Here is a 115343-nt window from a genome sequence, read left to right on the forward strand (position 1 = left end):
GCCAAGAGGGGTTGGCTGGAACTGAGCCATGTCAGTTCCGATCCGGCTTGGCAGCAACAACAGGTTGTATTCCAGCAAGATCCCCTTGAACGGGCTGATGCGCTCAGGATGGGCTGGTGCCTGCTGCTGCGCCTGCAAAGGCGATGGGGCACCAGTCTTGGCAACATCCGTTCACGGTTGGGCCACATTATCGGCTGGCAAGCGGCCCTGCCGGAACTGCCCCCCCTGACTGGCAAACCGACCTCAGCGGGTCAATCATCCTGCAACGCCAACAGATAAATAAAGTGCGCCACGCAGCAACCACCCCCTGCACTGGTTGTCCCACTTTGCCCACTTCATTACACTGCCAAAGTGGGATACCCGCTGGCTGCCATGCCACCTGACTGGCGTGGCAGGTTCTCCCCTCCGGCTACCCGACAGAGCCAAGGCAGTGTGATTTTTCCACGAACATGTAACGAGGCCTCTCTTGTTAGACATCAGAAGTACCGAGCTGAACCTGATCCCGATCTTTGTCGCCATCTATGAAGAGCGCAGCCTCTCCCGGGCTGCGACACGCATGGAAATCAGCCAACCCGCCGTCAGCAAGGCCCTCAAGCGACTGCGGGAGATCTACGGTGATCCTCTGTTTAATCGCAAGGTCGTGGGGATGGAGCCCACCTCGTTTGCCATCGACATCTATCCGGCGATGGCGGCCGCGCTGAAAAACTTCAGCTCGACCCTCTCGACCTCGCGCACCTTCAATCCACGCACTTCCCAGCGAGTCTTCTCCATCGCCTGTGTCAGACTGGTCAGCGCCCAACTGGTCCCGGCGCTGCTGTGCAAGATCCGGGCACACGCCCCGGGTATTTCGCTCGAGGTGCATCCCCTGTTTACCGAGGATATGGAGAGTGACCTGCGGATGCAGCGTTATGATCTCATCATCGACATGACCCAGAGCGGGCGCAGCATGCTCAAGAGCGAGGTGCTCTACGGCGAGCAAGTGAAGGTGGTGTGTGCCAGCAACCACCCGCGACTGGGCAGCAACTTGACGGTAGAGGCCTATTTTACCGAGGAGCATGTGGCGTTGGCCCAGTGGCAGGTCAGAGGCAGCATGATCACCGCCGAGCACCTGCCGCAAATGGCCAACCGCAATATCGTGGTACGGGTGCCGACCGCCATGGAGATGCTGCCCATCATTGCATGCAGCGAGATCATCGGGGTTTTGCCTACCTCTATCATAAATACCTTTGCCGGCATGTATGATGTGCGGGTACTCCCCTTCCCCTTCGAGGAATCAGTATTCAGCCTGTCGGCCATCTGGCACCCCAGCCGGACCACCGAGGCTGGCCACCGCTGGCTGCGCCAGCAGTTGTTCGAAGTGGTCAGCGAGCTGGGGCTGACCACCTCCATCGTTCAGTCCTAACGGGCATCTCGCACCAGTCGCAATCCCATGTCAGCCATCATCACCGACTGGCTGGCAAAATCACGCCGGAAATTTTCAGACAATTCAGCCTCATAGGCGTAGCTGCCGCCTCGCACCGACTTATGGGCAAGGTGGCTCTTGCTCTCCTGGGCATTGTTCGGGTTCTCTTGAGGAGTGTGGCGATAGAAGGTCTCTTCATAGGCATCAGCCACAAACTCCCCCACATTGCCGGTCATGTCGTATAGCCCCAGCTCGTTGGGCTTTTTCAGCCCCACCGGATAGGCGCTATTCTTGGCGTTGCCGCTGTACCAGGCCACTTCGTCAATCTGATCGGAGCCGCTGTAACGATAGCCTTTACTCAGCTTGCCCCCCTTGGCTGCATACTCCCACTCAGCTTCGGTGGGCAGGCGGTAGTGAGCGCCGGTCAACTCATTGAGCCTTGTCACAAACAGATTGGCCTGTTGCCAGCTGAGGTTGTTGACCGGTACATCCGGCGCCTGGAAATAGCTGATGGAGGGGCCCATCACCGCCTCGAACAGAGCCTGGGTCACCTCGAATTTTGCCATGTAGAAGCTGTTGAGCGAGACCGCATGCTGCGGCCCTTCGCTCGCTTTGGCGGCAGGGTCGTTGGAGCCCATCTCAAAACGGCCCCCTTCCACCAGCACCATGTCCGCTTCAATCTTCTGTCGCAGCGGATGGAGCGGCTGGTTGCCCTGTTTGACCGAGAGGGTGCAGCCGGCCACCAGCAGGGTGGTCGCCAGCAACGGAATTGCGCATTTGAACGGTATGATCGTCATAGCCTGACCTGTGCAGTAAGAGAAGTGGCAGCCATTACTGGCCAGCGGAAACCGGCGGCGCGATCGTCTTGCTCGCGCGCTTGCTATTGAGCTCGGCCAGCACCTCGGGGGGCGCTATCTTGCCAAGTTCACTCATGCAGGCGTCGCTCTTTGGGTGATCGTGGCGAAGGTAGATATCGCACACCGCATAGAGCTGTTCCGGCGCGCCGGAGATCCGGTAGGCAAGCTCGAACGAGCCGATGGCTTTCTCGAGATCCAGCGGCTCTTGCAGCACCCCGTTGAGATACCAGAAGTAGCTGTTATTGCCAGCGAGCTCCGCCGCCTGTGCCATGGTGACTGCCGCCTCGTTCTTCTGATCGAGGCGCACCTGGGTCAGCGCCTTGGCGTAATGGAGGTTGGCATTCTGCGGCAGCGCAAGAATCCCCTTGTTGAGCAAGGCCAGCGCCTCGCCATCCCGTTGCCGGGCCCGCAAGTTGTCAGAAAGGCCAAGCCAGAGCTGGGGATTGTCAGGCTGATTGGCAAGCAGTTGTTCGTAGCTTGCCTGCGCCTTGTCCCACTGCCGGGTCCAGCGATAGAGATCTGCCTGCAACAGCTGCTGCGCAGGGTCCTGCTGCCTGGCGAGATACTCGCTCACCTCCGCCAGCGGCTGGCCAATGGCGCTCAGTTGCCCCTCATTCATGGCGCCATAATCGCGAGCCAGATTGAGGGTAGCGGCGCGGCGCACCTCGGCACTGCTGTCAGCCAGCAGCGGCGAGAGCAGTCGCCAGCGGTGCGCAAACTGATAGGGATCGGCGGCAATCACCGCCGCTTCGCGCACCAATGCGTGCTCATCACGCAGGCTTCTGGCCACCGCCACCAGACTGTTCTGGTTCGGATAGGCGGCCAGCTGGCGCAGGGCGTCGGCCCGCTCCACCGCTGGCAGGGAGATATTCTGCGCACTGTAGGCCCACTGCTGGATCTGGGCGGCTGAGGGGGCACTGGCCGCCACGGATGCAGTGGGTGCCCCATTCGCTGATGTGGTGACCGGCGGCCCAGGGCTGGCTACCGCCAGCGCTGGGCCAGACAGGGTCATGCCAAGGGCCAGCCACAAGGCGCCCATGGTGCCGGAGCGGGTGTGACGGAACTCGCAGCGACTCAACATGCTCTGCATCGCTTATTTCCTCTGACCATGTGTCAAGACGCCGTTACTCATCACCGCATCACGATACTTGCCATGAGCCACAGGGTAACCGGCACGGCGAAGGATATAGGCCATCGACTGATCGATATGGCTGAAAAACTTGTACCAACCGGCACAGAGGTAATTCAGACCTGCCTCCCCTTCGTGGGTGCGAATAAAGCGGTTCTTCGGGCACTCCCCATAGCAGGCAAACTGGTAGTCACACTGCTGGCATTGGCGGGTCAGGCTGCGCGATTTGGCAAAGCCGAACGCTTGCTGGGCGGGCGAATACGCCAGTTCACTGAGCGGCTGATGGTGGATATTGCCGATCTTGTACTTGGGATAGACATAGTGGTCACAGGCAAACACATCGCCGTTGGGCTCCATCGCCAGCCCCTTGCCGCAGATCTCCCCCAAGGTACAGAGGGGGTTCTTGCGTCCCATCCAGGTTTCAACGCTCGCCTCGAAATATTGCACGAAGACCCGTCCCAGATCCCGCTGCACCCACTCATCGAAAATGGTGATGAGAAAATCCCCCCACCCCTCGGCCGAAACGCACCAGGGCTCGACCACCGAATTTTTGTGCCAGGGATTGAGGCGCTTGTCCCCCTGCTTGAGTTGCTCCTGCGGCTGCCAGGTCTGGGGCGCGGTGGTGCGAAAACTCTTCTGCTCGACGATGGGGATAAACTGCATCTGGGGCGACTTCACCTCATCACGCAGGAAGCGATAAACCTCCAGCGCATTCTTGCTGGTGAGGTTGTTGACGCAAGTCAGGGTGGCAAACTTCACCTTGTATTTGTGCAACATCGCCACCGCCGTCATCACCTGATTGAAGGTACCGCGCCCGGCTCGGTTGACCCGATAGGCGTTGTGCAGCAGCTCGGGGCCATCGATGCTCAAACCGATGAGAAAGTTGTTGGCGGCCAGAAATTCACACCACTCATCGTTGAGCAGGATGCCGTTGGTCTGCAGGTCGTTGGCAATCACCACCCCTTGCGGCTGGTATTTGCGCTGCAACTCGACCACTTTGCGAAAATAGTCGAGCCCGAGCAACGTCGGCTCGCCCCCCTGCCAGGAGAAGATGATCTCGGGGGTATTCTGCCCCTCGATATATTGGCGGATATAGGTCTCAAGGGTCTGCTCGTCCATCTGGGGCGAACACCCCTTCTTGTATTCCAGCAGATCCTGCTTGCTGAGGTAGTAGCAGTAGGTACAGTCGATGTTGCACACGGCCCCGATAGGTTTGGCCATCACATGCATCCGCTTGGATGCCATGCCGTTGAACTGTGGACCCTGAGTAATCACCATAACTGCACCACCTGCAAAATTGCTGTTTTGAGGCCTGCAGTCTAAAGGCTCCCGCTGTCACACGCTGGTTATACCCCTTATAACCAGCGGATATGGGACCAGGCTAACATTCTGATGTCATAAAAAATCATCGCATCCTACGAGATCAATTGGTCGTATAGTCCCGCTGAGCCAGACAGAAGTGCACAAGATGTCGGGAGCTACCGCCCAATAAACCACCACCTGCACGGCTCGCCCTTCGTTCTGCCTGCGCTATGGTTTACCATGCACACAATTGTGGTGCCTGGCACCGCCCACCCTAGCGCCAGGCGCTACCGTCATCGGATACCTCATCTCGAGCAACATGAGCAAAACAGCACACGCGGGCAACGAGCCAACATTCTACTTCCACGACTACGAAACCTTCGGCATCAGCCCCGCCAAGGACAGGCCGTCGCAGTTTGCCGGTATTCGTACCGATGCGGATTTCAACATCATTGGCGAGCCGCTGGTCATCTACTGCAAGCCGCCGGCAGACTACCTGCCGGATCCGGAGGCGTGCCTGATTACCGGTATCACGCCGCAAAAGGCGATGAAGGATGGGCTGTGCGAGGCGGATTTCATTCGCCAGATCCACGAGCAGTTCGCCACGCCGAATACCTGTGTGCTTGGCTACAACAGCATCCGCTTCGATGATGAAGTGACCCGCTACACCCTCTATCGCAACTTCTATGACCCCTATGCCTACAGCTGGCAGAACGGCAACTCCCGATGGGATATTCTCGACATGCTGCGGGCCTGCTATGCCCTGCGCCCGGAGGGGATCGAGTGGGCGTTGGACGATGAGGGCAAGCCGAGTTTCCGGCTGGAGAAGCTGACGGTCGCCAACGGCGTCGCCCACGCCAATGCTCACGATGCACTCTCGGACGTGCTGGCCACCATCGAGATGGCCAAGCTGGTGAAAAAAGCCCAACCCAAGCTGTTTGGTTATCTCTTTGATCTGCGTAACAAAAACAAGGTGAAGGCGCTGATTGACGTGGTGACCATGAAGCCGCTGGTGCACGTCTCCGGCATGTTCTCCCCCTGGCAGGGTTGTGCAAGCTGGGTCTCGCCACTTGCCTGGCACCCCACCAACCAGAACGCGGTGATCATGGTGGATCTGACCCGTGACCCCACCCCGCTTATCGAGCTCACCAGCGAGGAGATCCGCGAGCGCCTCTATACCAAAAAAGAGGAGCTGGGGGATCTGGCGGGCATTCCGGTGAAACTGGTGCACATCAACAAGTGCCCGGTGCTGGCGCCGGCCGCCACCCTGACGGCGGAGCGCGCCGACGAGCTCGGCATCGATCGGGAGCAGTGCCGCAAGAGCCTGGATCTGCTGCGCGCCCACCCCGAGGTGCGGGAAAAACTGGTGGAAGTATTCAATCAGGAGTTCGCCGGCAGCAATGAGAGCGACCCCGATACCCAGCTCTACGCCGGATTCTTTGGCCATGGCGACAAGTCCACCATGGATCTGGTGCGTGCCACCCCCGCGGATCTGCTGGGTGAGAGGGAGTTCGCCTTTACCGACGCCCGGCTGCCGGAGATGCTGTTTCGCTACCGCGCCCGCAACTGGCCGCACACCTTGAGCGAAGCAGAGCAGAAACGCTGGCGCCTGCACTGCAGCGACTACTTCAGCCGTCGTCTGCCGGACTACGTGCCCCGACTCGAGGCACTGGCCGAGCAGAACCAGAGTAACGAACGGAACTTTGCGATTCTTAAGAGTCTCTACCACTATCTGGAAGATTTATGAGTTGTGAGTAGTTTCACAATAAATCCTTCCCGCCCGTCCCCTTCTTCAGGTCATAATGACGAAGGGGATTTCCCCAAAAACCAATATCTTGCAACATCCTGAGCGGATGTCTCCCAAGCAAGAGATCTCTTTGGCCGAACGGAAGCCATTTGCTGATGCCTCGTCACCACGCACTGCTCGGATTACTGGCACTGCTGCCGCTGGCAGCCAACGCCGCATACCGGTTCGATGTGCCGGACTATCTTGCTCGCCTGCCCGAGCAGACCTATCGCATCGTAGAACAGAACTTCAATTCCCTTTATCAGCAGACTGATTTCACTCCCCTGATCACCAACAGCTACTTCAACGGCTCCCATCTCTACAAGTTTGTCGGGGTACCGCTGGCCATTAGCGCCCAGTCAGGTTTCCAGCTGGAGGTGTTTGGTCAGGTCTATAACCGCGCTTCGCAAGCCTATATGCACCTGAGCGAGGATATGTCCCTCTATCGGGTGATGCGGGTCGATCTGATGGGGAACCCCAATGATCAACTGGCCATCGGTTTTGGTCTGGGGGTGCCCATCACCCCGTTGCTGACCCTCAAGGCGATCGCCTCCGGCAGTGATATCCCGGGCTATGGCTCCGCCAAATACGCCGTCGGTTTTGAGTGGCGTTACTAAAAAACGTGGCTGATAACCGCTGATTGAAACAATTCAGGCTCCGTGATGGAGCCTGAATTGTTTATGGTGACGCTGTGATCAGGTGTAGCGGATCACCCGCCCCTCACCCCCTTGCAGGGTGACAGCCGTGCCGACTGCCTGTCCCTGCCAAAAATCGGTTCCCCCTTCCGGCAGCAGAAACTCCTGTGGTTGCCCCTCCCAGTTGAACAAGCAGAGCAGAGTACCGCCCTCGGGCAGGCTTACTTCGCCGCAGGCAAAGTCCATCGACTCGAAACGGGCAGAAGGTGTCCGAGCCGCGCAGAGCGTCAACAACTTGCACAGTTGCACCGCCTGCTCCTCATCGAGATCTTGCAGTCGATCACCGGCCAGCATCATGCCGCCGCTCGCCACCAGCGCTGCCAGATGGAAGCCGTAATCCGCCTTGCTTGCCTGCTGGCTCGGCAGATCACGCAGACAGATGCAGTCGGGGTCAAGGGCCCAGAGCTTGTCATTCTGCCAGGCGCGGCAGAAGGCCTCGCGGGCGATCTGGCGATAGCGGTGGCCATTGCGCTCCACGTCATCGCTCACCCGCATGCCGTGCACCAGCCCAAGGCTGGGCCAGATGGGCGCGTTGCAACCGAGCAGGAAAGCGCCTTCACCAGCACCACGCAGAATGGCCACCATACCGCGTCGATAGGCTTCAACCCGGGTGGCGGCCGGATCGTGGAAACGACCACCGTGGATAGCGCCCCAGAAATTGGCATCCAGCTTGAAGTAGTGGATGCCCCACTGCTCACGCAAAGTGCGGAACACCTGCTCAAGGTGCGCCTGCACCTCGGGGTGGGTACCATCCAGCACATACCAGGGAGTGCAGCGCCAACCGCCATAGGTAACCCGTTCGGAAGGCAGCGGCAGACCGTCATCCCCCTTCACAAACCAATCGGGGTGCTCCTGAAACACTTGCGAAGTGGGCTCTGCAATAAAGGGAGCGACCCAGAGGGCGGGTTCGCAGCCAGCCTGTTTGATCTCCGCAGCCAGTGAGGCTACACCTTGCTCGAACTTGGCCGACGGAGTGAGCCAGTCGCCCATCTTGGCCTGATAGCCGTCGTCTATCTGCACATAGCGCAGGGCCGGGAAGCGCTCGGCACGCACCTGCAGGTTCTCGCGAATATCGGCAGCACTCACCTCGGCGTAGTAGTGATACCAGGAGCACCAGCCGCTCGGGCGCTCACTCACCTTGCCGATCAGCGAGCCATGTTCGACCTCGATCAGCCGTGCCAGTTCGGCCAGCAGATCTTCGCGCTCCGCCCCTTCGAGGCAGATCAGCGCCTCGCTCTGCCAATGCTCACCAGCCGCGAGTTTTCGCCCTTCGCAGTTCATCAGGATCTTCAAGCGACCATCGGGATAGAGGCGAAACTCCCCGCCAAAACGGTGGCAGCTGGCAAAGGCGAGCAGCAGCCACCCCTTGCCATGCTCCACCAGCAACAGGTTGTGAATGGTGTGATAGTCATTGTCATCAGTGATGCGATAGACGCTGGCATCGGGACAACGACCGACATGTTGCGGTGATTGCCAGCAACCCATGGTCTGGGCCAGCATCTGGAATCCTTCGCCATAGATGGCGCTCTCCACCGGCAGGCCAAGCTTGCCGTCAAACAGCACCCAGCGCTCAACCGGAGTGGCATCAGCGCCGGTGTTGTCGAGTCGCACCCGACACAGGGGCCCTTCCCACTGACGGGTTTGCAGCAGGTGGGGTGGCAACACATTATCGTTCGCCAGCTGGCGAACTCGGGACAAGAGGGATGTCATCACTACTCCTTGTAGTTCGAAAAAGGGTTCTATCAGACGATGTTCAACAGATAATCTGCATACAAATCAGCTTCAAACGAACTGATTTCAGTTGTTATTGTTTTAATGCCGCGACCCGGCCTCTCTGGTAAACTGCGATTTTTCTTCCCAGTCGATGAGGTTCACGTGATCGCGCAACGCGCCTTGCTGTACTTTCGTGACTTTATGGTCATCGTCGCCTGCCTGCTGGCAGGCAAATCCGTGGCAGCCATCCTGCCGTTCGCCTTTCCCGGCAGCATCATCGGTATGCTGCTGCTGTTTGTGCTGCTCTCCCTGCAACTGATCAAGCTGCACTGGGTCGAGCTGGGCGCTGGCTTGCTGCTGCGCCACATGGGCGTGCTGTTCGTGCCGGTCGCTGTCGGGCTGGTGGCCTGGCTTGAGCCCCTGCGCCAATCCTTCGGCGTCATCATGCTCTGCATCGTGCTCGGGATCGTGCTGATCCTCGCCACCGTCGGTCGGCTCTACCAGAGGATGAACAAATGATCTTCTGGCTCGCAATTCCCCTGACCCTGGCGCTCTATTTCGCCACTCGCGCCCTCTATCGCCGCCTGCCCTGGCCCATCATCAATCCGGTGCTGGTGCCGACCGCGGTGATCATCGGCCTGCTGCTCTGGCTCGATCTGCCCCTTGAGCAGTACGAGCGCGGCAGCAGCCCCATTACCATGCTGCTGGAACCCGCCGTAGTGGCGCTGGCACTGCCGCTCTATCAGCAGGCACGCCAGATCCAGGCCAAGCTCAAGCCCATCCTAATCTGTACCCTCGCCTCCGTCTTGATCTCGGTGTGCACAACCCTGCTGATCGGTCATTTTATGGGCACTGATCCGGCGCTGCTCGCCTCATTGGCCACCAAATCCATCACCACCCCGCTCGCCATGAGCGTCAGCCAGTCCATCGGCGGCATTCCCGCCATCGCGGCCGCCGTGGTGGTGGTGGTGGGGATTGTCGGTGCCCTGATCGGCTATCCACTGCTCAAACTGCTGAAAGTGACCGATCCGGAAGCCCAAGGGCTCGCCATGGGGGCCTGTGCCCACGCCATCGGCACGGCTACCTCCGCCGAGAAGGGGATCACCCAGGGGGCCTTTGCATCGCTCGCCATGGTGGTGTGCGGCATCCTCACCGCTGCCGTCGCCCCGCTGCTGTTTGCCATCTATCACTGGCTGATCTGATCACCCCATTGCCCACCTCTTGACCATTCCGAGGGGCCTGCTGGCCTCTCGGGGTGCGACCTGCCGCACAATTTGCACAAGACAAACGTTTCCATTACCATCCCCCTCCGTTTGCCCATCAGGGCGTGAGCCTGCTCACACATTTACCCGAGCTTGCTCCCTACAATGGCCGCCCAATTGGCCTTTGAGGACACACTATGCATCCCCGTTTTGCCAAGCCATTCGATACCCTCTCTGCCCCGCTCAAAGCAGCCGTGCAGCCCATGCTGGATAGTGCCGACTTCAACGCCCGCTTCACGCCGGAGCAAGTCGCCACCCTGAAAGCCGCCACAGGTCTCGATGATCGCGCCCTGCGCCTCGCCCTGTTGCCGCTGGCCGCCGCCTGCTCGGTAGCCCCCATCTCCAAGTTTTATGTCGGTGCCATCGCCTGCGGCCTGAGCGGCAGCTGGTACTTCGGTGCCAACATGGAGTTTGCGGGTCAGGGTCTGTTCCACTCGGTTCACGCCGAGCAGTCCGCCATCTCCAACGCCTGGCTGGGTGGCGAGACCGGGATCTCTGAAATCACCGTCAACTACACCCCCTGCGGCCACTGCCGTCAGTTCATGAACGAGCTGAGCACCGCCAAGATCCTGAAAGTCTCTCTGCCCGATGACCTGAGCGCCCTGCAATCCTTCCTGCCCCACTCGTTTGGCCCGGCAGATCTCGACATCACGGATGCGCTGATGAGCCCGCAGGATCATGCAGAGCTTGAACTTCAAAGCGAAGACCCGCTGTGGCAGGCCGCGCTGGCCGCCGCCCGTCAAAGCTACGCCCCCTACAGCCAGGGCTATGCCGCGGTAGCGCTGCAGTTTGCCGATGGCCGTATCTTCTCTGGCCGCTACGCCGAGAACGCCGCCTTCAACCCCAGCCTGCCGCCGATGCAGATGGCCTGCGCCCATGCGGTGCTTAACGGCGAAGATCTCGCCACCATCCGCCGCGCCGTGCTGCTGGAGAATAAAAATGGCCAGATCAGCCAGCGTGACTCCGCCCAGTCCACCCTCAAGGCGCTGGGCTCGGTCGAGCTGGAGTATCAGGCGGTCTGACCCGGTTTGCTTCGATAAACGAAAGCCCCCGCACCTTGGTGCGGGGGCTTTTTTACTTGGCCATTTAACCGGGAGTGGCCGGAGATCTTTACGGTTTGGCGCGGTTGATCACCCCGTCTAACCGGTTGCTGATCAGACCGGTTTTAGCCGCGCAGTGAAGTGGCGCAGCAGCGGCGGCTCGTAATCAAAGGTGAGCCCGCGAATGTCGCTGGCCCGCGCTTTCACCGCGATCAGGCAGTCGGCCACATAGTCCATGTGATCCCGGGTGTAGACCCGGCGCGGAATGGTAAGGCGCAACAGCTCAAAGTCCGCCGCCTCCTGCTTGCCGGTGACGGGATCGCGCCCGAGCAGCAGGGAGCCAATCTCCACCCCGCGCACGCCCCCTTCCAGATAGAGCTCGCAGGCGAGCGCATGGGCGGGGAACTGCTCGGCCGGAATATGGGGCAGCAGCTTTTTGGCATCCACAAACACCGCATGACCGCCGGTGGGGGTCTGGATGGGAATGCCCGCCTCGGCCAGCCGCTCGCCGAGATAAGCCACCTGACTGATGCGATAGGTGAGATACTCCTCATCCATCCCCTCGCGCAGGCCAATGGCGAGCGCAGCCATGTCCCGCCCGGCGAGACCGCCATAGGTGACGAATCCCTCCATCGCCACGCAGCGCACCTGCACCGCGCGAAACAGGTCGAGATCTTCTTTGAAGCAACAGAGCCCGCCGATATTGACCAGCCCGTCCTTCTTGGCCGACATGGTGAAGATGTCCCCCAGCGCAAACATCTGGCGCACTATCTCCTTGATGCTGCGCTTGGCATAGGCCGGGTCCCGCTCCTTGATAAACCAGGCGTTCTCGGCAAAGCGGGCGGCGTCGATCACCACCGGAATCTGGTGGCGACGGGCCAGCTCGGAGACCGCCTCCATATTGGCCATGGAGACCGGCTGGCCGCCGGCGCTGTTGCAGGTGACCGTGATGATGATGCCGGCCACGTTGGTGGCCCCCAGGGTCTCGATGGTGTCGGTCAGGCGGGGAAGATCAAAATCCCCCTTCCAGGCGTAGGGGGCCGTGGTGTCGAGGGCTTTCGGGGTGAGCAGATTGATGGCCCGCGCGCCAGCCAACTCCACATGGGCTTTGGTGGTGTCGAAATGGTAGTTGGAGATAAACACCGGCGCCTTGCCCCGGCAACGCTTGACCAGCTCGGGGAAGAGGATCTGCTCGGCCCCGCGCCCCTGGTGGGTGGGCATCACATGCTGGTAACCAAAAATGTCGCGCACCGTGCGCTCCAGCTCGACGAAGTTGCGGCTGCCCGCATAGGCCTCATCCCCCATCATGATACCGGCCCACTGGCGATCGGACATGGCACCTGTGCCGCTGTCGGTCAGCAGATCGATGTAGACATCCTCGGCCAGCAGCAGGAAGGGGTTCCAGCCCGCGGCCTCGAGGGCAGCGCGGCGCTCGGCGCCAGTGGTCTGTTTGATGGGCTCGACCATCTTGATACGAAACGGCTCGGGTATACGACGCATATAAGACTCCTCACCGGCGCAAGGCCAGTGTGTTTGAAATCGGGATAGGCAAAGAGGCCGGGGCGATCAGGGTCGTCCGGCTGACAAATTCAAACGGCGGGTGCCGCCAATCAGCGGTGAGGAAAGTCGAAGGTGAGAATGGGATCCCGGGTATACCAGTGGGCGAGCAGGCAGGCTGCCCGGGGCGTAGCTGTCATGATTGGCATCACTCCCCTCCATATCGGTTGTAGACAGTCGATGGCCAACAAGATCCGTTGATGGATGCTGCCAACGGGCAGCCTCGCCACGTTAACGGCTGGTTAATTTGCAAACAAGGGACGCACTGACGGGCTGTGCGCCCGCTCACAAAGTGCGCATCTGCGCGGCAAACTGGCAGTGAGGTTGATCCGTCCACGCCCCCGGTTCGTTATTCTCCCTACCCACACACCACATCCCCCATCAGCCAGGGCCGGAAGCCATCATGCATCGCAAACCCCATCTGCCCGAGAAGATCTGCCCCGTCTGCCAGCGCCCCTTCAGCTGGCGACGCAAGTGGGCGCGCAGTTGGGAGGAGGTTCGCTACTGCAGCGAGCGCTGTCGCCACGCTCGTCACAGCAGTCAGCAACCTGAGGGGGAGCGAGTCTGATGGAGCTGCGCCTTGTGCTCGGCGATCAGCTGAACGCCGGTCACAGCTGGTTTCGCACCCCGGATCCGGAGGTCTGCTATTTGATGGCGGAGCTGCGCCAAGAGACCGACTACTGCCGCCACCACCGTCAGAAGGTGCTGTCCTTCTTTGCCGCCATGCGCGCCTTCGCGGCGGCCCTTGGCAAGGCGGGCCACCGCGTCTGTTACCTGACCCTTGATGAGAGCACCCACTGGCCCGATTTGCCCGGCTTGCTGGAGGCTCAGCTCGAAGCACATCAGGCCGACAGCTTCGCCTGGCAGAGCCCGGATGAGTGGCGCCTCGCCAGCCAGTTGAAAAGCTGGGCGGCAGGCCTTGCCATCCCTGCTACCGAGGTGGATAGCGAACACTTTCTCACCCCCCGCGATGGTTGGCAGCGCTATCCCCACAGCCGGATGGAGTTCTTCTACCGCTCCTTGCGCAAGCAATACCGGGTGCTGCTCGATGAGCGCGGACAACCCCTTGGCGGGCGCTGGAATTTTGATGACGAGAACCGCGCCAAGCTGCCGGAGCGTCAGCCGATCCCGGAACCCCTCACCTTTGCCAATGAGGTGAGCGAGATTGACGCCATGCTGACCCTCCACGGGGTCAGTACCATCGGCGAGGCGGATGCCAGCAAGCTGCCGTGGCCCATCACAAGGCGCCAGAGTCGCGAGCTGCTGGCCCATTTTCTGGCCCACTGCCTGCCCCACTTTGGCCGCTATCAGGATGCCCTGAGCGAGCGGGGGTGGAGCCTGTTTCACAGCCGTCTGTCGTTTTCCCTCAACAGCAAGATGCTTAATCCGCTTGAGGTGATCCGCGCTGCCGAATCCCACTGGCAGGCCAATCAGGCAACCATCACTTTGGCGCAGGTCGAGGGTTTTATCCGCCAGATCCTCGGCTGGCGCGAGTTTGTCCGTGCCCTTTACTGGGAGAAGATGCCCGACTACCAGCAGACCAATTTTCTCGGGGCCAACCGGCCGCTGCCCGGTTTTTTCTGGAACGGCGAAACCAGGATGGCCTGCGTGCGCCACGCCATTGGCCAGTCCCTCGAGCACGGTTACGCCCACCATATCCAGCGGCTGATGGTGACCGGCAACTTTGCCCTGCTGGCGGGGATCGATCCTGACGAGGTGGATCAGTGGTATCTCGGCATCTATGTGGATGCCATCGAGTGGGTGGAGCTGCCCAACACCCGCGGCATGAGCCAGTTTGCCGATGGCGGCCTGATGGGCAGCAAGCCCTACGCCAGTAGCGGCGCCTATCTCGAGCGGATGGGCCACTACTGCAAGGGGTGCCACTATCAGGTCAAAGCCCGCCACGGTGATGGGAGCTGCCCCTTCAACAGCCTCTACTGGCACTTTCTCTGGCGCAATCGGGACAAGCTCGGCAACAACCCTCGCCTCGCCCTCCCCTATGCCAACTGGGATGGCCAAGCCGCCGGACAACAGCAGGCCATTCTGGCGACTGCGGAGCACTACCTGATCCACCTTGAGCAGTTGTAAGCGGGCCATACCCCCTGACACTGCCCTGAAAACAGCGCAGCGATTTACGCTGGCAATCAGGCGCGTCATCGCACCAAACACCAGTCTGTGACAGGCAAGCAGACGGAGATCCCAATCCTGCGCAGAGCGGTTGAATATCCTGTGGCGGCTGATTATGGTGGTGGCCACATCAGGAGATCAGTCAAGGAAAGACGATATGGAGATAGTGGTTCTCGGTGGCGGCGTGATCGGGGTAACCAGCGCCTGGTATCTGGCCAAAGCGGGTCACAAGGTGACCCTGCTGGAGCGACAAGGTGGCGTCGCCCTTGAAACCAGCCATGCCAACGCCGGGCAGATATCCCCCGGCTATGCGGCCCCCTGGGCAGCCCCCGGCATTCCCCTCAAGGCCGCCAAGTGGATGCTGCAAAAGCATGCCCCCTTCACCGTGCGCCCCACTGCCGATCCCTTCCAGCTACGCTGGATGCTCAGAATGCTCGCCAACTGCACCCCGACCGCCTATGCCACCAATAAGGGGCGCATGGTGCGTCTGGCCGAATACAGCCGCGACTGTATGAAGGCACTGCGCGACGAGCTCAACATCGATTACGAAGGGCGCCAACTCGGCACCCTGCAGCTGTTTCGCAGCCAATCCCAGCTCGATGCCAGTCAGCGCGATATTGAGGTGCTGGAGGAGTATGGCGTCCCCTACCAGTCGCTCGATGCCAGCGGCTGCGAGGCGGCAGAGCCTGCGCTGGCGCGGGTGCGCGGAAAAATCGTCGGCGGCCTGCGCCTGCCTGGCGACGAGACCGGCGACTGCTTCCGCTTCACCAAGGCCCTTGCCCTTGAAGCCGAGAAGCTCGGGGTCAAGTTCGTCTTCAACTGCGACATCGACGAGATTGAGCAAGCCCGCGGCCGCGCCGTGGCGGTGCGGGCGAGCGAGCAGCGCTATCGCGCCGATGCCATCGTCTGCGCGCTCGGCAGTTATGCCACCGGCTTTTTACGGCCGCTGCTGCGCCCGCTCGGGCTGGAGCTGCCGGTCTATCCGGTCAAGGGCTACTCCCTCACCCTGCCGATGATCAATGCCGAGGCCGCGCCGCGCAGTACCGTGCTCGACGAGACCTACAAGGTGGCCATCACCCGCTTTGACGAGCGGATCCGGGTCGGCGGCATGGCGGAGCTGTCGGGCTACAACCTCGCTCTCAACCCCAGACGTCACGACACCCTGGCGATGGTGGTGGGGGATCTCTTCCCCGAGGGGGGCGATATCAGCAAGGCCGAGTTCTGGACCGGCCTGCGTCCCATGACGCCGGACGGCACCCCGCTGGTGGGGCCGAGCCCCATTCCCGGTCTCTGGCTCAATACCGGCCACGGCACATTGGGCTGGACCATGGCGGCCGGCTCGGGTCAGCTGTTGTGCGATCTTATCAGCGGCAGCGAGCCCGCCATCAGCGATGAGGGGTTGACCCTGGCCCGTTACGGCTAAGCGCCTACGTTGTCGGGCTGTTTCACTCGCCAACTACGCCCCCAGACAACAGCAGAGGACGTCCTCAACCGCTTTATTGACAGGCCACCGCCATAAACGGTGGCCTTTTCGTCTGATGTTGACCTTCTCCCTCCCCGTCTGCCTGAGCGGTACTCTCCCTGCCGGTTAATGCAGCAAACGGCACAGAATATTGCGCAATTCGACTTGCGCAAGCCGTCACAATCCGTAATGTGGATAGACGCATTTTTCGCAGCGCATATTTTTTAAATGGCCTGTAAACCGCTTGTAAACAGGCGTCGCCAGACAAGAGGTTACGGGTGTCACCACGAGTTTCTTTAGCAGCAATCCAGGGTAGGACAATATGAAAAAAGTAGGTTTGGTCGGTTGGCGTGGCATGGTGGGATCGGTTCTGATGAGCCGGATGCAGGAAGAGCAGGATTTCGCCCATATTCAACCCACATTCTTCACCACCTCCCAGGCCGGTGAGGCCGCTCCCAACTTCGGCGTCGATGCCGGTACTCTGCAAGATGCCTTCGATATCGAGGCGCTGGCCAAGCAGGATATCATCATCACCGCCCAGGGCGGCGACTACACCAAGGATGTCTATCCGCGCCTGAAAGCCGCCGGCTGGCAGGGTTACTGGATTGACGCCGCCTCCTCCCTGCGGATGGAGAAAGACGCCGTCATCATTCTGGATCCGGTCAACGGCGATGTGATTGAACAGGCCCTGAACGATGGCATCAAGACCTTCGTTGGCGGCAACTGCACCGTCAGCCTGATGCTGCTGGCCCTAGGCGGCCTGTTCAAGGCCGATCTGGTGGAGTGGGTGAGCGTGGCCACCTATCAGGCTGCCTCCGGTGGCGGTGCCCGCCATATGCGTGAGCTGGTCACCCAGATGGGGATGCTGCGCGACGAAGTGGCGGTCGAGCTGGCGGATCCCGCCTCCGCCATTCTCGACATCGAGCGCAAGATCACCGAGAAGACCCGCTCCGGCACCCTGCCGGTAGACAACTTCGGCGTGCCGCTGGCCGGTGGCCTTATCCCCTGGATCGACACCAAGCTCGACAACGGCCAGAGCCGTGAAGAGTGGAAAGGTCAGGCCGAGACCAACAAGATTTTGGGTATCGAGAACGCCGTCATTCCGGTGGATGGTCTCTGTGTGCGGATCGGCGCCCTGCGCTGCCACAGCCAGGCCTTCACCATCAAGCTGAAAAAAGATGTGCCGCTGGCGGAGATCGAAGCCCTGCTGGCTGCCCACAACGACTGGGTAAAAGTGATCCCCAACGATCGCGACATCACCGCCCGCGAGCTGACTCCGGCGGCCGTCACCGGCACCCTCAGCATTCCGGTGGGCCGTCTGCGCAAACTCAATATGGGCCCTGAGTATCTGGCCGCCTTTACCGTGGGTGACCAGCTGCTGTGGGGCGCCGCCGAGCCGCTGCGCCGCATGCTGCGTATCCTGCTGGCGCGCTAATCCGCCACAGAAGCAGAGACAACAAGGGCGGGGAGTCACACTCCCCGCCCTTTATTATTGCCTGTTGTCATGACCCGTTTAGCGGGTTTGCGGCCTTGCCATTACTTGAGCAGAATGCGCTGACAGCCGCTGTAGATCTCGGCCCGCCCAGGGCGGCAAAAGCCCACCAGCGTCAGCCCGGTCTGCTCGGCCCGCTCGACCGCAAGCTCGGTGGCAGCCGAAATGGCGAGCAAAATTTCCACCCCGGCGCTGGCGCACTTTTGCACCATCTCGAAACTGGCGCGGCTGGTTACCAGAATGGCACCATCACGGCGGCCCGTGCGGCACAGATGGCCCACCAGCTTGTCCAGCGCAATATGGCGCCCCACATCCTCACGGATGGCGAGAATATTGCCCTCACCATCCAGATGCACAGCCGCATGGGTGGCGCCGGTGCGCTGACCCAGCAACTGGAGCGGGCGCAGCGCGCTCAATACCTTGTCGATATGGCCCACCGCCAGACGCTGACTGTCGGGCAAGCTTGGCTGGGTGCGGATCACCTGCTCCAGACTCTCGCTGCCGCAGATGCCGCAACCGGTACGGCCCGCCAGGGTGCGCCGCTTCTCTTTAAGACGATGGACGCAGCGGTTGGCCAAGGTGATATGCAGCTCAATCCCCTGACAGCCATCAATCTGCTCGATGTCGTGGATATCGAGCAGGCTGTCGATGATCCCCTCGGATAGCGAAAACCCGATGGCGAAATCCTCCAGATCGGAGGCCGAGCACATCATCACGCTGTGGGCGATGCCGTTGTAGACCAGCGCCACCGGCGTCTCGGAGGGCAACTCCATTTCGCTGTCGCAGGTCAAGGTATCAGCGCGGTAGTGCACCACCTCGCGATGGATGGCGCAGCGTGCCAACTCGCTCTGCTCTGGGCTTGGCTTTCGGCTGTGTTCTGGGCGCTGCTCGCCTGTCGCCTCTGGCAGGGGTGTCTCTGTTTCTCCCCTCATGGTGCGACCCCATCGATGATCTCGGGATCTCTGGCCGAGATGCCGAGCCGCTTCATTTTCGAAAGCAAGGTGGTGCGCTTCATCCCGAGGCGGTTGGCCGCCCCCCGCTCGCCAGCGACGATGCCGTTGCAGTCACGCAGGGCGGCGATGATCGCCTCGCGCTCATCGGTCGGCCCCTCCTCGGCAAAGAGCGGCGTGGCGGGCTCGTCATAGACCAGGGTCTCAATCTTGTGATAACCCTTGAGTGGCATCAGCTCATCGGGCGAGAGGTTGAGCACATGGCCGCGGGTCATCACCACGGCGCGCTCGATGACGTTCTCCAGCTCGCGGATATTGCCGTACCAGGGGAGTGACACCAGCATTTTCATGGCATCGGCGGGGATGGCGGTGATGGTGCGGCGCATCCGCTTGGCAATCTTCTTGATAAAGAAATTGACCAAGAGCGGAATATCCTCGCGGCGCTCGCGCAGCGGCGGCAGTTCGATGGGAAAGACATTGAGGCGGTAGTAGAGATCGCTTCGAAAGCGCTTGTTCTTGACCATGGAGAGCAGATCGCAGTTGGTGGCGGCCACCAGCCGCAGATCCACCGCGATGGGGTTGCTGTTGCCGACCCGCTCCAGTTCGTGCTCCTGCAATACCCGCAAGAGTTTGGGCTGCAAGTCCAGCGGCATATCCCCCACTTCGTCGAGGAACAGGGTGCCCTTGTGGGCCCGCTCGAAACGGCCGATCCGCTGGGTCAGGGCACCGGTAAAGGCCCCCTTCTCGTGGCCAAAGAGATCGCTCTCGATAAGGCCGGTGGGGATGGCGGCGCAGTTCACCTTTACCATCTCGTGGTCGTGGCGGGCACTCAGGGCATGAATGGCCTGGGCGATCAGCTCCTTGCCGGTACCGGTCTCACCGAGGATCAGCACGGTACTGTCGCTCTCGGCCACCAGCCGCACCTTCTCCAGCACGCTCTCCATCACCGCGCTCTGGTAGATGATGTGGGGAAACTCCCCCTGCATCTGCGGCTCGTTGATGCGAATGGTCTTCTCTTTGGCGCCGTTGGTGTTGGAGATCTCCTGCTGCGCCTGCACGTTGTTCATGGCAATGGCGGTGCGCGCCGCCACCTGCTCCAGCAATGAGATATCGATATCGGCAAAAAAGTCGGCGTTGGGGTGCGAGAGGATCAACACCCCCAGCAGGTTGCCCCGATAGCGCAGCGGCAAAATGCAGGAGCTGTCGGCCTCGGGGGGCAGGATCTGGGAGGTAAAGCGGCAGCGATTGCTGCAGCCGTGGCCGTGTTCGCGATAGACAAAAAACGGCTCGCTATGGCCAAGGGCCCCCTGCAGGCACTTCTTTTCAAAACAGGAGTGGTCGATGATGCCCGGCTGCTCGCTCTGGTGCTGATTGACCAGATAGCTCTTGAAGCTGTCGGAGGTGGCGTTGTATTCGGCCAGGCACAAGCTGCTGATGCCGAAGTGGTGGTGCAGGATGGCAAACAGGCTCTTGGGCAGCTCGGCGATGCGCACCAGTTTGATTACCGCGTTGGTCACATCCACCAGAATTTTGCAGCTGTCGCGCTCAAGGCGCAGGGAGTTGGCCTGCTCAAGGGTGCGCTCCTTGTCGAGCACGTTCTCCAGCGCAATGGCGATAATGGCCGCCAGCTGGGTCAGCTTGGCGAGGGTCTCCATGGTGAAGCTGTCGAGCTGGGTGTTGATAAACTCGACCCCGCCAAGGTGGCTGCGGGCGGTGGTGATGGGGAGCTGGCAGTAGGAGCGCAGCCCCCCGTAGACCCCTTCGCGATCCAGCGCCGGGCAGCGATTCTCAAAGCGGGCGGCAGCGAGAATGATGGCCTGTTCCGGTGTCTCTTTGGCAGGACGGGGGGAGAGGTGCAGCTCTGCCTTGGGGCAGACCAGATGCTTTGGGCCGGACTGTCCCATGAAATAGAAGATGGCCTCCTCGTCCGCACCCATGTTGAGGATCAGGTTGACCCGGGTCACGCCGCCGAAGCTGGCATCTATCTTGTTGAGTTTGTGGATAAAATCATCGAGCGTCACGGCCGACAGGAGGGATTTGGAGAGCAGGAGGAAACCGTCGTCCCAGATGGGAGAGATCTCGTCCAGGGGGATGGCACTCACATTTAGCATTGCGGCCTCACGTTATATCGATTTAGTCACCAGTCAGGCTGTCCATGCCATCGCATCACGACAAGCACCCGTCACCAAAATAAATAGCCGCAGCCCGTAAAAGCGGCTGCCAATAAGAAAAGCGGTGACGATAATTGTCGCATGTTGCAATTCCAGAGTTGTTATTAACGAACGACAACAAAAAGTAACATCGTTATCGGGGGATATATTGGAATGGCGACTCATCATAGATGAGCTCAAATTTCATTACAATCCGATTTAATATATCTGATGGCCATATTTAACCGGTTATTTCATCAGTTCTTGATCTCAATTAAGGCGCCTGAAAAGTGGGCCGCCGTCAACTGTCAGATCTGCCTCTCCTCTTCGCTGGCTGCTTCACTGGCTGCGGGTTTCGAGATGGCGTTTGCTGCCCATCCATCGGCAGTTTATGAGGTGATGATCCGGCTGTGGCAGCACTTCAGGCCACCGAAGATAAAGAGGGCCGACAGGCTCTGGAAGGCCATCAGCAGCCAGCTGGCGTTGTCGGCAAGCTCGGCGGTGACGCTCTGATGCGTGAGGTAGACCAACAGGGTGATCACCCCCAGCAGCAGGCCGTTGATCAAGGTGGTGGAGATAAACCCGATCAGCCAGGCACTGGAAATACTCAAGGCAGAAAATACGCTGCCCATGGCAAGCCGCGCCGCCATAAAGCAGCCGAAAAAACCGAAGCCGAGCAGAAATATCATCTCGTCGCGCCAAATATAGCAACCTATTCCCAGCAATATCGCCGCCAGATAGGTGCCAATATAGAAAAGTCCGAATAAGCGACCAATTTCATGTTGCATCATTTACTCCCCTTTCTTTGGGTAATAAAAGGGTGCCCGACTCGATAAATCCGAGTCGGGTTCCCTTATTTGTGCAGAACGTCCTTTTTTAGGGCGGGTCAGCCTTTGGCTGCGCTGCGCAATTTCGCCTTGAGCGCGCTGTATTCAGTCTGGACGTACACTTCCGCCTCAGGCTGATTGTCGATGCGCTCGATCTTAACCGCGCAGTACTTGTACTCCGGCGTGTGGGAGACGGGATCGACGTGCTCGATGGTGAGCTCGTTGCAGGCCCCGATCCACCACTGGTAGGTCATGTAGACCACCCCGGCGTTGACCCGGTCGTTGTAGTTGGCCCGGGTGATCACCTTGCCACGGCGCGACGAGATCCAGACCAGCGCCTGATCCTTCACCCCGAGCTTTTTGGCATCGCTCGGGTGGATCTGCACATAGCCGGGCTCATCGGCCAGAGTCTGCAGCGCCGAACAGTTGCCGGTCATGGAGCGGCAGGAGTAGTGACCCACCTCGCGCACGGTGGAGAGCACCAGCGGGTACTCGGCACAGGGCTGCTCCAGCGGCGGCCGCCACTCGGAGGCGATCAGCTGACCCTTGCCGCTCGGGGTGGTGAACACATTCCCCTCGAACAGGGTGCTGGTGCCCGGGTGATCCTCGGTCGGGCAAGGCCACTGCACGCTCTTGAGATCGGCCATCTTGTCGTAGCTGACCCCGGCATAGAGCGGGCAGAGCGCACGCATCTCGTCCCAGATCTCTTCGGTGTTGTGGTACTCCATGGGATACCCCATGGCGGTCGCCATCAACGAGAAGATGGCCCAGTCCGGCTTCACGTTCTCAGGGGGCGTCACCGCCTTGTAGAAGCGCTGGAAGCCGCGATCCGCCGAGCTGTAGACCCCTTCGTGCTCGCCCCAGCTGGTAGCGGGCAGAATGACATCCGCCATCTCGGCGGTCTGGGTCATGAAGATATCCTGCACGATCACCAGCTCCATCCCCGCCAGAGTGCGGCGGAACTGACCCAAGTCAGCTTCGGTCTGGGCCGGATCTTCACCGAAGATGTAGAAGGCCTTGCACTTGCCCTCCTCCACCTTGTGGCCAAGCTCGGTCAGGCGATAGCCGGGCTTTTGGGAGAGCGACTCCACGCCCCACGCCTTGGCGAACTTGGCGCTGATGGCAGGATCGGCCACCGACTGATAACCCGGGAACTGGTGCGGCAGCATCCCCATGTCACAGGTGCCCTGCACGTTGTTCTGACCGCGCACCGGCCCGCAACCGGTGCCGCGACGACCGAAGTTGCCGGTCAGCAACGCCAGACCCGCCAGCCCCTTGACCACATCCACCGCCTGACCGTACTGGGTCACCCCCATGCCCCACAGGATCATGGACGCAGGCGACTCGGCATAGGTGCGAATGGCGGCGCGGATATCGGCGGCTTTGAGGCCAGTGATCCCCTCCACATATTCCGGGGTGTACTTGGCCACCGTCGCCTTGAAGGTCTCGAACCCTTCGGTGTAGTTGGCGACAAAGGCTTTGTTATAGAGCCCTTCATTGATCAACACGTTGGCGAAGGCGTTAACCAGCGCCATATTGGAACCGTTTTTGAGCGGCAGCCACTGATCGGCGATGCGGGCGGTCTCCACCATACGGGGATCACACACAATCACCTTGGCCCCGTTTGCCTTCGCCTTGAGGATATGGCGGGCGACGATGGGGTGAGAGTCAGCAGCGTTGTAACCAAACACCAGCAGGCACTTGGTCTCTTGAATTTCGGGAATGGCGTTGCTCATGGCGCCGTTGCCTACAGTTGTCTCCAGACCGGAGACTGAGGGTGCGTGTCACACCCTCGCGCAGTGGTCGACGTTGTTCGTCCCAATCACCGCACGGGCAAATTTCTGCATCACATAGTTGGCTTCATTGCCGGGGCCACGGGCAGAGCCGGTGGTCATGATGGCGTCCGGGCCATATTTCGCCTTGATGGCGGAGAGACGGCTGCTGGCGAACTCGATCGCTTCATCCCAGGAGACCGCCTCGAACTTGCCACCGCGCTCGCGGCGGATCATCGGGCTCTTGAGACGGGGCGTCAGCAGGTTGGTGTCGTTCAAAAAATCCCAACCGTAATAGCCCTTGAGGCAGAGCTGCCCCTCGTTGGTCCGGCCGTTGGCGCCTTCGGCCCCCACCACCTTGTCGTTTTCAACCAGCAGGTTGATTTTGCAACCGGTGCCGCAATAGGGGCACACGGTAATGACTTTTTTCATGACTCACACTCTTGTTTGTTAACGAAAAACGGCTCGGCAAGCCCGCTCACACCCGCGCCGGCATCGCCAGCAGTGCCTCGGCACTGGCCAGCTGCTTCTGCCGGTTCAGGGTTTCAAGATGCTCCGGCGTGACCAGCAGCAGCGCCTGGGTCGGACACACCTCGACACAGGCCGGGCCCGCCTCGCGGTGATGGCAGAGATCGCACTTGAGCGCCTGCGCCTTGGTCTGCGGACGCTTGAAGAGCGAATCGGCAGCGGGTGCCACCTCTTTGAGCACCACCGCCATGGCGCCGTAAGGACAGGCCACCACGCAGGACTTGCAGCCGATGCAGCGCTCCTGCAACACCTTGACGCAACCATCCTCGCTGACGATGGCATTGTTCGGGCAGGCCATGGCGCACGGCTTGTCTTCACACTGGCGGCAGAGCACCGGCGTGGTCACCTTGCTGCCCACGATCACCTTCAGACGCGGCTGAAAGTAGCTGTCCTTGGAGACCAGATGTCCATCCTCGATGGCAAGATGCAGGCCGCCCTCCCGCTCAAGGGTCCCGCTGCAAGACCCTGACTGGTGTGAAACGGCGCAGGCCACCTCACAGGTACGACACCCAATACAGAGACTGGGATCTGCAATCACGAAGCTGTTCATAGAGAGGGATCCTAAATGGTTCGTTACACCGGGCCGCCCGCCGACAGGCAAAGAGGCGGCCAGCCCCCCACAAAGCATTTATCAGACCAAAATGGGCCAAGGGTGCGATAAAAATTCACAAGTAACTGAAAATAAAGGGTTAATTAGAAAGAGAAACGTGCTGCATGCCACAACTGACGAGGGTGACGACGGGGTGGGAAGTGTGATCGACACGACAAAAGTGACGAGCTCGACACCGGCTGACCAACCCCTGCCCCAGTCGTGTGACGGAACCATTCGAAGGAGTTTGCAACCAGGATCGGCCGCCCCAAACCGGACAAGTGGAGGAACGACATCCGGGGAGAAAAACCATACCAAGGATCCAAAATGGACTGTGCAGCACGCAAAAACGGCTTGGAGCGGCGGCCAAGTTGTTTGATTTTTCTATCTAGCTGGAAGGCAATCATCAAGTTAAACAGAACAGAAATGAGCCACTTATTGACTAATTTATTGAGCCAGAGCCGGTTTTAGGCCCCTGCCCCTTCTGTTTTCTATCCCTCCGGTTAATATGTGCCACTTGGCAACCAGCTCCGTTTATGCCACATGATTTTTGAAAAAATTTATATAGAACTGTAATTTTTCAGTAAGGAATCAATAATGAATGTCGTTGGCGCAAGATGGTGGAAATTTGATTTTCATACCCACTCACCGGCTTCTTGTGATTATGGGAAGGGGGATCACGACTTAAGATATAATAAAAATCCTAGAGAGTGGTTGCTCGACTTTATCTCAAACAATATAGAGTGTGTAGCAGTAACAGATCATAACACCGGTGAATGGGTTGATAAACTAAAAGATGCCGCAGAAACTTTAAGATCGGAAGGGCATTCAATATATATTTTCCCAGGGGTTGAAATTACCGCAAATTCAAATATTCATATTATTGGAATTTTTGATCCTACATTCACTAGCTCCGATATAAGTGCTATCGTAGGTGCGACAAAATTCAGAGGGACAAAAGGTGATAGTGATGCGGTTGCCGAAGAAAGTGCAGAGAATATAATACGAGAAATAGTACGTTCGGGTGGCGTTGCAATTCCTGCACACATTGATATGAAAGCAGGCCTTTGCCAGATTACATCCTCTAACACCATCAAACAAGCATGTGAATTATCTAATGCGGTTGAAATTATTTATCCAGATAAAGACACCGAGCCAAGTAGATTGTCACGGTTTAATAATCTCGACCTTGATTTACCTTCAATAATTGGCTCTGACTCTCATCACCCTAATGATATTAATCGTGCTTATACATGGGTAAAGATGTCTACCCCTTCTATTGATGGTTTAAAATTAGCTTTAGTTGATGGAGTATCGTCTTTAATTCGTTCTGATGCAGAATCAGGGAATCCCAATCAATACTCCAGCACCACTCTACACTCTATCACAATAAAAAATACAAAGTATGCTGGCAGAAAATCACCTTTAGAAATAACTTTCAATCCATGGTTGAATTCAATTATTGGTGGCAGAGGAAGTGGCAAATCCTCTGTTCTTGAATTTATCCGAATAGGAATGGATAGAAGCAAAGATCTTACTTTATTAAAACCTGATAATGAAATCAGACGTTCATTTGAAAGCTTTATTAAAACATCGGCATCTAGAGAATCAGAGGGGGTCCTACTTGATGACTCTGAAATAAGCTGCATTTATATTAGAGACAATATCCAATACAAGCTGAATTGGAATAAGTCGACCAACTCTGTATCAATTTCACGTAAGGATAATGATTCATGGATTTTAGAAAATGGTGAAGCACACTCTAGGTTCCCAATTAAAATATTCAGTCAGAAGCAAATTTTTGATTTAGCCAAAAACCCTAATGCACTTTTAAAACTAATGGATGAGTCATCTATTGTTAAAAGTCAGCAATGGAAAATGGATTGGGAGGATAAATGCTCACACTTTCTTACATTAAGCAGTCAAATTAGAGAGTTGAAATCTAGACTATCCAATAAAGATATTTTACTCGGTCAGCTATCTGATGTTGAACAGAAATTAAAAACTCTAGAGAACTCTGAAAATAAAGAGATTTTTAGTTTGTTTCAACAATTCAGCACAAAGAGGTCTATCGTAGCGAAATTAGAAAGTGATGTTGAGCTTTTAGCTAAGGATTTAAATGTCTATTTAACCTCAGCTAAAACTCCTGAAATTGATAGTGATGTGTTTGATGTTCATGCTGATTCAGAACTTCAAATCATAGAGGAAATGAATCAACTTTCAGATAAAGTTACATTATTTAAAACCGCAATTGAGTCGGCAGGCTCTGAACTTGAAAATGAGCTTGTAAAATTCAAGCTGTGGTATGCTGGCAGTAGTTTTAATCGAAAGCACATTGATGTTTACAATAAATACAATGAATTAATGACAACATTAAATACACAGGGAGTGAATAACCCTGCAGAATACTCTAAGTTAATAGATACGAAAAGCTCCTTAATTAAGTCAATTAATGAATTAACTGTTATTGAGTCAAAAATTGCTGACCTCAACCTTCAAATGAACTCTGCTTATGCCTCAATAGTAGAATTAAGAGGAAACCTTACTTATAACAGGTTACAATTTTTAAAAGAAAATATAAAAGAACAAAGTGGAATTAAAATTGAAATCACTCCTTTAGGTGATACTGAAAATATAGAGCATTCTTTTAGAGATGTGATTGGACGCTTAGATGGTGCATTCGCATCAGATATTTTTGACTCAGAGAAAAAGAGTGGATTTTTATACAAATTAAATCAATTGATGTTAAATCTTGAACCGAGAGATGATTTGTCTTTGAGGTTTTCAGCACTTCACGATTTCAAAGGAAAGCTATTTAATTTTAATTCCGGAGATATTCTTGGTGAGAAAGTTGGAAAGCGCTTTATTGACTTTATGGCTCAGCAGCAACCACAGAAATTTGATGAACTAAACTTGTGGTTCCCTGATGATAAGTTAACAATAAAGTTCTTCGATGGGAAAAGATATAAAGATGTATCTCAAGGATCCGCCGGTCAAAAAGCATCTGCTATTCTTTCATTTCTTCTTTCATATGGAACTGAGCCTCTCATTTTGGATCAACCTGAAGATGACTTAGATAATGGTTTAATTACAAATCTGATAGTGTCGAAGCTACATGAAAGCAAATCAAAACGTCAAATAATAGTTGTAACTCACAATCCAAACATTGTTGTGAATGGTGATTCAGAATATGTCATCGCTTTAGCGGATAAGGGCCAGATAATACAAACTGCATCTGGCGCGCTGCAAGAAATTAATGTTAGGAAAAATGTATGTGAAATTATGGAAGGTGGAGAGTTAGCACTTCAAAAAAGATATAAAAGAATGCTAACCATCTAAAAATATAATCGCAAGGTGCTATAGAAAATATTGCACCTTGCATTTCACATCGAGACACCCACATAAAGCATTGCACCTCTTGCCTCTTTTAATACTTGATGCAATTCACTTCGTTCATTGCATCATACCCTTTTCTCCTTTAGGAAATAAAGACTCCATTGATACCCAACCCTCTCCCCTTTGCCATCCTGCCAGCAATTAATTAGCGATTACTTTATCGTCTATTTATTATCCGTTTTGGAAAAAGATTTTAGCCAAACCACTTCGCTAGATAAAACAAACAGTTGCCTGCATTATCGCGTTATATTTCAATCGCCGGATAATTAATTCCCTTACTCAAATTGAACTTTTGATTATTTATAACTGAGCATAGTCCCGCAGAGTGTGTGTCATTATAAGCTTAATGACAGATGAACAGACTGTGTTCCATGACAAGCAGATCACTATTCCGTTAGCGCCCTTTCCCATCGCAATCCATTAATTCTCTCCCGATTAAATATCACGACTTTCCTGGTAGGTCGGGCAGCTGTGCGTTGGCAAACGTGTAAACATCAAACTGACAAGATGAACTCATGAACTGTGATAAACAACAAGCCACTCCCGGCATCATGCTGGCGGCGATTGGCGTAGTCTATGGCGATATCGGCACCAGCCCGCTCTATACCTTGCGCGAGTGCCTGTCAGGTCAATTCGGGTTCGGCGTCGAGCCGGCCTCCATTCTCGGCTTTCTCTCGCTGATCTTCTGGCTGCTGATCCTGGTGGTGTCGGTCAAGTATCTCTCCTTTGTGATGCGGGCCGACAACGCCGGCGAGGGTGGCATTCTCACCCTGATGTCGCTGGCGACCCGCAACGCCTCCACCCGCTGGACGCCGCTGCTGATCATCCTCGGCCTGATTGGCGGCAGCTTCTTCTATGGCGAGGTGGTGATCACCCCGGCGATGTCGGTGATGTCGGCCATCGAGGGTCTGAGCATTCTCACCCCCACCCTCGACCCCTATATCGTCACCCTCTCGGTGCTGGTGCTGACCCTGCTGTTCGCCATCCAGAAACATGGCACCGCCATGGTGGGCAAGCTGTTTGCCCCCATCATGCTGATCTGGTTTATGACGCTGGCGGTGCTGGGGCTGCGCGGCATCATCCATAACCCCGAGGTGCTGGGAGCGCTTAACCCCATCTGGGCGGTGCGCTTCTTTATCCAGTATCAGACTACCTCCTTCTTTGCCCTCGGCGCCGTGGTGCTGGCCATCACAGGGGTGGAGGCGCTCTACGCGGATATGGGCCACTTTGGCAAGAATCCAATTCGCCTCGCCTGGTTTATCGTGGTGTTGCCCTCTCTGGTGCTCAACTACTTCGGTCAGGGTGCGCTGCTGCTAAGCAATCCGGCAGCCATTGCCAACCCCTTCTTCCTGCTCGCCCCGAAATGGGCGCTGGTGCCGCTGCTGCTCTTGGCGACCATGGCGACGGTGATCGCCTCGCAGGCGGTGATCTCCGGGGTATTTTCGCTGACCCGGCAGGCGGTGCGCCTCGGTTATCTCTCCCCTATTCGCATCGTTCACACCTCCGAGCAGGAGTCCGGCCAGATCTATATTCCGGTCATCAACTGGATGCTCTATATCTCGGTGGTGATCGTCATCATGAGCTTCGAGCACTCCAGCAATCTGGCGGCGGCCTACGGCATCGCGGTGACCGGCACCATGGTGCTCACCTCCATCCTCTCCTGCTCGGTGGCCAAGAACAGCTGGCACTGGAACAAGTATCTGGTAGCCATCCTGTTTGCCGCGCTGCTCTGTATCGACGTGCCGCTCTTTGCCGCCAATCTTGCCAAGATCTTCTCCGGTGGCTGGCTGCCGCTCACCCTGGGCGCGGTGATGTTCACCGTGATGACCAGCTGGAAGAGCGAGCGTTTCCAGCTTATTCGTCGCCTGAACGAGCACGGCAACTCCCTTGAGCCGATGATCGCCTCGCTGGAGAAATCCCCGCCGACCCGGGTGGCCGGTACTGCTGTCTATATGTCGCGGGTGGTCAATGTGATCCCCCATGCGCTCTTGCATAACCTCAAGCACAACAAGGTGCTGCACGAGCGGATCATCCTGCTCACCCTGCGGGTGGAGGATGTGCCCTACGTCCACAATGTGCGCCGGGTCTGCATCGAGCAGCTCTCCCCCACCTTCTGGCGGGTGGTGGCAAGCTACGGCTGGCGCGAGACCCCGAACGTGGAGGAGATCTTCCACCGCTGCAACGCCGAGGGGCTCAGTTGCCGGATGATGGAGACCTCGTTCTTTATGGCCCACGAGTCGCTCATCATGAAAGACCGCCCCTGGTATCTCTATCTGCGCGGCAAGCTCTTTATGCTGCTGCAACGCAACGCCCTGCGTGCGCCGGATCAGTTCGAGATCCCGCCCAACCGGGTTATCGAACTTGGATCCCAGGTGGATATCTGATAGCGGGTTGATGGCCTCTTGATGGCATAGAAAGCCTCAGCAAATAGAGAGGGAGGCATTGGCCTCCCTCTTCTTTTCCGTTAACCCCGATTACCGCCCCCTCATCCCCCGCCCTTCTCCCGCAAGGGGAGAAGGGGGCAAACCACAGCGCCCCCACAGACATCCCACCGTAGGGTGCAACAAGCGCAGCGCCGTGCACCACGAACATATGGCTGACTTTCCCCCTCATCCCCAGCCCTTCTCCCGCGAGGGGAGAAGGGAGCAAACCACTGCGACCATATGCTGTAAACGGTGCAATTCACTTCGTTCTGTGCACCCTACTCATGCTGCGTTTTCCAAGGTGACGAACCCTCCCGATGGCTTCGTCACAAGTGACGAACGTCACAGTTCGACAGCCACATCAGCGCGTTCACTCAACTACGCGAGGATTTTTATTTATTTAAAAACAGCCACTTAAAACCAATTTCGCTGCAAAAACCATTCTGGCCCGTATCTTGCCAACCTGCCCCTACTTTCTCCGTTCGCGACACGACAAGGTAGGCTATGAACCGCTTCGTTATCGCTGACCCCAAGCTTTGTATCGGCTGTGGCACCTGTATGGCGGCCTGCAGCGAGGTACACAAGGCTCAAGGTTTGCAGCAAGCCCCCCGTTTAACCGTTATGCGACACGAGCAGGCGACCATGCCGGTTCAGTGCCGTCACTGTGACGATGCCCCCTGCATCAAGGTGTGCCCGGTCGAGGCAATTCGCCAGACCGGCGATTGTGTGCAACTAAACGAGTCGCTTTGCATCGGCTGCAATCTCTGCGCCGTGGCCTGCCCCTTTGGCGCTATCCAGAGCGGCGGCAGCCGTCCGGTGGCTGTGGCCACCAGTTACGACACCTATATCCCCTGCTCCATCCGCTCCAGCAACCCCTCCACCTCTGCCGGCCTGCGCTGCTTTGGCGAGGATCTGCTGAGCTGGGAGCCGGGGGTGCGCAGCATCGCGGTCAAGTGTGACCTGTGCGAGTTTCGCGCCGATGGCCCGGCTTGTGTCGGTGCCTGCCCCTCCCAGGCACTGAAGCTGGTCAATGACGGCGACACCGAACGCGCCGCGCGTATCCGTCGCCAGCAAGCTGCCGACACCAACCCGCAAGGGGCCTCCGCCTTCTCGGTGCCTGCCACGGCGATCCCTGCCTCCGATTTATCCACCACAGAGGGCGTCCGCTGATGTTGTCCCCCCTTGTTATGGCCACGCTCCTGCTCTTTTTGCTGGGCGCTGCCGCCGGTTTGCTGCTGCAAAAGCTGCCCGCACTGGCCAACCGTCTCAATAGCGGTTTTGCCCTGCTGGGGTCACTCGCGGGTCTGGTCGCCGCCATCCAGATCTTTGCCCAAGGCGCGCCCGTCGACGGCCAAATCTGGCTGCTGGGCTCGGTTCACCTCGATATGCTCTCCGCGCTGATGCTGCTGGTGATTAGCACCGTCGGCGTCGCCGTCGCCCTCTACTCCTTTGCCTATATCCGCGAATATCAGGGCAAGGGGGATGTGGCCATCGGCGCGCTGATGAACCTCTTCCTCTTTGCCATGGTGGGCATGGTACTGGCCGACAACGCGCTCGGTTTCTTGCTCTGCTACGAGCTGGTGACCCTCACCACCTACTGGCTGGTCAAGACCAACCCCGAGGCCGCCAAACAGAGCCGCCTCTATCTGGTGATGAACCATATCGGCATGGCGCTGGTGCTGATCGCCTTCTGGCTGCTCTGCCGCAAATCTGGCTCGCTGGAGTTCGCCGCGCTGCGTGAGCACCATCTGGCGGGCGCATTGGCCTCTCTGGTGTTCCTGCTCAGCTTCTGCGGCTTTGGCCTGCGCGCCGGTTTCGTGCCGCTACACGGCTGGCTGCCGGTGGCCGAGCCCGTTGCGCCGTCCCATATCTCGGCGCTGATGTCCGGCGTGATGGTGAAGCTGGGTCTCTTTGGCATCTTGCGGGTCAGCATCGATTTTCTCGGCGCCAGCCAGCTCTGGTGGGGCTATGTAGTGCTGATCTTCGGCGCCTGCTCGGCAGTACTCGGGGTGCTGTTTGCGCTGGCCGAGCACGATCTCAAGCGGCTGCTCGCCTACCACACGGTGGAGAACATCGGCATCATCCTGATGGGGATGGGCATCGGCATGATCGGCATCGCCAACCAGCAACCGGCACTGGTGGTGCTGGGGCTGCTCGGCGCCCTCTATCACCTGCTCAACCACGCCATCTTCAAGAGCCTGCTCTTTATGGGCACCGGTTCGGTGATGTTCCGCCTGCACACCCGGGATATGGACAAGATGGGTGGTCTTGCCAAGCTGATGCCCTGGACTGCGCTGGCGTTCCTCATCGGTGCCATGGCCATCTCGGCGCTGCCGCCGCTCAACGGCTTTGTCAGCGAGTGGTTTATCTACCAATCCCTGCTCTCCATGACCAAACTCGGCACCTCTGTCGTCGCACCGCTCGCGGTAGTGATGCTGGCGGTAACCGGCGCCATGGCGGTGATGTGTTTCGTCAAGGTGTATGGCATCTGCTTCTGCGGTGCCCCGCGCAGTGAACACGCGAGCCACGCCCGCGAAGTGCCGGGGGGCATGGTGGCAGGCACCCTGCTGCTGGCTGCGGTCTGTCTGGTGCTGGGTCTGGGCGCCCCCTGGATTGCCCCCCATATTGCCAGCTATGGCCAAGCCTTGGTAAGCGGCCAAATGAACGTGGCCACCGGCGCCACCCTGCTGCCACTCGATAGCAGCCAGGCGATCCTCTCCCCGCCCGTTATCGCCATCACCTTGCTGGGGCTGTTCCTCATTCCGCTGCTGGTACTGGCCATCTTCAAGGGGCCCAAGCTGGGTCGTCGTCACGCTGGTACGCCGTGGGCCTGTGGTTACGCCTATGAGGAGCGCATGAGCCTCACCTCCGGCGGTGTCACCCACACCTTGCGCCAACTCTGCGCGCCGCTCTATCGCAAGCAGCCGCAGCTCGATCTGGCCAGCGCCCTGCACGGGGTGAGCGATACCAGCGGAACGACCGGCTGGCTGCTGCACGGCCTTGTGCTGGCGCTCTTTATCCTGATGGCTGTAGGAGTCTGATATGCCTGTTCTTGAAATGCCGAGCTGGGGCATGGTTGCCCTCGCCCTGACCCAGGCCATCGCCATGCTGGCGCTGGCGCCGCTCGCCACCGGTTTCAACCGGGTGCTGCGGGCCAAGATGCACTCCCGTCAGGGGCCGGGCCTGCTGCAGGATTACCGGGATATCGCCAAGCTCCTGCGCCGTCAGGAGGTGACCCCGGAGCCTGCCGGCATCATCTTCAACCTGATGCCTGCGCTGCTCATTGCCGCCTTGCTGCTGGTGGGGATGGCGCTGCCGACCCTGACTCACGAGTCCCCCTTCCCCATCGCCGGGGATCTCATCACCGACATCTATCTGTTCGCCATCTTCCGCTTCTTCTTCTCCCTCTCGGGGCTCGACAGCGGCAGCATGTTTGCAGGGATCGGTGCCCGCCGCGAACTGACCCTCGGCATTCTGGTGGAGCCCATTCTGGTGCTCGCCTGCTTCATCATGGCGATGATGGTGGGCAGCTCTGATCTGGGCAATATCAGCAGCTATGTAGCGACCCAGCCACTGGCCGCACCAGTTGCCACCCTGCTGGCCGGCGCCGCCTGCGCCTTCGCGGTGTTTGTCGAGATGGGCAAGCTGCCCTTTGACTGCGCCGAAGCCGAGCAGGAGCTGCAAGAAGGGCCGCTCACCGAGTATTCCGGTGCGGGGCTGGCCCTGCTCAAGCTCTCCATCGGCCTCAAGCAGCTGGTAGTGGTGCAGCTCTTTCTGGTGATTTTCCTCCCCTTCGGCAAGGCGGCCAACTGGAGTCTGCCTGCGCTCATCGGCGCGGCGCTGATCCTCGCCTGCAAGCTGCTGGTGGCCTTTTTACTGGCTGGCATCATCGAAAACGCCATGGCCCGTACCCAGTTCGTGCGCACCCACAAACTCACCCGCTACGGGTTGGGGCTGGCCCTGCTGGCGCTGCTCGCCTATCTGGTCGGGGTCTGAGCCATGCCCGCCAGCACAGCAACTTTTTCCGATTTCATCATTTGTGAATGCTCATTCCCGAACATTAAAGTGAGAACTGCATGACCATCGCCATTTCGGATCGCATCGGCTGCGACTACATCCAGCAGGTGCGAGCACAACTGCCCCACGCCATCGTCGACGAGGAGTGGCAAACCGCCGATCAGGCCACCATTACCGTCAAGCCCACCAGTCTGGTCGAAACCGCCAGCCTGATCTTCCATCAGCTGGGGGGCTGGCTTCCCCTCTCCTTTGCCAATGACGAGCGCAGCCTCAACGGCCACTTCGCGGTCTACCACGTCTTCTCCATGGAGGGCGACACCAAATGCTGGATCACCGTCAAGGTGCTGGTGGATGCCGATACCCAGGAGTACCCCTCCATCACCCCGACCATTCCGGCGGCGGTATGGGGCGAGCGGGAGATCCGCGACATGTACGGCCTGCGCGCCATCGGCCTGCCGGACGAACGCCGTCTGGTACTGCCGGACGACTGGCCGGAGGATATCCACCCCCTGCGCAAGGACGCCATGGATTATCGCCAGCGCCCGATGCCCACCACCGACACCGAGACCTATCCCTTCGTCAACGAACTCGGCAGTGATGCCAACCGCATCGTGCCGGTCGGCCCGCTGCACATCACCTCCGATGAACCGGGCCACTTTCGTCTGTTCGTCGATGGGGAAGACATCATCGATGCCGACTACCGCCTCTTCTATGTCCATCGCGGCATGGAGAAGCTGGCGGAAACCCGCATGGGCTACAACGAAGTGGCGTTTCTGACCGACCGGGTCTGCGGTATCTGCGGTTTTACCCACAGCGTCGCCTACACCACCTCGGTAGAGAACGCCATGGGTATTCCGGTGCCGGAGCGGGCCAAGATGATCCGCGCCGTGCTGCTGGAGGTGGAGCGCCTGCACAGCCATATCCTCAACATCGGCCTGTCGAGCCACTTCACCGGTTTCGACACCGGCTTCATGCAGTTCTTCCGGGTGCGGGAGAAATCCATGACCCTGGCCGAGCTGCTGACCGGTGCCCGCAAGACCTACGGCCTCAACCTGATTGGGGGGGTACGCCGCGACATCTTCAAGGAAGATCGCATCAAGGGTGCCCAGCTGGTGCGCGAACTGCGTGATGAGCTCAAACCCCTGGTGGCCATGCTGCTGGATACCGCCAACATCTCCTCCCGCCTCATCGGTATCGGCAAGCTCGACCCGCAAATTGCCCGTGATTTCAGCTGCGTCGGCCCCATGGTGCGGGCGAGCGGCTTCAAGCGTGACGTGCGCCGGGTCCACGACTTTGCCGGTTACCGCGAGCTGCCGATGGAGATCCAGACCAAGGCGGGTTGCGATGTGCAATCCCGGGTGCTGGTGCGCATCCACGAGCTCTACGACTCCCTCGACATGATTGAGTTTGGTCTTGAGCACCTGCCGGAAGGGCCGCTTTTGACCGAAGGCTTCACCTACCAGCCGGGCAAGTTTGCGCTGGGCTTTACCGAAGCGCCCCGCGGCGAGAACGTCCACTGGAGCATGACCGGGGATAACCAGAAGCTGTTCCGCTGGCGCTGCCGCGCCGCCACCTACGCCAACTGGCCTGCTCTGCGCTACATGCTGCGCGGCAATACCGTGGCGGACGCGCCGCTCATCATCGGCAGTCTGGATCCCTGCTACTCCTGTACCGACCGGGTCACCCTGGTCGACCCCAAGAAGGGCAAATCCACCGTGGTCTCCTACAAGGAGATCGAGCGCTACGGCATCGATCGCAAAAACTCTCCGCTGAAATAAGGGGTCATCATGATCAAGCTGTTCAAGACCATCCTCAAGGCTGGCACCCCGACCGCCAAGTACCCCTTCGCCCCTTACGAGGTGAACCGGGATTTTCGCGGCAAACCCAAATATCAGGCGGATCAGTGCATCGCCTGCGCCGCCTGCACCAAGGCCTGCCCGGCCAACGCGCTGGTGATGGAAGTGGATATGGAGACCGGCGAACGGCGCTGGGAGATCTCCATGGCGCGCTGCATCTTCTGCGGCCGCTGCGAGGAGGTCTGCCCGACCCGCGCCATCGCCCTCTCCCCCGAGTTCGAGCTGGCGGTAACCAACAAGGCGGATCTCTATGAGGAGGCACGCTTCGCGCTGGCCCCCTGCACCCTGTGCGGCACCTACTTTGCCCCGAGCAAGCTGGTGGCGCTGGTGGAGGATACCCTCAAGCAGGCGGGCACGCCGCTGACCACCCCGGAGCGACTGCACCACTGCCCCGACTGCAAACGAAAACAGAGCATGCTGAGCCAGCCTGACTCGGCCCTGATCACACCGATAGCCACACCGATGGCCGCACAAAAGGAGTGGATGTGATGAGCAAGATCAAAGGCATAGAACCGGTTATCGGCCATGCCCATACCCGCGCCGTGCCGCTGGCACAGGATCCCGAGATCACCAAACTCAAGAAGACCCTGCTCAAGGACATTCGCCGCTCGGCCTATGTCTACCGGGTCGATTGCGGCGGCTGCAACGCCTGCGAGATCGAGATCTTCGCCACCATCACCCCGCTGTTCGATGCCGAGCGTTTCGGCATCAAGGTGGTCGCCTCCCCCCGCCACGCCGACATCCTGCTCTTTACCGGCGCTGTGACTCGGGCGATGCGGGTGCCGGCCCTGCGTGCCTACGAGGCGGCGCCCGATCCCAAGATCTGCATCGCCTACGGCGCCTGCGGCTGTGACGGTGGCATCTTCCACGACCTCTACTGCGTCTGGGGCGGCACCGACAAAATCGTGCCAGTGGATGTCTATATCCCGGGCTGCCCTCCGACACCGGCAGCCACCATCTACGGCTTTGCGGTGGCGCTCGGTCTGCTTGAGCAGAAACTCAAAGCCACCAGCCACGAGGTGCAACCGGGTGAACGGGTCGAGCTGCGCCACACCGGCATCCCCAATGAAATTCGGGTGATGATCGAGCGCGAAGCGCGCCGCATGGCCGGTTACCGGCAGGGGCGGATCATCGCCGACGAATTCATGGCCCTGCTCGAAGGTGCGACCCAGCAGGATGTGGATCTGCGCATCCAGAGCTACCTCGATCAGCACGACGATCCGCGCCTCTCGGAGATCGTCAACAACCTCGCAAACGCCTGCCTCAACCGGGCGGCCGGCAAGGGAGAGGCGGTGCATGGCTGACGAGGTTTTTTTCTACCGCCTCTCGCGCAAGTTCGTCGACGAGCAGTTCAACGTCCCCGAGGAAGCCAAAGAGGTGATGTACTACAGCCTCGCCATCGGCCATCACCTCGGCATCGTCGATTGCCTGCGAGCAGACCTGGTCTGCTCGCTGACCGGTTATCGCGACTGGGTGGCCAAGCTGCCAGAGGGAAGTGAAGCGCGCCGCAAGATGGAGGGATTTCTCACCTTTGGCGAGATCACCATCTATCGCGAGCACTGCCATATGCTGGCCTGCGCCTTCGACCGACTGCGCAAAGCCGACAATCTGCTCGATGAGCAGGAGCTGGGCTGGACCAATACCTTTATGGATCAGCTCACCGCCCTCTTTAACGACCCCCATATGTACCTGATGGTAAGGAGCCGCTGATGGGCTGCAATCTCGTGTTGACCGTGGGGAATGCCATGATGGGGGACGACGGTGCCGGCCCCTATCTTGCCGACAAACTGCAAGCCGCCCCCCTGTCCGGCTGGATCCATATTGACGGCGGCATCGCGCCGGAAAATGTGGTCTACAAGGTGCGGGAGCTGCAACCGGAGCGGGTGGTGCTGGTGGATGCCGCCGAGATCGGCGAGAAGGCGGGAACCCTGCAGGTGATCCCCCCCGAGACCATCGCCGAGATGTTTATCTTCTCGACCCACAATATGCCGCTCAATTTCCTGATCGACGAGCTCAAGACCTTTGTCCCCGAGGTGATCTTTGTCGGGGTACAACCGGCCATCGTGGCGTTCTCCTTCCCGATGACCGAGATGGTGAGCGAGGCGATGGATTATCTTTATCAGCATCTTGATGCCGCCAAAGATCCCAGTCTGTTAATAGATAAACTGGAACAGTGGAATATTGCCAACGCCAACCTGTGATTATTTAGCGAGTTGTTAACGACCGTTATTGACCGACGGTTCAGGCAATGTGATCGAGGCCCGATGTTAAATTAAAAACATCGGGCTAATTGTGCTGAACTTGATATAAAACAAGGTTCTTTGATTTTTTCAAAAAATCGCTAACTCTCGCATTTTTATGACAAAAAAAGCGTTGCCAGTCACAGAAATTTGCCACAAAATGGCGACCGTTACGGAAGTTGATGGGGTCTGGTGGCCTCCTCGGTCTTCAAAACCGATGTGAGCCGAGAAGGCTTTGGCAGGTTCGATTCCTGCCTCTTCCGCCAAATTCATCTATTGAACAAATACTCTCTCGCTGAATTTTTCGGCCTGGATGTTATTTCCAATGTTTGTTCAATATGTTTGAAGCAATACCTTAAAAAAGGTGCTTGCCGCTTGCCAATATAATCCGAACTCAGGTTATCTCGCTGGCCAAAAATTAATTTATCAGCATCGATGCAGCATTAATTTATACCCGCTCATTGATGCACCCAGTTTGCAGTCATCCGCAAATCGCCAGCAGTGCCATAACCCGTCAGCTCGGCCTCTCTATCGGCAAACCGGTGCGCATCCCGAACCCACGCACTGCACTGGTAATCCCATGCCGAACTCGTCTCACGCGTCAGCCATCCCCCACCGCCAGCCCACATCAGGTACGGCTGCCGACGATTCACTGCCAGATTCACAGCAACAGCCCAGCCAGCAACAAACGCGCCGTTTGCCGCAAGTGGAGCAGCTGCTGCAGCAACCCTTTCTCGCCGGTTTTATCGAGGCGCTGAGCCGCCCGCTGGTGACTCAGGCGGTGCGCGACACCCTCAGCGAACTGCGCCAGAGCGAATATTTTCGCCAGCATGGCGTCGCCCCCGAGCAGATCGAGGCGCTGATTGCCAAGCGCTGCCGGCAGCAGTTGCGCCAGCGCCAGGCCCGGGTGATCAACGCCACCGGCACCCTGGTGCACACCAATCTGGGGCGCTCGCCGTTAAGTGCCGATCTGTGGGACGAGGTGCGGGATCTCAACACCGGCTACAACAATCTGGAGCTGGATCTCGCCACCGGCAAGCGCGGCGGGCGCAAGGGGCTGATCGCCCCCCTGCTCCGTTGCCTCACCCAGGCCGAGGATTCGCTGGTGGTCAACAACAACGCCGCTTCGCTCTTTTTGCTGCTGCAGGAGGTAGCCAAGGGGCGCGAGGTGATCGTCTCCCGCGGCGAGCAGATCCAGATTGGCGGCGGCTTTCGCATCCCCGACATTCTGGCGCTCTCCGGCGCCAAACTGGTGGAGGTGGGCACCACCAATATCACTACCGCCAAAGATTACCTCGATGCCATCACCGATCAGACCGCGCTGGTACTGATGGTGCACAGATCCAATTTCGCCATTCGCGGCTTTACCGAATCCCCCGATATCGGCGAAGTGGCCCGCGCCCTGCCCGAGCACGTGGTGCTGGCGGTGGATCAGGGCTCGGGCTTGACCAGCGAAGAGTTTGCGCCGGATGAAACCTCGGTGCGCCAGTACATCAAGGCGGGGGCAGACCTGGTCTGCTACTCCGGTGACAAGCTCTTGGGGGGCCCGCAATCGGGCATCATCAGCGGCCGCGCCGATCTTATCAAGCGGCTGGAAAAACACCCCATGATGCGCACCTTCCGCCCGAGCCGCATCGTCTACTCCCTGCTCGAACGGCTGCTCATCCACAAGCTCAACAAATCTCCCGTCGGCGAGGGTATCGCCCAGCGCACCCTGAGCAATCCGGCCGCCATGGAGGCGAGAGCCGACCAGCTGATGGCCGCCCTGCCCGGCTGCTTTGTGCCGGTCCCCGCCCAGCTGGTGGTGGGCGGTGGCACCTTGCCGGACGAGTTCTATCCGGCCCCTGCGCTGGAGTGCACCGACCCGCGCCCGGCCCAACAGTTGCTCGATGATTTGCGCGAACTGCCGGTGCCGGTCATCGCCACCGTGCGCCAGCAGAAGGTGCTGCTCAATATGGCCACCCTGCTGCCGACCGAGATGGAACTGCTGATCGCCCAACTCAGGGAGTTGCTGCTGCCCGCCCCGTTCAATGCAACAAATGCGACCGAGGAGCCCTGATCCCATGACCCCCTATCGCGCCGTTATCGGCCTTGCAGGCCACGTGGATCACGGCAAGACCCTGCTGATCAAGGCCCTCACCGGCATCACCACCGCCCGTGCCCACGAGCAGGCCATTGGCATGACCCAGGATCTCGGCTTTGCCCACTTTGACGACGGTCAGGGCAACACCATAGGCGTCATCGACGTGCCCGGCCACGAGCGCTATATCCGCAACATGGTGGCGGGGCTCTGGAGTCTGGATCTGGTGCTGCTGGTCATCGCCGCCGACGAGGGGTGGATGCCGATGACCGGCGATCACCTGCGCCTGCTCAAGGCGATGGGGGTACCGCGCCTCTTGGTCTGCATCAACAAGTGCGATCTGGTCTCCCCCGACGAGCTTTTGCTGTTGGAAGAGAGCCTGCTGGAGCGGGTAATGGACGAAAGCGGCATGGTGCCCGATATCGTCAGCGTCAGCGCCAAAACCGGCGAGAATATGGCTGCCCTGCACGCCGCTATCGTACGTCAGCTGGCCGATCTGCCAGCCTCACAAGCTGCCCGCGAGCAGGGCGCACCGCGCCGCTCTCGTGAAGAGGCGCCGCCGCGCCTCTATGTAGACCGGGTCTTTACCGCCAATGGCACCGGCACAGTGCTGACCGGCACCTTGCAACAGGGCAGCCTCAAGGTGGGGGACAAGCTGCGCCTCTACCCCGCCGATCGGGAAGTGCAGGTGCGCTCCCTGCAGGCCTATCACCAGAGCGTCGACGAGATCGGCGCCGTCTGTAGGGTGGCGGTGGGCCTTAAAAAAGTGCCCCACAAGGAGGTGGCCCGCGGCCATTGCCTCACCAGCGCCGCCGGTCAGTGCGAGGCGGCCACCCACCTTATCGTGCGACTCAACGCCGAGAGCTTGAGAGACAAGGCGCTACGCCCCTCTCTGCACAACAAGGAGATCGAGGTGGCCCTCGGCAGCTGGCATGGGCGGGCCCGTTTTGTGCCGATCAAGGATACCCGGCTGGCGCGGCTGATCTTTACCAGCCCCATCCCCTGCTTCTTTGGCCAGCCGCTCGCCATCATTCGCCACGGCAGCAGCGAACTGCTGCACGGCGCCCGCATCGTCTGGTGCGGCGACATCCATCCCGCCAGACGCAAGGCGCTGCACGCCCTACTGGGTGAGCTGCCAGATGAGCTCGAGCACTACAACCCAGCCACCCTACAACTGGGGCTCAACGGCTATGTGCTGGCCAGCCGCTTTGACCAGCAGCCAGAGCAGGTCACCCCCCTCGGTGAGTGGCTGCTGGATAACTACTGGCTGGCCCAAAGCCGCGACCAGCTGCTCGCTACCTTGGCAAACGAACCGCTGAGCGCCGCCGAGCTGGCGACCCGCTTTGGCATCGCCCTGCCGGTCACTCAGGCCCTGCTCCAGCAGCTCAAGAGCGAGCAGCACATTCGCCTGCACCATGACAAGTGGCAGCCGGGCAGCGGCGAGTCGGAAGACGATCTGGGAGAAGAGGCGCAGCTGGTGCTCAAAGTGGTGCGAGATCAAGGCAAGGAGGGTTACGAGCCCGGTAAACTGGGCCCCGGCGGCGTTGAGCTGGATCCCTTTATCACCCGCCAGCTGCCCGCAGCCCTGCAGCAGGGCCTGCTACAAAAAGGCGCGTTGCAAAAGCAGCTGCGCAATCTGGCGCGACTCAAGTATCTGGTGCAGCTCGATGGCCCCATCTACTACGACGCCGAGCTTTACAACCAGATGGTCGCCGCCGTGCTGGCGGGCCAGCAGGTGGGAGATCTGATCGACATGGCATCCCTCAAGGAGATCACCGGTTTGTCGCGCAAATACGCCATTCCGTTCTGCCTGCGCATGGAGATGGATGGCTGGGTGCGGCGCGAGGAGAACGAACGCCGGGTGCTGCGTCTCCCAGCCAGTCAAGATGAGATGGAGCCGGCATGAGCACCACCATCGCCCAATCTGGCTCTGCCAATCCTGTGGCCAACCGGCTGCGCCGCGAGTTTCATATCGACGGCATAGTGCAGGGGGTCGGCTTTCGCCCCTTCGTCTATGGGCTGGCGCTGCGCCACGGCCTTGCCGGTTATGTGTTGAACGATGCCAACGGCGTTACCATAGGTGCCGAAGGATCGCCCGAGCAGCTAGCCGTCTTTGCCCGCGAACTGCGGGAACTGGCGCCGCCCTTAAGCCGCATCGATCACTTCAGCGAGCGGGAACTGCCCCTTGCTCATGATCCCGACTTCGATGGCCAATTTCATGGCCAGTTTCGAATTAAAGCGAGCCAACAGCAGAGCGCGGCCACGGTCGCCATCTCGCCGGATCAGGGAATGTGTGAGGCATGCGCCCGGGATGTGGCCAACCCCAACGATCGCCACCATCGCTACCCTTTTACCAACTGCACCCACTGCGGCCCGCGCTACACCATCATCCGCAGCCTCCCCTACGACAGACCCCATACCGCCATGGCAGGCTTTGCCATGTGCCGGCGCTGTGCGGCGGCCTATGAAAACCCGCTGGACAGACGCTACCACGCCCAGCCGGTGAGCTGCCCCGAGTGCGGGCCCCATCTCAGCTGGCGCAGCGGCCGCGGCGATGCGCTGGCCGAGCGCGAGGATGCCCTGCAAGCAGCTGCCCGCGCCCTGCAAGCGGGCAAGCTTATCGCAGTCAAGGGCATGGGGGGTTATCACCTGATATGTGATGCTCGCAATGAACAGAGTGTTGCCAGATTGCGAACGCTCAAGCGGCGCGCGCGCAAGCCGCTGGCGGTGATGATGGGCTCCCTTGCCGAGGCCAAACTGCATGTCACCGGCTGCGAAGACGAGTGGCAACTGCTCGCCTCTCAGGCCAGACCCATTACTCTGCTGCGCAAGCGCAAAAATGATGATCGGCACTCAGAATCTGGACCGTCAGCCGCGCCGCTGGCCGAGGGGATAGCCCCCGGCATCGCCTATCTCGGGGTCATGCTCCCCTACACCCCGCTGCACCAATTGCTGCTGGACGCCTGCGCCATGCCGCTGGTAGCCACCAGCGCCAATGGTCGCGGCAGCCCTATCCTTATCGAGTGTGAAGAGGTGGTCAGGGAACTCGGCAGCGAGATTGACGGCATCCTGGATCACAACCGCCCCATCCTGCACCCGTGCGACGACAGCCTGGTGCAGTGGACCGGTGGGCGACGCCAGACGTTGCGGCTGGCCCGGGGTTATGCCCCCTGCACTCCCAGCCTGAAAGAGGCGGTCAAGGCGCCGCTCTTGGCAGTCGGGGCGCAGCAGAAGAACCAGCTGGCGCTCGCCTTCGGCCGCCAGCGCATCTACAGCCCCTATATTGGCGATCTGCACAGCCTGCCGATGCAGGAGCACTTCGAGCAGACCCTGGCGACCTTTCGCGATCTCTACGATCTCAAACCCGAAGTTCTGGTCTCGGATCGCCACCCGGGCTACCTCAGCCACCAGTGGGCCAAAAGCTATTGCCAGGATCAGGGTGCCACCCATCTCGAGGTGCAGCACCATCACGCCCACCTGCTGGGGGTGATGGCCGAGCACGACATCACGGGCCCGGTGCTGGGTGTTGCCTTCGATGGCACCGGCCTTGGGGATGACGGCACCCTCTGGGGCGGCGAGCTGCTGCTGGCCGATGTTCAGGGATTTGAGCGGGTTGCCCACCTCAAACCCTTCAAGCTTGTCGGCGGCGAGGCGGCCATCCGCGAGCCGGTGCGCCAGTTGCTGGGGCTGCTGTTTGAATCGCACAGCCCTGAGCAGATCAGCGCCCTCGATATTCCGCTGATCAAGCAACTGCCCCTTGAGCGGATCAACAATCTGCACCAGCTCTGGCAGCTGGGTCGCAACGCCCCCCATACCAGCTCCATCGGTCGACTGTTCGATGCGGTGGCGGCGCTCTTGGGGGTGATCGACACCCCCGATTACGAGGGCGAAGCGGGGCTCTTGCTGGAGGCGGCTGCCTCGCGGCTAGCCCCCGATGAGCAGCCCTTCTACCTCGCCTTTGATCTCAGCCAATCAGCGGAGGGGCCGCTGCATATCGAGTGGGCCGAGCTCATCAATACACTTGTCAGCGAGCGGCGCCAAGGCACCGCCACTGCCAGCCTGGCCGCCGGTTTTATCCGCGCCATCAGCAATCTGGTTGTTGCCCTTGCCGAACGCTTCCCCGGCTATCCGGTGGTACTCGGGGGCGGCGTCTTTCAAAACCGGGTGCTGATGGACCAGCTGGTGCCCGCACTCGAAGCGGCCGGCCGGCAGGTATTGACCAGCGAAACCCTGCCGCTCAATGACGGTGGCATCGCCGCCGGTCAGCTCTGGTTTGCCATCCACCATCTTGCCACGCACCAGCCTGCCACAGCCGGTTGTGCCACCTTGTCGGAGTCCTGAAATTCATGTGTCTATCCATCCCCTCTCAGGTGGTGCAACTGCACCCCGAAGATAACTGCGTCACCGTCGACACCCTTGGGGTGCAGCGGCGCGTCAGCTGCATGCTGCTCGAAGAGCCTCTCCAGGTGGGCGACTATGTGCTGCTCCATATCGGCTTTGTGATGAGCAAGATTGACGAAGAGGAGGCGCAGGCTAGCCTCGAGAGCTTCCGCCAGATGGTGGCCCTGATGCCCAAACAGGATATCTTGCCATGCTGACCCTCAATGATCTCTTTCAGGGCTTTCGCCAGCCCGAGGTGATCCGTGCCCTCGCCGCCCAGATCACTGAACTCGCCAAAGATCTACCAGAGCCGCTGCGGGTGATGGAAGTGTGCGGCGGCCATACCCACACCATCATGAAGTACGGCCTGCACCAGCTGCTGCCGGCCAGCATCGAGTTTGTCCACGGCCCCGGCTGCCCGGTCTGCATCATGCCGAAAGAGCGCATCGATCAGGCCATCGAGCTGGCGAGCCAGCCCAGCGTTATTCTGGTCACCCTGGGGGATATGATCCGGGTGCCGGGCTCCAAAGGCACGCTGGCCCAGCAGCGCGCCAAGGGGAGCGATATCCGCCCGGTCTATGACCCCCTCGACGCCCTGCGTATCGCCAAAGAGAACCCGGAAAAAACCGTGGTCTTCTTCGCCATCGGTTTTGAGACCTCTACCCCGATGACCGCCGCCTTGCTAGCTGCGGCTGAAGCTGAGGGGATTGAAAACCTCCTGTTTCATATCAACCATGTGCTGGTGCCCCCCGCCATTCATGCGGTGATGGCCGACGGCGTTGCCAAGGTGAACGCTTTTATCGGCCCCTCCCACGTCAGCGTCATCACCGGCGCCGATATCTACCTGCCCATCGTCGATCGTTATCAGGTGCCGGTGGTGGTGAGCGGTTTCGAGCCGGTGGATGTGATGGAGGCGCTCTTGATGATGGTGCGCCAGAAGGTGGAGGGTCGCTACGCGCTGGAGGTGCAGTACAGCCGAGCCGTCACTGCCAGCGGCAATAAAGCCGCCCAGCGGCTGGTCGAGCGCTTTTTCGAGACCCGCGAGCACTTTCGCTGGCGAGGTCTGGGGGATATCAACGCCTCCGCCCTGCGCCTGCGCGATGCCTTTGCCAAACGCGATGCAGAGCGTCACTTTGCGCTCAATCAGACTCCCATCGATGACCACAAGGCGTGCCAGTGCGCCGATATCCTGCGCGGCCTCGCCAAACCGAACCAGTGCAAAGTCTTTGGCCGGGGCTGCACCCCGACCCAGCCCATGGGCAGCTGCATGGTCAGCTCCGAAGGGGCCTGCAATGCCTACTACCGATATATGGGGATCCAATGAGAGAAATTCAGTTAAGCCACGGCGGTCGGGTGATGAGTGGAGATGAATCTGTCTGCTTCGGCAACCTTGTGGAGATCCAATCACGATGAGAGAAATCCAACTTAGCCACGGCGGCGGCGGCGTGGAGATGAACCAGCTGATCAACCAGCTCTTCTTTCGCCACTTTGGTAACGAGATCCTGCTGCGCGGTGAAGATGCCGCCCTGTTGCCGGTAAGCGGGCCCGTCGCCTTCACCACCGACAGCTTTACCGTCTCGCCGCTCTTCTTCGAGGGGGGCGATATCGGCAAGCTGGCTATCGCCGGTACGGTCAACGATCTCGCCATGATGGGGGCCAAGCCCGAGTATCTGAGCTGCAGCTTTATCATCGAGGAGGGCTTCCCCTACGCCGATCTGGCCCGCATCGTCGAGTCGATGGCCGCAGAGCTTGCCAAGAGCGGCGCCCGCATCGTCTGTGGCGACACCAAGGTGGTGCCCAAGGGGGCGGCCGACAAGATCTTCATCAACACCAGCGGGGTCGGCACTTTCCCGCTGCCTGATCAAAGCCGGGGCATCTCGGTGCGCAACCTCAAGGCCGGTGACGCCATTCTGGTGTCGCGGGATATCGGCAGCCACGGCGCCTGCATCCTGGTGGCCCGCGACGCCCTGCAGCTGGGGTCGGATCTCAAGAGCGACTGCACCACCCTCTGGCCGCAGGTAGAAGCGCTGCTAAAAGCGGGGATTACCCCTCACGCCCTGCGCGACGCCACTCGCGGTGGCCTTGCCGCCGTGCTGAATGAATGGAGCACAGCCTCCCAGGTGGCCATCGAGCTGGAGGAGTCCACCATTCCGGTGTGCGATCCGGTACGCGGCCTGTGCGAGCTCTACGGCTTCGAGCCCCATGATCTCGCCAACGAGGGAACCATGGTGCTGGCCCTGCCTGCCGAACAGGCGCAGGACGCACTGGGCATCTTGCGACAATTCAACCCCGCTGCCAGCCAGATCGGCGTGGTGCAGGCGAGCGATCGCCACAAGGTGATCCTCAACAACCCCTGGGGCAGCCGCCGCTATCTGGAGCTGCCGCAAGGGGAGCTGCTGCCGCGGATCTGTTGAGCGGCCATGCCGTTCCGTCAATTACAGGGAGGAGTCACTGCTCCTCCCCATATGGGTTAAGGAGCCACCATGCACGAAATGTCTCTGGCCATGGCCGCCATCGATCTGGCAGCCGAACAGGCCACCCAGCGGGGCTTTACCAAGGTGACCGCCCTCTGGCTCGAGGTCGGCAGCTTCTCCTGCGTCGACCCGGACACCATTGCCTTCTGCTTCGAGGCGGCCGCCAAGGGCACTGCCGTCGAAGGGGCCCAGCTTCACTTTCAACACAAGGCGGCAGAAGCCTGGTGTTACGACTGCAACCAGACGGTCACCCTCACCGAGCGCGGGCAGGCCTGCCCCGGGTGTGGCGGATACAAATTACGAGTCGCGCAGGGTGATAACCTGCGCATCACCGACATCGAGGTAAGTTGATATGTGTAGCGTATGCGGATGCGGCAAGGCGCGGATTGCCGGCCATGAGCACGATCATGAGCATCATCACGAACATGAACATCACCATGAACATAGTCATGAGCCCCATCACCACCATGATCACGAGCAGAGCGCACCGCGCACCCTGATCATTCACCACCACTATCACCATCAGGGGGATGTCCATCACCACTACCACGGGGTGCGGGCTCCCATAAGCCATGAGGGGCATGATCAGCCCCATGAGCACCGTCATGATCACCCCCACAACCATCATCATGATCATGCCCACTCTCATGACCACGGCCATTCCCACGCGCATCCCCATGACCATGACCATGACCATGACCATGACCATGACCATCAGCAGGGTGATCTGCACTATGGCAAAGGGGAAGCGGGATTGTCGGTGCCCGGCATGGGGCAACGCCAGCTGATCGCCATCGAGATGGATGTGCTGGCCAAGAACAATGCCTTGGCGGCCCATAACCGCGAACACTTCGACGAGGCGGCCCAGCTAGTGCTCAACCTGGTCTCTAGCCCGGGTTCAGGCAAGACCACCCTGCTGTGCGAAACCCTGCGCCAGCTGGCCGACAAGCGCCCCTGCGCCGTGATCGAAGGGGATCAGCAGACCAGCGCCGATGCGGATCGCATTCGTGCTACTGGCGTCCCTGCCGTGCAGATCAACACCGGCAAGGGCTGCCATCTGGACGCCAAAATGGTTCACGATGCCTGCCACCAACTGCCCGCCAATGAAGGGGGCATCCTCTTTATCGAGAACGTCGGCAATCTGGTCTGCCCCGCCAGCTTCGATCTCGGCGAGAAGTACAAGGTAGCGATCCTCTCCGTCACCGAGGGGGAAGAGAAGCCGCTGAAATATCCGGATATGTTCGCCGCCGCCCAGCTGATGGTGATCAACAAGATCGATCTGCTGCCCTACGTCAGCTTTGACGTGGCCCGCTGCATCGAGAACGCCAAACGGGTCAACCCCTATATCCAGGTGATCCAGGTAAGCGCCACCACCGGTGAAGGGATGGATGCCTGGCTTAACTGGCTGGCCAGTGCTTGAAATCAACCAGTTAAACGCCGCTGATAGCAATAGGTAAAAAGAGAGGGAGGCTGATGCCTCCCTCTCTTTATCTGCGCGCTTTGCCAACGGTTCTCTCTGTACAGAATGGCCAGCGTTTCATACTCGCATCCCCTCACCCTGGCCCTCTCCCCAGGGAGAGGGAACTGGTTTAGCATGCTGCAACTATACGACGCCCTCAAACTCCTCAGGGGGCGCTTCGAGCATAACAACCAGCCATATTTTCAAACCCCGAGATTTTCCAAACCCTAAACCCCGAGCCTGGCGAAATGGCACCTTCTGCTCCCTTCTCCCCTTGCGGGAGAAGGGCTGGGGATGAGGGGGAAGCCAATCCTCAGGCCGCGCTTTCGGCCAATACACCCGCTGCAAGAGGCGCCTCACCAAAGCGCAGCACCCGATGGCAGATCTGGCGCAGCAGCGCCTGTTGGTGACTAAAAATCAGGATGCCAAGCCCGCGCTGCTCGCACTCCATCATCAACTCTCGCCAGAGATGACGCTGTATTTGCGGATCCAGCTGGGCAGTCACCTCATCGGCAATCAGCAGACGAGTGCGAGGATCGAGGGCGCGCAGCAGCGCGATGCGGGCCAGCTCGCCACCGGAGAGTTGACCGGGTTTACGACCGAGCCATTCAGGCTTGACCATAAAGCGGGCCAGCATGGCGTCATCGGGGCGCCACACATCCCACAGCGCCTGCCCGGTGGTGCGATAGGGATTGAAGGTCAGTTCCGGGTGCTGGGGCACCAGCTGGATGGGGTTATAACCTTTTGCCTGTTCAGGCACCGGCTGCCCATCCAGTCGTATTTCCCCGCTTCCCCGAACAGGCTGCCAACCCGCCAATACCCGCCCCAGCGTGGTCTTGCCATGGCCGCTCGGAGCAGAAATGCCGAGCCGCTCGCCCGCTTTCACCGTCAGCGATAACCCCTGCCAGAGGGGACGTTCCCCCTGGGCGATAGTGAGATTTCGTACTTCCAACATCAGGAAACCTCCGGCACAGAGAAGAGCGCGTTGAACTCGGGCAGCGCCTGCCAGTGGGCTCTGAGCATCTCGCTCCCCTGCCCTTGCCACAGATGGTGGCTGCTCAAGGTATCGCTCACTTGGCCCTTATGGAGCGCGACTATGCGATCGGCAAAGCGGGCCGCCAGCGCCAGATCGTGGGTCACCCAGAGGATGCCGCTGCCCTGATTGGCCAATTCACGCAACTGACCGAGCAGCAGACAGGCCAGCCCCTCGTCGAGCCAGGCGGTGATCTCGTCCGCCAGAATGTAGCGGGCACCACCAAGGGCCGCAGTGCAGGCCAGAATGCGCTTGGCCATGCCACCGGAGAGCTGGCGCGGGAATCTGTCCAAGGTGGTCGCGGGCAGCTGGTAGCGCAGCAGCTGCTCGCCGAGCCGCTCGCGAGAACCATTCTGGCCACACAGACGTGTCGCCCGCCCCAGCTGGCGCTCCACCGTCAGCAATGGATTGAGGGCGCTTACCCCCTGTGGCACATAGCAGAGGGTGTGGCCGCGCAGGCTGGCCCGGCTGGCGTCGCACAGTGGCGTGCCATCGAGGGAGATGCTGCCGCGCATTCGCAGATTGTCCGGCAGCAGGGTCAGGGCGCTTTGCAGCAGCAGGCTCTTGCCCTCGCCGCTCCCCCCCACCAGCGCCACTATCTCCCCAGTCGCCAGTTGCAGGCTGATATCGGTCAGCAAAGGCTGCCAACTGCGCCGCCCCAGCCAGGAGTAGTGGGCCGCCTCTATGGTCACATGGTCAAAACTCAGCATGGTTCACTCCTGTGCCACAGCAGCTGTTGCAAAGCGCGGGTAGCCTGATCAAACAGCAACACCAGCAGCAGCAACATCAGCCCCGGGAAGAGGGCCAGCCACCAACCGCCACCGGCCAGATAACGCAGGGCATCGGCCAGCAGCAGACCCAGCGAGGCCTCGTGGGCCGCCAGGCCAAAGCCGAGAAAGCTCAGCGCGGCGCTGTGCAACACCGCATGGGGAAACATCAGCAAAGTCCCGATAAACCATTGGGGCAACAGCCCCGGCAGCAGGTGGGTGCGCCAGCGACGCAGCGCCCCCATCCCCTGACAGCGGGCCAGCACCACATAGTCGCTGCAAGCTATCCGTCGCGCTTCTGCGCAGAGAATGAGCGCCAGCTTGGGCCAGTGGGTCAGCGCCACCGCCAGGATCACCCCGCGCATGCCGCCCCCCACGGTGAAGCAGATCAAAATCAGCAGCAGCATATGGGGCAGCGCCAGCATGGCGTCGATCACCATTCGCACCGCTGCATCGCATCTGGGATGGATGAGCGATACGCTTGCCGCCACCATGGCCAGCAGGCCACTGCAGAGAGCCGTGCTGATCCCCAGCTCCAGACTGGTGAGGGTGCCCTGAAAGGCGCGCAGCCAGAGATCCCGCCCCATCTGATCGGTGCCAAACCAGTGGGCCAGCGAGGGGGGCTGCTGGCGCGCCAGCAGATCCATCGGCACATCCTGATGAGAGAGGCTCCAGCCGTAAGTGGCCAGCAGCGCCAATCCGAGCAGGGCAAAAACCAGCCGCAGTATGGAGGGAAGCGGATTAAACAGCATGCTCGCCCTCCCAACCCCGATTGATGCGGGCCAACAGCAAACTGGCCACCGTATTGCCAATAAAGACCAGCAGAGTGCAAAAGAGCACGATCCCCATCAGCAGGGGGATATCGCCCCGCAGCCCCGCATCCACAGTGGCCTGGCCGAGCCCCGGATAGGAGAAGACCTTCTCGGCCAAGAGCGATCCGCCAATCAGTTCACCGAGCGAGGCAAACTGCAGGCAGAGCGCCGGGGTCAGGGCGTGGCGCAGCACGTGAAAACGCAGCATGGGCCAGCCGCCATCCCCCTGGGCGCGGGCGTAGCGGATAAAGTCACTCTCCAGCACCTCGGCCACCCGCGCCCGGGTATGCAGGGCAATATTGCCCAGCCCGAGCAGGGCAAGCGTGGTGACCGGCAGCAGCAGATGGCGCGCTCGCATAGCCCAATCTGCCTCATCGGCGGAGAGACCCGGCGTCCAGGCGCAGCAGACCGGCAGTAGTGGCCAATGCACCGCAAACAGGGCGAGCAGCAACAGGCCGACCCAGAAGGTGGGCAAGGAGGCGAGCAGGTAGGCAAAACGGCAAATAAGGCGATCGGGCCAGCGGTTGAGATAGCGACCGGCGCAGAGGCCCAGCAAAATCCCGAAAAAGCCGGAGAGCAGCCAGGCGCCCGCCAGCAGCAGGAAGGAGGCAGCAAAGCGCTGGCCTATGACCTCACCCACCGGTGCGTTATAAAGCATGGAGTAACCGAGATCCCCCCGCAGCACCTGGGTAAACCAGTGCCAGTAACGCAGCCAGAGCGGCTGATCCAGCCCCCAGCGAGCGGCGATGCGGGCGTACTGCTCCGGCGGCACATGGAGCAGATCGTTGCCGATATAGGCCTTGATGGGGTCGATGGGGGAGTAACTCAGCAGCACAAAGGTGGCGACCGAGACCAGACATAACAGCCCTGCCAGACGCAGCAGGGCTTTTAGCAACAGATAACCGGAGTGACTCAAGGGAGAACTTAACGGCACGTCCACCGCCAATCCTGCAGGTTGTTGAGCAGGGACCAGCTACCGTGGATTTCTGGCGCCCCCTTGCCAAGATCGATGCAACGGTTGGCGAGATAGGTGTGCTGCACATTGAGCAGCCAGGCCCAGGCGGCATCTCCCTGCACTCCGGCGCCCGTTTTGCCATCCCACTCCACCTGCTGCCAGAAGGGCACGGCCGCCTGCCAGTTCGGGGCATCCAGCGCCTGCTTGAGGTGGCTATCCACCACAGGGTTGCTGTAGTAGCCCGGGTTGTAGAACTCCACGCCACCGGAGCCGCTCTGGTAGTGGTGATAGAGCTCCATGGGATCCAGACTCCCCCACCCCATCAGCACCGGATTGGCGTGCATCTCCCGCTCCACCTGCTCCCAGCTGCCGGCCTTGAGGCTCACCTCAAGGCCGATGGGTTTGAGCATGGCGCGCACCGCTTCCGCCAAATCCCGGCGGGTGCTGTCGCCACTGGTGTACCAGAGGGTAAAGTCGGCTCTCAGGTCGCCCTTGTGGCGAATACCGTCACTGCCCATCTTCCAACCCGCCTCGTCGAGCAGTGCGTTGGCGTGGGCGGCATCGCCATCCTTGAAGGCGGTGGCTTTATTCAGCCATGGCAAGCCTTCTACCGCGCTGTAAGCGGGGATGGCGTGCCCTTCCAGCAGCTGATCGGCCAGCAGCTTGCGGTCGATGGCGTAGTTGATGGCACGGCGCACCGCTACATCCGAGGTCACGTCGTTGCCGATGGGATAACCCTTGGCATCCTTGCCACCCGCAGGCGGAATAGGGAAGACGATGCCACGGTTCTCCACGCTCGGTCGCACCCACAGCTTGGGGGAAGCTGGCACGGTGGGCGCCAGCGACGGGGCGATGCGCACCACATCGAGCTGGCTGCTCTGGGCGGCGGCATAGGCGCTCTCTTCATCGATAAAGACAAAGACCAGCCGTTTGAAATCGTTGTTGCCACCGGCGTAATAGGGGTTCGCCTCTACCACCAGTTGCTGACCGGGCAGGAAGCTCACCAACCGGTAAGGGCCGGCACCGACCGGTTTTTGGGCATACGCTTTTGCGTCGTAATCCCGCTTCGACACTATCCCCAAGGATCCCAGCACGTTGACGAAGGTGCTCTGGGGGGCACTCAGGGTAATGGCAACTTCGGTAGGCGAGAGCACCTTGGCCGAGACAAAGTTGCCCATGTCGATCTTGCCGCCACCCTTGGCTGCGCTGTTGTAGGTAAAGGCCACATCCTCGGCGGTGAGCGGTGCACCGTTGGAGAATTTCAGGTCAGGCTTGAGGGTAATGATCCATCCCTTGCCATCCGTGCTCGGGGTCACCGATTGGGTGAGCAAGTTTTGCCAGCTGAGATCGGCGTTCTGTTTGAGCAGCGGGCTGTGCAGCAGCAGGTAGCTGCCGTGGCTCCAGCCAAGCAGAGGGTCAAACCCTTCGGTGGGTTCGGCTCCGATGGCGAGCTTGAGCTCGGCAGGCACAGGTTGGGCAGCGGCCAGCGCCGCGTGAGAGGCAGTGCCCAGCAGCAGAGTCAACAGGGCGGCAGCACTGGTGCCACAGTAATGGCGAAGGGAATTGCGTGGAACAGTCATGGGGATCCTTCTTGTTTTGTACCACTCACGGATCATCACTCAAAAAAGAGGTGGAATGCGTGTCTTAACATGGGAGTGAGGGGCCAAAATGGCCCCCTATTCTAAACTTGATTTCGCGTGAAACCTAGCGACTATGCCGGTTGACCGCGCCGGGCACCAAATAGCCGTCTGCGACCCAGATCCACACCGCCAGCCCCTTGCTGCACAGGCAAGGAGAGCAGCATCTTGAGGGTACTGCTCACCAGCGCCCGTCCCTGCTCGGCACCGAGATGGGGATCGAGCGGCGACATCAGGGAGCAAGCCAGCAGCTGTCCCGTCTCGGGCAATTCACCCACCATGAAGGTCATGTTGCCGCAGGGGAGCTGCAGGGCGAGCCGATCGCTGCTGCTGCGCACCGGCCAAAGCTGATCCGGTCCCGGCAGCACCACCACGCTCAGCATCCAGGGGGTGAGCACACAGCCGAGCCACTGACCTTCAAACAACGTGCACTCCGCAACGATTGGCATGTCCGGGTGATAGAAGGGCAACGCCTGCATCTCTTCGCGAGCGATCCGCTCATACTGGGCTACCAGCAGAGGCGCGGGATCGCGGGCAAAACCGGCAAACTCCTGTGCCGTCTCCGGTACTCTCTCCAGCACTCTCTCCAGCACTCTCTCAACCTCGCTTAAATGGGACTGCGCCATAGGCCCTCCCGCGCTTGTTCAACTTTCTCCTGCTCAGAGAGCGGGATGGCGGGGGCACCGACACTGGCCAACAGGGTCAAAATCCGATCCTTCGCCTCCCCCATGGCGGCTGCCACCACAGGGGTGAGGCCGATGCGGGGCTCGAGGGATTCGGGCTCGACCCCGATCAAGGTGAGCCGCTTGGGCGACTCCCCCGTCATATGCAGCGCCGAGAGCACATCCGCCAGCCCCAGCTGGTGCGGGGAGATCTTGCGGCCAAACAGGGTCGGGATCTCCTCATCCTTCAGGGTCACCACTGTGCCCGGCGGATTACCGCTGCGCACCGCATCCACCAGAATGATGTGATCGCGACTGGCCATCGCTTCGAGCAACTCCATGCCGGCGGTGCCGCCATCGAGCAGCTCGATACCGGGGGAGAAACGGTATTCGCGCCCCAGCGCCTCGACGATGCGAACCCCCACCGCCTCATCGCTCAAGAGCAGGTTGCCGACGCCCAGGATCAGGATGTTCATCACAACACCTTCACCTGAGTTGTTTCGCCATTCTGGGTATCCACCACGTGCACCGCACAGGACATGCAGGGATCGAACGAGTGGATGGTGCGCACCACCTCCAGCGGTTTGGCGGGATCCGCCACCGGGGTGCCCACCAGAGATTGCTCGTAGGGGCCGGGTTCATCGTTGAAGTTGCGCGGGCCCGAGTTCCAGGTCGACGGCACCACCGCCTGATAGTTCTCGATCTTGCCGCCCTTGATGACGATCCAGTGGGAAAGCATGCCGCGCGGCGCCTCTTCAAAGCCCACCCCGCGAAACTCCTTGTCCGCCGGGATCTCCGCCTTGATATAGGCGGTGGTGTCCCCCTTGCCGATGTTGTCCACCAGCGCCTTCCACTGATGGGACAGGGTGTCTTTGAGCACGCAGCAGCGCACCGCACGGCCGATGATGCGGCCCATGGTGGAGTGCAGCTGTTCGGTCTTGATGGCAGAGCCGGTGAGCGCCTTGTAGATGCCGTTCAACTGCTCGAAATGTTCCACTGTCTCCGGGTGTTTGGCGGCAAGCTTCACCAGCAAGTCGGCAAGCGGCCCCACCTCCACCACCTTGCCATAGAAGGTGGGAGACTTGACCCAGGAGTACTTGCCGTCATCCTGCCAGCCGGTGTAGTTCGGCTCGGTCTTGCCCTCCCACGGCTTGAGGGGGGCGTCATCCTTGTACCAGGCGTGCTTGTTGCTCTCGGCGATGCCATCCATCAGCCAGCCATCCTGATGACTCTCGATGGGGCGATAACCCGCCAGATTGCCATTCTCGATATAGCCGCCCGGCATCAGGAAGCTGCCACCGTTGGCGTCGGTGGGCAGCTCCGGCACGCTCAGGTAGTGCTTGGCACCCTGCCCCAGATGCAACCACTCGGGGTAGTGCGCGGCGATGATGGCAGCATCTACCTTGTAGACCTGCTCGATAAACTCGCCAAGCCGGTCGATAAAGCTCTTCACATAGAGCAAGCGCTCCAGGTTGAGCACGCTCGGTGCATCCAGATTGATGGGGTTGGCCACGCCGCCCACCGCCAGATTCTGGATGTGCGGGCTCTTGCCACCGAGGATGGCGACAATGCGGTTGGCATCGCGCTGGCACTCCAGCGCCTGCAGGTAGTGGGCCACGGCGATGAGGTTTACCTCCGGGCTCAGCTTCATCTCCTTGTGACCCCAGTAACCGTTGGCAAAGATGCCGAGCTGGCCGCTCGCCACCAGCGCGCGGATCTTGTCCTGCACCTTGGTCAGTTCATCGGCACTGTTGAGGGACCAGGCTGATACCCCCTTGAGCATGTCCGCCGCTTTTTGCGGATTGGCCTCAAGGGCCGCGGTGATGTCCACCCAGTCCAGCGCGGAGAGCTGGTAGAAGTGGACGATGTGATCGTGGATGTTGTGGGCCGCGATGATGAGGTTGCGGATAAACTGGGCGTTGACCGGCACCTTGGCGCCGATGGCATTCTCCACGGCCCGCACCGAGGCGATGGCGTGAATGGAGGTACATACCCCGCAGATCCGCTGCACTATCATCCAGGCATCGCGCGGGTCGTTGCCCTTGACGATCTCCTCCATCCCGCGCCACATGGTGCCGGACGACCAAGCTTTGGTCACTTTGCCGCCTTCGATTTCGCAGTCGATACGCAGGTGCCCCTCAATGCGGGTGATGGGGTCTATGGTGATACGTTGGCTCATACGTTGGCTTTCCCTCGGGCCTGATAATCTTGGTGAACACGTTCAAGTGATGGCAGTACCGGCAGCAGCCGGATCAACAGCAAATAGGCACACACCTCGATGGCAACAAAGCCCAGGGAGATCAGCACCTCCTCCGCGGAGGGGAAGTAGTGGTAGCCATTGCCGGGGTTGAAGGCGAGCAGGGAGTAATCCAGCCGCCAGAGGGCGGCGCCCAGCAGCATGCTGAGGGCCCCCAGGAACAACATGCGCGAATCCCGGCGGCTCTTGTCCCAGTGGAACACCAGCAGCGGGAAGATCATCAGCGCAATCTCGCTCCAGAACATGATGGAGAAGCGATTGAACTCGGAGAGATACTCCGACTTGTCGTGGATGACGATCTCGGCAAAGCGCAGCGCCACAAACAGGATCAGGAAGATGTCGATCACCTGGGTCAGCTTGTAGAAGAGCGACTTCTCGTTGGGGCCCCGCCCCGCCAGTCCCGCCTGCACCAAGGAGCCCTCAAATACCACGATGGAGAAGCCCATGATAAATGCGGTCAGAAGCGAAAAGACCGGCAGCAGCTCGTAGCTTTGCCAGAGCGGATGGATCTTCTCCCCCGCCACTATCATCAAGGATCCCATGGAGGATTGGTGCATGGTGGGCAGCAGGGCCCCCAGCGCCAGCACGAAGAACATGATCTTGTTGAGGCGAATGAGTGACGCCTTCCAGCCGAACTTCTCCAGCAGCACGGGAGCAAACTCCAGCGCCATCACCCCGATATAGATGGTCATGCAGACCGCCGTCTCGAACAGCACCGAGGAGGTGTTGAAGTGACCGGGCAGGTAGAAGTACGGCAGGTTCCAGTAACGGCCCACGTCGATAGTGATGGAGAGGCCGCCCAGCGAGTAGCCAAACAGGCTCGCCAACAGGGCCGGTCGCACCAGCGGGTGATACTCGCCCCGGTTGAACACATAGACAGCCCAGGCCAGCGCCCAGCCGCCACAGGCGAAACCGGTGCCGATCAGCAGATCGAACGAGATCCAGAGCCCCCATGGGTAGCCGCCATTCAGATCGGTGACCGAACCCAGCCCGAAGACGAGGCGTTTTAAAATCAACATGCCGCACAGCACGGCAAAGGGGGCCAGCACCAGCACAGGCCAGCTGACCAGCTTGCCGCCGAGGGGATACGCCTTGTGGTTACTCATGATCCTTGCCTCCCTTTGTGGTGCCCTGATCCTTGATCTGCGCACCCCCCTGATCATGACCATCGTCATGATGATGATCGTGACCATTCTTGGTGTTGCGGCGAATGAGCACCGAAAGGCCGGTCAGCACCACCATGGGCAGCACCATCCCCTTGTAGAGGGTGTGCTGGATATGCTCGGAGCGGGCACCGGAGGAGAGCTCCGGCAGATCGGGCATGTCGAGCTTGGTATAGGGCACCCCGGCCAGCACCAGCACCTGGGTGCCGCCCCCCTCCTTCTCGCCATAGACGTAAGGCTGGTAGTTGGGCACCTCGTGCAGGTAAGGGTCGTTGGCAGAGAGGGTCTGGCGCGGATAGGCATATTCGCTGCCCGGAGTCGCCAGCAGACGACGCTTGGCTTCTGCCATCAGCTCCTCGCGGGTGCCGAAGATCACGGCGCCGGTGGGGCACACCTCGACACAGCCGGGCAACTTGCCCTGATCAATCCGCTCCAGCCCCTTCTGGTTGCAGAGCTCGCACTTGTGGATCGCCCCCAGCGGATTGTCGTAGTCATATTTGGGCACATCGAACGGGCAGCCCACCATGCAGTAGCGACAGCCAGTGCAGACGCTCGGGTCGTAGTGAACGATGCCGGTCTTGGGATCTTTTTTAAGAGCCTGCACCGGACAGACAGAGACGCAGTTGGGATCGACACAGTGCATGCACTGCTTCTTGATGTAGGCGTAGCCATCCACCAGCTGATCCTTGTGCTCGCCAGTGCCGCTCTTCCACACCTGAATGATGTTGTTGGTGTAGGGGGTCAGCTTGTCGTTGTTGGACCAGGTCTGCGCCCCGGCTGGATTGGCCGGGTTGCCGTTGAGGCGCTGACACTCCGCCACACAGGCCTGACAGCCGACGCAGAGGGTAGAGTCATACAACATACCGAGCGCGCCGGGAATGGGCGGCTTGTTCTTGGCCGCCGCCAGTGCGGTGCCGGGTACGGCTGTGCCCGCCGCCAGCGCACCGACGGAGGCGAATTTGAGGAAGTTTCGTCTGTTCACGGTTACTCCTCCCGTGATGGGTGCTGCCCGGCTTCGTGGCGCTTCTGCTGGCGACCGAGTTCACGCACCGTCATCAGACTCACCCCCACCAGCACCCCGAGGGCGCCACCGATCAGGCCAGTCGCGGTGGGCGAGGTATAGCCCCCCTCCTGAATTTTCACATCGGGTTTATCCACCCGCGGGGTCGGGTTCTCGACCTTGGCGAGCTGGAAGATCCCCTTGCTAAAACCGACCCCTTGCTCATTGCAGCCATAACAGGGGTGGCCGATGCCGACCGGCCAGATGCCGCCGCCCACATCGCAGAACTCCAGGGTCGAGCAGTTGCCGTAGGTCTCCGGCCCCTTGCAGCCAAGATGGTAGAGACACCAACCCTGACGGTGACCCTCATCACCAAACTCCTTGGCAAAACGCCCTGCGTCGAAGTGCGGACGACGCTCGCAGTTCTCGTGGATCAGACGCTCATAGGCAAACAGCGGACGCTTCTTGCTATCCAGCGCCGGCAGCTTGCCGTAGGTGATGTAGTAGGCAACCGTGGTGAGGAAGTTGTGGGGATTGGGCGGGCAGCCCGGGATATTGATGATCGGGGTGCCGATATTGCCGAGGGCCTCTTCCAGACTGACGGCACCGGTCGGATTGCCGCCGCTGGCAGGCACACCGCCCCAGGCAGCACAGGAGCCGATGGCGATGACCGCAGCCGCGTCAATGGCGGCACGGCGAATATGGTCGACGATGGGCTCACCGGCCACCATGCAGTAGACGCCACCATCTTTCAGCGGAATGGAGCCATCCACCACCAGCACATACTTGCCCTTGTAGCGGGTCATGGCGTTGTGCTTGTTCTCTTCAGCCTGATGACCAAAGGCCGCCGAGAGCACCTCGTGGTACTCCAGCGAAATGGTGTTGAGGATCAGGTTCTCGATGGTGGGGTGGGTGGCGCGCAGCAGCGATTCGGTACAACCGGTGCACTCCTGCGCCCCAATCCAGATCACCGGCGGCCGTTCGGGGCTGGTGAGCGCAGTGGCCATCTTGGCGACGGCATGCTGACTTAATCCCAGGGTTGCGGCCATCCCGGCACACAATTTCATAAAATCACGGCGATTAATCCCATGAGCCGATAAAAAATTATCCTCGACCATTCTTCTTATTCCCGTAGTGAGCACTTGTTTGATAAATGCTTAATAGCGGAAATGCTAAGGACTCACCCACCCTGCAGTATTGATCTCTATCAATTTCGACCGGCTTACCCCTATTTCCATAGCGAGCCACATCACAAATGAAATTAATTACCCCTAAAGGGATATTTAGCATCCCCGTAAATTTTATGAACTTAATTGGATATTAAATAATTAATCACCACATATCCTCTCGTTCACTGTGAGCCAAATTAACATGATTGAAATCTTGGCTATACCGCTCATTTCAAAATACTGATACCCACCAATAAATGATCCATTGAATATATCTTTACTCATCTCATTGCATATTCCATACAGTCATCCACGGGACAACCTCCTGACTTGCCTCCCCACACCAGACGACCTCATGGCTAGATGCCACCGGTAGCAAGCACGGCCTGCATGTCGCTTGATGTCTGCTTGCATCTTGCCTACGCTGCAGGGCGATGATTGCTCCTGCTAGCCCACACAGTACAACCCCGCTTGTCCTCCCTGACGTTTAACACCGCTTAATGAAAAGATGCCGCCGAGGTATGCATATCAGTATGACCTCCCCCACTCTTTATTGTCTTGGATGCTGGTGAGTAAAATATCGCGATCACGGATATGTTTACGCATCATCGTGAATCTGCATTCAAATTAATGGTGAGAGAAAAGGCAAGGTGGAAGGCTGCCTGCAACATAGTGATCATATTTAACTCGCGATGCATTCGCTCATCCGGTTACAGATGTTACCGCCCACCTTCACACTATTTACCTTCACGTCACCATGCGTAATTAACCAGAACGTAAATATCCATCCCCATCGATAAAGATGATAATTATTCTTGTTCAATGGCAACCCCAAAAAATGAGTTGGGATGACGATAAACATGACAAACGATAAGGGTGTTAATCATCAGCCGAGCAGTGGCTCCAGCAACTACCTTGCCTGATCGAACTCGAACTCGTTGACAGCCCAGCTCACCTCGTGAAATTCAGCCCGCAGCGGCCGCAGTTTCAGAGAGATGCCTACCCCTGACTGCCTCTGATAACCACGCCATGGAGCCTTGTTTCTGGCTGGCCCTACGGACACTTGCCAAGTGCGGGAATTGAACAAAAAAACGAGAAAAATCAAGATAGATAGCCAATTAAAATGACATAATTGACTATAGTTCAATCGAACGTTTGAAAAACGTGACCACTTCACATGGACCCAGCGCAATGACCACTGAACGGGAACAGTTGATCCGCTCACTGTTTGATGAGTACATCGAGCTATATTCATCACGGGATGATCGGCTCACCACGCGGTTTAGCGACAATTTCAGCGGCTTTGCCGGCAGCAGTGATGTTCTGGTTACCGATAAAGATGAGTGGATCCGGATAACCCGCCGCGATTTTGCCCAGATCCCGGGCAGGATCCGTCTGGAAATACTCGATGTAACCCTGCAAGATCTGGCCGCTGATGTGGTGGCGGTCACCGCCTTCTTCCATATCCATCTACCAAAATCAGAACCTATCCTCTCCCGCAGAACCGCCAGACTGGTGCTGATTTTTCGACACGAAGCCATGGCGTGGAAAATTGCTCACAGCAGTATCTCCATCCCTTACAGTGCGGCTCGGGAAAGCGAAATTTACCCGATGACCAGTCTGGAGGAGCGCCAACATGAGCTGGAACTCATTATCGAGCTCAGAACCAAGGAGCTGGCGGAAGCGAACCGGAAACTGGAAGCGCTCAGCAATACCGACGGGCTAACCAATATCGGCAACCGTCGTCTGTTCGACAACTCATTGAACCAGGCCTGGGAGCGCTGTATTCAGACAGAGATGCCGATTGCGCTCATCATGCTCGACATCGATCATTTCAAGCAGTTCAACGACCTCTATGGCCACGTTGCCGGTGACGAGTGCCTTCAATTGCTGGCCCATACCCTGGCGCAATCCGGGCGCCGCTCGGGGGAGTTGGTGGCTCGCTACGGCGGAGAGGAATTTGTCATCCTGCTGCCACATGTCGAGCGTCAATCCGCCTATGAAATTGCCCAACATATCCAGCGGCTGATTTTTGCACTCGCGCAGCCACACGCACAAAATGCCACCGGTCTGGTGACCGTTAGCATGGGTGTTGCCTGCCTCAGACCATCGAGTCACTGGCAGCCGTCTAAACTGGTAAAACTGGCTGATGCTGCGCTCTACACCGCCAAATCATCCGGCCGTAACTGCATCAGAGTGGCGGAGTCACCCAGCCTCCCGCAACCAGTCTGACCATAAGTCCCTCATACACCCCATCCTCCCCGTGGGGAACCACTGCGCGCTAACCATGCACGGCAAGGCTCAACGCATCCCATCGCAACATACCTTCCCACTGATCCAGTGTGCTTTGATAGGTATCTGCCGCGTTGTAATGGACCATGGCATGCAGACGGGCATGATGGCCAAGTCGCTTGACCACGTCGGGCATCGCATTGAGGCTGGCCAGCACCCGCGCCAGATCGCCGGGATCGTTTGGCTGATATTTGCGGCAATTCACATCATCGGTGAGGTGTCGGTCCCACCAGGCGCCATCGGCCGGGATCACTACACATAATCCTGCCGCCATAGCCTCCAGAATGGAGAGGCCAAACGGTTCCTGATGACTGGTGGAGACAAAAATACCGCATTGAGTTCGGATCTCGTCAAGATTGGCGGGGTTGGCATACCAGTGTGTATCTGGCAGCTGTGGCTGAGGCTGGCTGCAGGGTTGCAGCGTGCCCTTGGGCTGCAGATAGCACACCATCAGCTCGGGGCGAGCGTCAGGGATCAGTTGATGGGCGGCCAGCATGGTCTCCAGCCCCTTCCAGCGCAGCAACGAGGCCGCCCACAAAATACGAGGCCCCCCCAGAGTCGCTTTGGGCCAATCAATCTCGCTCAAACCATTGGTAAATGGCTGCCAGTGTGACGGGAACTCGGTCTCGCCAAGCCGGGCCAGCAATGCCGCCAGGGAGCTGCGGGTTGATTCGAGATAAAACACAAAACTCGCCCGTTGCAAAGCTCTGGCAGAGAGCCCCGAGCACCCCACAGGGCCATGGATCAGCTGAACCACCCGGCACCGCAACCAGCGGGCCGCCCAGTAACAGCAAAGATCCACTCCCGGCCCGGACGCAGCCACCAGGCACTTCACCTCCCCCAAGCGCAACACCAGCCAGAGGATCAGCAGGGTCTGCCACCCCTGTTTGAGCAGATAGCCGATGCCGGACTCACGCCCCTTCAATATGTGGGGCAGCCAAAGGGGATGATGCTGACAACGGGACCAGGAGTCGGGATCCTGGGTCAACACATGGCATGTGAGCCCGGGCATCCGTTTGGCCAACTCATCGAGCAGCACTTCGGTCGCAACCTTGGAGCCACCGCGAAACGGGATGGGATCCACGACGATGACCTTTCCAAACACCGGCTCAGTTTGCATGCTCATCTTGCTGCTCCCTTACTCTGGTACCTTGCGGCGGCCAAACCCCAACTGCACTTTTTGCGCCACTCTTGCCATCCCACTCGCCAGCATATTGCGCCCTCTGGCAAGGAGTCGTTGCCCCGCCCAGTGAATGAGTGGTCGGAAGGGTGTGGGGGCCGTTGCGTGCCAACGACCAGCCAGCGCGGCGTCCCACACCGCCGTGACCCCGTCAACGTAGCGCGCCACCGTGAACAACTGTGCGGCACGCAACTTAGCGGCCCGCCCCATTTCACATCGGCGCTGCGGATTGCTCAATTGCCGCCAGTGATCAGCCATCTCGGCCCAATCCCCCGGGATTGCCAGCAAACCGGTCACCCCCTCTTCCACCACTTCGGGGATGCCGCCCACTCGGTATGCACTGACCGGGAGCCCCAACATGCCCGCCTCCGCCAACGTCAGACCAAACACCTCCTCACGGGCTCCGGAGACCAGCAGATCCACCCCGCCTCGCAAGATAGCGGCACTGTCCGGCCGCTCGCCAAGAAAGTGGACACGCTCGGCCACCCCGAGCTCGACAGCCAACGCCATCAATGCTTCCCGCTCCGGACCGCTGCCAATAATCAGCAACTGAGCCTCCTCCCCCGATGCCATCAGGGCAGCCAGCGAGCGGATCAGCAGATCAATCCCCTTGCGTTTGATCAGGGAGCCAACGGTTGCGATGATCATATCCCCCGGTGGCAAGCCCAGCATGCCGACGACCGGCCAGTGAGCACCGCCATTCAGGCGAGCGGCATCCACCCCGTTGGGTATCCGGATCAACCGCTCGGCCGTGCAGCCATCCTGGCGCCAACCGGTCAACACCGGCTCGCTCACCCCGATCAGCACGCTTGCCTGATGAACCCGCAGGCTGAATCTGTCTCTTGGCTGGTAACGGGCATGGAGGTGGCACACCAGCGGTACCTGCAACACTCGACAGACCCCCGCCAGCCACTGACAAGGGGCCGCGCTGTTGGCATGCACCAGCCCAATCTGCCGCTCGGTGATGAGCTCTCTGGCTCGCCGGGAGAGGCGCCGATGGGCAGCAAGATCAAAGCGGGGCGCCTGCCATCCCAGCAGCAGGCTGAACGGCTCGACCATGGTTTCTACCCCGAGGGTGGCCGCCTCTGCCGCCAGCGTCGGGCTATTGCACCAGAGCAGGGGCGTAAACCGGCTGCGATCGAGGTGGGCCAGCAGATCCAGCAGGCAGCGTTCGCTGCCGCGGATCCAGTCCTCTCCGTAGTGAACCAGCAAAACAGGGGTTGCGTTCATCCTCTTGCTCCCTTTGGTGGCACTGCCGGCAACCGGGTTGCCTTCTGATGATCCTCAGCGGTGGCCTTCACCTCTGTGGCCGCATGCTGCACGTACTTGATGGCGGCGACGGCCAGCGCCAACTCCAGATAGATGGGCCAGGTAAACCCCTGGGTCAGGAAGGATCCCGAAATCACAAACCCCACCATGCTGGTCATCACCCCCTGCATCGCCGTGATCACTGCAGGAGGCATGCCAGCAAGCTGGCAACGCCAGCAACTGCGCAGGGTCACCGTCACCATGCCGATAAACAGCGCCAGCCCGACAAAGCCGGTTTCAGCCAGCACCCCGAACCAGGTGGAGTGCACCGCATGATTCAGTCCATCCCAATGGGGGCTGTAGAAGAAATAGTTGTAATAGAAATTGGACAAGCCCACCCCCACCAGCGGATGGCCCAGCGCCATGCCCCAGGCCGCTTGCCAGGCGTAGATCCGCCCCATGGCCGAGGCATCGACCCCGCTCTCGGCGGCGCCGCCAGATGCCCGGTCGCTGATCCCGGCGGCGGCAAAGAGCACCAGCAGCGCGACCATCCCCAGCGAAATCAACAGGATTTTCGACTTCACCCGCTGCCAGGCAAACAGGCCACCAACGGCGCAGATACCCAGCAGACCACCGCGGCTCTGGGTGGCGATAATGGCGGCGGCGGTCAGCGCAAAGCCAAGCCCCCCCAGCAAACGCCCCCCCACCCCATTGCCCTGATTGAGCAGCAAGCTCAATGAAAAGCCGGCAGGAAAGAGCAGCACCAGAGCCAGATCGTTGGGATCACCCAGCACAGAGCCCAGCTCGCGCCCTATGGTCACCCGGGTACCCTCCACCAGCCCGATCCCGCTCGCCTTGTTGTAGAGGGCCACCAGCGCCACCAGACAGCCCGCTACCACAAAGGTGCGCACCGCCAGCGCAAAATCCCCCGGAGTGCGCACCAGCCAGGCGGAGGCCAGGGTCATCAGATAGATCTTGCTATAGCTGCCGGTCCAGGTGGCGATCGCCTCGCCCCGGTTGCTGGCAAACAGCACACCAATGGAGACCATCACAAAGAAGGCCGTCAGCCAGCTCAGGGCTGGACTCCAGTAGGGCTTGATCCGGCCAGTCAGCAAAATGTGCCAGACCAGCGCGCCGATGGCGGCCAGCGAGAAGAGCAGCGGGATCTTGAGGGGATAGAGCTGGGGGAATACCTCATGCAGCCGAAAGAAGGAGAAGGTGACAAACCCCAGCACCATCAAGAAAGGCCAGCGCAGAGCAAACCAGATGGCGGGAATGGCAAGGCCGAGCACCGGCAGCAGCAAGGGATGGGGCAGCCGCCACCAGAGCAGAGCCAGCACCAGACAGATGGCGCTTGCCCAGATGGCCGGCGTTAGACGAGCCATGATCCTGCCCACCATTGGCCGAGCCAGACCATCGCCAGTGCCCCGAGGGAACTGGCCCAGAGGGTCGAGAGGCGATACGGCAGCGGCAGCAACCGCTGGCTCACCAGATAAAAGGCCAGCGCCCGCACCAGATAGACCAGCAGCAGGGTCCAGATCACCCCGGCAACCCCGAAGGGGGGGATGGCGAGCAGAAAGCCTGCGACCCCAAGAGCGCTGCAGCCCAGATTGATCACCATCTGGGCATTGCTCTTCTCGCCGCTAAAGCAGCCGACATTGAGCAAGTCCGAAACATTGCGCACCGCCATGCCCAGCACCAGCAGCGGAATATAGGCGATCGCCCCGTGATAGCTCTCCGGGGTCAGCCAGCGAATAAGCAAGGGGGCGGTGAGCCCGACAATCCCCGCGGTAACAAACCCCAGTACCGACCCCATCACGCTGTAGTGGGCATTGAGTCGCAGTCCATCCGGTTCGCGCAGCAGCATGAAACGGCGGGGATACCACCAGAGAGCAAAGGGTTGCAGCAGAAGTCCCACTGCCAGCGCCAGCTTGCCCGCCACCGCGTAGTAGGCGAGCAGCGCCTCACCCACCACATCGGCCAGCAGCCAGCGATCCAGTCCGCTCAGGGCAAAGCCTGCCAGCCCGCTCACCACCAGGGGCAATCCATAGCGCAGCAGCGGCCGATAGTGCTGCCAGTCAAAGCGGATCCCGCTATCTCGCCACTGCCAGAGGCTCAGCAGCAACGCCAGTGCAACGCAGGTCAGGGTGCCGGAGGCCAGCACCCCGCTCACGCCCCAGCCGAGCCAGAGCCACCAGCCAGTCAGCAGGGACTGGATCACCGCCTTGCCTGCGGTCGCCACGAAAAAGAGCCGGGCCTGATTGCGCATGCGCAGCCATGCCAGTGGCACGCCGATCACCCCTTCAAACGGCAGGGCGCAAAGCACCCAGCGCACATCCGCAAGGCGGGTTTCCACCGGCAGCCAGGCTTGCACCACAGGTGCCAGCAGCCAGAGCAGCATCAGACTGGCCAGGGCGATCAGCCAGACCAGCCCAAACATGCGGGCCACCACCTGCTGGCGCTCCTGCTCATCTTTCGCCAATCCGGCAAAACGGTAGAGGGCATCCACCAACCCGAAGCCGAGAATGAGGGAGCCCAGATTGATGAGGGTGAGCAGCACCTCCAGCTGGCCGTATTCACGAGGCAGCAGCTGATGAGTCAACACCGGCAGCATCAGCAGGGAGATCCCCTTCATCAGGAGCAAGCCGCCGGCGTAATAGAGCATGGCAATCTGGTTCACACCAAGTTTCATAGGGCCTCCCAGCCACCCGAAGCATCCCGCTCCGGGTCAGCTACCGCTAATGCAAAGCCCACGCCACTCACTCCCGCCCTGAAGCGATAGCCCCTCTGTGCGGCTTAACCGGCCTGAACAAGCCCAGAATGAGACTGGCATTTGCGTTTTGCACAACGCTGGCTGCAAATTGCACCGACCGGCGCAATCTGCCCCACCTCTTAGCCCCATTTGGCCCGATCCCGCTGGGGTCGTCCTGTTGGCCCGATCCCTGCTTTCTGCTTAGCGAGCAACGGACTGCACCAGAGGGAGAGGTCGCCATGAACACCATCAACCTGCACCGGATGAAAAGCTGGGCCAAACAGGGGGAAACGCCACTGGCTCGCCGGGTATGGCGACTGGCCAAAAGTGCCCGCCACTGGTCATTCCCCGTGATCCCTCCCGTGCATCGGCTGCTTTATCGGCTCTATCTGCTGGGCAGCAACGCGCTGGCAACCCTGACCCGCACCCTTTGGTGGACCCCCTTGTTTCAATCTCGCCTGACGGCCCCCGCCCCGCGCCTCTATCTCTATGGCGGCATCCCCTATATCAGCGGTCCGGTCACCATCGAGATCGGTGCCGACTGCCGCCTCAGCGCCGCCATGACCATCAGCGGCCGGGCATCGAGCCAGACGCCAAAGCTGGTGATTGGCCGCAATGTCGGCATTGGCTGGCAGACCACCCTGGCGGTGGGTAGCAAGATAGTGCTGGGGGATAACGTCCGGATTGCAGGGCGTGCCTTTCTGGCGGGCTACCCGGGGCACCCGGTCAACGCCCGCGATCGCGCCCGGGGCCTGCCGGATCGCGATGAACAGGTGGGGGCCATTGTGCTGGAGCAGGATGTCTGGCTCGGCACCGGGGTGATGGTGATGGCCGGTGTCACCATAGGCGCCGGTACCATTGTCGCCGCAGGCAGCGTCGTCACTCGGGATCTGCCTGCAGGTGTGCTGGCAGCGGGTGTACCAGCCACCGTACTGCGCCCCTTGCAGCCACAAGATCACAGCGACCTCGCACACGCTTCGGAGACCTTTGCATGAAACCACACTCATTGCCGCAACTGGTGGTATTGGGAGAGGATTGGGGCCAGCACCCCTCCAGCACCCAGCACCTGATCAAGCGTCTGTTGCCCGATTATCAGGTGCTCTGGGTCAACTCCATCGGCATGCGCTGTCCCCGCTTTACCCTTCATGATCTCACTCGTATCGTCCGCAAACTGGGGGCCGTGCTGCGCAGCGCGCGCCATGCTGGCGGCCAGTCGGTTGCGCCATCAGAGGTCAGCAGCCCCCGGGTTCTGCCGCCGCTCGCCCTGCCGCTGCCCGGCAGTCGGCTGGCGGGCAAGATCAATGGCCACTGGCTGGCGGCGCAGATCCGGCGCCAGTTGCCCGAGCTGGATCGCCCCTTGCTCTGGATCTCCCTGCCCAGCGCCGTCGATCTGATTGGCAAGCTGGATGAGAGGGCGGTGATCTACTACTGCGGCGATGACTTCTCGGCGCTGGCGGGGGTGGATCATCAAGCCATTGCCCACTGCGAAGCCCGACTGGTGGAAAAAGCGGATCTCATTCTGGCCGCCAGCCCCGCGTTGGCCAGCCGCTTTCCCCCTCATAAAACCCGGCTCCTCAGCCACGGCGTGGATCTCGAGCTGTTTATGCCCCCCAGAGAACGTCCGGCGGATCTCCCCTCCGGCCGCCCCATTGCCGGATTTTACGGCAGTCTGAGCGACTGGATTGATATCCCCCTGCTGGCAGAGACGGCGGCCGCCCTGCCCCACTGGGATCTGGTGCTGATTGGCCCGGTCCAGACCGATATCTCCCCCCTCAAGGGGCTCCCCAATATCCATCTGCTGGGGCCCCGTCCCCATCACACGCTGGCAGCCTATGCCCAGCACTGGCAGGTGAGCCTGCTGCCCTTTGTCGACAACGCCCAGATCCGTGCCTGCAATCCATTGAAATTGCGCGAGTATCTGGCCGCAGGGCGACCCATCGTCAGCACCGATTTTCCGGCCCTCGATGGCTATCGGGATCAGATCCAGCTCCCCCACGATGGGGAGAGCCTGGCCCAGGCCATCAACCGGGCCGCCTTTGATCAATCCAATCCGGGCTGGTTTCAGGAGAGTGGCTGGGAGGGGCTCACCCGCAGCGAAGGGCGCCACACTCGCCAGCAGCAGGTGGCCCTGCAAAGCTGGGATCACAAGGCTGCCGAGCTGAACAACTGGCTAAAGGGGCTGGCTGGATGAGCAGAGGGCTCTGGCTGGTTATCCTGCTCTACTGCCATGCAGCAATAGCCGCTACCCGGCTGGAGGGGTTGACCCCGCTGCCCATGACAGGCAACCAGACACCCCAGCGGCTCGATCTGAGCTCCCACAGCTGGCCGGTGGGCAGCGATGATGAACTGGTGATCGAGGGCCATAACCCCAGCGCCCGCCCGCAAACCCTGATCCTGCGTATCGACGATGAGGCCTCGGTCAACTACCGCAGCCGGGTCAATCTGGAGCGGATTGTCGCACCCGGCCCCTTCACCCAGCGCTTTGCCTTGAGCGAGTGGCGCACCAGCCAACCCAGAGCGCTGGCGCTGGACAAACTCACCAAGCTCTATCTCTTTATGGCCGATAACGCCCCCTCGCTGACCATTCGCCGCTGGTACTGGGAGCCCGGTCTGACTCTGCCAGCGGGCACCATTGCGCTGGATCTGGGGGCTGCGGCTGCGCCCCGCTTTACCGGCTTTGAGCCCCTGAGCCCGGGAGATCCCCGGCTGATTGGCCATCCCACCCCCATCTTGCGTCCCTCCGGCGATGCCCTGGTTCGCGATGGACTGCGCAATCTCGACGGGGTGCGGCTGGACCTGGCCAAAGGACGCTACCAGCTCACCCTCTGGCTGGATGACCCCGGTGAATGGGAGTACCTCCCCCACCCCTTCGAGCGCAGCGTGCTGGTCAATGGCGAACCCATCTGGGCCGAGCAGTGGCAACCGCAGGAGTGGCTAACGCAGCGCTATCTGGCGGGGCAATCTCGCGAGGCACTGCCAAATCCGGATCCCTGGCAGCTGTTCGGGGCACGACAGGGCGGCCCGGTCCATGTCACCCTGAACCACCCCGGCGGCCCGATCACTATCACACTGGTAGGTCACTCACCGGATGCCAAATACCTGGCAGGGCTGCTGCTTGCCCCCTATCCGGCCAGCACCAGCAAAGAGGCTCTCCCGAATAGTGGAAAAGATCGCGCCGTATTGGCCGACGCTACCGCAAGCGTGCTGACCAAGCAGCGCCAGCTGTTTTTGGAAAAGTGGACTCTGGCCCCCTATTCCCCAGCCCCAGCTTCGCAGCAACTGAGCCTCACGCCGATTACGGATGCCGCCCCAACCCTGCAGATCGCCCCGCTATCTGCGGCCGATGCGTTGCAGCAAGCTTCACAACCGGTGCTGGCCGCCCGTGGCAGCCAGCTGTTGCTGGAGTTTGCCATCCACGCCGCCACCGACGATCCGGCCCCCTTGCTGGTGATCCAGCCACCCGAGCAGGCAGGCTCGCCGCTGGCGCTGACCCCCTATTACGGCAAGTGGCATCTGGTTCGCCCGCAGGCGAGTGGCACCCTGCTGGCCCCCTCGGATCAGGAGCTGGTCGAGGGGGTCGCCGGGCTCACCCTGCTGGCAGACGTGCCACGGCGTCTGGTGCTGCAAATGACCATCCCCCGCGATGCGCCTGCCGGTCGCTATCTCGGCAATATTCAGCTGCTGAGCCAGCAGCAACTGGTGCAGCTGCCACTGACTATCGAGGTGCTGCCACTGACCCTGCCCGCGGCCAGCAAGCCGGTCGGCATCTATGTCGAAGCGCCCCCCTATCTGAATTGGCTGAGCCCCGACCCCGAGGCGTTAAAAGAGCAGATCGCCGAGGCCAGTCGCTGCGATCTGCAGCGGCTCGCCAAGCTCGGGATCAGCGGCCTTTCACCCGCCCTGCCACAAGATGAGGCGGGGATGCGGGAGATCTTGGGAGAAGCGGCCGGGCTCGGCTTTGTGCCACCCCTGCTGGCCTATACCCCGCTCAAACGCTGGGGGGGCGACCCTGCCAGCCAGCTTGCTCAGTGGCAGGCGCGGCAACAGGGGCTGACTGCCAGCGGCTTGCCGCCAGTGGCATGGAGCCTGTTTGATGAGCCGGATCTCGCCACCCTGCCCGCTATCACCACCCTGGCGCGGGAGATGAAACGGCGGGATCCGGCGGTGATCCGCGCAGGTCACTTCAATCATCCGGGTCAGGTTGGTCTGCTGGCAGAGGTGGAGATTGCCCTGATCAACGCAGGCTTTGGCGCCGACAAGGGCGATGTGGCCCGGGTGCGCCAGCACAAGGTCACCCCCTGGTTTTACAATCTGGGCACCCCGAGAGCCGCCGGGTTTTACCTGTGGCAAAGCGGCGCCGAAGGCTATTTGCAGTGGCATGGCCGCATGCCCACCGCCCTGCCTTATGACCCCACCGACGGGCGGGAGAGCGACTTTATGCTGCTCGGCCCGCAAGCCTGCGAGGCGCACCGCCTCTCCCACGATCTGTTGCTGTTGCAGCAAGCCATCGAGGATCTGCGCTGGCTCGCCTGGCTGGAGCAGGAGGCCCGCTATCAGGTGGAAGCCGCCCTGCTGCTGGAGCGCCTGCGGGATCAGCTGCCGACCCGCTGGCAGGTGGCAGAGCAACTGCCCTCTGCCGCCTGGATCCAGTGGCGCCGCGAGATTGAACAACTGGCCAAGGGATTGAAAACATTGCAAACTGGTGTCAACTCATCCTCCTGAAGTGACTGCGTATGGCCAACCAGACTCCCCGCTCCACAGCCAAAGACAGCGCCCTGCGCCGCCTGTTGCCCCTGATGTTGCCGCTGCTGATCCTCACCGGTTGCGCCCGTCAGGAGCCGGTCAATGAGACCCTGCCGATCCTCAACCAGTTGCGGGAACAGCAAATGGCCGAACAGCCCCAGCTGCAACTGCAGTACCAGCAAGCGGAGACACAACTGCCAGCGGATCAGGAGCAGTTGCTGCATCAGTTTTTAGGACGCAAGGATCCGGCCCGAATTGCGCTGGTAAGCGGCCCTGGGCTGCAAACCGACATGCTGGAGAGTGCGCGGATAGCGAGCGTGCGGCTGACCGCACTCACCCGCTTGCTGGGAGCTCGCGCCATTGAGCTGGAGCCCCGCTATGACCCCATGCTGGCCCCCAATACCTTGCTGATCCGCATTCTGCCAAACGGTGAATCGGGGTCGGTCACGCCAGCGGCGGCGCAATAAGGCCGAGGCAGGTGGTCGGCAAAGCCACCCGATAGAGGGGATAAGGGGCCAGCCCCCACAATTTGCGCCAACCCTGGGTAAGACGGTACGAGAGCAGCGGCGGGCTCTGGTGCAACTCGCCTAAAAACATCACCCCCTGACTCATCCCTTCACCCGCCAGCGTCACTGACATCGCCTCGCTATCAGGCGCCACCAGCATGGCCTGCAGCAGGCCATCACAACGAGGATGGGCCAGCTGATAGCTGACATAAGTGCCGCCCAATACCGGCGTAGCCACCCGCAAGCGCCATCCCGACTGGACCAGCTCCAGCAACATGGGCTTGGCTCCCTCATTGAGCGCCCGGTTGTGATAACGCCAGCCCATGGCGGCAGCACTGAGCAGCGCCACCAGCAACAGCAGCAGATACCCCCTAGATAGATGCATCACGGCGCCCCCTTAGAAAGAGGATGGTCATCACCAGCAGCATCATATTGACCACCCGGCTCTGATAACGCCACCAACCGCAGATATCCCTTAGACAGACGCATCACGGCGCCCCCGGATAAAGAGAATGGTCATCACCAGCAACATGATGGCCCACTGGTAGAGCTGGGCCAGCGAGCCGGTATGCAGCCAGCCATACCAGCGCAGATCCAGGCTCATCAGCACCAGCCGCAGCTGATTGGCCCCGATATAGAGCAGGCAAACCAGCAGCAACATGGGCCACTGCCGGTAGAGGGGGCGCTCCGGCGCCAGCCAGCAGCAGGAGACCAGCCAGGAGAGCACCACCAGATAGAGTTGAGAAAACGAGGAGCACCCCTTGAGCACAATCAGGGCATGGCCCCCCAACCGCTCGATGCGATTGCCATCAAGGCGAGTCTCCCAGCCCAGCAGCTGCAACCACTGGCCTACCCCCCAGGCATCGAGGGCCAGCACAGGGCCGGAGAGCAGGGCAAACACCTGCTGCCCCCACAACACCGCCACGGTAAAGGCGAGCACAATCTGCAACACCGCCCGCTCATCGCCACTCTGATGACGGCGCCATAGCGAGGCCACCAACAGCAGACAGGCCAGCGCCTTGCAGCTGGCGCTGGGGATCAGGATCAGCAGGATAAAGAGGGCGAGCGCCAGTGGATGCGGGCGCCAGCTCGGTGCAACCCGCGATGCAATTTGCCACCAGATAGCAATCAGCAACACTACCAGCAGGTTGAAGTGGCCCATATTGAGCCACACCATGCCCCACTGATTGGCCAAACCAAGTAGCAGCCAGTTGGGTGCCCACTGCCAGGGACGGATCTCCATCGCAACTCCTGCCGGTTATCAGCGCTTTTGACCGCTGACGCAAGTTCTCGCAAGTTCCATGCCTGCCCAGCCTCACCCGGACCAAGCCAAGTCAGAGGATGCAACAAAGCTGGCACGCTTTATTCATTCCCCCTGCTGGCACTAGCGCCAAGGAGAAGGAGTGGGCAATGAAACTCAAACCGTTGGCAGGGCTGCTGGGGATGTTGTTGGTAACCTCCCCCGCATACGCCTTGACCCAAGTCGATACCGAACTGCAACTGCTGATGGATGTGTCGGGCAGCGTCAGTTCATCGGAATTCAATCTGCAATTACAGGGCTATGTGGACGCCTTTTACAGTCAGGATGTACAAAGCGCCATCCTCGATACCAGCGGCGGCAAGCTGGGATCCATCGCCGTGCAGATGGTGATGTGGAGCAGCAGCAACCAGCAAAGTCTGATGACCGACTGGTTCCACCTCTACGACATGACCTCCATCAACAACTTTGCCGCCACGCTGGACAACCTGGTGCGCCCCTATGCGGGGATGACGGCCCCCGGTTCGGCCATGGCCTTTGGTGCCCAGCAGTTTGATACCAACAACTACACCGCCGCCCGCCAGGTGATGGATGTGTCGGGTGACGGTATCCAGAACAACGGGCTGGATACCTCTACCGTACGGGATCAACTGCTCGCCTCCGGCATCGATACCATCAACGGCATCACCATAGGTCAGGACTATGCCGATGGGGTGCTGCAAGAGTGGTATGTGGAGAACGTGGCGGGCGGTCAGGATGCATTTGTCATCAATGCCACCACCTTCGCCGACTTTGGCAATGCGCTGGAGCTCAAACTGGCGGCCGAAATTGAGGGGGGCATTATTCCGGAAGGGGCACTGGCCGCCCCCATCGAGGAGATCCCGCTGGCCGCCCAGCTGCTGCTCGGTATGCCGCTACTGCTGGCCTGGCGCTATCAACGCCGTAATCAGGGACGCCTGCAGCCCGCCAACGGGCAACTGGCACCCGCCATCGGCTGATTTATCACCCCGTGTGTCGCGATTAGGGAGCTATGGCTCCCTGATTTTTTGCTGCGGTTATAGCCTGAAACATTCAAGACACCAATTTACTTTTGATAAGTGTCTACGTATTACGTCCAAACTCACATATAACGCTACTACCACATTTCTATGAGACTGAATAAGAAACTAGTTAACGCCCCCCTTGAACCGCTTGTCATAAGTATGACTCAAAGGGAGTCAGGTCTATTCCCTCAGTTTTACAAACTGCTCTTACCGTCGGATTATTACTGAGACATTTTAAGTACAAAGCTAAGTGATGAAAGGTCATAGGTGACCGCTTAATTGGTAAAGACCACCCTGCAAGCATGAATAAAAAATAATCACATGCCGACAATTTATCGCCTAACAAATATTCGTTATCTCTTAGCTGATCGTTGATGATAGATAAAGCCTCTGTTATACGCTTATCCTGCGCCGCTACCATACTAGGTATCGATGCTTCATCAGTTGTATGTCGATGGGGATAGTAACGAACCATCAACTCAGCTTGGAGTGTGTTATTTAGAAATGCTAACCATTGGAAAAACAATGGTCGTTTTGGGTCGCTGAAAGAAGGTATTAATTCATACTCTGGATGCAACTCACAAATATGAATGCAGATTGCAGCACTTTCAAAAATAGGCTGACCATCAACGACTAATGTTGGAATACGACCTGCTGGATTCAACTTCAAATAATCAGGTGAATTTTGACTATTAGTTTTTTATCAACCAACAACAGTTCATAGTCTGCTTGAACAAGACAGACTCCTTTCTGTTGATGCTTAAAAAGCATTATAGGGCCGTAGGTTCGATTAGCGCAGCGTAATCGGACGTTCGCGGTCTTCCTACAATATTTCTCTTTAACTCACCAAAAACAGCCCAGATTACCACTTCGCCCCACCAAAAACTGACTCTCGAACTGGCACCGGTCGTTACGTTATTGCCATATTGACGTGGAGTGTCACCGCGAGCGTCCGATTACGCCTACCGGCTAATCGAACCTACGAGCTACGAACCGCCACTAATCCTAATACATTGTGCCGTAATCACGGAAGCAGAACCAAGTCACAAATACCACGAATTGCGAATCCCTCTTAATTAATTTGTTTAATCCCTAAAAACCTAATCCTAACTGTTTCCAATTTTTTTCCACCGTTCACATGCACTTATATAAGTGAGAAGTTCTCCTTGTTCATGACTAAACATGTCTTGATTTGGATTAATAACATCTCGGATAGCTTTTTGCGCTAAAACATTTATAAACATTGCATTCTTTTGAAAACCACGCCAAGTCGTTGTAGCTACCCATTTATGCTCATGTAATGGACATTCTATATCAAGATGCTCAACTGATTGCTCAATAAGATGGAGATAGTTCTTATAAACAAACTCCGCGCCATGTAATAAACGACCAGCATCAATTATGTCATCTATAATGGTCAGCGTATCAATATCACTTAACTTTCTAGATAATTCAAATTTAGTGAAATTTGCCAAGGAAATCTTACAATAACGATCCAAAGGAGCGATACTTGAACATGAATGAATATATATTTTTTCAAATGTTTCCTTTGTACGATTGAGATGGTCATCCAAAGCTTTTTGCTTTTGTTGCTCAGTAATTACGTCTCGTTGTTGCGATACTTGCTCACGAATACCAATATAAGCCAGAAATGCAAATAAAGGTCCCAGAGTTCCACTTGCATATGAACCAAAACTGCCCCAATCACCTTGTTTGTTAGAAAACATTGGGATCTCATAGATCACAAATTGTACAAAATATAATGTTAGCACCAGAAACGTTACGCAGGCACAGGCATACCACATTTTTTCATCATATCTCTCATGACCTTATATATATTACAGTGGCATTTAATAGTTATTAAATTAAAGTCAGGGGGATCATTTATAACCACCTTCCATATAAGCCCCCCAGTCATACAAAATGAAATATATTTAAAGTCAATCAACTAACAATATAAATTCGTTTTTTGAGAAATCATCACACCTCTTGTCTGACTCCAACCTTATCACTGTATAAAACCACAGTAAATAGAAGCACTGGCCTCCTCTACTTTCTCAATCAAAAATAATGTGAATAACTGAAAGTCATTTCAGCCATCTGCACGATATAAAAAAGGCCTTATCACAAGGCCTGTTCAGAAATATCCAGATTCAGGCTGATAGCCCGCTTTTACGGCAATCACCCCGGCTCTGGTGACATGGGCAGCACCTGCCCATCCAGCGCATGATCACTGTGGGATGGATAGTCCGGCACCGGCTCGCAGTAGGGAATGCGGCTTAGCACCGGCGCCTTGACCAGAGCGGCCAATTGATCGGAGCGGCGCAGGCTGGCATCCGCCAGTTCGGCCACCAGTGCCAGACCGCAGCCGAGCCCCAGCCCGCCGACAATGCCCGCCAGCAAAAAAAGCCAGAGCGGGTAGTTGCTCGGCTTGCTGGGGGCGAAGGGTTTGTCGATCACCTTGATCCGCTCCCCCTGCTCGAAGTTGCCCAGATCGCCGGTCACCTTGGCCTTCTCATAGCGCAGCAGCAAATCCTGATAGAGGGTGCGTTTGACCGCCAGATCCCGCTCCAGTTCGGCGAGCTGGCGTTCGGTATCCCCCTGGGAGTCGACCACCTTGTCCAGCCCATCCAGCTGACTCTTCAAGCCGGCGGCGTTTTGCTCCGCCTCCGTCAGCTGCGTCTGGGCCAGCTGCCACTCGGGCCCGCGCGCCATATCCGGCTGGGATTTGAGCTGCTCAAACTCCTGCTGCAACTGATCAATCTGATAGCGCAGACTCTGCACCTTGCTGTGCTCGTCGCTGTAGCGAGCCCGCAGCAACACCAGCTCGGTGCGCATCAGTTGCAGCTTCTCATCCAGTTGGCGGGCCAGCTGGCTCTCCTGCCCCAGCGAGAGCTGATCGACCCGGGCCTTGGCCTGCTGCAAGGTGATCAGGCTCTCGGCATAGCGCTCCTGCAAACCATAGAGACGGGCGACGTTGGTACTCTGCTGCTGGGGCAAGGCGCTGGCATGCTCCCGTTTGAAGTCGGCGAGCAGCTGCTCGGCCTCTTGCAGTTCGCTGCGGCGACTGTCGAGCTGGCTTTGCAGAAAACGTTCGGACGATTCCGCCGACTGGCGCCCCTTGCTGAGCAGGTTGAAGAAAAAGCGCCGTGAAATGGCTTCGAGCAAACCGGCGCTGTTGGCCGCCGAATCCGCTTTGACCTTTATCTCGATCACCTCATCGCCAATCAGCCGCAGCGAGACGGCACTCGAGAGCCAGTCCATAATGGCATCGCGCTGAGCTGGGGGGGTCTCGTCATTGACCAGACCGCGATCCCGCGCTACCCCATCCAGCACATAACGGCTGCGCAGCAGGGCTTCGAGCACCGCAAAGCGATCCTTGAGACTCTCCTGAGTGATCAGATCCTTGAGGGTCGGGGTCTGGTTGGCATCTTGCGGCACCATAAAGGTGGTGCGGCTCTCATACTCCTTGGGGGTGAGCAGGCCGACCGTCACGCCCACCAGCGGCATCACCAGTACCGGGATCACCAGCAGATAGCGACGGCGCCAGGCGGCAAAGAGAATGATGTAGAGGTTGTAATAGAACTGGACAGGCATGGCATCACTCCCTGAGAAAAGCCCTCCCCCCGCACGATGCAAGGGCAGTGCCACCAGAGGAGCTGATCGCCTCTGTGGGCAGATCGCAAGAGTGGTACAAGATTCGCATTCTCCCGCTATCCGGGGTGTCACCCCTTCCCTTGCCGGAGCGCGAACCATGTTGTCATCAACCCCGTCGCACAGACCCTATCCCCGCAGAAGCTCCATCGTACAAATCGTGCAGCACCTGCAGCCCGGCGGGCTGGAGACCATGGTGCTCAACCTCACGCAAGCGAGCCCTGCCGAGCAACCGGTGCATATCATCTCCCTCGAAGGGCGCAAAGGGGATGTATTAAGGGCGTGGCCCGCCCTGCGTCCCTTCGCAGGCAATATTCACTGTCTGGAAAAGCCCGCGGGCTGGTCGCTGGCGACCCTCTGGCGGCTCACCCGACTGCTGCGCCAGCTCAAGCCCGTCGCGGTACATACTCACCATCTGGGGCCCATGCTCTATGGCGGTCTGGCCAGTCGGCTGGCCCGGGTGCCCACCCTGGTACACACCGAGCACGATGCCTGGTATCTCGATGATCCCCATCAGCGCACGCTGGCCCTGTGGGGGCTGCGCGCCTTCAACCCCATTCTGGTGGCCGATGCCACGCCGGTGGCCAACCAACTGCTGGCCAAGCTGACCAAGCTGGGCCAGCTGTCGCCAACCGTGATCCCCAACGGCATCGATGAGCGGCGCTTTGCCCCGGGCGCCGCCGCCCTCGCCCGTCAGGAGATGGGATTGCCGCAAGGGGTCAAGTTGATTGGCTGCGCCGCCCGCCTTGAGTCGGTCAAGGGTCACACCTTGCTGCTGGAGGCGATCCGCGCCCTGCCGGAAGAGGTGCATCTTGCGTTGGCAGGGGTCGGCAGTTTGCAAAATGCGTTGCAACAACAGTGTCAGCAACTGGGGATCGCCCATCGGGTCCATTTTCTGGGGCTGGTCGAAAACATGCCGCGCTTCTATCAGGGGCTGGATCTCTTCTGCCTCCCCTCACTGGCGGAGGGGATGCCGCTTTGCGTGCTGGAAGCACAGGCGTGCGGGGTGCCGGTGGTGATGAGCGACGTGGGGGCGGCCAGAGAGATCGTCTGTCAGGCCAGCGGCCATATCCTGTCGGAGCGGGATCCCGGCCGCCTTGCCCAGCTTCTGGCACAAGGGTTGCTGCACTGCCATAGCCTGCGTGCCGTCACCCGTGAGTTTGTGTGCAAGCAAAGCAGCTTGAGCCGGATGGCTCAGGCCTATCAGCAGCTCTACAGCCGCTGATCAAGCGACCCGATGACCAGAGGAGCATCCCATGGAATGGATCATGATCGTTTTCTGGCTGTGCGCTGTACTGGTGGTCTACCACCATGTCGGCTATCCCCTGCTGCTCAAATTCGGTGGTCGGCAGGCGCGCAAGGTAGCCAATCCGCCCCGCCCCCTGGACCGGGGATTCAAAGCAGAGGCCGCCGATGAGGCGCTGCCGACCATCACCCTGCTGATGCCGGTCTACAACGAGGCGGCGACCATCGCGGCCAAGCTGCAAAACCTCGCCAGCCTCGATTACCCCGCCGACAAGCTGTGGGTGCATGTGCATTTCGACGGCTGCAGCGACAACAGTTACCCCATTGCGCTAAGCCAGCTCGGTGATCCCGCCCTGCAGCAGTTGCAGATCAGGCTGTTTGATCACCCCCGCAATCGCGGCAAGGTCGCCGTGCTCAATGAGGCCATGACCCGGGTGCACAGCGATCTGGTGGCCCTCACCGATGTCTCGGCCCTGCTGCCCATCGACAGCCTGCTGCTGGCGGTCGCCCATTTTGCCGATCCCAAGGTAGGGGTGGTCGGGGAAGCATACCGCTTCTGGCAACCAGGCTCTCAGGGCGAGGAGAGTTACTGGCACTATCAAAGCCAGATCAAGCTCTGCGAGTCGGCCCTTGGTGGCATGCTGGGGGCTCACGGGGCCTTTTACATGATGCGCCGGGAGTGCCTCACCCCGCTGGCCGCCGATACCATCAACGACGATTTCATCCTGCCGATGCAGGCCATCGCCAAGGGGTATCGGGCGGTCTATGACAATCGCTGCGCCGCACTGGAGCTGGAAGTTTCCAATGCCGAGCTGGAGGCGACACGGCGCAAGCGGATCGGGGCTGGCAACACCCAGCAGCTGTTGCGGTTGCTGCCCCTGCTGCACCCCAAGTTCGGCTGGGTTGCCTTCAACTTTGCCAGTGGCAAGGGGCTGCGGGTGTTGATGCCGCTCTGCCTGACCCTGCTGTGGCTCTGCGCCATCCCGCTGGCCACCCAATACCTGCTATTTCAGCTGTTGCTGGGGCTGCAACTGCTGGGGTATCTGCTGATCATCCTGATCCAGCTGACCCCTGTGCACCCCTGGCCCAATCTGTTTCGCAAGATCCACTATCTGGTACTCGGACACTGGTACAACGGCATGGGCACCCTGCGCTACTGCCTGCGCGTCCCCATACGTTTCATGTCACAGGAGAAAGCCGTATGACACACCCCATTCCAAGATTGACCCTGGTGGTCAAACGCAGCATGGATCTGCTCGGTGCCACTCTTGGCCTGCTGCTGACGCTGCCGCTGTGGCCGCTGATCATGTTGGCCATCCGGCTCGATAGCCCGGGGCCTGTGTTCTTTCGTCAGCTGCGGATCGGGCGCAGCCACGCCACCCATACCGAGCTCTTTTTCATGATCAAGTTTCGCACCATGCGCGCCGACGCCGAGGCGGCCACCGGGCCGGTCTGGTGTGGCAAGGGGGACAGCCGGATCACCCGCAGCGGCGACTTTCTGCGCAAAACCCGGCTCGATGAGCTGCCGCAGTTTATCAATGTGCTCAAGGGGGAGATGTCGCTGATCGGCCCCCGTCCGGAGCGACCCGGGATCGCCAACCGGCTGGAAGATGCGGTGCCGTACTTTATCGAACGCACCTATGAAGTGGCCCCCGGTATTACCGGTCTGGCACAGGTCAATCAGGGTTACGACGAGTCACTCGATGATGTGCGCAGCAAGCTGGCGTTCGATCTGGCCTACTCGGTCGCCCTGCTCCACCCCTGGCGCTGGCTGGTGCAGGATGTGCATATCATCGGCAAGACGATTGCCATCATGGTTGGCAAGAAGGGGCGCTAATCCCGCCGCACCAACCTCAACCACATCTCAACGCCCATCAGGCCATTGTCACTGCAATGGCCTTTTTTATGGCGCATCCTTGTGGCAAATCAACGTTGATCACCGAGAAGTCAGCGACCTGATCGCCATCATCTGGCCCCATCCAAAGGCCTGATGCCAGTTTTACCAACAGCAGAAACCCGAGCGTTGCGTGATCACAGAAGCAATCCGCCCCCTGCAACCCCTAACACCGGCACATAAAAAAACGAGTAGCCAGCGGCCACTCGTTTTTGGCGGGTTTCCCCTTGGGGATTCAGGCGCCGTAGACAGCCAGAATATCGGTCACTCTGTTGTTGACGCTGTACCCGCGGGCTATGGTGTTGCGGGCCGCCTGACTCATTTTGCTGCGCACCACCCCATCGCTGCGCAGCCAGTAGTTGACCAGCTCCGCCATATCCCTCACATGGCCGGGCTCCACCAGCCAGCCATTGGATTTATGGTCGATCAGATTGACCAGGCCCCCCACCGCAAAGGTACAAACCGGTATGCCGTGAGCCATCGCCTCCAGGGCCACCAGCGGCAACCCTTCAAAGCGGGAAGTGATGCAGAGCAGGTCGATGTTGTGCCACTCATTGGCCATGTTCTGGAAACCATGAAGCTGGACGCGATCACCATACTGCTGCAACAAGGCACTTTTCATGGGGCCATCCCCGTAGAGATGAAACGCCCCCTCCGGGCAGAAGGCGGCCAGCTGGCAGAACGCCTCCGGCCCCTTTTCCGGCGAGAGGCGGCCGACAAAGGCAATCCGGTTGCCAGTTACCGTAGCCGGCGTCGCAGGCATGGGGACAAAGTTGCTGATCACCGTGCTTGGCACAGGCAATTTGCGAGCGATAGGCTCGCTCACTGCAATACACTTCGCAAAACGCGCTGTGGTACGATCCAGCCAACTGTAAAACTTCAGCACCCCCTCTCCGTCATCCCCGCTGTGAAAAGTCGAGACCACCGATTTACCGGTGAACCAGGCTGTCAGCCGCCCCAGCACCCCGGCCTTGTAGCCGTGGGTATGGATCAGCACAGAGGCAGGCTGGCGGGCCAGACGGCGCATAAAATCGCGGCTGTTTTGGCACACCTCGTAGGGCAAGCCCTGTTGTTTGAGCAGGGTCGTAAAGGGGGTCATGCCATGGTTGCTCACCAGCACTATGGTGGGGCGAAATCCCCTGGCCAGCAGATCGTTGGCCAAGTGGATAATGTGAACTTCTATTCCACCGACCTGACGCGCATCGATGGCCAGCCAGATCTGTTGCATGGGTAACATAAGGCCCTCCTCCCGTGGCTCCATGCCACCTGAAATGAGGCGCTGCATAGAGCGGGCCAGTCAGGCAAAGAGGGGCAGGATCAGGCTCCGGGACAGGCGACCAGCAAGAGGGTCATGTCATCGAGGGCGGCATCATTGATGCGTTCATCAAACCAGCGGGCAATGCGATGAGCCAGTTGCTCAAGACCGGGCCCCGAAGTCAGGCAGATCTCTTTTAGCTGCGACTCCCAGCGCTGGCGCTCTGCGGCATCACGGCTATCGAGCAGGCCGTCGGTCCAGAACAGCAGGATCTCGCCGGGCTTGAGCTGACGCTCATTGGTCACGAAGTGGGGATCCGGGCGCAAACCGGGCAAGGGGCCGGTCACGCCGACCTGACGGATGGTGCCGGGCCCGACCAGCCAGGGCGCAGGGTGGCCCGCACTGGCCCACTGCACCCGTCCCTCGTTGCCGAGTTCAATGCAGAGGGTGGTGAGCAGGGTAGCCCCGAGGAGCGGATCACTGTGAACCGCATTGGACAAGATGGTCAGCAAACGGGCGGGGGCGCGCTCCAGATCGTGCGCCGTCAGCAAGCCTCGCAGATAACCGGCATAGGCATGGGCAAAAAACTTGGCTTCCGCATCGTGACCCATCACATCCCCGAGCCACAACACCCGATCCTTGACCAGCAGAAAGTCCCCGCCCCCCACGGTGGCCGCGCGTGTTTGCAACGCCAGCTGGTATCCCCCTATGGAGGTGGCGGGCAATAACGGGCGCAGCGCCGAGGTCATGCGCTGATCCAGCTGCTCGCCCCATTGCGACTTGAGCTGCTGCGAGCGTTGCAGCACCCGCGAAACCGCCAGCAACAGGTCCTGCTTGGTGATGGGTTTGACCAGAAAATCATCGATCCCCAGCGCCCCCGCCCGACTCTGGGTCCATTGATCCTGATGACCGGTCAGGAAGATAAAGGGCACCCCCTTCATCTTGGGATCCTTCATCAACTGCTGGCGCAGCCCAAAGCCATCGATCCCCTCCATCTCGATATCGGAGAGCACCAGCGCGGGGGGCTGCTTTCCAAGCGCCAGCAGGGCGGCATGGGAGTCGGCATAACTTTCAACCCGGTAGTGCTCATGAAGGTAGGCGGTGAGCAAGGCACGCATCACCTTGTCATCGTCGATCACCGCGATCACCGGCAGCTGGTTGACCGGACCCTGCTGGCGAAGGGTCACGCGATTGCGATCACCGTCGCGAGAGAAGTGCACCTCGGCAAACAGCTGGTGCACCAGCGCCAGCCCGTATCCCCCCTCCTGCAGTTCATCGGGTAACGGCGCACTGGCAAGACCGGGTTGCGGGCCGCCATCATCCTCCAGTATCAAACTCAAGCCCGTTTCATCCTCTTTCAGCGTGAGCCAGAGCCGGGTCGCGGGAGGAGCTGTGTGTTTGACGCTATTGGTGGCCAGCTCACTGAAACAGAGCAGCCAGTTGGCTTGATCCTTTGGGGAGACCTGAAACAGGGAGAGTCCCTGCGCCAGCCGGTTGCGCAGTTCGCGCACCGCCTGCAGGGTTGCCGGAGCAGATCGCAACCAGTCATCCATATCGGGCCTCCATCAGCGGGCGATCAGATCCGGAAATTGAGCAAGGCACTGCGCCGGCACCAGCGCTTGAGCCATTCGGTCACCCGGTTGCTGGGCAGCCGGTTGAGTTCGCGCAGGATCTCGCTGGCCAGCCCCGGGTTGAGCTTGTCGTTATAGACTGCGCCAATCAGATTGGCCTCGGCACGAGTCAGTTTATCCACCGCACTTTGTACCACGGTGGTCGGCGTCACCCCCGCCAGCACCACCAGCAGAGCCCCTTCACAGGCCCCACACACCTGATCGGCCGGAATATTGCCCCGATTGAGGGCGGTGAGCGGCGAAGTGTCGAAGATCACCACATCGTAATGCTCGAGCCAGCGAACCAGCAGTTGACGCAAGGTATCCTTGTTGCGAAAAGCCATCAGATCCTTGCCCGGCGCCGGGAGCAGGGACAAGGAGCGGCCAGTGGCCACCGGCTCGGGCACATCATTGGGCCCCCAGGCAACCGCCGTGGCGCGGCCGGGATGATAGAGGTTGAGATCCACCAGCAGGGTGCGCAGCCCATCCGCCTCCGAGCGCCTTGCCAGCGCATCGCAGATGGAGCTCACCCCCTCTCCCCCTTCCGACGAGGTGACCGCCAGCGAGCGGATCCCCCGGGCGACCGTCGCCGCGTAGAGGGATTCGAGCTCCAGATATTGAATGGGGATGCTCATATCAAAGCGTTCCGACCAGGGCCACCACCGAGATCGTGGTCAAAATGTCGCGCATGCCATCCATGAAGATGGCCCAGTTACTGCTCTTGCTGTCAGGGATAAAGACTGTGTCCCCTGCGCGCAGCACCGGCAACTGGCTAAAGTCGGGCTCTTTGGCAAAGCCGTCGAGATCGAAGCTGCGGGCCTGATCCCCCTGACCACTGGTGGCCATGTTGATCACCACAATCTTCTTGATATAGGCGCTGCTGGTCGGGCCCCCTGCCTCGGCCAGCAGATCCAGCAGGGTCATGGAGGAGTCAAAGCGGTAGCGACCGGGACGGGCTATCGCTCCCAGCACTCGAATGGTGTTCTCCTTCGGCTCATCGAGCCAGGGGCGATTCTTCTCCGGCAGGTAGATGGAGTCGCCGGGCAGCACCTTGGGCAGCAAGGTTTCATCGCCGGTTTCAAAGTAGAGAGCAAGGTCGAGCTTGCTGACCCGCGCAGTGCTGCCACTGCGATGGGCGATACGCACATTGCGCAGATCCGCCGCCGCAGTCGGACCATCGGCGGCCGACAGGATGTCGATAAAGCCCATCTGCTCATTGAAGGCATAGCGACCGGGGGCCCCGACCTGACCGAAGATATAGATGGAACTGTCCGGTGACTGGCGCACCCACTGGGACTTGTTGTCACTGGGATCGGTGGGCAGCTCGGGGATCATGATGGTGAATCCGGCCCGGATCTTCGGCAGGCTGGCCAGCGCCCCGCCCTGATGAAGGAACTTGTCGAGATCAAACAGGGTTGGCGTGGCCTGCCCCCCTTCGGCGGTCAGGATCTGCACCTTGGCGATATCGGCCCGCTCGTTGGGGCCACCGGCGTGGGCGATCAGATCCAGCAACGACATCTCGTCAGACCATTCATAACGGCCCGGGATCCGCACCGCCCCCATCACCATCACCGCCCGCCCGGGTGCCACTTTCAACCAGGACTTCTCGTTGATATCAGTTTTTTCCGGCACAAAGATGGCATCACCGGGTTTGACTTGGGGCAGCGCCTTTTGCATCCCTTCGGTATAGGCCTGCAAGTCGATGGGTTCGATCGTGCCATCGGTGCGCAGCAAACGGATCTGGCGACTCTCGGCATAGCGGGTCGGGCCACCGGCATTGGCCAGAATATCGAGGAAGGAGTCCCCTTCCCGCCCCTCATAGGCGCCGGGTTTGAACACCTCGCCCATGATGTAGATGGTGCGCGCTCCCCGTTTTATCTGCTCTTCATCCTTAGGCACGAAGATGGTGGCGCCCGGCGCCAGATTGGGCAGCAGCTTGTTGTTGCCGGAGTCGAGATAGGCTTTGAGATCGAACAGTTCGGGGGCATCACCATTGATCACCCGGATCCGCTCCACCCCGGCAAAACGGGTTACCCCACCTGCCCGCATCAGCAGATCCACGATGGAGTTGCCACTCTTGAAACTGAAGGCGCCGGGGCTGTTGACCTCGCCAAACACCTTGATCGCCTTGCCGGTATCGCCATCCCCGCCTGCCGCCAGGGTTGCCGCATCAAAATCTATTTGCACGTTGCCGATCAGCGGAGAGGCTGGTACGAACACTACATCGAGGGATTGCAATGGCGGCAACACGCTGGCATCGCCGGTATCGAGATAACGCTTGTAGTCGAAGCTAGAGACCGTGCTGCCGCGCCGCACCTGCATATTGTTGAGCTGGGCACCGGGCACCAGACCGCCAGCGGCATCGAGGGCCATCTGCACGTTGCCATCGGGCGCCAGATCATAACTGCCGGGTTTTTTGACATAGCCCATCACGCTGATCAGCAGCCGCTTCTCCAGCAAGGTGACGGTCAATTGAGAGAGGTTGTTGTAAACAGGTTTGAGGGCGGTGCGGATCAGTTCATCCGCCTGTTGCAGGGTCTTTCCCCCCACCACGACGTTGCCAACTTCAGGCAGTGCAATCTCCCCCTGCTTGTTGATCTGGAAAGGCTGATCAAAAGCAGGCTCACCGGGTTGCACTATGGCCAACCGATCACCGGGAGCCAACAAGGTGGAGGCCAGTAACGGGCAGGTGAACAACAGCAAGAGAACACAGATCAATCCTTCGAGAGCGCCCCGTTTCATAGACATCCTTTTCGTCTGTTACGTCTGCCCCCATTGGCGTAAGGGGAGCCCTGACCAATCAGCACGACAGCCATCCGCTGTTGTCTGTTGCAGCCGCAAACGTACTTGTTGTAGTGATTGTGCCAGCACGGTCTGACGCCAGGCTACATCCGACCAGAGCCGTCCGTGCATATCCCGTTCGATATCAATACGTTGAGATTGTAGTCGTTTCAACTCGGCAGGCATACACCCCTGCAGACTCGCTTGCTTTAATTCCGTCAGCTGCAAGTCGAGTTCCTTCTGACGCTCATCATAACGAGACCAGACCCGCCGTTCATCCTCATTGACCGGAATACGGGTGGGTCTTGCCTCGGCCATGCCGCCATATCCCTCCGGCGGCCACTGCGCGCAACCCGACAGCAGAATGGACGAGAGCAGGATACCAAAGTGTTTCATGATGCAGCGGCCATCATGCCACGGGAACGCATATAGGCCTTGATGCTCTCATGGCAGGGGATCACCCGGTCGATATGCAGCATCTCCAGCAGGTCATGAGGTTGACCGGGTCCGCAGACAAGGGCCATCTGATGCCCGTTCATAATCAATCTTTTATAGAGAAATACCAAGGCTCCGATCCCCGACGAGTCGATAAAATGAACATCGCTGATATCGGCCAGGATATCTCCCGGGTGGGTCGAGAGGGTTTCAAACAACGGGCGGAGCTCACTGACGGCCATCGCGTCAAACTCATTTTCCAGTACCACTACCTGGATATCATTAAGGGTGTAAGTCATGCTTTCCATCGCTAGCTCCTTGTCGATTCTCAGACTATTTGCTGTCACGGCATTCAGCACGCTGCAAATGTTATGCCGGGCAGTGCCACGGCACTTGTTCTCCAAATGATACTCTTTGCGCCTTATTCGCCGACACCCACTCCTCGTTTTGATTGCCAAATTGCAATTAACCTCCCCCGCACGTTGCAAACTGCAATTCACCTTGGCCGAGATCGCCTGATAACAGGCTAAATGGCTGATAATTCAAGCCCATTAGACTGGGCCCGATTATTGCTTGCCTTTGGACACACTTCGCAAGCCACCGTTGGCTCGGCCCCCATGCCGCCATTTTCCAGGAAGGAGAGATCATGAAAGCAGGCCTTTACATCGCACCGCTGCTGGCAGCCCTTTGCGGCACCGCATACGCAGCCCCCTCCCCTGACAGCGCCGTGTTGAAGGTTGAAGGCGCCATCAGCAGCCCCACTCATCAGGCTCTGGCCCTGTGGGACAGCGCCATGCTGGATCAACTGCCGGTACACGAAATCAAAACCCATACCCCCTGGTATGACGAAGCCAAGACCTTTCGCGGCCCGCTGCTGCAAGATGTGTTGGCCAAGGTCGGGGCAACCGGCAAACAGCTCACCATTACCGCGCTCAATGACTACTCGGTACAGGTGCCGACAAGCGATGCCGAGCAGTATCGGGTCATCCTCGCCCGCACGATCAATGGCAAGCCACTATCGGTGCGTGACAAAGGGCCGCTGTTCCTTGTCTATCCGTTCGATCAATATCCCGAACTGCAAAACAAGCTCTATTACGGTCGGGCTATCTGGCAGATCAGCGCGATAAAAGTGGAGTAAATCCCATCATGCGTTCCATGGCGGCCAGTCAACGTTTCTTGTTTGTGGTGCTCTGCGTGCTGCTCCTTGCCTTTGCCGGTATTGGTACCATCCAGTACCGGCAATTTCAGGATCTGCAGCGCAGTACCAGCCAGGGCGAAGACAACGTGATGTGGAACTATTTCCAGCTCTATAACGAAGCGCTGCGTTTTCAAAGCTCGCTGCTCCATGAGTCGCAACCGACCTTCCAACTCAGATACGATATTCTGGTCAGCCGCATGGATCTGGTGTTGGAGAGCAAGGATCGCAGCCTGCTTCAGCAAACAGAGATCTACCAGCAGGCAAGCAAAGCCATTCGATCCTACATCTCTCTGGCGGATATCTGGCTCGGCCCGGAAGCCACCAAGCCGCTGGACAATCTTGCCCATCAGGAGCTGCGCCAACAGCTTGCCTCCCTGCTCCCCCTGCTCCATCAGCTGACTCTGGAGGTGAACCAGCAGGCGACCCTGTTTGATGTGGCGCGTCGCGACAGCGTGAGGGAGCAGATCATCACGACGACACTCATCGCGACCCTGCAATTTGCGCTGCTCTTTGTGCTCGCCCTGCTGATCTGGCGGCAAATGAATATCTCGTTTCTGCAGCACAAACTGATGCAGCAGCTCAATGACAAACTGCTGCGAGCAAATCAGGCGGCAGAGGCAGGTACAAGAGCCAAAAGCAGCTTTTTGGCCAACATGAGCCATGAAATTCGCACCCCCATGAATGGCATTCTCGGCATGCTCTCACTGCTGGCCGACCGGGATATGGATCCGAGGGAGCGAGACTATCTGGAGACGGCGCGGGAATCGGCAAACCATCTGCTCGGTCTGCTCAACGACATTCTGGATGTATCCAAGCTGGAAGAGGGCAAGATCGAGCTGCAACTGGCCCCCCATCACTTGCCCCAGCTGCTGGAGGATATCCGGGCCCTGATGCAGAGCAACTGCGATGCGAAAGGGATCAAACTGACCCTGACTGTTGCCCCCGATACGCCGGAGTGGTTGATGATCGACCCGCTGAGGGTGCGCCAGATCCTCTTCAACCTGGTGAGCAATGCCATCAAGTTCACCCATCAGGGGGAAGTAAAGATCCACGTTGATAGCACCCTGTTGGAGCAGGATCGCCACTCGATACGCATCTCGATCCAGGACACCGGGATCGGCATGAGCAAAAGTCAGTTAAAGAACCTGTTTCAACGTTTCGCTCAGGCGGATGTATCGATCACCCGCCAATATGGGGGATCGGGCCTGGGACTTGAAATATCCCGTAACCTCGCACGCCTGATGGGCGGCGATATCTCGGTAGAAAGCAGCGAGGGACATGGCAGTACTTTTACCTACATCTGGCCCGCCAGAGCCACGACCCCCTCGATTGTTTGCCTGCCGTCCAAGCCGCTGGATCAGGAGAGCTATCGCATCTTGCTGGTTGATGACAATGCCACCAACCGCAAGGTGATCGGCGCCATGCTCGACTCCGTGGGCCATCAGGTCACACTGGCCGTTCAGGGAGAAGAGGCGCTGGAGAAACTGGGTCACACCGAATTTGATCTGGTGTTGATGGATGTCCAGATGCCAGTGATGGATGGCCTGGTGGCCACCACCCGGATCCGCACCTCCCAGATGCCTTGGGCAGATATCCCCATCATCGCCCTGACGGCGGATGCGATGCCGGAATCCAAGCAATACTATCTTTCCCATGGCATGAACGGGTATATCACCAAGCCCATCAATAAAGAGACGCTACTGGGCGAGATAAACAGACATATTTCCCATGGGCGGCTCAAATACAACGCCACCCTGCGTGTCACCAAGCAATAAAACCTTGGATTCCGGGCTGCTGATTGCTCATGTGGGGCAACATTGACCTCTGCAGGCAACTGAATGGGCTTGGGTCTGGAACGCACGCAGGCAAGCAGCTGGGTCACCTTGTGGCGGGCCGTCAGCTTGTCTCGGGTATGCAGGGATTTTTTGATCTCTTTACGACGACCACAGGGGAGCGTGGTGACTTTCCGGTAATACCAGATGCCGTGGGGACTGAGCCAGAGATTCATCGATGAGCTCCTCGTCGTCCACACAAAGTGGATGACCAAGGGCTTTAGGAAGCTAACTTATTGAATTGCAGAAACAAGTGGTGGCCCTACCAGCCACATCCCGGCACTCGAGTCCCCCGCCTTGGCTGCTACCTTCCGGTCCTGACCAGGTCGACGGGTTATCAATGCGAGAGGACCAATAGGACCACCGGCGAGGAGAATAGGCAAACTAGGCGTTCAATGCAACGGCTTTCTACCCTCTAATAGATCGTTTGCCTTATTTTTCAACAATCTGCCGAATGAATCAGCTAAACAGCATAAATTTCGCCCCTACCAGCAGCATCAGCAGGGCAAAGGCCTGCTTGAGGCGTGTGGGTGACAGGCGGTGTGCCAGCTTGGCGCCAATGCGGGCGAACTGGGTACTGGTCAGCACAATGCCCAGCAGGGCGGGCAGATAGATGTAGCCCACACTCCACTCGGGCAGATCGGCATGATCCCAACCCGCATAGAGGTAGCTGAGGCTCCCCGCCAGCGCGATGGGCATGCTGCAGGCTGCAGAGGCCGCTACCGCATTGCGCATTGGCACCGAGTTCCAGCTCAGATAAGGGACGGTCAGCGAGCCACCACCAATACCAAACAGGGCTGACATCCAGCCAATGATGGTACCGGCAATGCCTGTGCCGAGCGGCCCCGGCATATGGCGCTCCGCTTTGGGTTTAAGGTTAAGCCCCATCTGTAGCGCCATGCTCCAGGCGAAACAACCGATGATGATATTGAGGGTGCTGGTGCTGAGCAGATTGGCGGTCATGCCGCCAAGCCAGCCCCCAATCAGCATGCCGGCGCCGAGTCGGCGGATCATCACCCAATCGACGGCGCCCGCCTCCCGGTGGGCCCGCAGCGAGCTGAATCCGGTAAAGATCATGGTGGGCAACGAGGTGCCGAGGGCCAGATGGGTAATGATTTCAGGGTCGATGCCCTGGGCGCGAAAGGTCATGACCAGCACGGGGACAATGATAAGACCGCCGCCGATCCCGAACAGTCCCGCCAGCATACCGGCAAAGGCGCCCAGCAGGAGGTAACCCATAAACAGCATAAAAATTCCTGTGTTAAACAAAAACTGGCCAACACGGCCGGGCAACAGTGGATATCTGCATGAAAAAAAAGAGATGGCGCGAGGGCCATCTCTTCATTGTGCCGGTTAGTGCAGTGGAATGGTACCGTCCATCACCTTGTAGAAGGCCAGCACGGCACAGCCAAGTAGGGCCGCCGTCATCCCCTGCTCCAACCGGTTAAGGCCGCGCAGACCGTGATGCTGACGCGCCTTCCAGTAGATGAAGATGCCCGGACTATAGAGCAGCGCCACCAGCAACAGGTACTCCACACCGGCAGCGTATACCAGCCAGCAGCCGTAAACCGTCGCCACCAGGGCCAGCAGCAGGTCACGCTTGCGCTGATGAGGTTGACCCTGATAGGTCTCTCCTTTCAATGCCAGCTTCAGGCCATAGGCACCGGAGAAAACGTAGGGCACCAGCGCCGCCGAGGTGGCGATGTTGACCAGCGCCAGATAGGTGCTGCTCTGGAAGTAGATGATGATCAGGAAGATCTGCACCAGACAGGTAGAGCACCAGAGGGACACCTGCGGCGAGCCGTTTTTGTTCTCCTTGGCAAACCAGCCCGGGAAGACGCCGGTCTTGCCTGCGATGTAGGGCACTTCAGCGGCCAGCACGGTCCAGCTGAGCAGAGCCCCCATCACTGACACCACCAGACCAATGTTGATAAGCCAGGCGCCCCAGGGGCCGACCACTGCCTCGAGGATCATGGCGGTCGAAGGGTTCTTGAGCGCCGCCAGTTGCGGCTGGCTCATGACACCCAGCGAGAACAGGGTCACCATCACGTAAAGCGTCAGGGCGCCGAGCAGCGCCAGCACGGTGGCACGGCCCACATCCTTGCGATGACGGGCACGGGCAGAGACCACCACGGCCCCTTCAATCCCGATAAAGACCCAGAGGGTCACCTTCATGGTGGACTTGACCTGATCCATCACGGAGCCCAGCTCCATGTTGTTCTGGCCCCAGATATCCAGAGTGAAGGTATCCATGTTGAAGGCCAGCAGGATCGCGACACAGAAGACGATGAGCGGCACCATCTTAGCGATGGTGGTGACGATATTCACCAGCGCAGCGACCTGCACCCCACGCAGCACCAGCGCATGTACCGACCAGATCAGGATGGAGGCCAGCGTAATGGCCACCGGCGTATTGCCGTCACCGAAGATGACGTTGTCAGGCGTATCGAAGAAGTAGCTCAGGGCGCTGAACACTACGATGGCGTAAGAGACGTTGGCCAGCAGTTGGCAGAGCCAGTAACCCCAGGCGGCGTTGAAACCGATGAAATCGCCGAAACCGGCCTTGGCATAGCTGAAGATACCGCCATCGAGATCGGGGCGGCGCATGGAGAGGTTCTGATAGACCAGCGCGAGACAGATCATGCCAAGACCGGTGATGGCCCAACCCAGGGCGACCGCCCCGGCACTGGCATGCGCAGCAATGTTTTGTGGCAGACTGAAGACCCCAGCGCCGACCATGGAGCCGATCACCAGCGAAATGAGGGCGCCCAGCCCTAGTTTCTTGTCCATTTCAATCCTGTTTATTTAGGCGGCGGCAGAGCGTCCGTATTCATACTGCGCGCAATATGGGAGGGGCTGGGAATCCTGACCCCGTGAAAAAGGCGGCAACTATATTGCATGACTATTCCGACCGCAATCCCTCGTCCCGTCAATCATGCACCGCCTTGACCGCGCGCAATTTTACAGCACTGACCCATATGGCCTGTGAGCTGGCTCAAATTAACCAAGACCCATTGATATTTCTCATTTTTCTGCCAACACAACCTGACTCGCATGGTTCCTATGCATCGCCATTCAGGCACTCTCTGTATAAATAATCTGCATAAAAAAGCCCCGGTGGAAACACCGGGGCCCATTATGTAAATCCCTATAAACGCAAACCGCCATCCAGTTCTATCATCCTTCCCGACAGATAGTCGTTGGCAAAAATAAAGCTCACCGTCTCGGCCAGCTGTTGCGCCTCGCCAAGGGTGCCGACCGGAATGGCCTGCTGCATCCGCGCCATCGCCTCCGGCTTCATCGCCGCCGTCATGTCGGTGGCAAACACCCCGGGGGCAATCCCCATCACCCGAATGCCATGGCGCGCCAACTCCCGCGCCCAGGTCACCACCAGCGAGGCAACACCCGCCTTGCTGGCGGCATAGTTGCTCTGGCCAATATTGCCGGCGCGGGCGATGGAAGAGATGTTGATGATAACGCCCCCCTGCCCCCCTTGCGCCATCAGCGCCGCCCCTTCACGACCGCAGAGGAAGGTACCTGTGAGGTTGACGTCAATCACGCTCTGCCACTGGGCCAGCGTCATCTTCTCCACCAGCTCACCCTCTTTCACCTTGATCAGCATGCCATCGCGCAGAATGCCGGCACAGTTGATAAGACCGTGCAGCACGCCCAAACGCTCCTTGATAGCAGCAAACACGGCCTCGACCTCGGCTTCGCTCCCCACATTACAGACAAACAACTCGCACTGGCTATCTTGATCGCACGGATCATTCTGGCTGCGCACCAGGGCGGCGGTCGCCTCCAGATCGGCGCGATTGATGTCGAGCAGTGCCAACGTCGCCCCCTGTGCGCCCAGGGCCTGCGCAATGGCCCGTCCCAAGCCACGTCCAGCGCCGGTAATAACGATGACCTTATCTTTGATATCCATCAATGCTCCTTGTAGCTGGTCGAAGAGAGATGCCTTGAAGAGAGGTGGCCCGTCAGGCGGGATCCTGTTTATCCAGATAGAGTTCGACGATGCTCGAGAAATCGCGCCCCCCATGCCCCTGAGCAGCATGCAGGTTGAACAGGTTGCGGGCCAGCGCCCCCATGGGCACAGCGCTGTGGCCATGCTCGGCCAGCGCCATGGCCAATCCCAAATCTTTCACCATCAGGCGGGTCATAAAGCCCCCCTGATAGTTGCGGGCGGCAGGGACATTCTCCATCACCCCGGGCCAGGGGTTGTAGCGCTCCAGACTCCAGTTGTTGCCGGAGCTCTTGCCCATGATGGTGGAGAGCACGGCGGGATCCAGCCCCTCCTTCACCCCGAGGGCCAGCGCCTCGGCAGTGCCCGCCATATGGATCGCAAGCAGCATGTTGTTGCACATCTTGGCGATCTGCCCGGCGCCCAGCGTCCCGGCGTGAAACAGGTTCTGCCCCATGCAGGCGAGCAAGGGTTTTGCCGCCTCGAAATCTGCCGCGGCGCCGCCAACGATAAAGGTGAGCGTCCCGGCGGCCGCACCGGCGACACCGCCCGAGACAGGGGCATCAATAAAGCGCAAACCGCGTGCGCGGGCCGCCTCCCCGACCTGACGGGCAGAGTCGACATCGATAGTGGAGCAGTCGATCACCAGTGCACCAACCGGCAGGGCTGCCAGCTGATCCTGCCCCTCAGACAACCAAAGGTCGCGAACATGTTCCCCCGCAGGCAACATGCTGATCACCACCTCGCAGCCAGTCACCGCCTCACGGGCATCCCCCGCTGCGATGCAGCCAGCGGCGATGGCGCGCTCAATGTTTTGGGCAACCAGATCAAACACCTGCACCCTGTGCCCGGCCCTGGCCAGATTTGCCGCCATGGGCCCCCCCATGTTGCCGAGCCCGATAAACCCTATCCTTGTCATCCCGCTTGCTCCTTGCGTTGCTGATGTCGGCGTCCGCCGGTTGCCAAGATGTTATTCCTTGCAGGCCAACGGATTGCGCCCCTGCGGCCAGCGATAGAACTCGTCCAGCCACTTCCCCTCCGGTGGCCACTGTTGCCAGCGGGGATCTTTATCCTTGTCGATCAGCAGTGCCCGTACCCCTTCCACAAAATCCCCCTTCAGCACGCAGTTGACCGAGAGGGTCAGCTCCTCGGCAAATACTTCGGCCAGGGAGTTGCGGCGAGCCTGCCAATATTGGCGCCACAAAATGGCGCGGCTGATGGGGCTGCCGGTGCGGCAAATCTGCTGCGCCTGCTGGAGCACAGCTTCATGTTCATCGAACTGGGCATCGAACAGCCGCGCCAATACCCCTTGCAACGTGCGCCCCGCCAGCAGGGTATCGATCCTCTGTTGATGGGGTAACAGCACAGACGCAGGCAAGCGGGCCGCCACCTCACCATGTAACCCTCTGAACAGCAGATCGATCTGCTCACGGGGATCACCACTGCCAGTCCAGTCGAGTACGGCGAGGTGTGACAGCAGCGCACTGTGCTCGCCACTGGCGATGGCGTGATCCGCCAGCCCAAGACCGATGGCATCACTCCCGTTGAAGCGGGCGCCAGTCAGACCGAGCCAGAGCCCGAGTCGCCCCGGCATCCGGCTTAAAAACCAGCTTGCCCCCACGTCGGGGTAGAGGCCGATGGTCACCTCCGGCATGGCGAACAGGCTTCTTTCGGTCACCACCCGAAAATCGGCTCCGGCAAACAGGCCAATGCCGCCCCCCATGCAGATACCGTCCGCCACGCAGATCAGGGGCTTGCGGTAAGAGTGGATGTGGTGGTCGAGCCGGTACTCCTGCTCGAAAAAGTCGCGGGCATATTCGAACAGTTCCGATCCGCTTGCCTCCTGTTTGCGGTAATAGAAGGAGCGGATATCGCCACCGGCACAAAATGCCTTCTCACCCGCCCCCTGCAACAGCACACAGACGATGGCGGGATCCTGCTCCCAACGGGTCAGCGTCTGTTGCAGGATCTGGATCATCGGCAGGCTCAATGCGTTGAGAGACGCCGGGCTGTCGAGGGTCAACACCCCGATCTGATGACCATCTTCGGTGGGATAACAGCTAACCTTGACCGGCTCACTCATAAACGGCTCCGTATGGATTTATTTTGTTGGGCCATATTGCCAGCGCGGTAAGCGTTTCTCCAGGAAGGCGGCCACCCCTTCACGCTGATTGGCATCGCTAAAGAGATCGAGAAACAGCGACCGCTCAAGGGGCAAGGCGGCATCCCGCGGACCACTGCGGCCCTGATTGATCAGGGTTTTGCAGGCGCGCAGGGCGCTCGGGCTCTGGCGCTCCACCAGATGGGCCATCTGGTGCGCCGCCTCCCACGCCTGACCGGTTTTCACCACCTCCTCCACCAGCCCCATCTCGTAGGCCAGCGAGGCACTCACCTTCTCACCGCAGAGGATCATCCGCTTGGCCCAGCCCGGCCCCACCAGCTCGGTCAGGCGCTGAGTGCCACCGGCACAGGGGAGCAAGCCCACCGAAGCTTCCGGAAGTCCCAGCAACGCCTGCTGCTCGGCGATGCGGATATCACAGGCCAGCGCCACTTCCAGGCCACCGCCCATGGCATAACCATTGATGGCGGCGATACTGACGCCGTGAAAACGGGCCAGCGCCTCGAAGGCCTTGCCAAAGGCCTCGGCTACTTCGCGGGCCAGCTCGACATTCCCCTCGACAAACATATTGAGGTCGGCACCGGCGCAGAAAAATTTGTCGCCCGCACCACGGATCACCAGCGCCACCACATCGGGACGACGGTCGAGCTCCACCATCATCTGCAAAAAGGCCTGCAGGCTGGCGAGGGTCCAGGTGTTGGCAGGGGGATGGTCGAGGGTGATATAGGCCACGTGGCCATGATATTCGAGTCTGATCCTTGTCATAACATTGTCCTTGTCGATGAAGCTGCCGCCATGATGACAGGCTTGAATGACACCAACCTGTGGCTGGCTCACAAAGCAGAAACCGGCATGGTGCAAATCGGGTGGCAGGCAACACACCCTTGATGCGACCACCGGTTAGCCCAGCGACAAACCGGGCTCGGTCAGCATGCGGCGCGCGATGATGAGTCGCATCACCTCGTTGGTGCCCTCCAGAATGCGGTGTACCCGGGTATCGCGCAGATAGCGCTCGAGCGGATACTCGCGGATATAACCATAGCCGCCAAAGAGTTGCAGAGCCTCATCACAGATTCGATAACCCACATCGGTGGCAAACCGTTTGGCCATGGCACACCAGGCACTCTTGTCGGGTGCCCCACGATCCAGCTTGTCGGCAGCCTGACGTACCAGCAGGCGGGCGGCAGCCAGCTCGGTCGCCATATCGGCCAGGCGAAACTGCACGCTCTGGAATTCGCTGATCGGGTGACCAAATTGCTGGCGCTGCTGCACATAAGCCAGCGCATCGTCCAGCGCCTGCTGGGCGGTGCCCACCGAACAGGTGGCAATATTGATGCGCCCCCCATCGAGGGCCTGCATGGCAAATTTGAACCCTTCCCCCTCCTCACCCAACCGATAGCAGGCAGGAATGCGAGCCCCATTAAAGACAACCTCCCGGGTCGGCTGGCTGTTCCAGCCCATCTTCTCTTCTGCCTTGCCATAGCTCACACCGGGGGCATTAGCCGGCACCATAAAGGCAGAGATCCCCTTCGCACCTTCACCACCGGTACGGGCCATCACCACCAGCACATCGCTGCAGCCTGCCCCCGAGATAAAAACCTTGGTCCCCTCGATGAGGTAGCTGTCACCCTCGCGCACCGCCCGGGTCTTGAGTGCCGCCGCATCTGAGCCTGCCCCCGGTTCGGTGAGGCAATAGGAGCCCAGCAGCTCGCCACTGACCAGCTTGGGCACCCACTCCTTGGCAACCTCGGTGGGCAACCAGCTACCCAGCATCCAGCTCACCATGTTGTGGATGGTCAAATACGCCGTGGTCGAGGTACACCCCATGGCGAGGCGCTCGAAGATGAGGCTCGCATCGAGGCGCGGCAGCCCCAATCCGCCAAACGGCTCCGGGGTATAGAGGCCACAAAAACCTAGCTCTGCCGCCTGCTTGATGGTCGGGATCGGAAACTCATGCTCCTTGTCCCAGCGCGCGGCATGGGGTTTGAGCGCCTCATCGGCAAAGGCGGCGGCGGCCTCCACATACGCCTGTTGATCATCGGTCAGGGTAAAATCCATCTTGTCGTTCGCTCCCTTGTTGCCCCGCGCTTATTTTACCGCTTTAGCGCTTTATGACGCGGCGCCCACACGCTGCGTCAGTCGGATCTGCCACTATGGCGCTGTTGTCGTGGTAGCTGCTGACGCTCTCACTACCGCCTATCTATCGATACACAACAGATTAACAATTGATTTACGTTTACGCTAACGTAAACTTGTGGCAGAAGTGAAGTACAAAATGGACCGACCACTACCAGCCGTAACGCCGAGTCAGCCGGTCGAGCCAACCTCCCTACCCGACTGTCATATCCGCAAGGAGAGCATGGATGCAGATGGATGAGACCCTGAATGCCCTGACCGAACAGGTTGCGGCCTTCTGCCAGAAAGTGATCGCCCCGCGCGCCAGCGAGATCGATCAGAGCAACGCTTTTCCCCGTGATCTCTGGCCCCGGATGGGTGAACTGGGGCTGCACGGCATCACGGTGGCGGAGGAGTATGACGGGGTGAACCTCGGCTATCTGGCCCACGTGCTGGTGATGGAACAGGTAAGCCGCGCCAGCGCCTCGGTCGGCCTCTCCTACGGCGCCCACTCCAATCTCTGTATCAATCAGATCCACCGCCACGGCACGGCAGAACAGAAAGCGCGCTACCTCCCCCCGCTGGTGAGCGGCGAGCATGTGGGGGCGCTGGCCATGAGCGAGCCGGGCGCAGGCTCCGATGTGGTCAGCATGCGCCTCACCGCAGTGCGCGAGGGGGATCACTTCGTCCTGAACGGCAACAAGATGTGGATCACCAACGGCCCCGATGCTGACACCTTCGTCATCTATGCCAAGACAGATACCAGTGCGGGCCCCAAAGGAATTTCTGCCTTTATCGTTGAAGCCGGCACTCCCGGTTTTTCAACCGCCCAGAAGCTCGACAAGTTGGGGATGCGCGGCTCCAGCACCTGCGAGCTGGTGTTCGACAACTGCCGGGTGCCGCAGGAGAACTTGCTGGGCCCCTTGCACGGCGGGGTCAAGGTGCTGATGAGCGGGCTCGATTACGAGCGGGTGGTACTGGCGGCCGGTCCCCTTGGCATCATGCAAGCTTGTATGGATGTGGTGCTGCCCTATGTGCGCGAGCGCAAGCAGTTCGGCCAGGCCATCGGCGAGTTCCAGCTGGTACAGGGCAAGCTCGCCGACATGTATACCCGCCTCGCCAGCAGCCGGGCGCTGGTCTATTCGGTGGCGAGCGCCTGCGATCAGGGCCGCACCAGCCGTAAAGATTGCGCCGCCGCTATCCTGTTTGCCGCCGAAAACGCAACCCAGATGGCCCTCGATGCCATCCAGCTGCTCGGCGGCAACGGCTACATCAACGAATACCCCACCGGCCGCCTGCTGCGAGACGCCAAGCTCTACGAGATAGGTGCCGGCACCTCGGAGATCCGCCGCTGGCTCATCGGCCGCGAGCTGATGGGAGAGAACGCATGAGCAGGATCCACTCCCGCCTCGACACGGCGAGCCCGGAATATGCGGCCAATCGGGCCGCCATGCAGGGGCTGGTCGACGATCTCCATGCCCGCATTGCCGAGATCGCCCAAGGAGGCGGCGCGGCCAACAACGCCCGCCATCAGGCCCGTGGCAAGCTGCTGCCCCGCGAGCGCATCAACCAGCTGCTGGACCCGGGCTCCCCGTTTCTCGAACTGTCGGCGCTGGCTGGCTGGCAGGTCTATGACGAGCCGGTGCCCGCCGCCGGCATCATCACCGGCATCGGCCGGGTTTCGGGCCGGCTCTGCATGCTGGTGGTGAACGACGCCACCGTGAAAGGCGGCACCTACTACCCGCTCACGGTGAAAAAACACCTGCGCGCCCAGGCCATCGCGGAGCGGCTGCGCCTCCCCTGCCTCTATCTGGTGGATTCCGGCGGCGCCTTTCTGCCGATGCAGGATGAGGTGTTCCCCGACCGGGATCACTTTGGCCGCATCTTCTACAACCAGGCCCGCATGTCGGCCCAGAACATTCCCCAGCTGGCAGTGGTGATGGGACTCTGCACCGCTGGCGGCGCCTACGTGCCCGCCATGGCTGATGAATCCATCATGGTCAGGGAGCAAGCCACCATCTTTCTGGCGGGTCCGCCGCTGGTCAAGGCCGCCACCGGCGAGGAGATCAGCGCCGAGGCCCTGGGCGGCGCCGAAGTGCACTGTGCCCACTCGGGAGTTGCTGATCATATGGCCCGTGACGATGCCCATGCGCTGGCCATCGCCCGCACGTTGGTTACTCATCTGGGTAACGAGCCGATAGAGAGCAGCCCCGGCTACGAGCCCCCCTGCTACCCCATAGAGGAGCTCTACGGTCTGGTGGGCACCAGTCTCAAACGCCCTTACGACGCCCGCGAACTGATTGCCCGATTGGTGGATGGCTCTGACTTTGACGAATTCAAGGCGCTGTTCGGCACTACACTGGTGACCGGCTTTGCCCGTATTTGCGGCATGGAAGTGGGGATCCTCGCCAACAACGGCGTGCTGCACAGCGACAGTGCCCAGAAGGGGGCCCACTTTATCCAGCTCTGTAACCGGCGTGCCATCCCGCTGCTCTTTTTGCAGAACATCACCGGCTTTATGGTGGGGAGTAGTGCAGAAAAGGAGGGGATCGCCAAGCACGGCGCCAAACTGGTGACCGCAGTGGCCTGCAGCCGGGTGCCCAAGATCACCCTGATCGTCGGCGGCAGCTTTGGTGCCGGCAACTACGGCATGTGTGGCCGCGCCTATGAACCCGATTTTCTCTTTAGCTGGCCCAACAGCCGCATCTCTGTCATGGGGGGCGAGCAAGCGGCCGGGGTGCTGGTGCAGGTGCGCCGGGACAAGCTGGCTGCCGAGGGCAAGGACTTGAGCGAGCAGGAAGCGGCCGCCATCCGTGCCCCGGTGATCGAACAGTATGAGCGCCAGGGTCACCCCTACTACGCCAGCGCCCGCCTCTGGGATGATGGCGTCATCGACCCGGCCCAGAGCCGCACCGTACTGGCACTGACGCTCGCCGCCTGTCAGGGGGCCCGCATTGAACCCGAGCAGTACGGCATATTCCGGATGTAAGGAGCAAACCCATGTCAGATCCACTTACTTCCTCAGCACTTGGCTCTTCAACACAGGGCCCGTTTCGGCTGGAGCGGCACGGCCCGCTGGCCGAGCTGGTGCTGTCGCGCCCGGCTCGCCACAACGCCTTTGATGCCGACCTGATGCTGGGGCTGCTCGACTGCCTCGATGATCTGGCCCATCTCCATGGTCACTCACTTGCCGAACGCCCTCATGTCCTGCTGCTGCGGGCTGAGGGAAAACACTTCTGCGCGGGCGCCGACCTCAACTGGATGCGCAATCTGGCCCACGCCGATTTCGAGCACAATCGCGAAGATGCCCGGGTACTGGCGCGGCTGATGCAGACCCTCGACGAGCTCCCCTTCCCCACGGTAGCGCTGGTGCAAGGGGCCGCCTACGGCGGTGCGCTGGGGCTGATCTGTGCCTGCGATATGGTGCTGGCCAGCGATGATGCCCGCTTCTGCCTCTCCGAGGTGAGCCTGGGTCTGGTGCCTGCGGTGATCAGCCCCTACGTGGTACGTGCCATGGGAATGCGTCAGGCGCGCCGCTACATGCTCAGTGCCGAGCCTTTCGATGCCATCACAGCTTGTCGGCTCAATGTGGCACATCAACTCTGCAAGCCGGATCAACTGCTGGCGGAGGGACGGGCGCAGGCCCTTCGTCTGTGCCGCAACGGGCCGGAAGCAATGAAAGAGACCAAACGACTGCTGGCGGCGATAGAGGCCCATCCTTCCCGCCTGCACGAAGAGAAAACTGTCGAGACCATCGCCCGGGTTCGGGTGGGGCTCGAAGCCCAGGAGGGGATGCAAGCCTTCTTCGACAAACGTCCTCCCGCCTGGCGTCCCCGTTTCAAGGATGAGACATGACCCATCACACTCAGATTAAGCGCCTGCTGATTGCCAATCGCGGCGAGATTGCCGTGCGCATCATCAACACGGCGAAACGCCTCGGCATTCACACCATCGCCCTCTACTCCGATGCCGACGCCCACGCCATGCACACCCGTCTGGCCGATGAGGCCTGGCATCTGGGGCCCGCACCGGCCAGAGAGAGCTATCTCGACACCGGCAAGGTGCTGAAGATTGCCAAAGAGGCGCGCGCCGATGCCATCCATCCCGGTTACGGCTTTCTGTCGGAAAACAGCGATTTTGCCACCGCCTGCGAACAGCGCGGCCTGCGCTTTGTCGGCCCAAGCGGCGCCGCCATTCTCGCCATGGGCGACAAATCGGGCGCCAAGGCGCTGATGCAGTCCGCCGGCGTACCTGTACTGCCTGGCTATCACGGCACGGATCAGCGGCCGGACTTCTTGCGCGATCAGGCGAGCCAGATTGGCTTCCCGCTACTTATCAAGGCGGCCAGCGGCGGCGGTGGCAAGGGGATGCGCCGGGTCGATCAGCTGGCCGACTTTGACGAGTCGCTGGCGGCAGTCAAACGGGAAGCCAAGGCCGCCTTTGGCGACGATCTGGTGCTGCTGGAGCGCTATCTGCCCCAGGCTCGCCATGTGGAAGTACAGGTCTTTGCCGATAGCCTCGGCAACGCCATCTATCTGGGGGACAGGGACTGCTCCTTGCAGCGACGCCATCAGAAGGTGATCGAAGAGGCGCCCGCCCCCGACATCCCTCCGGCTCTGCGCCGCGCCATGGGGGAGGCAGCCGTGGCCGCAGCCAAAGCCATCCACTATCAGGGGGCGGGCACTATCGAGTTTCTGCTCTGCAAGGATGAGTTCTTCTTTATGGAGATGAACACCCGGCTGCAGGTGGAGCATCCGGTCACCGAAGCGGTGACCGGGCAGGATCTGGTGGCCTGGCAGCTGGCCGTAGCCGAGGGCAAGCCACTGCCACTCACCCAGGATGAGGTGGTGCTGCGCGGCCATGCGGTGGAGGCGCGCCTCTACGCTGAGGATGTGGCGGCCGGTTTTCTGCCTGCCAGCGGGCCTATCCACTGGCTCCACTGGCCCGTTGGCGTGCGCATCGACACCGGCGTTACCGTTGGCGATGAGGTCAGCCCCTATTACGATCCCATGATCGCCAAGCTGATCGCCCACGGCCAGAGCCGCACCGAGGCGTTCGCCAAACTGGCCGATGCGCTGGCGGCGCTGGATCTCGGCCCGCTGGTGCACAACGGCGCGCTCTTGCTGCGCCTTTGTGAAGAGCCTGACGTCCTGGCCATGGGCCACCATACCCAGTGGCCCATACCCACCACAGCACGGCCCATTCCTGAGCTCGCCTGGCCGCTGGCCGCCCTCTGGCTGGCGAGCCGCCCTGCGGGCACCTCCCCCTGGCAGCAAGCCTGCGGATTTCGGTTGGGACCGGATCGCAGCTGGACAGCGGCGGTGCGCATCGGTGATGAGCACCGGGTATTGACCCTTAACGATCATGGCGGCCAGTTTGAGTGGCAAGAGGAGACTCATTGCTACCAGAGAGGTGACGATCATATCCGGCTACAACAAGGTGGCTGCTGGCAACAGATCCCCATTCAGACGGTCGCAGGCTCGGAGGCAGCCTTCATCATGACCCTGGGGGGCCAGCGCATCCGCTTCGCGGCCGATGATCGGCAGCACAGCCACCACCATGAGCAGGCAAACGAGAAGGCGCAGGGCGCCATCGCGCCCATGCACGGCATAGTGGTAGCCGTGCTGGTCGAGCAGGAGCAAACGGTCAGCAAGGGGCAACCCCTGCTGGTACTGGAGGCGATGAAGATGGAGCACCAGTTGCGCGCAGAGCGGGACGGGGTAATTGAAGCCCTGCAGTGCAAACAGGGCGAGCAGGTAAGCCAGGGGACCGTGCTGGTGCGCTTTGCCGAAGAGACTGCTTCACAGGAGGAACATCCATGAACCGATCACAGGACGTCCGTGACGACAGGGTCAGTCTAGTGGAGATGGGGCCGCGAGATGGCCTGCAAAATGAAGCTGCGCCCCTCTCCCTGGTACAGCGGCTGGAGCTGATCCAGCGCCTTACCGACAGCGGCCTGCAACGCATCGAGGTGGGTGCCTTTGTCTCTGCCAAAAAAGTGCCGCAGATGGCGGACTCCGCAGCGCTGTTCGAGGCACTGCCGCGCAAGGGCTCAACCCGTTACGGCGCTCTGGTGCCCAATCTGCAAGGCTTGCAGGCAGCCATTGCCGCCCGCGCCGACGAGATTGGCCTCTTCACCGCCTGCTCCGACGGTTTTACCCGGGCCAATATCGGCATCAGCGTGGAGGAGTCGCTGGTACGCTTCGCCCCGCTGGTGCAGGAAGCTCGCCGCCTCGGCATCAAGGTGCGCGGCTACCTCTCCACCGTCATCGCCTGCCCGTTCGATGGCCCGACCCGCCCGAAACGAGTCGCTGCGATGGCCGAGCAACTACTGGATCTCGGTTGCCACGAAATTTCGCTGGGGGACACCATAGGCGTTGGCACCCCGGGTACGGTGGCGCCCATGCTGGATGCGGTACTGCACGAGATCCCGGCGGGGCGACTCGCGGTCCATTTTCACGACACCTACGGCCAGGGTCTGGCCAACCTGCTGCCCGCGCTGGAGCGCGGCATTCGCACCATCGACTGCTCGGTGGCAGGCCTTGGCGGCTGTCCCTATGCGCCGGGCGCCTCCGGCAATGTGGCGTCAGAAGAGGTGGTCTACCTGCTGCACGGCCTTGGCATGACGACCGGGGTGGATCTCGACAAACTGGCGGCCACCGGCCAGTGGGTGAGCGAGCAGCTCGCTCGCCCCAACGGCTCGCGGGTCGGTCAGGCCCTGCACGCCAATGCCGAGCGGCTGCGTGCCCGCCTCTGCCAGCCACACGCCCAGCAACAGGAGTCATGACCATGTCCCGTTCCCTGCCCGGCAAGGAGATCACCTACAGCATTTCGGAGCTAGCCCACGAGTTCGATGTCACGCCGCGCACCATCCGCTACTACGAGGACGAGGGGCTGCTCACCCCGCAGCGGGAGGGGCAGACCCGCATTTACAGCCACAAAGACAAGATCCGGCTCAAGCTGACCCTGCGCGGCAAACGGCTGGGGTTTAGCCTGGCCGAGATCCGCGAGCTGTTCGATATGTACGACACCGACAAATCGAGCAAAAACCAGCTCAACTCCATGATCAGCCTGATCGAAAGCAAGCGCAGTGCCCTGCACCAGCAACTGGAGGATATCCAGATGGTGATGGCCGAACTGGAAGCCGCCGAACAGCGCTGTGTTAATTCCCTTAACAGCTTGAAAACTGGCGCAGATTAACCGAATCTGGGAGCAAGCTATTGCCCTGGGGATCCCATGAGATATTGGTGCTGGTTTTTGCTCTTGTTCAGCCTCTCTGGCTGGAGCCATCCCCTCATCAAGGTTGGTGGATACCCCTATGCCCCCTTTGTGGTCAAACTCTCCGATTCCCGCTATGAAGGGCTGACGCTGGACCTCATCGCCAAGCTAAACGAGATCCAGCAAGAGGTAAGATTCGTGTTTGTTCCCACCTCGGCCGCCAACCGTTACAAGGCGCTCGATCTGGGCCGTTTCTCGCTGATGCTTTTTGAAGACACCAAGTGGGGCTGGGACACAGATAAATTCAAGATGACAGCCCCCTTCCTCGGTGGTGGCGAGGTCTATGTGGCCCTGAACAAAACGGGTCGGGATCAGCGTTTTTTCGATGACCCCTCTCGGCATCATCTTATCGGGGTGACCGGCTACCACTACGGCGTGGGCCAGTTCAATGCCGACCCCGTCTACCTGCAGCGCAAGCTCAATATCACCCTGGTCAAGGACAATGTCAGCGCCCTGCAAGCCCTGCTCAAAGGACGTGGCGAGGTAGCCATTCTCAACGTCTCATACCTTCACCAGTATCTGCTGGCCAATCCCGACACCGCCGACCAGCTGCTGATCTCGCAAAAATGGGATCAACAGTATCAACACCGCGCCATCCTTCACCCTGAGGCCCCCATTACCCCTGCCCAGCTGGAACAGTGGCTGGCAGCGCTGCAACAAAAGGGTGAACTGGAGCGCCTTTGGACAAAGTACGGCGTACAACAGCACGCAACCCCATGATTACTATCCAGCTTTTCTGTACCATGGCGGGAACCAAATGGGAGTGCACCAAATGAACACCACCGAGCCCGCGTCCCCCAAGCTCCGCTTGCTGCGCTACCTTGCCTACGTTTTCCTGCTGTTTCTTATCCTGATCACTCTGCTGCTGTGGCAAACCCCCCGTCTGATCCAGCGCTATCTGCCCGGCTGGCTGGCCGAGCACTACGGCCTGCAACTGACGCTGGGGGAGATTGACGTAGGGCTGCGCAACCCTTCGCTCACACTCGGCACGACCGCCCTGCTCGACGCCAAGCAGCAGCCCATCATCCGTTTTGAGCAGCTCTTTATCACCCCCGACCTGCAAGCCAGCTGGCAGCAGAAAGGGGTCGTGCTTTCCGCCGTCACCCTGACCAAACCCGTGATGCTGCTGCAACGGCTGACAGACAAAAAAGGGGAGGTTCGACTCAATCTGACCGATGCGCTGGCGACCCTGCTCACTCCTGCCCCCTCCCCCGAGCCCGAACCAGCCAGTGCACCGCTGCTGATCGACATTGCCAGCGTCAATGTCACTGACGGCCATGTGCGCTATCAGGATCAGCGCAAGGAGAGCGAGCCTGGCTGGTTGCCGCCCCTCAATCTGGAAAAAGTGACCCTCAAGCTCGATAACCTGCGCACCGAGGCAAATCACCCGACCGCCTATCAGCTGAACGCCGCCATCAACGGCAAAAGCAGCCTCGCCACTCACGGCAAACTCGATGTGATGAGCGGCATGGGTCAGGGTAAGGTGAGCTTCAAACAGGTCGAGCTGAAACCCTTCGCCCCGCTCTGGGCACCCTATCTCAAGCTGGATCTGGCCAAGGGCCACGCCAATGCAGAGGTGGAATACCAGCTTAAAGAGGGCAAGCAAGGGGTGCTGTGGCAATTGTCCAAAGGCAAGCTGACGCTGGACAACTGGCAGCTTAAAAAACACAAGGGCGACGAATTTGCCCGCTTCGGCCAGTTGACCCTGAGCGAGCTGGCAGTCGATGGCCAGAAACAGTCGCTCCAGATCGGCAAGGTGACCCTGCAACAGCCCCTGCTCAGGGCCACCCTCAACCCACAGCAGGAGCTGGATCTGGCTGACTTGCTGATTGAACAGGCCCCCGCCAAGCCCGTCAAAGGGGCCCACGTCGCAAACGAGGTGGCCAACAATGCGGCGCCCAAGTCGGCACAACAAGCAAAGACAGCCGGTAACGGCAAGAAACATGCGCCAGACAAACCCTGGCAGTGGCAGATCAAGCAGATCCTTATCGACAAGGGCGATCTCACTCTCACCGAATCGAGCAGCGGCAAACCGCAGGCACGCCAGCTCTCCGGCCTCAAGCTGGCGCTGGGGCCACTGGGCAGCAAGGGGGAGCAACCGAGCAAACTGACTCTGGCCACCCACTTCAACCAGAGCAGCCCCCTCGCCTTTGATGGCCAACTGACCCTGAGCCCCTTCACAATAAGCGGCGACATCAACCAGCAGGGGCTGCCCCTGACGCTGGCACAACCCTATCTGGCCGATCTGGTACGCATCAAGGTGCAGAACGGGCTGCTGAGCAGCAAGACCCGCCTTGATCTCGCCACCACCGCCCAGGGAGATCTGAGCAAGCTGACCCTGCAAGGGGGGCTCGATGTCAACGGGCTCAAAGTAGTCGATCGGGCAGACAATCAGCGGCTGCTGGAGTTCAACACCCTGGCTCTCACCGGTCTGACGTACGACGGCATCAGCCAGCAGATGCGGATCAAGGACATTGCCCTGAACAAGCCCTTCGCCCGCATCGAGATCAACGAAGATGGCACCACCAACCTGCAACAGCTGCTGTTGCCGCAACCGGCGGCAACCAAAAGTACTCAAGCGGCGGCAGGCAGCAAGACTCCCGACTTTCGTTTCACCATTGACCAGCTGCGCACAGAGCAGGGCAACCTACGCTTTGCCGACCGCAGCCTGAGTCAGGATTTTGTGGCCGATATCGCCTCGCTGGGCGGCCAGAGTCGCCATATCAGCAATATTCCGGGGCAACGCTCCGATCTCGCCTTCAACGGCAAGGTGGATCGCTATGCGCCGGTGACCATTCGCGGCGGTACCAACCTGCTGGTGGCCAACCCGATCCTCGACATCGCGGTCGCTTTCCACAATCTGGAGCTCACCACCTTCACCCCCTATTCGGGCACCTATGCCGGTTATGCCATCGACAAGGGGCAGCTCTCCATGAAGCTGCATTACAAGCTGGAGGGCAATCGGCTGGAGGGGGATAACGACATCACCATCAAGAAGCTGCAACTGGGCGAGAAGATCAAGAGCGATCAGGCCAAGGATCTGCCGCTGGGGCTGGCCATCGCCCTGCTAAGCGATGCCAACGGGGTGATCCAGATGAACCTCAAGGTGAAGGGGGATCTCGATCAACCGGACTTCAGCATCGGCAATATCTTCTGGGATGTGCTGGGCAACACACTGAGCAAGGCGATCACCTCCCCCTTCTCCCTGCTCTCCTCGCTGGCCGATGGCACCGAAGATCTCGACGAACTTCCCTTCCTGCCGGGGGATCCCGATCTCCCCCCCACCCAGCAGGAGAAACTGGTCAAGCTGGCGCAGGCCCTCAAGGATAGACCCAAGCTCAGCATGAACATTCGCGGCAAGGTCAACTTCAACGAGGAGCGCCCCATCCTGCAACGGCAAAAGCTGGAGCGGGTACTGGCCAAGCTCACCGGCAATCAGGCGGATCTCGACCTGCTGGAACAGGACTCAGCCCTGCAAGAGGCGCTGGCCCAGGCCTATGAAGAGCGCTTTGGCGAAGATCTGGATGATCTGGCGGACCGCCTCCATCTGGATGAAGAGAGCGCGGCACTGCGGGCCCAGGCGGTGATCCTGCTGCGGGATCAGCAGCTCATCACCGCCAAATCCCTGCGCAATCTCGCCATGCGCCGGGCGCAAAATACCAAGGAGTTTCTGGTCGACAGCCAGGGGATCGCCCCGGAGCGGCTGTTCGTGCTCGACAGCCAGGTCAAGGAAGAGGACAAGGAAGCCAAAGTGATCCTGACACTGGATCAGTGACGCCGCCGCACTTCGTAAAAAGCGTAATAAAAATACAACCCCTCAACTATTTTGACACCTTTTGCTCACCAAACAGCCTGCCTTGGTGAGCATTTGGCCTCTGATGCAAATAATCACGTAGTTTTTTTACGATTTATCCCCCTTGCCCCCTTGCGGGCGCGCCGCAGCCTGCCTAAAATCGCGCGTCTTTTGTTAACCCCCACCTCTATTTTTGGAGAACGCCACGTGAGCGAAAAATTGGCCAACCCTGCCCCTCTGGGTCTGATGGGTTTCGGTATGACCACCATCCTGCTGAACATCCATAACGCAGGTTTCTTCCCCATCAGCGCCATGATCCTGGCCATGGGCCTGTGCTACGGCGGCATCGCCCAGATCATCGCTGGCATCATGGAGTACAAGCGTGGCAACACCTTTGGTGTGACCGCATTCACCTCCTACGGCCTGTTCTGGCTGAGCCTGGTGTTCCTGCTGATCATGCCGACCATGGGTCTGGCCGAAGCCACTCCGCACGCCTACATGGGTTGGTATCTGCTGATGTGGGGCATGTTCACCCTGTTCATGCTGGTTGGCACCATCAACTACCCGCGCGCCAAGCAGTTCGTGTTCGCCTCCCTGACCGTGCTGTTCTTCCTGCTGGCCGCCCGTGACTTCACCGGCAGCACCCTGATCGGAACCATCGCCGGTTTCGAAGGCATCATCTGTGGCGCCAGCGCCATCTACCTGGCCATGGCCACCGTGATCAACGAGCAGTTCGGCCGCACCGTGATGCCGATCGGCGATCACAAGAAAGCCGCCGCCGTACAGCTGAAAGCCGCTGCCTGATAGGCAAGCCACTCAGATTGTGAAAAAGGCACCCTCGGGTGCCTTTTTGCTATTTCGCAAAGCTGACGTTCCTGCGCACACATTTTCCCTTTTCAGCCCTACATCCGGATATCCGTCTCTAGCTATTCGGCACTCCTGACACACCCATTTGTGGATATATCCATCAACTAAATAAGGCTCTCACGGGCCACCACAAGGGATGCAGTTTGTTATTCGGTATGAAGCCGTATGACCACTCCCTTTTGTTGGCAACTGTCAGGTGAATACCATCTCCATACAAGTAATTTAAATCAAAGTGCCGACCAAGTTATCGGTACTTTTATCTCCCTATGTAAGTTAAAAATTCACTGCGGCGTTAAATCTAATATCCCAGAGGTCAAGGTCCTGACGCCCGATACTGTAATAACCGGTGATAACTTCAAAACGCTGATGACGCTGAGGGGCTACCGCCAGTGCAATCCGTGCAGATCCACTCCACGGAGTCGTACTTTCCATTGTCAGATTTTCATTCAGGATCTGACCATCATTGGGACGCTCAATATCATAACGAACCCCAAGACGCAGGGCCGGTATAATTTGAACACCATCGGTTGTGGTGAAAATACGACTGATATCCCCTGATGCTTCACTGGTGGCATATTCAAAAGAGTTTTCATTAACCCGCAATGTCACGTTATAAATCTGGTTTGCATAAGGCAATGAGCCTGTGTAATCAAACGCATCGGATTTATTGTGACTGTAAAAGAGGGCAAGCTTGGGCCGCAGCAGATATTCACCAACATCGTAGCCACCGGTCAGGTTGGCTGAGATCAACCCGGTCGTTGTCTTGAAACTCCCTTTAAGTACATCGAGTTCGGTATCGTTATCAGTTCGTCCCCATGCAGCCCAGCCATCCAGCAGCCAGTGCGTATCTAGCCTATAGCCGCCATATGGCCCAACAAAGAAGCTGTCCCCCTCATTTCGTACCGAACTGCCAAACGTGCCAAGAGAGGTTTTGCTATTGGCAAATGCAATACCGCCCAGCCCGTCTTTACCAAGGGATCTGTGTATACCGATCAAAAAGCTGTTGGCATGTCCGGATGTGTCTATCTCGTTACGATCATCGGAGACTCCGGTATGGCGTACATCAGTCCATACCTGCCACAACCCCTTTTGACCGGCAATATCTTCAAATTGGTCAAGCCCGACAACGACACGATCTGAAATACTGAGGGAGCCGCTCAAATAGCCCATCAAGGCATCTGCACTGATACTGGTCACAATATTGCGGATCGGGTCACTCCCACCACCGGTGCCACCACCACTACCACCATTGCTGCCATCCCCCCCGCCGGTTCCGCCACCAGTTCCACCATTGCCGCCATCCCCACCGCCGGTTCCGCCACCACTTCCTCCATTGCTGCCGCCACCACCTCCGGTTCCGCCACCAGTGCCACCGTTACTCTCTCCCCCATCGATCGGGGGAATATTTGGAAATACCGGATTGGTCTGGTTTCTCGAATCGAGGAAGCAGTTGAAAGAACCATCCGCATTGAGGAGATCCAGTTTGTGAGTCCCGTTAAGGTCATCAAGTACTACAGGTGAGACACTCAAGTGCAACGACGCGCGGTTTGCATTCCAACTATCGATTTCAGATACCCCGGGAGCAGAGAGGCGAAAATTCCCCCCGGAACCGGGACTTGAAAGCCATAGTGATACCGAATTGTCAGCCGAACGCCCAAGAAACTCTAGATGCTGCCCCGGTTGCCTGTTCGGGCAATCCGCCGCCCATGCTGTTGGCAAGCAGATACTGGTAAGGCAGCCAATTCCCAAAATACGTGAAATCATTATGTCCTCCTGACACTACGTTATCTCACTGACATCCTTGCATGACTTTTAGCATTCCCCACAAACAGGTCACTCGATGCAATGGGTAAAGGAACAAATCAATCTGACAAGTTCAAATCGCAGACTATTTTAGTATCCACACTGTTTCTGGTCTCCTGTAATAAAATTCGTTTAGCGCCTGAATCGCGATGATTGATTAAATCAAACCACTTTAAAACCCATAAAAAATGCCGCCCATCGGGCGGCAGTTTTATTAGAGATAACGGGCTAACAGGAATTACCAGCCGGTTACTTCGCGCAGGGCCTTGCCGATATCGGCCAGGGAGCGGACGGTTTTCACGCCAGCATCTTCCAGCGCGGCAAACTTCTCGGCGGCAGTACCCTTGCCACCGGAAATGATGGCGCCAGCGTGGCCCATCCGCTTGCCGGGAGGGGCAGTAACACCCGCGATATAGGAGACCACCGGCTTGGTGACGTGGGCCTTGATATAGGCGGCAGCATCTTCCTCGGCGTTGCCGCCGATCTCGCCGATCATCACGATCGCTTCGGTCTGCGGATCGTTCTGGAACATCTCCAGAATGTCGATAAAGTTGGAGCCTGGGATGGGGTCGCCACCGATACCAACGCAGGTGGACTGGCCAAAGCCCTCGTCAGTGGTCTGCTTGACCGCTTCGTAGGTCAGGGTGCCGGAGCGGGAGACGATACCCACCTTGCCCGGCTTGTGGATGTGGCCCGGCATGATGCCGATCTTGCACTCACCCGGGGTGATCACGCCCGGGCAGTTGGGGCCGATCATCCGCACGCCGGTCTCTTGCAGCTTCACTTTGACATCCAGCATATCCAGCGTCGGGATGCCTTCGGTGATGGTGACAATCAGCTTGATGCCCGCGTCGATCGCTTCCAGGATGGCATCCTTGCAAAACGGCGCCGGCACATAGATGACGGAGGCAGTAGCGCCGGTCGCTTCGACCGCGTCACGGACGGTGTTGAACACCGGCAGGCCCAGATGGGTGGTGCCGCCCTTACCTGGGGAGACGCCGCCCACCAGCTGGGTGCCGTAGGAGAGCGCCTGCTCGGAGTGGAAAGTACCCTGACCGCCGGTAAAGCCCTGGCAGATGACTCGGGTGTCCTTGTTGATCAGTACGCTCATCAGTTGGCCTCCGCTGCTTTGACGACTTGCTGCGCGGCATCGGTCAGACTCTTGGCCGCAATGATGTTGAGGCCGCTCTCGGCCAGCTTGATACCACCCAGCTCGGCGTTGTTGCCTTCCAGACGGACCACGACGGGCACCTTGACCCCCACTTCCTTGACCGCACCGATGATGCCTTCCGCGATCATGTCGCAGCGCACGATGCCGCCGAAGATGTTGACCAGCACCGCTTTGACGTTGCTGTCGGAGAGGATGATCTTGAACGCCTCGGTTACGCGCTCCTTGGTGGCGCCGCCGCCGACGTCAAGGAAGTTGGCCGGCTTGCCGCCGTGCAGGTTGACGATGTCCATGGTGCCCATGGCCAGACCCGCGCCGTTGACCATGCAGCCGATGTTGCCATCGAGGGCCACATAGTTGAGCTCCCACTGGGCAGCGTGCGCTTCGCGGGGGTCATCCTGAGACGGGTCGTGCATCTCGCGCAGCTTGGGCTGACGATAGAGGGCGTTGGCGTCGATGTTGATCTTGCCATCCAGGCAGTGCAGGTTGCCCTGCGCGGTGATCACCAGCGGGTTGATCTCCAGCAGCGCAAAGTCGCAATCCAGGAACATCTGGCCCAGACCCATGAAGATCTTGGTGAATTGTTTGATCTGATCGCCGACCAGACCCAGTTTGAAGGCCAGCTCGCGGGCCTGATAGGCCTGCGGACCCACCAGCGGATCGATGGCCGCCTTGTGGATCAGATGGGGGGTTTCGTGGGCGATCTTCTCGATGTCCACGCCACCTTCGGTCGAGGCCATGAAGACCACGCGACGGGAGCCACGGTCAACCACGGCGCCCAGGTAGAGCTCTTTGGCGATGTCGGTGCAAGATTCAACCAGGATCTTGGTGACCGGCTGGCCGTTGGCGTCAGTCTGGTAGGTCACCAGATTCTTGCCCAGCCAGTTCTG

Annotated in this window: 96 protein-coding genes, 1 tRNA gene and 1 other RNA gene (2 of these 98 cut by a window edge); 50 read left to right on the forward strand and 48 right to left on the reverse strand. The window is 59.7% G+C overall.

Features of this window, described 5'->3' with window-relative positions:
- Both AB5Z02_RS19395 and AB5Z02_RS19400 read left to right on the forward strand, forming a co-directional pair.
- A protein-coding gene (locus AB5Z02_RS19395; protein WP_368216713.1) for a protein BatD crosses the window boundary here: on the forward strand, positions 1–279 show its final stretch. The gene continues 1059 nt to the left of window position 1, outside the view; 279 of the gene's 1338 nt are visible here — the last part of the coding sequence; its start codon lies beyond the left edge, outside the window; the stop codon is at positions 277–279.
- A gap of 187 nt (positions 280–466) precedes the next feature.
- Positions 467–1402 (forward strand): LysR family transcriptional regulator, encoded by a 936-nt coding sequence (locus tag AB5Z02_RS19400; protein WP_120414213.1) that lies wholly within the window; start codon positions 467–469, stop codon positions 1400–1402.
- Here AB5Z02_RS19400 and AB5Z02_RS19405 read toward each other — a convergent pair.
- From AB5Z02_RS19405 to AB5Z02_RS19415, 3 genes are read right to left on the reverse strand one after another with little or no spacing between them, the layout of a single operon-like run.
- On the reverse strand, positions 1399–2199 hold the full coding sequence (locus AB5Z02_RS19405) for a formylglycine-generating enzyme family protein (protein ID WP_368216714.1): 801 nt from the start codon (positions 2197–2199) through the stop codon (positions 1399–1401). The genes AB5Z02_RS19400 and AB5Z02_RS19405 overlap by 4 nt on opposite strands.
- A gap of 34 nt (positions 2200–2233) precedes the next feature.
- Positions 2234–3349 (reverse strand): tetratricopeptide repeat protein, encoded by a 1116-nt coding sequence (locus tag AB5Z02_RS19410; RefSeq protein WP_368216716.1) that lies wholly within the window; start codon positions 3347–3349, stop codon positions 2234–2236.
- Positions 3350–3352: 3 nt separating this feature from the next.
- Positions 3353–4666 (reverse strand): anaerobic sulfatase maturase, encoded by a 1314-nt coding sequence (locus tag AB5Z02_RS19415; RefSeq protein WP_368216717.1) that lies wholly within the window; start codon positions 4664–4666, stop codon positions 3353–3355.
- A 343-nt stretch (positions 4667–5009) separates the two neighbouring features.
- Between AB5Z02_RS19415 and sbcB the strand changes: the two genes are divergently transcribed.
- Together sbcB and AB5Z02_RS19425 are read left to right on the forward strand one after the other, a co-directional pair.
- On the forward strand, positions 5010–6437 hold the full coding sequence (gene sbcB, locus AB5Z02_RS19420) for an exodeoxyribonuclease I (protein ID WP_368216719.1): 1428 nt from the start codon (positions 5010–5012) through the stop codon (positions 6435–6437).
- Between the two features lie 155 nt (positions 6438–6592).
- A complete protein-coding gene (locus tag AB5Z02_RS19425; protein ID WP_005333277.1) occupies positions 6593–7093 on the forward strand; it encodes a hypothetical protein in 501 nt (166 codons plus the stop codon).
- A gap of 78 nt (positions 7094–7171) precedes the next feature.
- On the opposite strand, the gene AB5Z02_RS19430 is transcribed toward AB5Z02_RS19425, so the two are convergent.
- Positions 7172–8881 carry a glycoside hydrolase family 36 protein gene (locus tag AB5Z02_RS19430; protein ID WP_368216721.1) on the reverse strand — a complete coding sequence of 570 codons (1710 nt, stop codon included), beginning with the start codon at positions 8879–8881 and terminating at the stop codon, positions 7172–7174.
- A gap of 165 nt (positions 8882–9046) precedes the next feature.
- Here AB5Z02_RS19430 and AB5Z02_RS19435 point away from each other — a divergent pair, with 165 nt between their 5' ends.
- The 3 genes from AB5Z02_RS19435 (at position 9047) to cdd (ending at position 11168) form a co-directional block, all read left to right on the forward strand.
- Positions 9047–9403, forward strand: coding sequence for a CidA/LrgA family protein (locus tag AB5Z02_RS19435; protein ID WP_005333279.1), 357 nt, complete (start codon positions 9047–9049; stop codon positions 9401–9403).
- Positions 9400–10086, forward strand: coding sequence for an LrgB family protein (locus AB5Z02_RS19440; protein ID WP_042658234.1), 687 nt, complete (start codon positions 9400–9402; stop codon positions 10084–10086). Before AB5Z02_RS19435 ends, AB5Z02_RS19440 begins: the two co-directional genes overlap by 4 nt.
- Positions 10087–10283: 197 nt before the next feature.
- Positions 10284–11168: a cytidine deaminase gene (gene cdd, locus AB5Z02_RS19445; RefSeq protein ID WP_005345271.1), complete on the forward strand. Its 885-nt coding sequence runs from the start codon at positions 10284–10286 to the stop codon at positions 11166–11168.
- Between the two features lie 132 nt (positions 11169–11300).
- On the opposite strand, the gene AB5Z02_RS19450 is transcribed toward cdd, so the two are convergent.
- A complete protein-coding gene (locus AB5Z02_RS19450) occupies positions 11301–12686 on the reverse strand; it encodes a tryptophanase (protein WP_368216723.1) in 1386 nt (461 codons plus the stop codon).
- A gap of 460 nt (positions 12687–13146) precedes the next feature.
- Between AB5Z02_RS19450 and AB5Z02_RS19455 the strand changes: the two genes are divergently transcribed.
- The 4 genes from AB5Z02_RS19455 to asd all read left to right on the forward strand — a co-directional run bounded on the left by AB5Z02_RS19455 (position 13147) and on the right by asd (position 17767).
- Positions 13147–13311 carry a DUF2256 domain-containing protein gene (locus AB5Z02_RS19455; RefSeq protein WP_081849283.1) on the forward strand — a complete coding sequence of 55 codons (165 nt, stop codon included), beginning with the start codon at positions 13147–13149 and terminating at the stop codon, positions 13309–13311.
- Positions 13311–14831: a cryptochrome/photolyase family protein gene (locus AB5Z02_RS19460; protein ID WP_368216725.1), complete on the forward strand. Its 1521-nt coding sequence runs from the start codon at positions 13311–13313 to the stop codon at positions 14829–14831. The genes AB5Z02_RS19455 and AB5Z02_RS19460 overlap by 1 nt, the downstream gene beginning before the upstream one ends.
- 154 nt (positions 14832–14985) lie before the next feature.
- A complete protein-coding gene (locus tag AB5Z02_RS19465) occupies positions 14986–16293 on the forward strand; it encodes a D-amino acid dehydrogenase (protein WP_368216905.1) in 1308 nt (435 codons plus the stop codon).
- A gap of 361 nt (positions 16294–16654) precedes the next feature.
- The gene (gene asd / locus AB5Z02_RS19470; RefSeq protein ID WP_005345266.1) at positions 16655–17767 is read left to right on the forward strand and encodes an aspartate-semialdehyde dehydrogenase; all 1113 of its coding nucleotides are present in this window, start codon (positions 16655–16657) and stop codon (positions 17765–17767) included.
- A gap of 101 nt (positions 17768–17868) precedes the next feature.
- On the opposite strand, the gene fdhD is transcribed toward asd, so the two are convergent.
- From fdhD to AB5Z02_RS19495, 5 genes are all read right to left on the reverse strand, one after another.
- Positions 17869–18756: a formate dehydrogenase accessory sulfurtransferase FdhD gene (gene fdhD, locus AB5Z02_RS19475; protein ID WP_368216727.1), complete on the reverse strand. Its 888-nt coding sequence runs from the start codon at positions 18754–18756 to the stop codon at positions 17869–17871.
- A complete protein-coding gene (locus tag AB5Z02_RS19480) occupies positions 18753–20885 on the reverse strand; it encodes a sigma 54-interacting transcriptional regulator (RefSeq protein WP_368216729.1) in 2133 nt (710 codons plus the stop codon). The genes fdhD and AB5Z02_RS19480 overlap by 4 nt, the downstream gene beginning before the upstream one ends.
- A gap of 428 nt (positions 20886–21313) precedes the next feature.
- Entirely contained in the window at positions 21314–21712 is a 399-nt protein-coding gene (locus tag AB5Z02_RS19485) for a hypothetical protein (RefSeq protein WP_042082106.1), read from the reverse strand.
- A 98-nt stretch (positions 21713–21810) separates the two neighbouring features.
- On the reverse strand, positions 21811–23955 hold the full coding sequence (gene fdhF, locus AB5Z02_RS19490; RefSeq protein ID WP_081376060.1) for a formate dehydrogenase subunit alpha: 2145 nt from the start codon (positions 23953–23955) through the stop codon (positions 21811–21813).
- A 46-nt stretch (positions 23956–24001) separates the two neighbouring features.
- On the reverse strand, positions 24002–24601 hold the full coding sequence (locus tag AB5Z02_RS19495) for a 4Fe-4S binding protein (protein ID WP_368216731.1): 600 nt from the start codon (positions 24599–24601) through the stop codon (positions 24002–24004).
- A gap of 636 nt (positions 24602–25237) precedes the next feature.
- On the opposite strand from AB5Z02_RS19495, the gene AB5Z02_RS19500 reads away from it, so the two are divergent.
- The 18 genes from AB5Z02_RS19500 (at position 25238) to hypA (ending at position 47857) form a co-directional block, all read left to right on the forward strand.
- Positions 25238–27979 (forward strand): TrlF family AAA-like ATPase, encoded by a 2742-nt coding sequence (locus AB5Z02_RS19500; protein WP_368216733.1) that lies wholly within the window; start codon positions 25238–25240, stop codon positions 27977–27979.
- Between the two features lie 572 nt (positions 27980–28551).
- Complete coding sequence (gene kup / locus AB5Z02_RS19505) at positions 28552–30420, forward strand: low affinity potassium transporter Kup (protein WP_368216735.1); 1869 nt, start codon at positions 28552–28554, stop codon at positions 30418–30420.
- Between the two features lie 543 nt (positions 30421–30963).
- Complete coding sequence (locus tag AB5Z02_RS19510) at positions 30964–31629, forward strand: 4Fe-4S dicluster domain-containing protein (protein WP_323928016.1); 666 nt, start codon at positions 30964–30966, stop codon at positions 31627–31629.
- Positions 31629–33500, forward strand: a complete 1872-nt coding sequence (hyfB, locus tag AB5Z02_RS19515) for a hydrogenase 4 subunit B (RefSeq protein WP_368216737.1) — start codon at positions 31629–31631, stop codon at positions 33498–33500. The genes AB5Z02_RS19510 and hyfB overlap by 1 nt, the downstream gene beginning before the upstream one ends.
- A gap of 1 nt (position 33501) precedes the next feature.
- Positions 33502–34455 carry a respiratory chain complex I subunit 1 family protein gene (locus AB5Z02_RS19520; RefSeq protein ID WP_043170824.1) on the forward strand — a complete coding sequence of 318 codons (954 nt, stop codon included), beginning with the start codon at positions 33502–33504 and terminating at the stop codon, positions 34453–34455.
- Between the two features lie 80 nt (positions 34456–34535).
- Positions 34536–36254 (forward strand): NADH-quinone oxidoreductase subunit C, encoded by a 1719-nt coding sequence (locus AB5Z02_RS19525; RefSeq protein ID WP_017784116.1) that lies wholly within the window; start codon positions 34536–34538, stop codon positions 36252–36254.
- A gap of 9 nt (positions 36255–36263) precedes the next feature.
- Positions 36264–36821 carry a formate hydrogenlyase complex iron-sulfur subunit gene (locus tag AB5Z02_RS19530; RefSeq protein ID WP_042053810.1) on the forward strand — a complete coding sequence of 186 codons (558 nt, stop codon included), beginning with the start codon at positions 36264–36266 and terminating at the stop codon, positions 36819–36821.
- A complete protein-coding gene (locus AB5Z02_RS19535) occupies positions 36821–37636 on the forward strand; it encodes an NADH-quinone oxidoreductase subunit B family protein (RefSeq protein WP_368216740.1) in 816 nt (271 codons plus the stop codon). The genes AB5Z02_RS19530 and AB5Z02_RS19535 overlap by 1 nt, the downstream gene beginning before the upstream one ends.
- Positions 37629–38042 (forward strand): formate hydrogenlyase maturation HycH family protein, encoded by a 414-nt coding sequence (locus tag AB5Z02_RS19540; protein WP_041207575.1) that lies wholly within the window; start codon positions 37629–37631, stop codon positions 38040–38042. The genes AB5Z02_RS19535 and AB5Z02_RS19540 overlap by 8 nt, the downstream gene beginning before the upstream one ends.
- Complete coding sequence (gene hycI, locus AB5Z02_RS19545) at positions 38042–38533, forward strand: hydrogenase maturation peptidase HycI (protein WP_368216742.1); 492 nt, start codon at positions 38042–38044, stop codon at positions 38531–38533. The genes AB5Z02_RS19540 and hycI overlap by 1 nt, the downstream gene beginning before the upstream one ends.
- Positions 38534–38746: 213 nt before the next feature.
- Positions 38747–38838: transfer RNA gene (locus AB5Z02_RS19550), tRNA-Sec, on the forward strand.
- A gap of 314 nt (positions 38839–39152) precedes the next feature.
- On the forward strand, positions 39153–40631 hold the full coding sequence (gene selA, locus AB5Z02_RS19555) for an L-seryl-tRNA(Sec) selenium transferase (RefSeq protein ID WP_368216744.1): 1479 nt from the start codon (positions 39153–39155) through the stop codon (positions 40629–40631).
- Between the two features lie 4 nt (positions 40632–40635).
- A complete protein-coding gene (gene selB, locus AB5Z02_RS19560) occupies positions 40636–42558 on the forward strand; it encodes a selenocysteine-specific translation elongation factor (protein ID WP_368216746.1) in 1923 nt (640 codons plus the stop codon).
- Positions 42555–44993 carry a carbamoyltransferase HypF gene (gene hypF / locus AB5Z02_RS19565; protein ID WP_368216747.1) on the forward strand — a complete coding sequence of 813 codons (2439 nt, stop codon included), beginning with the start codon at positions 42555–42557 and terminating at the stop codon, positions 44991–44993. Before selB ends, hypF begins: the two co-directional genes overlap by 4 nt.
- 5 nt (positions 44994–44998) lie before the next feature.
- Positions 44999–45250: a HypC/HybG/HupF family hydrogenase formation chaperone gene (locus AB5Z02_RS19570; RefSeq protein WP_040065728.1), complete on the forward strand. Its 252-nt coding sequence runs from the start codon at positions 44999–45001 to the stop codon at positions 45248–45250.
- Complete coding sequence (gene hypD, locus AB5Z02_RS19575) at positions 45244–46356, forward strand: hydrogenase formation protein HypD (RefSeq protein WP_323911610.1); 1113 nt, start codon at positions 45244–45246, stop codon at positions 46354–46356. The genes AB5Z02_RS19570 and hypD overlap by 7 nt, the downstream gene beginning before the upstream one ends.
- A gap of 85 nt (positions 46357–46441) precedes the next feature.
- Positions 46442–47446 carry a hydrogenase expression/formation protein HypE gene (gene hypE / locus AB5Z02_RS19580; protein ID WP_368216749.1) on the forward strand — a complete coding sequence of 335 codons (1005 nt, stop codon included), beginning with the start codon at positions 46442–46444 and terminating at the stop codon, positions 47444–47446.
- Positions 47447–47515: 69 nt separating this feature from the next.
- Positions 47516–47857, forward strand: a complete 342-nt coding sequence (gene hypA / locus AB5Z02_RS19585) for a hydrogenase maturation nickel metallochaperone HypA (RefSeq protein ID WP_368216751.1) — start codon at positions 47516–47518, stop codon at positions 47855–47857.
- Here hypA and AB5Z02_RS19590 read toward each other — a convergent pair.
- Entirely contained in the window at positions 47835–48191 is a 357-nt protein-coding gene (locus AB5Z02_RS19590) for a hypothetical protein (RefSeq protein ID WP_368216753.1), read from the reverse strand. The genes hypA and AB5Z02_RS19590 overlap by 23 nt on opposite strands.
- Between AB5Z02_RS19590 and hypB the strand changes: the two genes are divergently transcribed.
- Entirely contained in the window at positions 48072–48926 is an 855-nt protein-coding gene (gene hypB / locus AB5Z02_RS19595) for a hydrogenase nickel incorporation protein HypB (protein ID WP_368216907.1), read from the forward strand. The two genes, AB5Z02_RS19590 and hypB, sit on opposite strands and share 120 nt — an antisense overlap.
- 352 nt (positions 48927–49278) lie before the next feature.
- Here the strand turns inward: hypB and AB5Z02_RS19600 are convergent, their stop codons facing one another.
- The 11 genes from AB5Z02_RS19600 to hybO all read right to left on the reverse strand — a co-directional run bounded on the left by AB5Z02_RS19600 (position 49279) and on the right by hybO (position 60369).
- Positions 49279–49920, reverse strand: coding sequence for an ATP-binding cassette domain-containing protein (locus AB5Z02_RS19600; protein ID WP_368216755.1), 642 nt, complete (start codon positions 49918–49920; stop codon positions 49279–49281).
- Positions 49920–50708, reverse strand: coding sequence for an ATP-binding cassette domain-containing protein (locus AB5Z02_RS19605; protein ID WP_368216756.1), 789 nt, complete (start codon positions 50706–50708; stop codon positions 49920–49922). The genes AB5Z02_RS19600 and AB5Z02_RS19605 overlap by 1 nt, the downstream gene beginning before the upstream one ends.
- Positions 50702–51517 (reverse strand): ABC transporter permease, encoded by an 816-nt coding sequence (locus AB5Z02_RS19610; RefSeq protein ID WP_107682885.1) that lies wholly within the window; start codon positions 51515–51517, stop codon positions 50702–50704. The genes AB5Z02_RS19605 and AB5Z02_RS19610 overlap by 7 nt, the downstream gene beginning before the upstream one ends.
- Entirely contained in the window at positions 51507–52517 is a 1011-nt protein-coding gene (locus AB5Z02_RS19615; protein WP_368216758.1) for an ABC transporter permease, read from the reverse strand. The genes AB5Z02_RS19610 and AB5Z02_RS19615 overlap by 11 nt, the downstream gene beginning before the upstream one ends.
- Positions 52502–54112 (reverse strand): ABC transporter substrate-binding protein, encoded by a 1611-nt coding sequence (locus AB5Z02_RS19620; RefSeq protein ID WP_368216760.1) that lies wholly within the window; start codon positions 54110–54112, stop codon positions 52502–52504. Before AB5Z02_RS19620 ends, AB5Z02_RS19615 begins: the two co-directional genes overlap by 16 nt.
- 131 nt (positions 54113–54243) lie before the next feature.
- Complete coding sequence (hybE, locus tag AB5Z02_RS19625) at positions 54244–54795, reverse strand: hydrogenase-2 assembly chaperone (RefSeq protein ID WP_368216761.1); 552 nt, start codon at positions 54793–54795, stop codon at positions 54244–54246.
- On the reverse strand, positions 54777–55307 hold the full coding sequence (locus AB5Z02_RS19630; protein ID WP_368216763.1) for a HyaD/HybD family hydrogenase maturation endopeptidase: 531 nt from the start codon (positions 55305–55307) through the stop codon (positions 54777–54779). Before AB5Z02_RS19630 ends, hybE begins: the two co-directional genes overlap by 19 nt.
- Entirely contained in the window at positions 55307–57010 is a 1704-nt protein-coding gene (gene hybC, locus AB5Z02_RS19635) for a hydrogenase 2 large subunit (RefSeq protein ID WP_368216765.1), read from the reverse strand. Before hybC ends, AB5Z02_RS19630 begins: the two co-directional genes overlap by 1 nt.
- Positions 57007–58194 (reverse strand): Ni/Fe-hydrogenase cytochrome b subunit, encoded by a 1188-nt coding sequence (gene hybB / locus AB5Z02_RS19640; protein WP_021230238.1) that lies wholly within the window; start codon positions 58192–58194, stop codon positions 57007–57009. The genes hybC and hybB overlap by 4 nt, the downstream gene beginning before the upstream one ends.
- Positions 58187–59233, reverse strand: a complete 1047-nt coding sequence (hybA, locus tag AB5Z02_RS19645; protein ID WP_346211847.1) for a hydrogenase 2 operon protein HybA — start codon at positions 59231–59233, stop codon at positions 58187–58189. The genes hybB and hybA overlap by 8 nt, the downstream gene beginning before the upstream one ends.
- 2 nt (positions 59234–59235) lie before the next feature.
- Positions 59236–60369: a hydrogenase 2 small subunit gene (gene hybO / locus AB5Z02_RS19650; RefSeq protein WP_043819787.1), complete on the reverse strand. Its 1134-nt coding sequence runs from the start codon at positions 60367–60369 to the stop codon at positions 59236–59238.
- 1242 nt (positions 60370–61611) lie between these two features.
- Between hybO and AB5Z02_RS19655 the strand changes: the two genes are divergently transcribed.
- Positions 61612–62652, forward strand: coding sequence for a diguanylate cyclase (locus AB5Z02_RS19655; protein ID WP_368216767.1), 1041 nt, complete (start codon positions 61612–61614; stop codon positions 62650–62652).
- A gap of 49 nt (positions 62653–62701) precedes the next feature.
- Here AB5Z02_RS19655 and AB5Z02_RS19660 read toward each other — a convergent pair whose 3' ends face one another.
- Genes AB5Z02_RS19660 through AB5Z02_RS19675 form a run of 4 tightly spaced genes read right to left on the reverse strand, consistent with a single transcriptional unit; the run spans position 62702 to position 67832 of the window.
- Entirely contained in the window at positions 62702–63838 is a 1137-nt protein-coding gene (locus AB5Z02_RS19660; protein WP_368216769.1) for a glycosyltransferase family 4 protein, read from the reverse strand.
- Positions 63839–63850: 12 nt separating this feature from the next.
- Positions 63851–65122 (reverse strand): glycosyltransferase family 4 protein, encoded by a 1272-nt coding sequence (locus AB5Z02_RS19665; protein WP_368216771.1) that lies wholly within the window; start codon positions 65120–65122, stop codon positions 63851–63853.
- On the reverse strand, positions 65119–66525 hold the full coding sequence (locus tag AB5Z02_RS19670; RefSeq protein WP_368216772.1) for an O-antigen ligase family protein: 1407 nt from the start codon (positions 66523–66525) through the stop codon (positions 65119–65121). Before AB5Z02_RS19670 ends, AB5Z02_RS19665 begins: the two co-directional genes overlap by 4 nt.
- A complete protein-coding gene (locus AB5Z02_RS19675; RefSeq protein ID WP_368216773.1) occupies positions 66513–67832 on the reverse strand; it encodes a lipopolysaccharide biosynthesis protein in 1320 nt (439 codons plus the stop codon). The genes AB5Z02_RS19670 and AB5Z02_RS19675 overlap by 13 nt, the downstream gene beginning before the upstream one ends.
- Before the next feature lie 299 nt (positions 67833–68131).
- Between AB5Z02_RS19675 and AB5Z02_RS19680 the strand changes: the two genes are divergently transcribed.
- Genes AB5Z02_RS19680 through AB5Z02_RS19695 form a run of 4 tightly spaced genes read left to right on the forward strand, consistent with a single transcriptional unit; the run spans position 68132 to position 73102 of the window.
- Positions 68132–68887, forward strand: coding sequence for an acyltransferase (locus AB5Z02_RS19680; protein WP_368216774.1), 756 nt, complete (start codon positions 68132–68134; stop codon positions 68885–68887).
- Complete coding sequence (locus AB5Z02_RS19685; protein WP_368216776.1) at positions 68884–70083, forward strand: glycosyltransferase; 1200 nt, start codon at positions 68884–68886, stop codon at positions 70081–70083. The genes AB5Z02_RS19680 and AB5Z02_RS19685 overlap by 4 nt, the downstream gene beginning before the upstream one ends.
- Entirely contained in the window at positions 70080–72614 is a 2535-nt protein-coding gene (locus AB5Z02_RS19690; RefSeq protein ID WP_368216778.1) for a hypothetical protein, read from the forward strand. The genes AB5Z02_RS19685 and AB5Z02_RS19690 overlap by 4 nt, the downstream gene beginning before the upstream one ends.
- 11 nt (positions 72615–72625) lie before the next feature.
- Entirely contained in the window at positions 72626–73102 is a 477-nt protein-coding gene (locus AB5Z02_RS19695; RefSeq protein WP_335819464.1) for a hypothetical protein, read from the forward strand.
- On the opposite strand, the gene AB5Z02_RS19700 is transcribed toward AB5Z02_RS19695, so the two are convergent.
- Entirely contained in the window at positions 73080–73526 is a 447-nt protein-coding gene (locus AB5Z02_RS19700) for a hypothetical protein (protein ID WP_335819465.1), read from the reverse strand. The two genes, AB5Z02_RS19695 and AB5Z02_RS19700, sit on opposite strands and share 23 nt — an antisense overlap.
- A 90-nt stretch (positions 73527–73616) precedes the next feature.
- The gene (locus AB5Z02_RS19705) at positions 73617–74384 is read right to left on the reverse strand and encodes a hypothetical protein (protein WP_123172955.1); all 768 of its coding nucleotides are present in this window, start codon (positions 74382–74384) and stop codon (positions 73617–73619) included.
- 167 nt (positions 74385–74551) lie between these two features.
- On the opposite strand from AB5Z02_RS19705, the gene AB5Z02_RS19710 reads away from it, so the two are divergent.
- A complete protein-coding gene (locus tag AB5Z02_RS19710) occupies positions 74552–75397 on the forward strand; it encodes a DUF1194 domain-containing protein (protein WP_368216779.1) in 846 nt (281 codons plus the stop codon).
- Positions 75398–75593: 196 nt separating this feature from the next.
- Here AB5Z02_RS19710 and AB5Z02_RS19715 read toward each other — a convergent pair whose 3' ends face one another.
- The 3 genes from AB5Z02_RS19715 to AB5Z02_RS19725 all read right to left on the reverse strand — a co-directional run bounded on the left by AB5Z02_RS19715 (position 75594) and on the right by AB5Z02_RS19725 (position 79039).
- On the reverse strand, positions 75594–76106 hold the full coding sequence (locus AB5Z02_RS19715) for a glutathione binding-like protein (protein WP_368216780.1): 513 nt from the start codon (positions 76104–76106) through the stop codon (positions 75594–75596).
- A gap of 442 nt (positions 76107–76548) precedes the next feature.
- Positions 76549–77169, reverse strand: coding sequence for a hypothetical protein (locus AB5Z02_RS19720; protein WP_368216781.1), 621 nt, complete (start codon positions 77167–77169; stop codon positions 76549–76551).
- 454 nt (positions 77170–77623) lie between these two features.
- Complete coding sequence (locus tag AB5Z02_RS19725; RefSeq protein WP_236303442.1) at positions 77624–79039, reverse strand: GNVR domain-containing protein; 1416 nt, start codon at positions 79037–79039, stop codon at positions 77624–77626.
- Between the two features lie 157 nt (positions 79040–79196).
- Here AB5Z02_RS19725 and AB5Z02_RS19730 point away from each other — a divergent pair, with 157 nt between their 5' ends.
- The 3 genes from AB5Z02_RS19730 to AB5Z02_RS19740 are packed head-to-tail and all read left to right on the forward strand — an operon-like array spanning position 79197 to position 82178.
- The gene (locus AB5Z02_RS19730; RefSeq protein ID WP_368216783.1) at positions 79197–80321 is read left to right on the forward strand and encodes a glycosyltransferase; all 1125 of its coding nucleotides are present in this window, start codon (positions 79197–79199) and stop codon (positions 80319–80321) included.
- A 31-nt stretch (positions 80322–80352) separates the two neighbouring features.
- Positions 80353–81546, forward strand: coding sequence for a glycosyltransferase family 2 protein (locus AB5Z02_RS19735; RefSeq protein ID WP_368216784.1), 1194 nt, complete (start codon positions 80353–80355; stop codon positions 81544–81546).
- On the forward strand, positions 81543–82178 hold the full coding sequence (locus AB5Z02_RS19740) for a sugar transferase (RefSeq protein ID WP_005333398.1): 636 nt from the start codon (positions 81543–81545) through the stop codon (positions 82176–82178). Before AB5Z02_RS19735 ends, AB5Z02_RS19740 begins: the two co-directional genes overlap by 4 nt.
- 292 nt (positions 82179–82470) lie before the next feature.
- Here the strand turns inward: AB5Z02_RS19740 and AB5Z02_RS19745 are convergent, their stop codons facing one another.
- From AB5Z02_RS19745 to AB5Z02_RS19770, 6 genes are all read right to left on the reverse strand, one after another.
- Positions 82471–83472, reverse strand: coding sequence for a glycosyltransferase family 4 protein (locus AB5Z02_RS19745; protein WP_368216785.1), 1002 nt, complete (start codon positions 83470–83472; stop codon positions 82471–82473).
- 80 nt (positions 83473–83552) lie between these two features.
- Complete coding sequence (locus tag AB5Z02_RS19750; protein WP_368216786.1) at positions 83553–85043, reverse strand: SpoIIE family protein phosphatase; 1491 nt, start codon at positions 85041–85043, stop codon at positions 83553–83555.
- Between the two features lie 23 nt (positions 85044–85066).
- Complete coding sequence (locus AB5Z02_RS19755; protein WP_005360129.1) at positions 85067–85735, reverse strand: tyrosine-protein kinase family protein; 669 nt, start codon at positions 85733–85735, stop codon at positions 85067–85069.
- Between the two features lies 1 nt (position 85736).
- A complete protein-coding gene (locus AB5Z02_RS19760) occupies positions 85737–87842 on the reverse strand; it encodes an SLBB domain-containing protein (protein WP_005360128.1) in 2106 nt (701 codons plus the stop codon).
- Positions 87843–87860: 18 nt separating this feature from the next.
- Positions 87861–88277, reverse strand: coding sequence for a hypothetical protein (locus AB5Z02_RS19765; RefSeq protein WP_106842924.1), 417 nt, complete (start codon positions 88275–88277; stop codon positions 87861–87863).
- On the reverse strand, positions 88274–88624 hold the full coding sequence (locus AB5Z02_RS19770; RefSeq protein WP_005333409.1) for an STAS domain-containing protein: 351 nt from the start codon (positions 88622–88624) through the stop codon (positions 88274–88276). Before AB5Z02_RS19770 ends, AB5Z02_RS19765 begins: the two co-directional genes overlap by 4 nt.
- Positions 88625–88962: 338 nt before the next feature.
- Here AB5Z02_RS19770 and AB5Z02_RS19775 point away from each other — a divergent pair, with 338 nt between their 5' ends.
- Positions 88963–89454, forward strand: a complete 492-nt coding sequence (locus AB5Z02_RS19775; RefSeq protein ID WP_005351410.1) for a molybdopterin-dependent oxidoreductase — start codon at positions 88963–88965, stop codon at positions 89452–89454.
- Positions 89455–89462: 8 nt separating this feature from the next.
- Positions 89463–91289 carry an ATP-binding protein gene (locus AB5Z02_RS19780; protein ID WP_368216788.1) on the forward strand — a complete coding sequence of 609 codons (1827 nt, stop codon included), beginning with the start codon at positions 89463–89465 and terminating at the stop codon, positions 91287–91289.
- Between the two features lie 317 nt (positions 91290–91606).
- Here the strand turns inward: AB5Z02_RS19780 and ffs are convergent.
- From ffs to AB5Z02_RS19820, 8 genes are all read right to left on the reverse strand, one after another.
- Positions 91607–91703: signal recognition particle sRNA small type (gene ffs / locus AB5Z02_RS19785), an RNA gene on the reverse strand.
- A 102-nt stretch (positions 91704–91805) separates the two neighbouring features.
- Complete coding sequence (locus AB5Z02_RS19790; protein WP_005360120.1) at positions 91806–92594, reverse strand: sulfite exporter TauE/SafE family protein; 789 nt, start codon at positions 92592–92594, stop codon at positions 91806–91808.
- A 105-nt stretch (positions 92595–92699) separates the two neighbouring features.
- Positions 92700–94136: an arginine-ornithine antiporter gene (arcD, locus tag AB5Z02_RS19795; protein ID WP_005336921.1), complete on the reverse strand. Its 1437-nt coding sequence runs from the start codon at positions 94134–94136 to the stop codon at positions 92700–92702.
- A gap of 358 nt (positions 94137–94494) precedes the next feature.
- A complete protein-coding gene (locus AB5Z02_RS19800; protein WP_231720478.1) occupies positions 94495–95274 on the reverse strand; it encodes an SDR family oxidoreductase in 780 nt (259 codons plus the stop codon).
- Positions 95275–95326: 52 nt separating this feature from the next.
- Positions 95327–96229, reverse strand: a complete 903-nt coding sequence (gene mmsB / locus AB5Z02_RS19805; protein WP_368216790.1) for a 3-hydroxyisobutyrate dehydrogenase — start codon at positions 96227–96229, stop codon at positions 95327–95329.
- A 51-nt stretch (positions 96230–96280) separates the two neighbouring features.
- Positions 96281–97393, reverse strand: a complete 1113-nt coding sequence (locus tag AB5Z02_RS19810; protein WP_231720476.1) for an enoyl-CoA hydratase/isomerase family protein — start codon at positions 97391–97393, stop codon at positions 96281–96283.
- Positions 97394–97411: 18 nt separating this feature from the next.
- The gene (locus tag AB5Z02_RS19815) at positions 97412–98194 is read right to left on the reverse strand and encodes an enoyl-CoA hydratase (RefSeq protein ID WP_231720475.1); all 783 of its coding nucleotides are present in this window, start codon (positions 98192–98194) and stop codon (positions 97412–97414) included.
- Between the two features lie 135 nt (positions 98195–98329).
- Positions 98330–99487 carry an acyl-CoA dehydrogenase family protein gene (locus AB5Z02_RS19820; protein WP_368216792.1) on the reverse strand — a complete coding sequence of 386 codons (1158 nt, stop codon included), beginning with the start codon at positions 99485–99487 and terminating at the stop codon, positions 98330–98332.
- A gap of 305 nt (positions 99488–99792) precedes the next feature.
- On the opposite strand from AB5Z02_RS19820, the gene AB5Z02_RS19825 reads away from it, so the two are divergent.
- The 9 genes from AB5Z02_RS19825 to AB5Z02_RS19865 all read left to right on the forward strand — a co-directional run bounded on the left by AB5Z02_RS19825 (position 99793) and on the right by AB5Z02_RS19865 (position 111419).
- Positions 99793–100935: an isovaleryl-CoA dehydrogenase gene (locus AB5Z02_RS19825; RefSeq protein ID WP_231720473.1), complete on the forward strand. Its 1143-nt coding sequence runs from the start codon at positions 99793–99795 to the stop codon at positions 100933–100935.
- Positions 100932–102533 carry a carboxyl transferase domain-containing protein gene (locus AB5Z02_RS19830; RefSeq protein WP_231720472.1) on the forward strand — a complete coding sequence of 534 codons (1602 nt, stop codon included), beginning with the start codon at positions 100932–100934 and terminating at the stop codon, positions 102531–102533. The genes AB5Z02_RS19825 and AB5Z02_RS19830 overlap by 4 nt, the downstream gene beginning before the upstream one ends.
- An 11-nt stretch (positions 102534–102544) precedes the next feature.
- Entirely contained in the window at positions 102545–103399 is an 855-nt protein-coding gene (locus AB5Z02_RS19835) for an enoyl-CoA hydratase-related protein (protein ID WP_231720471.1), read from the forward strand.
- Positions 103396–105366 (forward strand): biotin carboxylase N-terminal domain-containing protein, encoded by a 1971-nt coding sequence (locus tag AB5Z02_RS19840; RefSeq protein WP_368216795.1) that lies wholly within the window; start codon positions 103396–103398, stop codon positions 105364–105366. The genes AB5Z02_RS19835 and AB5Z02_RS19840 overlap by 4 nt, the downstream gene beginning before the upstream one ends.
- A complete protein-coding gene (locus AB5Z02_RS19845; RefSeq protein WP_064337796.1) occupies positions 105363–106331 on the forward strand; it encodes a hydroxymethylglutaryl-CoA lyase in 969 nt (322 codons plus the stop codon). Before AB5Z02_RS19840 ends, AB5Z02_RS19845 begins: the two co-directional genes overlap by 4 nt.
- A gap of 2 nt (positions 106332–106333) precedes the next feature.
- Positions 106334–106744 (forward strand): MerR family DNA-binding transcriptional regulator, encoded by a 411-nt coding sequence (locus AB5Z02_RS19850; RefSeq protein WP_159143851.1) that lies wholly within the window; start codon positions 106334–106336, stop codon positions 106742–106744.
- 36 nt (positions 106745–106780) lie between these two features.
- The gene (locus AB5Z02_RS19855) at positions 106781–107542 is read left to right on the forward strand and encodes an ABC transporter substrate-binding protein (protein ID WP_231720469.1); all 762 of its coding nucleotides are present in this window, start codon (positions 106781–106783) and stop codon (positions 107540–107542) included.
- Between the two features lie 52 nt (positions 107543–107594).
- On the forward strand, positions 107595–110597 hold the full coding sequence (locus tag AB5Z02_RS19860; protein WP_368216797.1) for a DUF748 domain-containing protein: 3003 nt from the start codon (positions 107595–107597) through the stop codon (positions 110595–110597).
- A gap of 225 nt (positions 110598–110822) precedes the next feature.
- The gene (locus AB5Z02_RS19865; protein WP_005336948.1) at positions 110823–111419 is read left to right on the forward strand and encodes a GPR1/FUN34/YaaH family transporter; all 597 of its coding nucleotides are present in this window, start codon (positions 110823–110825) and stop codon (positions 111417–111419) included.
- Between the two features lie 336 nt (positions 111420–111755).
- Here the strand turns inward: AB5Z02_RS19865 and AB5Z02_RS19870 are convergent, their stop codons facing one another.
- From AB5Z02_RS19870 to sucC, 3 genes are all read right to left on the reverse strand, one after another.
- Positions 111756–113246 (reverse strand): autotransporter outer membrane beta-barrel domain-containing protein, encoded by a 1491-nt coding sequence (locus AB5Z02_RS19870; protein WP_231720467.1) that lies wholly within the window; start codon positions 113244–113246, stop codon positions 111756–111758.
- A 277-nt stretch (positions 113247–113523) separates the two neighbouring features.
- On the reverse strand, positions 113524–114396 hold the full coding sequence (gene sucD / locus AB5Z02_RS19875; protein ID WP_005333542.1) for a succinate--CoA ligase subunit alpha: 873 nt from the start codon (positions 114394–114396) through the stop codon (positions 113524–113526).
- On the reverse strand, positions 114396–115343 hold the 3' portion of the coding sequence (gene sucC / locus AB5Z02_RS19880; protein ID WP_005361097.1) for an ADP-forming succinate--CoA ligase subunit beta. 219 nt of this gene lie beyond the right edge of the window; the window shows 948 of its 1167 coding nt (coding positions 220–1167); the start codon falls outside the window, past its right edge — the gene reads right to left on this strand; it ends in the stop codon at positions 114396–114398. The genes sucD and sucC overlap by 1 nt, the downstream gene beginning before the upstream one ends.

The organism is Aeromonas sp. R2-3, assembly GCF_040908375.1.
GTDB lineage: Bacteria > Pseudomonadota > Gammaproteobacteria > Enterobacterales > Aeromonadaceae > Aeromonas > Aeromonas veronii.

What these genes read in the sequence shown, in the direction of transcription:
- AB5Z02_RS19405 (WP_368216714.1), bottom strand. Translation starts at nt 2,199, where the DNA reads ATGACGATCATACCGTTCAAATGCGCAATTCCGTTGCTGGCGACCACC.
- AB5Z02_RS19410 (WP_368216716.1), bottom strand. Translation starts at nt 3,349, where the DNA reads ATGCAGAGCATGTTGAGTCGCTGCGAGTTCCGTCACACCCGCTCCGGC.
- AB5Z02_RS19415 (WP_368216717.1), bottom strand. Translation starts at nt 4,666, where the DNA reads ATGGTGATTACTCAGGGTCCACAGTTCAACGGCATGGCATCCAAGCGG.
- sbcB (WP_368216719.1), top strand. Translation starts at nt 5,010, where the DNA reads ATGAGCAAAACAGCACACGCGGGCAACGAGCCAACATTCTACTTCCAC.
- AB5Z02_RS19425 (WP_005333277.1), top strand. Translation starts at nt 6,593, where the DNA reads ATGCCTCGTCACCACGCACTGCTCGGATTACTGGCACTGCTGCCGCTG.
- AB5Z02_RS19430 (WP_368216721.1), bottom strand. Translation starts at nt 8,881, where the DNA reads ATGACATCCCTCTTGTCCCGAGTTCGCCAGCTGGCGAACGATAATGTG.
- AB5Z02_RS19440 (WP_042658234.1), top strand. Translation starts at nt 9,400, where the DNA reads ATGATCTTCTGGCTCGCAATTCCCCTGACCCTGGCGCTCTATTTCGCC.
- cdd (WP_005345271.1), top strand. Translation starts at nt 10,284, where the DNA reads ATGCATCCCCGTTTTGCCAAGCCATTCGATACCCTCTCTGCCCCGCTC.
- AB5Z02_RS19450 (WP_368216723.1), bottom strand. Translation starts at nt 12,686, where the DNA reads ATGCGTCGTATACCCGAGCCGTTTCGTATCAAGATGGTCGAGCCCATC.
- AB5Z02_RS19455 (WP_081849283.1), top strand. Translation starts at nt 13,147, where the DNA reads ATGCATCGCAAACCCCATCTGCCCGAGAAGATCTGCCCCGTCTGCCAG.
- AB5Z02_RS19460 (WP_368216725.1), top strand. Translation starts at nt 13,311, where the DNA reads ATGGAGCTGCGCCTTGTGCTCGGCGATCAGCTGAACGCCGGTCACAGC.
- AB5Z02_RS19465 (WP_368216905.1), top strand. Translation starts at nt 14,986, where the DNA reads ATGGTGGTGGCCACATCAGGAGATCAGTCAAGGAAAGACGATATGGAG.
- asd (WP_005345266.1), top strand. Translation starts at nt 16,655, where the DNA reads ATGAAAAAAGTAGGTTTGGTCGGTTGGCGTGGCATGGTGGGATCGGTT.
- fdhD (WP_368216727.1), bottom strand. Translation starts at nt 18,756, where the DNA reads ATGAGGGGAGAAACAGAGACACCCCTGCCAGAGGCGACAGGCGAGCAG.
- AB5Z02_RS19480 (WP_368216729.1), bottom strand. Translation starts at nt 20,885, where the DNA reads ATGCTAAATGTGAGTGCCATCCCCCTGGACGAGATCTCTCCCATCTGG.
- AB5Z02_RS19485 (WP_042082106.1), bottom strand. Translation starts at nt 21,712, where the DNA reads ATGCAACATGAAATTGGTCGCTTATTCGGACTTTTCTATATTGGCACC.
- AB5Z02_RS19495 (WP_368216731.1), bottom strand. Translation starts at nt 24,601, where the DNA reads ATGAACAGCTTCGTGATTGCAGATCCCAGTCTCTGTATTGGGTGTCGT.
- AB5Z02_RS19500 (WP_368216733.1), top strand. Translation starts at nt 25,238, where the DNA reads ATGAATGTCGTTGGCGCAAGATGGTGGAAATTTGATTTTCATACCCAC.
- kup (WP_368216735.1), top strand. Translation starts at nt 28,552, where the DNA reads ATGAACTGTGATAAACAACAAGCCACTCCCGGCATCATGCTGGCGGCG.
- AB5Z02_RS19510 (WP_323928016.1), top strand. Translation starts at nt 30,964, where the DNA reads ATGAACCGCTTCGTTATCGCTGACCCCAAGCTTTGTATCGGCTGTGGC.
- hyfB (WP_368216737.1), top strand. Translation starts at nt 31,629, where the DNA reads ATGTTGTCCCCCCTTGTTATGGCCACGCTCCTGCTCTTTTTGCTGGGC.
- AB5Z02_RS19520 (WP_043170824.1), top strand. Translation starts at nt 33,502, where the DNA reads ATGCCTGTTCTTGAAATGCCGAGCTGGGGCATGGTTGCCCTCGCCCTG.
- AB5Z02_RS19525 (WP_017784116.1), top strand. Translation starts at nt 34,536, where the DNA reads ATGACCATCGCCATTTCGGATCGCATCGGCTGCGACTACATCCAGCAG.
- AB5Z02_RS19530 (WP_042053810.1), top strand. Translation starts at nt 36,264, where the DNA reads ATGATCAAGCTGTTCAAGACCATCCTCAAGGCTGGCACCCCGACCGCC.
- AB5Z02_RS19535 (WP_368216740.1), top strand. Translation starts at nt 36,821, where the DNA reads ATGAGCAAGATCAAAGGCATAGAACCGGTTATCGGCCATGCCCATACC.
- AB5Z02_RS19540 (WP_041207575.1), top strand. Translation starts at nt 37,629, where the DNA reads ATGGCTGACGAGGTTTTTTTCTACCGCCTCTCGCGCAAGTTCGTCGAC.
- hycI (WP_368216742.1), top strand. Translation starts at nt 38,042, where the DNA reads ATGGGCTGCAATCTCGTGTTGACCGTGGGGAATGCCATGATGGGGGAC.
- selA (WP_368216744.1), top strand. Translation starts at nt 39,153, where the DNA reads ATGCCGAACTCGTCTCACGCGTCAGCCATCCCCCACCGCCAGCCCACA.
- selB (WP_368216746.1), top strand. Translation starts at nt 40,636, where the DNA reads ATGACCCCCTATCGCGCCGTTATCGGCCTTGCAGGCCACGTGGATCAC.
- hypF (WP_368216747.1), top strand. Translation starts at nt 42,555, where the DNA reads ATGAGCACCACCATCGCCCAATCTGGCTCTGCCAATCCTGTGGCCAAC.
- AB5Z02_RS19570 (WP_040065728.1), top strand. Translation starts at nt 44,999, where the DNA reads ATGTGTCTATCCATCCCCTCTCAGGTGGTGCAACTGCACCCCGAAGAT.
- hypD (WP_323911610.1), top strand. Translation starts at nt 45,244, where the DNA reads ATGCTGACCCTCAATGATCTCTTTCAGGGCTTTCGCCAGCCCGAGGTG.
- hypE (WP_368216749.1), top strand. Translation starts at nt 46,442, where the DNA reads ATGAGAGAAATCCAACTTAGCCACGGCGGCGGCGGCGTGGAGATGAAC.
- hypA (WP_368216751.1), top strand. Translation starts at nt 47,516, where the DNA reads ATGCACGAAATGTCTCTGGCCATGGCCGCCATCGATCTGGCAGCCGAA.
- AB5Z02_RS19590 (WP_368216753.1), bottom strand. Translation starts at nt 48,191, where the DNA reads ATGGTCATGGGGATGCGCGTGGGAATGGCCGTGGTCATGAGAGTGGGC.
- AB5Z02_RS19600 (WP_368216755.1), bottom strand. Translation starts at nt 49,920, where the DNA reads ATGTTGGAAGTACGAAATCTCACTATCGCCCAGGGGGAACGTCCCCTC.
- AB5Z02_RS19605 (WP_368216756.1), bottom strand. Translation starts at nt 50,708, where the DNA reads ATGCTGAGTTTTGACCATGTGACCATAGAGGCGGCCCACTACTCCTGG.
- AB5Z02_RS19610 (WP_107682885.1), bottom strand. Translation starts at nt 51,517, where the DNA reads ATGCTGTTTAATCCGCTTCCCTCCATACTGCGGCTGGTTTTTGCCCTG.
- AB5Z02_RS19620 (WP_368216760.1), bottom strand. Translation starts at nt 54,112, where the DNA reads ATGACTGTTCCACGCAATTCCCTTCGCCATTACTGTGGCACCAGTGCT.
- hybE (WP_368216761.1), bottom strand. Translation starts at nt 54,795, where the DNA reads ATGGCGCAGTCCCATTTAAGCGAGGTTGAGAGAGTGCTGGAGAGAGTG.
- AB5Z02_RS19630 (WP_368216763.1), bottom strand. Translation starts at nt 55,307, where the DNA reads ATGAACATCCTGATCCTGGGCGTCGGCAACCTGCTCTTGAGCGATGAG.
- hybC (WP_368216765.1), bottom strand. Translation starts at nt 57,010, where the DNA reads ATGAGCCAACGTATCACCATAGACCCCATCACCCGCATTGAGGGGCAC.
- hybB (WP_021230238.1), bottom strand. Translation starts at nt 58,194, where the DNA reads ATGAGTAACCACAAGGCGTATCCCCTCGGCGGCAAGCTGGTCAGCTGG.
- hybO (WP_043819787.1), bottom strand. Translation starts at nt 60,369, where the DNA reads ATGGTCGAGGATAATTTTTTATCGGCTCATGGGATTAATCGCCGTGAT.
- AB5Z02_RS19655 (WP_368216767.1), top strand. Translation starts at nt 61,612, where the DNA reads ATGACCACTGAACGGGAACAGTTGATCCGCTCACTGTTTGATGAGTAC.
- AB5Z02_RS19660 (WP_368216769.1), bottom strand. Translation starts at nt 63,838, where the DNA reads ATGAGCATGCAAACTGAGCCGGTGTTTGGAAAGGTCATCGTCGTGGAT.
- AB5Z02_RS19665 (WP_368216771.1), bottom strand. Translation starts at nt 65,122, where the DNA reads ATGAACGCAACCCCTGTTTTGCTGGTTCACTACGGAGAGGACTGGATC.
- AB5Z02_RS19670 (WP_368216772.1), bottom strand. Translation starts at nt 66,525, where the DNA reads ATGGCTCGTCTAACGCCGGCCATCTGGGCAAGCGCCATCTGTCTGGTG.
- AB5Z02_RS19675 (WP_368216773.1), bottom strand. Translation starts at nt 67,832, where the DNA reads ATGAAACTTGGTGTGAACCAGATTGCCATGCTCTATTACGCCGGCGGC.
- AB5Z02_RS19680 (WP_368216774.1), top strand. Translation starts at nt 68,132, where the DNA reads ATGAACACCATCAACCTGCACCGGATGAAAAGCTGGGCCAAACAGGGG.
- AB5Z02_RS19685 (WP_368216776.1), top strand. Translation starts at nt 68,884, where the DNA reads ATGAAACCACACTCATTGCCGCAACTGGTGGTATTGGGAGAGGATTGG.
- AB5Z02_RS19690 (WP_368216778.1), top strand. Translation starts at nt 70,080, where the DNA reads ATGAGCAGAGGGCTCTGGCTGGTTATCCTGCTCTACTGCCATGCAGCA.
- AB5Z02_RS19695 (WP_335819464.1), top strand. Translation starts at nt 72,626, where the DNA reads ATGGCCAACCAGACTCCCCGCTCCACAGCCAAAGACAGCGCCCTGCGC.
- AB5Z02_RS19700 (WP_335819465.1), bottom strand. Translation starts at nt 73,526, where the DNA reads ATGCATCTATCTAGGGGGTATCTGCTGCTGTTGCTGGTGGCGCTGCTC.
- AB5Z02_RS19705 (WP_123172955.1), bottom strand. Translation starts at nt 74,384, where the DNA reads ATGGAGATCCGTCCCTGGCAGTGGGCACCCAACTGGCTGCTACTTGGT.
- AB5Z02_RS19710 (WP_368216779.1), top strand. Translation starts at nt 74,552, where the DNA reads ATGAAACTCAAACCGTTGGCAGGGCTGCTGGGGATGTTGTTGGTAACC.
- AB5Z02_RS19720 (WP_368216781.1), bottom strand. Translation starts at nt 77,169, where the DNA reads ATGTTTTCTAACAAACAAGGTGATTGGGGCAGTTTTGGTTCATATGCA.
- AB5Z02_RS19725 (WP_236303442.1), bottom strand. Translation starts at nt 79,039, where the DNA reads ATGCCTGTCCAGTTCTATTACAACCTCTACATCATTCTCTTTGCCGCC.
- AB5Z02_RS19730 (WP_368216783.1), top strand. Translation starts at nt 79,197, where the DNA reads ATGTTGTCATCAACCCCGTCGCACAGACCCTATCCCCGCAGAAGCTCC.
- AB5Z02_RS19735 (WP_368216784.1), top strand. Translation starts at nt 80,353, where the DNA reads ATGGAATGGATCATGATCGTTTTCTGGCTGTGCGCTGTACTGGTGGTC.
- AB5Z02_RS19740 (WP_005333398.1), top strand. Translation starts at nt 81,543, where the DNA reads ATGACACACCCCATTCCAAGATTGACCCTGGTGGTCAAACGCAGCATG.
- AB5Z02_RS19745 (WP_368216785.1), bottom strand. Translation starts at nt 83,472, where the DNA reads ATGTTACCCATGCAACAGATCTGGCTGGCCATCGATGCGCGTCAGGTC.
- AB5Z02_RS19750 (WP_368216786.1), bottom strand. Translation starts at nt 85,043, where the DNA reads ATGGATGACTGGTTGCGATCTGCTCCGGCAACCCTGCAGGCGGTGCGC.
- AB5Z02_RS19755 (WP_005360129.1), bottom strand. Translation starts at nt 85,735, where the DNA reads ATGAGCATCCCCATTCAATATCTGGAGCTCGAATCCCTCTACGCGGCG.
- AB5Z02_RS19760 (WP_005360128.1), bottom strand. Translation starts at nt 87,842, where the DNA reads ATGAAACGGGGCGCTCTCGAAGGATTGATCTGTGTTCTCTTGCTGTTG.
- AB5Z02_RS19765 (WP_106842924.1), bottom strand. Translation starts at nt 88,277, where the DNA reads ATGAAACACTTTGGTATCCTGCTCTCGTCCATTCTGCTGTCGGGTTGC.
- AB5Z02_RS19770 (WP_005333409.1), bottom strand. Translation starts at nt 88,624, where the DNA reads ATGGAAAGCATGACTTACACCCTTAATGATATCCAGGTAGTGGTACTG.
- AB5Z02_RS19775 (WP_005351410.1), top strand. Translation starts at nt 88,963, where the DNA reads ATGAAAGCAGGCCTTTACATCGCACCGCTGCTGGCAGCCCTTTGCGGC.
- AB5Z02_RS19780 (WP_368216788.1), top strand. Translation starts at nt 89,463, where the DNA reads ATGCGTTCCATGGCGGCCAGTCAACGTTTCTTGTTTGTGGTGCTCTGC.
- AB5Z02_RS19790 (WP_005360120.1), bottom strand. Translation starts at nt 92,594, where the DNA reads ATGCTGTTTATGGGTTACCTCCTGCTGGGCGCCTTTGCCGGTATGCTG.
- arcD (WP_005336921.1), bottom strand. Translation starts at nt 94,136, where the DNA reads ATGGACAAGAAACTAGGGCTGGGCGCCCTCATTTCGCTGGTGATCGGC.
- AB5Z02_RS19800 (WP_231720478.1), bottom strand. Translation starts at nt 95,274, where the DNA reads ATGGATATCAAAGATAAGGTCATCGTTATTACCGGCGCTGGACGTGGC.
- mmsB (WP_368216790.1), bottom strand. Translation starts at nt 96,229, where the DNA reads ATGACAAGGATAGGGTTTATCGGGCTCGGCAACATGGGGGGGCCCATG.
- AB5Z02_RS19810 (WP_231720476.1), bottom strand. Translation starts at nt 97,393, where the DNA reads ATGAGTGAGCCGGTCAAGGTTAGCTGTTATCCCACCGAAGATGGTCAT.
- AB5Z02_RS19815 (WP_231720475.1), bottom strand. Translation starts at nt 98,194, where the DNA reads ATGACAAGGATCAGACTCGAATATCATGGCCACGTGGCCTATATCACC.
- AB5Z02_RS19820 (WP_368216792.1), bottom strand. Translation starts at nt 99,487, where the DNA reads ATGGATTTTACCCTGACCGATGATCAACAGGCGTATGTGGAGGCCGCC.
- AB5Z02_RS19825 (WP_231720473.1), top strand. Translation starts at nt 99,793, where the DNA reads ATGCAGATGGATGAGACCCTGAATGCCCTGACCGAACAGGTTGCGGCC.
- AB5Z02_RS19830 (WP_231720472.1), top strand. Translation starts at nt 100,932, where the DNA reads ATGAGCAGGATCCACTCCCGCCTCGACACGGCGAGCCCGGAATATGCG.
- AB5Z02_RS19835 (WP_231720471.1), top strand. Translation starts at nt 102,545, where the DNA reads ATGTCAGATCCACTTACTTCCTCAGCACTTGGCTCTTCAACACAGGGC.
- AB5Z02_RS19840 (WP_368216795.1), top strand. Translation starts at nt 103,396, where the DNA reads ATGACCCATCACACTCAGATTAAGCGCCTGCTGATTGCCAATCGCGGC.
- AB5Z02_RS19845 (WP_064337796.1), top strand. Translation starts at nt 105,363, where the DNA reads ATGAACCGATCACAGGACGTCCGTGACGACAGGGTCAGTCTAGTGGAG.
- AB5Z02_RS19850 (WP_159143851.1), top strand. Translation starts at nt 106,334, where the DNA reads ATGTCCCGTTCCCTGCCCGGCAAGGAGATCACCTACAGCATTTCGGAG.
- AB5Z02_RS19855 (WP_231720469.1), top strand. Translation starts at nt 106,781, where the DNA reads ATGAGATATTGGTGCTGGTTTTTGCTCTTGTTCAGCCTCTCTGGCTGG.
- AB5Z02_RS19860 (WP_368216797.1), top strand. Translation starts at nt 107,595, where the DNA reads ATGAACACCACCGAGCCCGCGTCCCCCAAGCTCCGCTTGCTGCGCTAC.
- AB5Z02_RS19870 (WP_231720467.1), bottom strand. Translation starts at nt 113,246, where the DNA reads ATGATTTCACGTATTTTGGGAATTGGCTGCCTTACCAGTATCTGCTTG.
- sucD (WP_005333542.1), bottom strand. Translation starts at nt 114,396, where the DNA reads ATGAGCGTACTGATCAACAAGGACACCCGAGTCATCTGCCAGGGCTTT.